Source organism: Amycolatopsis lexingtonensis (assembly GCF_014873755.1).
Taxonomy (GTDB): Bacteria; Actinomycetota; Actinomycetes; order Mycobacteriales; family Pseudonocardiaceae; genus Amycolatopsis; species Amycolatopsis lexingtonensis.
The window spans coordinates 4,162,665-4,275,257 of the sequence record NZ_JADBEG010000001.1; the positions used below are offsets into that span (position 1 = coordinate 4,162,665).

The window sequence follows — 112,593 nt, forward strand, 5'->3', positions numbered from 1 at the left end:
GACTGCGACTTCGCGTGCCAGCCGATCTGCGGCAGCACGAAGTACTCGGCGAGGCCCAGCTCCTCCAGCCGCGCCCAGGCGTGCTCGTGGTCGTTCTTGCTCGCGACCGACTGCAGGATGCCGCGCGCGTCGAGGGTCTTCACGAGCTGCCGGATCTCTTCGGAAACCTCGACGGTGCCGTCTTCGAGCAGCGTGCCGTTCCACAGGGTTTCGTCGAGGTCCCACACCAGGCACTTGACCATGGTCGTGCTTGCCACCGGAATCCTCCTCAGTCGCCGGTATTCACGAGGACACGGGTGTGCCCCGCCAGGATGAGCTGGCAGATCTCGTTGCTGCCTTCGATGAGTTCCATCAGCTTCGCGTCGCGGTGCGCCCGGGCGACCACGTGGCCGTCCTGGGCCGCGGCCGACGCCAGCACCTGCACCGCCGCACCGGAACCGCGGGCCGCCGCCGTCGAGCTGACGTACTTGGCCAGCACGGTCGCGACGACCATTTCGGGAGAACGCCCGTCCCAGGCGCGGCTGGCGTGTTCGCACACGCGGGTCGCGGCCTGCTCGTCGGCGTACAGGTCGGCCAGGTGCCGGGCGACGAGCTGGCGGTCGGCCAGCGCCACCCCGCCCTGGTGCCGGTTCGCCGCGTGCGCGCCGGCCGCGGCCAGGCACGCGCGCAGGATGCCGACGCAGCCCCAGGCCACCGAAATCCGGCCGTAGGCGAGGGCGGTCGTGATGAGCATGGACAGCTCGACCCCGCCGCCGCCGAGCACCGCCGAGCGCGGCAGCCGGACGTCGTGGAGCCGGACGGTCGAGTGGCCGGCCGCGCGGCACCCGCTGGGGTGCGGGACGCGCTCGATCGTGACGCCCTCGGCGTCCGAGGGCACCACGACCGCCGTGCCTAGGCCGTCGAGCTCGCCGACGACCACGATCAGGTCCGCGTACGCCGCCGCGGTGATCCAGACCTTTTCGCCGTTGACCACGACGTCGTCGCCGTCGGCGCGGACGGTGGTGGCCACCGACGACAGGTCGCTGCCCGCCGCGGGTTCGCTGAAGGCCACCGCGGCCAGGTCGCCGGAGGTGAGCCGGCCGAGGTAGTTCGCCCGCTGGGCGCGGTCGCCGAAGCGCTGGATGGTCCAGGCCGCCATGCCCTGCGACGTCATGACGCTGCGCAGCGAGCTGCACAGCGAGCCGGCGTGCGCGGTGAACCCTCCACTGTGGAGGCTGCTGGCGCCGAGACCGCCGTATTCGGCGGGGACTTCCGCACACAGCAGGCCCCGCGCGCCCAGCGCGCGCAACAGGTCTTCGGGCAGCCGTCCTTCGACGTCCCAGGCCGCCGCCCGGTCACCGACCCGGGCGGTCAGCTCGGCGGCGGCCGCCGCGAGGGGGTGCTCACTCATCGAGCAGGCGCCCCACGAGCGCCGTCATGCTGTCGACGGTGCGGAAGTTGTCGAGCTTGAGGTCCGGCCCGACGATGGCGATGCCGTAGGTCTGCTCGAGGAACACGACCAGCTCCATGGCGAACATCGACGAGACCAGGCCGGTGCGGAAGAGGTCCTGGTCGACCGGGACGTCCTGCTTGACGCGCCCGGCCAGGAACTCCCGGATCTCCCGCGTGACGGCCTCCGGCGTGCGCGCCGGGGTTGCGGTGGTGGAGACGTCGTTCACTCAGAACACCTTCCCGTACTCGTAAAAGCCCCGTCCGGATTTCCGGCCGAGGTGGCCATCGGCCACTTTGGACTGCAGCAGGGCGCACGGCGCGTGCCGCGGGTCGCCGGTGCGTTCGGCGAGCGCCCGCAGCGCGTCCGCGAGGTTGTCCAGGCCGATCAGGTCGGCGGTGCGCAGCGGGCCGGTCGGGTGACCGAGGCAGCCTTGCATCAGCTCGTCGACCGCTTCCACCGACGCGGTGCCCTCTTCGACCACCCGCGCGGCGTCGTTGATCATGGGGTGCAGCAGCCGGCTGGTGACGAACCCCGGCGAGTCGCGGACCACGATCGGCTTGCGGCTCAGCCGTTCCAGCAAGCCCAGCACGGCGTCCAGAGTGGACTGACCGGTGCGCGGGCCGCGGACGACCTCGACGTTCGGGATGAGGTACGCCGGGTTCATGAAGTGCGTCGCCAGCAGGTCCGCCGGCCGCTCGACCGCTTCGGCCAGCTCGTCGACCGGGATGCCGGAAGTGTTGGTGATCAACGGAGTTCCCGGTGCGACCAGCGCCGAAAGCTCGCCGAGCACCGCGGCCTTGACCTTGTCGTCTTCGATGATCGCTTCGATGACCGCCGTCGCGTCCTTCGCCGCGGCCAGGCCGGTCGTCGCGGTCAGCTCGCCTTCGGCGACGTCGGGGAACGCGCCCATCAGCCGGCCGTGCCGCAGTTGCTGCGCCACCCGCCGCTTCGCGAGTTCGACCGCCTCGCCGTCGGTTTCGACCAGGGTGACCGGAACCCCGTGTCCCAGCGCCATCGCCGTGATGGCGGAGCCCATCACCCCGCCGCCGATCACGGCCGGCCGATCCTGCGCCTGCCCGCCCACCGCGCCTCCCTGAGTCCTCGGGATTTTTCCCTTGTACGACTGCGAGCGTCGGTCACCGCGGTGGTACCGGTCAACGAACAGCGCGCATATCTAGGGTTTTCCGTCGGCCGCGTCGGCGCTCAGCACGCCCAAAGCGGCCAGGTCGCCCATCCACGCGCGCAGGGAACCGGTCAGCTCGGCCGGTTCGAGGTCGCACGTCGGCGCGAGCGCGAGCGCCGCGGCGGCGGGATCCCAGTCGTGCTGGGCCAGCGCGATCCACATCGCCGCGCCGAGACCGCTGGCGAGCACGCGGTGTTCGCCCGTGGGCAGCACCATTTCGAGCACGCCGGTGTCGTCGACGATCACCGCCAGTCCGGGCACCGGACGCATGGCACTCCCCCGTGTTTTCCCCGTGTCACCGGTCACAGCGCCGGTTCCGGCGCGAGCAGGCCGCCGGGGAACCGTTCCTGCAGCTGGGTGCGCCCGTTCACGCCCAGCTTGCGGTAGACACTCGTCAGGTGGATCTCGACGGTCCGCACGGCGAGCTGGAGCGCGTCGGCGATGGTCCGGTTGGTGGCGCCGGTCGCGGCGAGCTCACCGACCCGCCGCTCCCCCAGCGTCAGCACGTCAGTCACGCTGCCGGTGACCGGGTAGTTGCGCCCGCCCGCCGCGGTCACCCCGGCCTGCGCCTCCTCGGCCCGGCTCCAGAACCCCGACCGCACGGAGAGGTCCACGGCGGCCCGGAAGGCCCGGCGCGCGCCCTGGTGGTCGCCGGCGCGCAGAAGTGCCTGTCCCAGCGCGGTTTCCGCCTCGGCGAGGTACCAGGACGCCGCCGTCCCGCCGAGCACTTCGGCCGCCGCGGTGAGCCCGTCGACGGCGGCGCCGCCTTCGGCCACCAGGCCGCGGCCCAGCAACGCCAGTCCCCGTGCCGACGCCGATCCCCAGGCGCGGGCCAGTTCTTCGCCGTGCGCCACGAGTTCCGCGGCGTCTGTCCGCCGGCCGAGCCGGACGAGCACCCGGGCACCGTCGAGCCACCACGGCACGAACAACGGGTTGGCGCCGCCCTCCGCGCGGAGTGCGGCACCACACCGGCGCAGGTGCGCCAGCGCGCCGTCCAGATCGCCACGGGCCTCGGCGAGCCGTCCCCGCGCGAGCAGGTGGAACGGGAAGCGGAGCACGGACCCGTCGGGCCCGGCCCGGTCGGCGCGGGCCATCGCCGCGGCGGCGCCGTCGACGTCGCCCTGCTGCAGCAAGACCAGCGCCTGGGAGACCAGGGGCGCGGTCGCGAGCTCGGCGCGGTCGTCGCGCTCGGCGGCGCGCACGGCCGCCGTCGCGTCCGAAAGCGCCCGGGAAAGGTCGCCCGCGCCGCACGTGAGCCACGAATGCGCGGTCAGGGCCACGACTTCCGCCCAGCCGGTGTCGTCGCGCACCGGCCCCGGCGACAGGCCGCCCAAGGCGTGCAGTGCTTCGTCGACCTCGTCGGCGGCGAACAGGACGTAGGCGGCCAGCGAACAGGCCCACCGCACCGGAGGTTCCGGGCGTTCGAGGGCCCGGCGTGCGCACGAGACGGCCAGCTCCCGGTCGGTGCCGCGGATCATGTGCGCCAGCCCCGCCAGCGCCAGCACCCCGACCTCGGCCGGGGTCTGGCCGGTCAGCGCGGACATCGCGGGCAGGCGCCCGGCGACGAGGTCCAGCGAGCCGGGCTGCTCGAAGGCGACGGCCAGCAGCGCGGACTCGAGCTCGGTCCGCAGGCCGCGGTCGGCGTCCCCGGCACGGTCACCGTCGAGCTGCTCGAGCGCGCCGGTCAGCAGCCGCGTCGCCTCCTGCGGCTCGCGGGCCGACAGCGCGGCGATGGCCAGCTGCAAGGAGATCCGGGCCCGGCTGCGGACGTCTTCGGCCTGCTCGGCCATCCCGGCGAGCGTCGCGTACGCGGCCAGGGGGTCGCGCACGCCGACCAGGCGGGCGAACTCGATCCGCACCGGCATGTCCTGCGGCCGGTCGGCGACGAGCACCCCGAGGTAGCGGGCGGCGTCGTGCGGGCGGCCCGAGCGTTCGGCGGTGCGCGCGGCCTCGGCGAGCACGTCCCGCATCCACCGCTCGGGCAGCAACCGGCGGCCGAGCAGGTGCGCGCCGACGTCTTCGGGCGGGCGGCCGCGGTCGTTGAGCAGCCGGGCCGCGGTCAGCCGCAGCGGGCCGAGCCGCCGCTCCGGCACGCCGGCCAGCACCGCGTCGCGGACCGCGGGCGAGGCAAGTTCCCCGCCGCCGTCACGCAGCAGCCCTTCGGCGGCCAGCACACCGAGTGCGTCGGCGGCGAGCGGTTCGGGCACGCCGCCGAGCAGGGCGACGAGCTCCACGTCGGGCGCGCCGACCACGGCCACCGCCTCGGCGACGTGCCGCACGTGCGCCGGGCGGCCGGCGAGGACGCGCTCGACCAGCCGGGCGCGGGCACCCGGGGCGAGCACGCGGGCCCGCGCCAGCGCCTGCTCGTCCGGGGCGAGCCCTTCCAGGTGCAGGGCCGCGCAGAGCTCGCCGAGCAGCGCGGGGTTGCCGCCGGTCAGCGTGGACAGTTCACGGGCGAACCCGGGTCCGGGTTCTTCGGACCACCACGCGGCGGCGACTTCGGCGACCTCGGGTTCGGTGAACGCGGCGAGGTCGACGGTCGCAACGTCGCCGGGCGGCAGCGTCATCGGCGGCCACAGCGGCTGACCGGCCGGGCGCTGCGCGACCACCACGAGCAGGGGCTGTTCCGCGCCCCGGTGCGCCTGGTGGGCCAGCACCCGGACGGAAGCCTCGTCGCAGTGGTGGAAGTCGTCGAGCAGGACGACGACGGGCCCGGCCACGGTCAGGTCGGCCAGCCGGCGGCCCAGCCGTCGCGAGAGCACCGGCACCGGCATGCCGTACCGGCTGCCGGCGTCCGGAAGCAGTCCCTCGGCGGCCCGCCCGGTGTTCCCGCCGCCCGGCCGGCGGCAGGTCTCCGACAGCACGACCGCGCGGTCGCCGACCGACCGCGCGAACTCCGCCAGCAACGCCGTCTTTCCGGTACCGGTCGCCCCGCGCACCCGCACCAGGGTCGCCGAACCGGCCCGCGCGTTCGCGAACGCCGAACCGAGGACCTCCAGCTCCCGCCGCCGGCCGACCACGCGCCCGGCGACAGCCGTCACCTCCGCCATCCTCACCCTGCTTTCACGGAAGGCGGCGGCCGCCCAGCCCCTCGTCGTCGGCGCCGTGCCACATTTCCCTGGCGTACGGCGTATCCGGCACGAGCACCCGATCGGCGGCGGCCCGCGGTGTGGCGGGCAGCTCGCCCAGCCCGCTCTCGATCCAGCCGAGGTCGCTCATCAGCCGCCGCATCGGCGGGGTGTCACCGTGGATCCGGTGCAGCGACTGGATGGCACGGCGCAGCTCGCTCGCCTTGCGCCGGGCGGCGGTGAGCGCGTCAGCGGTCATCAGGACTCCTCCCGTCGGGGCACGGCCGATCGCGTGCCCCGCCGACGTTAGGTGGCCGCCGACCCGGAAAACCCCGAACCTCGGCGGATTCCGCTGCGCCGGAACGTCTTGAATGAGTCATTCAGGTCACCGGAGGTCCTGAATGACTCATTCAAGACACTGCGGGCGCGGCGTGTGAGCGGCAACACTAAGGAATCCGTGGCCCGGGCCGGGGTTCACTGGCGGACCTGACACCGCGTCGAAGGGAAACGCTCTCGTGAACATCGCGGACAACGCCACGACGTCGTGGATCCGCCGCTACCATCCCGCGCCCGGCGCGGGCACCCGGCTCGTCTGCTTCCCCCACGCCGGTGGTTCGGCCAGCTACTTCCACCCCGTCTCGGCGCGGTTCGCGCCGGACGTCGACGTCGTTTCGCTGCAGTACCCGGGTCGGCAGGACCGCCGCCGGGAGCCGAACGTCGACTCGATCGCCGGGCTGGCCGACCTGGTCGCCGACGAGCTGGCCGCGCTCTCCGACAAGCCGGCCGTGTTCTTCGGGCACAGCATGGGCGCGGTCCTCGCCTTCGAAACCGCCTGGCGGCTGGAACTGCGCGGCCTGCGGGCTCCCGGGGCGATCGTCGCGTCCGGGCGGCGGGGGCCCTCGACATTCCGCGACGAGCGGGTCCACGAGCGCGACGACGACGGCGTGCTCGACGAGGTCCGGGAGCTCAACCGGCTGGACCGGACGGTCATCGGCGACGACGAGATCCTGCGGATGGCGCTGCCCGCGATCCGCGCCGACTACCGGGCGATCGAAACCTACGCCTGCCCGGCCGGGCGCCGCGTCCGCTGCGCGGTCACCGCGCTGATCGGCGACCAGGACCCGAAGGTGACCGCCGAGGAGGCCGGGAACTGGGGCGAGCACACCGAAGGCGGCTTCCGGCTGGAGGTCTTCCCCGGTGGCCACTTCTTCCTGGCCCGGCACCAGAGCGCGGTGAACGCCGAGCTCCAGCGGGAGCTGCAGGCCCTCGGCGCCCCCGCGGCGGCATTGCACTCCGGGCGCGATTCAACATAAAGTAACATCAGCACCAACACAGAACGACATGAGCGGGGGTCGCGGTGTACGCGGAAGAGCGTCAGCAGCTGATCCTCGAGCAGGCCCGCTCGCGCGGCCGGGTCGACGTGGCCGAGCTCGCCGGCGAGTTCGCCGTGACGACGGAGACGATCCGCCGCGACCTCACGACGCTGGAACGCCACGGGTCGCTCCGCCGCGTGCACGGCGGGGCGATCCCCATCGAGCGCCTGGGATTCGAGCCGGCGCTGAACACGCGCGAAAGCGTGATGACGGCGGAAAAGAAGCGCATCGGCAAGGCCGCGCTCGCCGAACTGCCCGCGGAGGGCGCGATCCTGCTCGACGCGGGCACGACCACCGCGCACCTCGCGGAAGCGCTTCCCATCGACTGCAACCTCACGGTGGTCACCAACTCGGTGAACATCGCGCTCACGCTGTCCAAGCGGCCCAACCTCACGGTGATGCTGGTGGGCGGCCGCCTCCGGGCGCGCACGCTCGCGTCGGTCGACTCGTGGGCGCTGCACTCGCTCAGCGAAACGTTCGTCGAAGTGGCGTTCATGGCGACCAACGGCCTGTCGGTCGAGCGCGGCCTCACCACCCCGGACCCGGCGGAAGCGATGGTCAAGCGGGCCTCGATCGCCGGCGCCCGCCGCGTCGTGCTGCTGGCCGACCACACGAAGGTGGGCAACGACCACTTCGCCCGCTTCGCTGAACTGTCCGAAGTGGACACGTTCATCACCGACGGCGGCATCGATTCGACGGTGGCCGCCGAAATCGAACGCGAAGGCGTGAACGTCCTGACCGCCTGAGCTACCAGCGCACCGGCAGCTCGTAGAGTCCGAAGAGGACTCCGTCGTGCTTGAACTCGAGCTCGTCGGCCGGCACGGCCAGGCGCAGCCGCGGCACCCGCTCGAACAGCGTGGTCAGCGCGACGTCCATCTCCAGCCGGGCCAGGTGCTGCCCGATGCACTGGTGGATCCCGTAGCCGAAGGCGACGTGGTGGCGCGCCGAGCGGGCCGGGCAGAACTCGCCGGCGTCCTCGAACACGGTGCCGTCGTGCCCCGCCGCCAGCCCGAGCGGCGCGACCCCTTCGCCGCGGCGGATCAGCTGGCCCGAGATTTCGAGGTCCTCGGTGGCGACGCGCAGGCTGACGACGTCGGAGATCGAGAAGAACCGCAGCAGCTCTTCGACGACGCCCTCGTGCCCGATCCACTGCGGGTTCTCCAGCAGCGTCACGACCCCGAGCGACAGCATGTTCGCGGTGGTCTCGTGCCCGGCGACCAGCAGCAGCATGGCCACGCCCAGCAGTTCGGCGTCGTCCAGCGCACCGCCGTCGATGAGCCGGCTGATCAGGTCCTCACCGGGCCGCTCGCGCTTCGCGGCGATCAGTTCGGCGAGGTAGGTGTTGATCTCGCCCAGCGCGGTTTCCCGTTGCCGGGCCGTGGAAGCGAGGCTGACGAGGACGCGGGTGCGGGACTCGAAGTGCTCGTGGTCCTCGTACGGCACGCCCAGCAGCTGGCAAATGACGAGAGACGGCAGCACGAGGCAGAAGGCGGACACGAGGTCCGCGGAGTTCCCGGCGGCCAGCATGGCGTCGATCCGCTCGTCGACGACCTGCTGGATGCCGGGCCGCAGCTCCCGCACCTTCCGCACGGTGAACTCGGGGATGAGCAGCTTCCGGTACCGCGTGTGCTCGGGCGCGTCCATGGCGACGAACCATCCGGGAAGCGCTTCCGGCGCCCCACCGGTGGCGGGGAACCCCGGCTGGGACGGGTCGGAGCTCAGCCGCGGATCGGTCAGCGCGGCCCGCACGTCTTCGTGCCGGGCGACGAGCCATACGGGCGTACCGCCGGGCAGGACGGTCCGGCACAACCCGGGCCGGGCGCGCAGTTCGGCGTATCCGTCGGGCGGAGTGACCTGACCGGGCGCCCGCCGCGGGAAGCTGACGACCCCGGGTTCCGTGCTCACCATGCACCGGTTCTACCCTGGCGTGGCGCCCGCGTCCGCGAGGGCGGCGAAAGTCTGGAAGAACCCCTAGCAGTGCGTCAGGGCTGGTAGGTGCACAGGGCTCCGACGCTGTTGTGCTGCTCCACCACGGTCTTGCCGTCGACGGTGATCTTGCAGGTGTTGTCCTTGGCGCCCAGCTTGAAGTCGACCGCGGTCACCGTGACCGAGGTGAACGCCAGGTCGTCCATCGTCAGGGTCTGGCTCCAGGTCTTGCCCTTCTCGAGGACCTCCTGGGAGTTCGCGGTGAACCCGCTGCTCCACTGCACGTTGGCCTTCGCCGCGGTCGTGACCTCCAGGACGACGGTGTGCTTCGCCGGCGCCGCCGCGCTCGGAGCGGCGGCGTCGGGCGCGGACCCCGCGTCGGCGACGGCGGCCGGCGCGGCCGCGGTGGGCAGGCCGTTCGCGGTGTCGCTGACGACCTTGCCGAACGCGGCCGTCCAGATCACGCAGATGACCAGGCCGATCGCCGACAACACGACCCCGGTGACGGCCAGGCCCTTGTTGCTCGCCTGACCACGGTTCGCGCGCAGCGTCCCGATGATGCCGAAGATCAGCCCGAGGATGGTCAGCGGCCACGCGACGACCCCGATGAGCGGGATGAACGCGAAGAGCAGGCCGACCAGGCCGAGCACGAACCCGGCGGTGCCGAGGCCGTTCTTGGGCTGGACCGGGGCGGACATGGGCGGCACGGGGGCGTAGGACACGGATTGCCTCTTTCAGAGCAGCGGCGGGAGGACCGCACGCGATGACGTTCTGCGCCATCCGTCGCTCCGGGAGACACGCGCGTAACACCACTTTTGTGTCACAGAGCGGACTCGAAGGCCGGGACCAGTGATCATTTCCGCTGGTGATCGCGGTGAGCGAGTGGCTGACCATCGTTACCCACGGTGAGAAATTGAAACTTCAAATTCACTCGTCCGGAGCAGGTACCGCGCGGATACGAGACCGCGCCGTCATCGGACCGAGATCGTCCCGGACAGCGCGACGGCCCGGCCGGAAGCCACCGGCCGGGCCGCTGCCGACTGGAGCCTGTATCGAAGTCGGTCAGCGCCGGTTGCCGCTCTGCGCCTCGTCCTGCGGCCCGCGATGCGATGAAGGACCGGTGTCCGCACGACACCCCCAAAAAACTGCCACGCCAGTGGTCGTGAATGAGTCGTCCACGACCGCCCAGAGCAATCCACGGTGGACGCCGACTTCGATACAGGCCTTAGTGGTCGTTCAGGTAGTAGTGCGTGCTCTGGTACTTGTAGTTCGGCCCCAGCCACACCGTGACGCCGATGCTCGTGTTCTCCGGGAGGTTGTACACGCCGCCCTGGGAAGCGCTGGCCGACGCGCAGGAGCCCAGCCCGCCGGAGGCGGTGAGGGTGTAGCGGATGTCGTAGGCGCCGGGGACGGTGCTCTCCTCGCTGGCGATCTGGACCCGGGGCGCGTACCCGTCGGCCGCCGAGTCGCAGACCGAGACGCGGTCGCCGTTCTCCTCGATGTAGACGGTGCCGCCCTTGTCGGCGTCCGTGGTGGTCCACGTGTGGTCCCAGCCGTCGCCGGGCGGCTCCACGCTCGCCAGCGCCGGCGTCGCGGTCAGGAGCGTGCCGCAGGCGGCGAAAACCGTGGTGGCGGCCAAGGCCTTGAGCTTGTGACGCATCGTTGAAACCCCATTCTCGTTTCGGGGACGAGCGATTCAGCGGTCGCCGGTGCCGGGCGCCGGGACGTCGCCGATGTAGGGGCCACCGCCCATCCCGCTGACGGGCGAGGGGCCTTCCGCCGCGGTCGCCGCCGGGGCGAGCACGGTGACCAAGGCCGCGATGAGCAAAGCGGCCGCACCAGCACGTTTCATCGTTCGATCCCTTTCGTTTCCCGAACGGTCGCAGGCCGGACTTCCAAACCGCTTCCATCCGCGAATCGCACCCGCGGAGCCCGGTGACCGCCTACGATCGGGCCCGGCGCGGACCGGACGCCTCGATCTCCGGCGGTGAGTCTGTGGAGGCGGGCATGTCACCCCTGGTGCTGACGACCATCGAGATCATCCCGCGGGTGCTGCTGCTCGTGGTGGGCGTGCTCGGCCTGATCTTCGCGATCAAGGGCCGCGCCCGGGGCGGCTCGGGCCTGATGGTGGCCGCCTTCGTCGTCATGCTCTTGACGACGGCGATGGGCATCGCGTGGCAGTTCGTGTCGCTGGACGCCGCGTCCTGGATCACGTCCGGCAACCTGACCACCAGTGACATCGGCTTGATCTTCATGGCGGTGGCCGTCCCGCTGGACGTCGCCACGGCGATCTCCTGGCTGCTGGTCGCGATCGCGGTCGTCAAGGGTGGCCGGCCGCGGCAGGCGCCGTACCCGGGTGGCTACCCGATGGCCGGGCAGCAGCCGGGGTTCGCGGGTCCGCCGCCCGGCTACGCCCCGCCGCCGAACTGACGCCTCCGGAGGGGCCGGGGCGGACCGGAGTCCGCCCCGGCGACTTCACCGGCGGCAGGGGTTGCCCGCCGGGTGCGCCGCGGTGCCGTGCACATCGGCCTGCGACTCCGCCAGCACGATCTTCGCGAGCGCGGTGTCCAGCGCCACCGCCTGCTGCTTCACGACGCCGCCGGACACGGTCTGGCCGTTCAGCTTCAGCGAGCCGATGACCAGCGGGATGGTCAGCGGTGCCGAACCGACCGTGACCGCGACGCCGTTGATCTTCAGCGAACCGACGTTCGAGCTGCCGGTCAGCGCCGGGGCGAGCCCGCCCGTGACCGGCTGGCAGGTCGCCGCCGCCTGGGACTGGATCACGCCCAGCTCGATCGTCAGCCCGACTGTGCTGATCACGGTCTTGTCGATCTTGGCCGACGCCCGCGCGTGGTCACCGGCCGCCGGGGCCGCGGACTGGTCGTCCGGGGTCAGATCGGTAGAGGAGGTCAGCGCGTGGGTCTGCACCTTGATCAGGCCCGCGTTGAGCGTCGCGTCGAGGACGGTCTCGCTGTCGTCGGCGCACGGCAGGTTCTGCGGGTTCGCCACGGCGGCGGTGATCCCGACGACGTTCGCCGCGGTGCCGGTGCAGGAGAAGGCGCCGTCGCGGTCGTCGTCGAGGATCGTGCCGACCCCCGTCGGGTCGACGAGCCCGGCGCCTGCCGGGGCGGAGAGGTTCACGGTGAACGTCTCGTCCGGCTCGTCGACGGTGTCCGGGTTGACCAGGACGGTCACCGGCTTGGCGGTCTCACCGGGCGCGAAGGTGACGTCCCCGCTCGTGGCGGCGTAGTCGGCCGGCGCGGTGGCGGTGCCGTTCGCGGTGGCGTAGTGGACGGTCACCGGGTCCGGGCTGCTCCCGCCGAGCAGCGACACGGTGAAGGTGGCCGGCACCGGCGCGCCGCCGGAGCCTTCGTTCACCGTGACGTCGTCGATGCTCAAGCCGAGCACGCGCACGGTCGTCGTCTCGACGAACCCGCGCGAGACGCCGTCGACCAGGTAGTCGACCGAGCAGTGGTACGTCCCGGGCGCCGCGCTCGCCGCGGCCGCGATCGTTTCGGTGAACGTCGCGGTGTCGCCGCTCGCCACCTTGACGCTCGCCGGGGCGTTGGTGAGCGTCAGCTGCGGGTCGCAGGCCGTCACCTTCGGGGTCACCGTGACCTCGATGGACTTGATGCCGGCCAGGATGGCCTGCGACACCTGGCTCGAGGGCACGTTGTTCAGCAGCACGCCACCGGTGGCGTCGGTGATGGCCGTGGCCTGCCCCTCGGCGTCGAGGGCGCCGACGTTGACCGCGACCACGCGGATGTTCGCCGCCTTGAGCGCGGCGATCGTGTCGGCCAGGGAGTGCCCGCCGCTGGGGTCGTGCGACGGCGCATCGCCGAACCAGGCGACGATGCGCGTGCCGTCGGGCCGGAAGGTGACCGCGCCGGTAGCCAGTTCGTAGAGCGCGTTGAGGTCGGCTTCGGGGAAGTCCCCGCCCCCGGAGGCCACCCACTGGTTCGTGCCCGCCTGCACCGCGGCGGTGTCCCCGGTGATGCCCTGGTCGACCTTGAACGGCACGGCGTCGCCGAAGTCCTTGTACTCCGCGACGCCGAACTGGGCGGTCGGCTGCGCGGCGAGCACGTCCCCGGTGATGGCGTTGGCGTTGGCCCGCACGTTCGAGATCGCGCTGCCCATGCTGCCGGTGGTGTCGGCGAGCAGGACGAGATCGGGGTTCGGCGGCACGGCGGAGGTGGTCACGTGCTTGGTGACGGTGGTGCTCTGCCCGGCGGCGAGCGTGAGGGCGACGGTGGCGGGGTCGACCCCCGGTGGCGCGGTGGCCGCCACCGCCGTCGGGGCCAGCAGCGCGCCGGCCGCGGTGAGGGCGACGAAAACTGATCTTCGCGACATGGACGTCCCTTTCGAGCACCGGCGGAATGCCGGATCCGGTGTGGGCTGCCTGGGAAAGACGAACCGCGCGCGGATTTGTTAGCGGGGAACGCGAACGTCACCCGGAGCGCCCCACGTCAAGGCGCTCAACGGGTTACCGGGGTGCGCACAGGCCCACGCAGACCAGGCGAAAATGCGCCGAAAGATGAGTAACGAACGAGCACGCGTCACACTTCGGAGCGACACGGACGGCTTTTTCCCGAACCGGGCGTAGCGTATTTCCCGCGCATTTGCCGCGGTTTCCGCCGCCCGGCGCGAAAATTACCTCCGGATGTCGCAACGCGGCCGGGCGGTCACGTCCCCGACCGCGCGGCGGCGTTCCACCGCGAACCCGGCGACGGCCAGCACGAGCCCGACGGCGCTGACGACGACGCCGGCCCACGCCGTGGCGCGATAACCCAGGCCCGCCGCGATGACCACGCTGCCCAGTGCCGCGCCGAGGCTGTTGGCCGTGTTGAACGCCGACTGGTTCAGCGCCGCGCCCATCAACTGGGCGCCCGGCGCCACCGCGATCAGCCGCGCCTGCAGCACCGGGCCCAGGAACAGGATCGTCCCGCCGATCAGGAACGCGCCGGTGTACAGGCCGAACGCCGAGCCCACCGCGAGTCCGAAGTAGACGTTCGCGGCGATCACCGCCGCGAAGCCCGCCACCATGGCCCGCCGCAGGTTCCGGTCGGCCTGCCAGCCGCCGAGGAAGTTCCCGACCGTCATGCCGAGGCCCACCGCGACCAGCACCCACGGCACCGCGCCCGGCGACAGCCCGGTGACCGAGGTCGTGATCGGCGCGAGGTAGCTGTCGACGGCGAAGAACCCGGCGATCCCGATCGCCGCGGTCACCACCACCAGCCACACCAGCGGCCGGCGCAGCGCGCGCAGCTCGTCGAGCGGCGACCCGCCCGCGGGCGGCGCGTCCGGCACGGTGGCCGCCACCGCCACCAGCGCGAGCAGGAAGACCCCGGCGATGACCAGGTAGGCCGTCCGCCAGCCGGCGGCCTGCCCGAGCCGCGTGATCACCGGGACGCCCGCCACGTTGGCCACGGTCAGCCCGCTCAGCACCACGGCGAACCCGCGCCCCTCGCTGCCCGGCCCCATCAGCGTCGCCGCCAGCAGGCCGGCGGCCCCGAAGTACGCGCCGTGCGGCAGGCCGGCGGCGAACCGGGCCACCAGCACCAGGCCGAACGTCGAGGCCACCGCGGACGCGGCGGTACCGAGCACGAACAGCACCAGCAGCCCGAGCACCAGGCGTTTGCGCCGCATCCGCGCGGTGATCGTGGCGAGCACCGGCGCGCCCACGACCACGCCCAGCGCGTACGCGGTGATCATCCACCCCGCGCGGGCGACGGCAGCCGGTTCGGCGTTCCCCAGCACGCTGCGCGCGATGTCGGGCAGCAGCCCGGCCGGCACGAACTCCGTCAGCCCGATCCCCACCGACCCGAGGGCCAGGGCGAGCAGGGCGGCCCAGCGGCGGCGTCGGGTGAGGTCCTCCATTCAGGCGACTTTAGCAACGCTGTTGCATTAATGACAGCGACGCTAAGGTGACGCCCGTGCACCTGGCTTTCCTGCGGGACTACCACGAAGCGCTGGTGCTCGCGCTGGCCCGGACCGAGCCCACGCTCGAGCGCGGCACCGTCGCGGAAGTCACCGGGCTGACCCCGCAGGCCGTGTCGAAGGTGCTGGCCCGTCTGGTCGAGGAGGGGCTGCTCGAACCCGCGGGCGTGCGGCGCCCGGCGCGCGGCAAGCCGGCCGCGGTCTACCGGCTCGTCCCGGCGAGCCGCTGGGCGATCGGCGCCCACGTCACCCGCCGTGAGCTGCGGCTGGTCCGCGCCGACCTGGCCGGCACCGTCCACTCGTCGGCGGCGGCCCCGCTGCCCGCCGACTTCACGCCGGAGGAGTTGCTGGACGAGCTGGCGGCCGGCGTCACGGCGATGATCGGCGAGCACCGGATGACCACGCCGGAGCTCGCCGGGGTCGGCATCGGCATGATCGGGCCGCTCGACCAGTCGACCGGCACCGTCCGCGGCGCGCACCGGCTGCGGCACTGGCAGGACGTCCCGCTCGCCGAACTCGCCGGGCAGCGCCTCGGCCTGCCCGTGGTCGTGGACAAGGACGTCACCGCCGGCGTCACGGCCGAAGCCTGGCGCCGCGGCACCACTTTCCGCGACGCCGCCCTGGTCGTGGTCGACGCCGGGGTCGGCGCCGGGCTGTGGCTGGGCGGCGCCGCCCACCGCGGCGCGCACACCAACGCCAGCGAGTTCGGCCACGCCGTCGTCCAGCTCGGCGGCCCGCGCTGCGCCTGCGGCCGGCACGGCTGCCTGGAAGCCGTCCACGAGCGGGCGGCCGATCCGGCCGCCGCGGCCGCCGTGCTCGCGACCGGCGTCGTCAACCTCCTGCAGACCCTCGACCTCGGCCACATCGTCCTCGGCGGCGCGGACCTGCTCCCCCACGGCGAGCTCTACCGGGCCGCCGTCGAGCACGCCGTGCGCACCCAGCTGCCGGGCGCGGACTGGCTCGACGTCGAAGTTTCCCTGACCTCGCTGGGCACCGACGTCGTGGCGGCCGGGGCGGCCATGCAGGTGCTCGACGCCCGTTACGGCCTCCCCGACCCGGCCCGACATCGGCGGCCGCCGGTCAGGCGTGTCGAGAACGGCCGGCCGGCTCCGACTGAGGGGTACCGGCGGCCGAACCGGCCGCCCCCACGAGAGGCGCACGAACGATGACCAAGGTGACAGCCCAGATGTCGGTATCCCTGGACGGCTGCTACACCGGCCCCCGCGAACCCGGCGACATGAGCGGCTGGCTGGACGGCCCCGAAGCGCCCGGCTTCTTCCGGGTCACCCGCTGGGCCGTCGACGCCGCCGCCTGGCGCGAGCGGCAGGGCTTCGCCGGCGGCGAGCAGTCGGCCGACTCGGACATCGTCGCGGAGATGTTCGCGGCGGCCGGTGCCTACGTCATGGGCCGGCGCATGTTCGACGCCGGCGAGGTGCCCTGGGGCGACGAGCCGCCGTTCCACGCGCCGGTGTTCGTCGTCACCCACCGCCCCCGGGAGGTGCTCGAACGCCGGGGTACCTCCTTCACCTTCGTCACCGACGGGTTCGAGCGGGCGGTCGAGCTGGCAAGGGAAGCCGCCGGCGGCAAGGACGTCGCGGTCGCCGGCGGCGGCGAGCTGCTGCGCCAGGTGCTGACCGCCGGGCTGCTCGACCAGCTCGAGCTGCACGTCGCCCCGGTGCTGCTGGGCGACGGCCAGCGCCTGTTCGACGCGGGTCTCGGCCTCGGCGCGGACGACGGCATCGAGCTGGTCCCGGAGCGGGTCGTCGCGTCGCCCGGGGTGACCCACCTCCGCTATACCGTCAGCGGGCGGTCGAAGCTGGTGCTGGACGACCGCGGCGCCGGCGGCGAGCTGGTCGGGCACGGAGAGCGGAGCGCGCGATGAAGTACATGCTGCTGATCTACGGCAACGAAGAAGCCTTCACCTCGGTGGGCGCGGAGACGCTCGCCGAGATCATCCGCGAGACCGACGTCCTCAACCAGGAGCTGTACGAGTCGGGTGAGCTGGTCGGCGCCTACGGCGTCGCCGACGACGGGCACACCAAGATGGTCCGGGTCACCGGCGGGACGCCGGTGGTGACCGACGGCCCCTACGCCGAGGCGAAGGAGTTCCTGGGCAGCTTCATGATCGTCGATTGCGACAGCCTGGACCGGGCACTGGAGATCGCGGCCCGCAGCCCGTCCGCGCGCTACTGGGGCGTCGAGGTCCGGCCGCTCATGCACGAGGCGAACGTCGAGCCGTGACCGGCTGGCAGGACGTCCGGCGGCTGGTGCCCGAGGTGCTCGGCGTGCTCGTGCGCCGCTACGGCCGTTTCGACGCCTGCGAAGACGCCGTCCAGGAAGCGCTGGTGGCCGCCAGCGCCCAGTGGCCGGTGGAGGGGTGGCCGGAGAACCCCCGCGCGTGGCTGGTGACGGTGGCGTCGCGCCGCCTCGCCGACCAGGTGCGCAGCGACGCCGCACGCCGCCGCCGGGAGGAGGCCGACGCCCTCCGCACTCCTCCCGCCGGCGGCGAGGTGTACCCCGACGACACCCTCACGCTGCTGTTCCTGTGCTGCCACCCGGCGTTGACGCCGTCGTCGCAGATCGCGCTGACGCTGCGTGCCGTCGGCGGCCTGACGACCGCCGAGATCGCCCGGGCCTTCCTGGTGCCCGAAGCGACCATCGCGCAGCGCATCAGCCGCGCGAAGCAGCGCATCAAGGCGGCCGGGGCCCGCTTCGCCCTGCCACCGCCGCCCGAACAGGCGGCGCGGCTCGGCGTCGTGCTCCACGTGATCTACCTCGTCTTCAACGAGGGCTACACGGCCACGTCCGGGACGCGGCTGGTGCGGGCGGACCTGACGGCGGAGGCGATCCGGCTGGCCCGCGAGCTCCACCGGCTGCTCCCCGCCGACGGCGAGGTGGCCGGGCTCCTGGCTCTCCTGCTGCTGACCGACGCCCGCCGCCGGGCCCGCACGGACGCGGACGGGTCGCTGGTCCCGCTGGGCGAGCAGGACCGGACGCTCTGGGACGCCGAAGCCATCGCCGAGGGCGTGGCACTGGTGACCGGTGCCCTGCCGAAGGGCCCGGTCGGCCCGTACCAGCTCCAGGCCGCGATCGCCGCCGTCCACGACGAGGCACCGACCGCCGAACTCACCGACTGGCCGCAGATCCTGGCCCTCTACACCGTGCTCGAACGCGTGGCGCCCAACCCGGCGGTGACGCTCAACCGGGCGGTCGCGGTGGCCGAGGTCCACGGGCCCGCGCCCGCGCTGGCCCTGCTCGACACCCTCGCGGCCGACCAGCGCATCGCCGCGTCGCACCACCTCGTGTCCGTCCGCGCCCACCTGCTCGAACTGGCCGGCGACCACGACGCCGCGCGCGCCGGCTACCAGGAGGCGGCCCGGCGCACCACCAGCGAACCCGAGCGGCGCCATCTCCTGACCCGCGCCGCCCGCCTGGCCTGACCGATCACCGCCGCGGCAACGCCTTGCGGGGCCGGGGAATCGCCTTCCGGCCCAGCTTCGGTTCGCCTTCGCCGAGCGTGAACCGCAGCGCGAGGTCGAACGCGTGCTCCAGCCGCGCCGCCTGCACCCGGACCACGTCGTCGTCGGCCGCCGACCGCGCGTCCGCCAGGCTGCGGCTGACGTTCGCGATGCGCCGGCGGGAGGCCGCTTCGAGCGCAGCCTGTTCTTCCATGGCGAAAATCCTTTGGGTAACCGGAAAAGAACCGAGCGCGGCGACTGTAGCACTGCGCGTGACCGGCCGGCGCCGTCGGCCGGTACCGGTCGTCCACTTCGGACACATCGATGCCGGTCGCGCGCGGCACCGGCTGAGCCGGCCCTGTCCGGAAGCGGCCAATGGCCGGGTTCGCTCATGCGCCGCGGCGGAATCCCTTCCTAAGCTCTGCCCCGTCGAGCCGCCTTTCCCGGGGCCGCGGCCGGCACCAATCTTCCGTTCTACGAGGGGTTTTCCCATGTTCAGAAACAGAGTGCGCGCCGCTGCGCTGGCGTTCCTCGTCCTGCTCAGCGGCCTGACGACGACCGCGCTGACCGCCGCTCCCGCCTCCGCCGCCGCGTCGTGCGCCGGTGGGGTTTCGGTCTACGGCGTGCTGCCCGACGGCCGGCTCAGCTACACCACGATCGACCCGGACAGCGGCGACCTCACGCACGTCGTCGTCTCCTCGAGGACGCTCGGGTTCACCGCGAAGGCGCTGGCCACGCTCAACTTCAACACGCTGCTCGTGACCTCGACGTCCGGTGTCCTCTACCGCGTCGACGTCGTCACCAACAGCGCGAGCCTCACCTTCAACGACCCGATCGACCTCCAGCACGGCTGGACCCACAACCTGCTGTCCTACGACGGCCACGGCCACCTCTACGGCACGACCTCCGGTGGTTCCCTGCTGCAGTACCTCGTTTCCGCGGCCAAGCCGGGCACGAACCAGATCGGCCAGCGCCGCGAGATCGGCAGCGGCGGGTTCGCGCTCAAGACCATGGCCGCGGCCGGGGACGACCGGCTCATCGCGACCGCGTCCGACGGCCAGCTGATCAGCTACGCCGTTTCGCAGACCGGCACCACCTACACCCGCGGGCAGCTCGACGACGCCGGCTGGCAGAGCTTCGAAAACCTCGTCTCCCCCGGTGGCGGCCTGTACTACGGCAAGAACCCCGACGGCGCCATGTACTGGTACGAGGACGACGACCCGACGGACGGCTCCGGCACGGACATCGCCTACCACCTGAACGACCCGGTCGCCTCGCGCGGCTGGACGCAGTACCTGCTCTCGGCCGACCCGGCCGGCTGCACCAGCACCACCCCGGTCCAGCCGCTGCGCTCGAAGATCGCCACCCTCGCCACCGGCGAGGTCGGCACCACCGAAGCGAGCTGCGACAAGTACAACGACGCCTGCGACTACGGCGCGAACGACTGGTGCGCGATGTTCGCCACCTGGACCTGGTCCGCGGCCGGCGTCTCCGGCGTGCCGCGCGGCACCTTCGTCGCCCGCGCCCTCGGCAAGTGGGGTGTCGACCACGACCTGTTCAAGTCCCGCACCGGCAGCTCGCACGGCAGCCCGAAGATCGGGGACTGGGTCATCTACGGCCCGCCGGACGGCAGCACGGGCGGCCACGTCGACGTGATCACCGCGGTGCACCCCGACGGCACGCTCACCGTCGTCGGCGGCAACGTCAGCAACAAGGTGACGCGGCGGACGATCGACCCCGACACGGCCCGTTCCGGCGCGGACAACGTGCTGATCTCCGGCTACGTCTCCCCGCCCGGCGCCTGACCTTCCCCCGTTCCCCGGCGGTGCCGCGGCCCGGCCGCGGCACCGCCCAGTCCACCCTGGAGTTTTCCATGCGCTTCACCACGAGATCGATCGCCGCGGGCCTCGCGGCGCTGGCCGTCCTGACCGCGGGCGCCACCGCCGCGAGCGCCACCACCGAGTCCGACGCGATGGCCGCCCGGATGGAGCAGCTGGCGGCCTACGCGACCGCGGCCTGCGTCACCGGCGGCCCGACCGCGGCCGACACCGCCGCGGCCACCCGGCTCAACAGCGTCCTGACCGGCACGCTGAAGGGACACATGACGCCCTACCGGGTGTCCTGCGCCCGCGCCGTCATCGACGCCGTGCAGGCCCGCGGGCTGGACGAGCGCGCGGCCGTCATCGCGATCACCACCACGATCGTCGAGTCCCTGATCGAGAACATCAGCGAGCGGGTCGACCACACCAGCCTCGGCCTGTTCCAGCAGCTCGACTCCTGGGGCACCGAGGCGCAGCGCCTGAACCCGGCCTGGGCCACCAACGCGTTCCTGGACGTGATGGAGGACTTCTACCCCAACGGCAGCTGGCGCACCGCCGCGATCGGCGACGTCTGCCAGCGGGTGCAGCGCTCCGCGTTCCCCGAGCGCTACCAGCCGCAGGCCGCGGACGCGCAGCGCATCGTCGACGAGCTGAGCAGCCCGGCCGCGACCACGGTGTCGGTGTACGGCGCGCTCGGCGACGGGCGGCTGACCTACAGCACCATCAACTCGCAGACCGGCGACCGCACCAAGACCCTCGTCTCGACCGACAACCTCGGGTTCGTGCCCAAGGCACTGGCCACGCTGAACTTCAACACGGTGCTCGTGACCTCGCCCGCCGGCGTGCTCTACCGCGTCGACGTCATCACGAACAACAACTCGCTGCAGTTCAGCACCCCGACCGCGCTCGGCGGCGGCTGGACCCACGACATGCTGACGTATGACGGCCACGGCCACCTCTACGGCATCGCCGGCAGCACCCTGATGTCCTACGTGGTCTCCCGGCCCAAGCCCGCGAGCACCCAGATCGGCCAGCGCGCCGTGATCGGCACCGGCTTCACCATGCGCACCATCGCCGCCACCGGCGACGACTGGCTGATCGGCATCAGCACCACGGGCGTCCTGCGCTCGTACCACATCGCCGCCGACTACACCTGGACCGGCACGACGCTGGCGGACCGCTGGAGCACCTTCGACCAGATCGTGTCCCCCGGCTACGGCCTGTACTACGGCCAGACCCGCGACGGCGCGCTGTACCGCTACCACGACCACAACCCGTTCGACTTCGACGGCTCGGACATCCAGGGCTTCGGCACCGACCCGGTCGACACCCAGGGCTGGACGCAGACGCTGCTCTCGGCCCAGCCGTTCGGCGCCTAGCCCGTCGTGGCCGACGAACCGGTCACGCGCTGGTGGGGCGAGACGGGCAGCGGACCCCGTCCCGCCCCGCCGGGGTGGTGGCCCGAACCGGACAACCTGCACTGGGTGCGAAGCCCGGAGCCGGACGAGGAACTCCCCGCGCGGCCCCCGTGACCGGATCCGGACAGTGGCCGGACTTGCTCTCCCGGCGTAAGACATCTCGGCCTAACTTGTCACTCAGCAGAGATGATCGCTTTTCGCGGGGAGGACGACATGATCAAGCGGATGGTGACCGGGGTGGTCGCGGCGGCACTGACGGCGCTCGCGTTCGGTGCGGTGGCGGCGCCGGAGGCGTCGGCGACGGGGAAGCCGCAGCCCCAGTGCGTGTGGATCTGGACGGCGGGCGAGCCCACGTGCCACCTGCAATGACGGCCTGACAGCCGATCGTGCTGACGGGGAAGGCCTCCGGTGGTGAGGCGGAGCTGCCGGGGGACCGCTTCACCGATCGGAGGCCTGCCGGGTGTGACCACTGATGCGCCCCAATGTGGCGTTGGATGCGTCCAACGCACCGAACGCCACATTGGGTGCGTCCAACGCACCGAACGCCACATTGGGGCGCTCGGCTAACCGAGCCAGCCGAGCCGGGTGGCCGCGTGGACCGCGGCCACCCGGTTGTCCGCTTGCAGGGCGTCCAGCAGGCCCTGAACATGACGGCGCACGGTCCGCTCGCTCACGTCGAGGTGGCGCGCGATGGCCCCGTCGGTCATCCCGGTGGCCAGCAGGTCGAGCACCTTGGCCTGGGTCGGCGTCAGGCCGTGGCGCTGCGGCCCGCCGCCGTCGCCGATCGGGACGGCCTGGCTCCACACCAGCTCGAACAGCATCCGCAGGCCGGCGACGATGGTCGGGCTGCGCACGAAGACCGCGCCCGCCATCCCGCTGGGGTCGAGCGGCAGCAGCGCCGAATGCTGGTCGGCGATCACCATCTTCATCGGCAGCTCGGGCGCCACCCGCATGTTCCACCCGGCGGCGATGCTGGCCTCGACGACGTCCTTCGCCCCCTCGAACTCCAGCGCGGGGCGCTCGTAGACGTTGCGCAGCCGCACCCCGCGCTCGGTCACCGCGTCGGGCAGGGCCATCGCCGTGTTCGCGTCGGGTTTGCGCTTGAAGTGCCGCGTGGTGAAGGTGAGGAACTCCGCCTTCGCGGACAGGCACAGCTCGAGCGACAGCGCACCGATCCGCTGCGGGTCGGACAGCACCTCGACGGCCGCGTCGCTGCCGCCGCCGTAGGTCGCCCGGTAGACGGTCTGGAGCATGTCGAGCTGCTGGCGCGCCGAGACGATCTGGCGCTGCTGCTCGACCAGCCGCTGCTGCGCGCCGAGGATCGCGTGGTCCACGGCCCGGACCGGTTCCATCGGCGCCAGCACCGGGTCATCGCGGTAGTCGCGCCGGACGAACCCGCGATCGATCAGCTCCCGCATCTCCGGGCTCGCGGCCCGCGGATCGTCCAGCGGCACCGGCCCGGAGCGCACCATCGCGTCGTACAGCGCTCCCGCGTCGGCCGACAGCAGCCCTTCCAGCATCCCCACACCCTCCGGCGCTCACCACCGATCATGGTAAGCCCATTCGATCTTCACCCGAGCAGTCGCGACATCACCTCGTCTGGGCGTTGGGGCTGAGGAAGCTCCACCCGAGGCCGCAGGCCACCGTGGAATTGCCGGGATCGCCCTGGATCCGCCAGGCGCCGTAGAAGTTGGAGTAGTCGACGCTGCCGGTCGGGGTGATGTACTTGCAGTAGGCCACGGCCCGGAACTGCGTGCCGGAAGCGGACGCGTAGCAGTAGGCCGTCGCCCCGTTGCCGTACTGCGACGCGCTGCAGTAAGCGGGCGCCGCGGCGGCGGGCGACGCCAGGGAAACGGACAACCCGGCGGCCGTCAGCGTTGCGGCGAGCATGAGTTTCGCGGTCCGAGAGTTCATCGGTCCTGCCTTCCGGCGTCGCGGTCAGATGCACGGCGACCACGCCGGCGGGCAGCACCCGGTTGAGTGATCGGCCCCGGTGTCACCCGGTCGGCCGAATGCTCAAAGGGGCTCGTATTCGTCGCCGTGTTCGTTGAGCACCACGTAGCCGGGCGAAAGTTCGGTCAGGCACCTGCTCAACGACGCCAGCAGTTCCTCGACGTCGACCCGGCCGAGGTCCAGCTCCGCGGCTCGTCGGCGACGTCGGGCGCGTCCGTCAAGACGTCGTGCCAGGTCGGCACGCCGACCACCAGGCGAACCACGGCGTCGAGGTAGGCAGCGATGATTCTCCGGAGCCTTCGGAGTCGGCGTAGCGCACCGGCCCGTTGTCGCACAGGAAGAAGAAGAAACTGTCGCCGACGCCGGCCGCACCGGTTCGACGGGGTCGAGGCGGGCGATGTCGAAGTCGAACACGGCGGAACGACAGACCACTGCTCCGGGTCACCGCACCTTCGTCGGCGGCGTGGTGCCGGTCCGTTCGTCGCCGTAGCTCAGCCACGTCCCGAGCGGCGGGCGCTGGCCGACGCCCGGACGGCTGTAGTCGCACACCCCGCCGGGGAACGCCGCGCGCAGCCGCTGCTGGTCCGCCGGGGTGAAGGTGACCGGGTAGTCGCGGAAGTCCACCGGCTTCAACCGGCACTTCAGCACGTCGAGGGCCAGGCTCTCCCCCGCGACCATCCGCGTGTTGGCCGCCACCGGGTACAGCGCGCCGCACTGGCCGCTCGCCGGGTACGTCAGCTCTTCGGTGATCCGGGACGACGCCGACAGGTAGCACCCGTCGCCGAGATCGCCCGGCCGGTTCGCCAGCACCTTCTGCTGTCGAGTCCGGTGCGAGCCGTCGGCGTCGATCGCGGTCAGCCAGCGGTCCATCGCGTCCAGCTCGTAGGCACCGGCGGCCGCCGCTTCGGGGGCGGTGGCGTGGTTTTCGATGATGACCTGGTTGCCGGCGGTGCCGTTGGCCCGCAAAAGCCGTTGCCGCAGCACATAAGACCACTCGGTGGTGTGAATGTCGTTGCCGGGACCGGCGAAGTCGAGGTCGGTCCGCTGGTCGATGATCGGCGTCTCCCGCAAGCCTTGCGACGCCGAGTTCACGATGTCGTCGGCGTACGCGGCGTTGAGCGCCTTCGGGTCGGCCGCGGTCCGCTGCGCCACGGGCGTCCCGGTGTAATCGAGGCCGCCGATCCCGGCGTTGAGGTCGGCGAACTGCGCGGCCGTGATCGTCCCGGCCTTCAGCGCGCCCAAGCCGTACTGCACGCCGGTGGTGTCCAGCGGGCTCCGCACGAACCCGGTCTTCGGGTCCCGGCCGAGCTGGTTGACGAGCTGCTCGTTCGAGTTGCACTTGACCCCGCCCGGGTTGGTGACCGGATCCCACCGCGCCGCGGCCGGGATGGCCGCGTTGCAGCTGCCGGTCGCGGTCGCCCGGCTGGCGAAGGTCAGGTCCCAGGAGACGCACGAGTCGTAGCTGGCGAAGCCCGCGACGGCCTGCTTCTGCGCCGCGGTGAACGACGCGCCCGGCCCGGCGAAGTACCGGTCCAGCAGGCGGCAGTCCGACACCGGGCCGCCCACGGTCAGCGGGTCCGGGAACGAGACCCCGGGGATGATGCCGTCGACGATGCCCGGGTAGTTCTCGGCGATGTCGTACTGCTGGATCGCCCCGCCCGAGCCGCCCCAGCCGATGGTGTGGGCGACCGGGCCGTAGGTCTCGGCGAAGTGTTCCTTGACCATCATCGCCGCCTCGGCCGAGATGATCGGGCTGCAGTTGTTGTCGAGCACGTTCAGGCTCGACGACGCGACCGCGAAGCCCCGGGCCAGGAACAGGTCGTTGACGACCCCGCCGGTCGAGTTCCCCTGGTGGTAGCCCGCGTTGCAGCCGCCGCCGAAGGTGTAGACCAGCTTCCCGTTCCAGCCGGCCTCCGGCGCGGTCGGCGACGGCTCGCCGGTGTAGAGCGCCGCCAGCTCGTAGACGGCGCGGTCGATCGTGCCGCGCTCGACGCGGACCACGTACGGCACCGCCTGCCCGTCGACGGTGGCCGTCGCGAGGTCCGCGGGCCGGCTCGCCGGGTCCGCCAGCGGCGCGAACGCCCCGGCGGTGGTCCGGTACTGGTAGCTCACCTGCGTCGGCGCGCCGCACAACGGCTGCTGCGCCGCGGGAAGGCCGAACGCCTGGGTCTCGCAGTAGAACGGGTGCTGCTGCGCGCCGGAGAAGACGGGCCCGCTGATCGGGTGGTTGGTGACGCGCAGGTTCGCCCGCTGGTCCGGGCCGGGCCCGTTCGCCCGCGCGCTCAGGTCGGTGACGCCGTCGCGCAGGCCGGTCACCAGGCCGAGCAGGCTGCCGTCCGGCTGGGGGCGGAAGCTCGCGGTGACGTCGCGGCCGCCGGCCTCGACGTGCACCCGCCCGGCCGGCGTGCGCTCCGGCGGGACGATCTTGACCAGCACCTGTCCCCCGCTGACGAGCGCGGGCCGCGGGTTCGACACGGTCTCGATCGCCAGGCGCCGCCCCGGTGGCGTGCCGGGAGCCGCCCCGGCGGCCGCGGTCCCCGTCAGGAGGAGGGGCGCGATCAGGGCCGCCACTGCGAAAGCACGGTTCGCCACCGGACACTCCGCTCGCTCGTGGCATCGCGTCGTCGCGACACCGGGCAGCTGCCGGTATAGCACCCGCGGCCGGGCCGGAACAACGTCCGGGATCAGCCCTCGAGGGCGCCGTGGGCTTGGGCGGACAGGTCCTGCCACTGAGCCCAGGTGTCGAGCCGGTCGGCGTAGACCTGCTTGAGCATCGGGTAGAAGCCCTGCCCGAAGAGCACCCGCAGCGGCGGCTGCTCGGTGTCGACGAGGGTGAGCAACGCCTGGGCGGCCGCCGCCGGGTCGCCGGCGGGCTGCTTGCCCATGAACCCGGCGAGCCGGCCGCGGAGCCCGTCGTAGGCGGGGATCGGCTCGGCGAGGTGGCCGTTGGCGAGCGGATCCGGGTTCTTGCCGTCACGGGTGGCGAAGCCGGCGGGCTCGACGATGGTGACCTTGACGCCGAACTCGGCGACCTCCTGGGCGAGGGTCTCGTTGAGGGCTTCGAGCGCCCACTTGGACGCCTGGTACACCCCGCCCAGCGGCATCGCGATCAGCCCGGCGGCCGAGGACAGCTGGATGATGTGACCGGCGCGCTGCTCGCGCAGGTAAGGCAGTACGGCCTGGATGACCCAGACGGCGCCGAAGAAATTCGTTTCCAGCTGGTCCCGCAGCTGCTGTTCCGACAGTTCCTCGACGGCGCCGATCTGCGCGTAACCGGCGTTGTTCACGACGACGTCCAGCCGCCCGAAATGCTCGGCGGCCCGTTTGACGGCCTCGCCGACGGCGGCCTTGTCGGTGACGTCCATTTCCAGCGGAAGGAGCTTGTCACCGTGTTCGGCGACGAGCGCTTCGAAGCCCGCGGCCGACCGGGCGGTCGCGGCCACCCGGTCACCGCGCGACAACGCGGCTTCGACGAACTGGCGGCCCAAGCCGCGGGACGAACCGGTGACGAACCAGACCTTGCTCACGGTGTCTCTCCACTTCCTGCACGGCCGGATGGCGTGCGATCGACCACCAGACACCGGGAGGAGGAGGGCCGTGACAGCACCGTGGCGTGACGCCGCTCACGCCGTTGCCTACCGGTTGCGCTCGCGCGGGACCTTGAGGAACGCCAGCATGATCGCCGACAGCACCAGGCAGCCGATCGGGAAGTACAACCCCACCGTCACGTCGGTGTCGGTCGCCGCGAGCCCGATCGCGTACGGGCCGAAGAAGCCGCCCAGCGCCGCGATCGAGTTGATCGCCGCCAGGCCGACCGCCGTGTGCTCCTTCGACAGCACCTTCGAGGCCATCGCCCAGTACGGCGCCAGGTAGCCGAGCACGCCGATCGCCGCGAGCGACAGGCTGATCAGCGACAACGCCGGCACGGACTTGAACTGGATGGCGCCGAAGAAGCCCAGCGCCGCGACGAGCACCAGGGCGATCACGTGACCCTTGCGCTCCCCCGTCCGGTCGGAATTGCGCGCCAGCAGCAGCATCCCGACCGCGCCCACGACGTACGGGATCGCGCCGAGCAGGCCGATGTTCGTCGAGGAGTACTTCGGGTCGAGCTGCTTGACGATCAGCGGCAGGAAGAACGTCAGCCCGTACAGCCCGCACGCGATGAACAGGTTCGAGAACGCCAGGTGCAGCACCTTGCCGTTGCGGACCGCCTTCAGCTGGCCGAGGAAGGTCTCCTTCTCCTCCGGCACGTACTCCTTGTCGATCTCGGCCTGCAGCCAGCCGCTTTCGGCCTTCGTGAGGAACTTCGCGTCGGACGGCTTGTCCGGCAGCCACAGGAACGTGATGACGCCGATCAGCACGGCCGGCGCGCCCTGCAGCACGAACACCCACTGCCAGCTGCTCATCCCGAGCCAGTGCGCGTGGTCGAGGATCCAGCCGCCGGTGAGGCTGCCGAGGATCAGCGCGATCGGCTGGGCCAGCGCGAGCGTCGCGATCGCGCGGCCGCGTTCCTTGCCGCGGAACCACAGCGTCAAGTACAGCAGCAGGCCCGGGAACAGCCCCGCTTCGGCGATGCCGAGCACGATCCGCGCGATGAACAGGTGCGTCGTGCTCGCGACGAACCCGGTCACCACCGTGACGATGCCCCAGCTGACCGCGATCCGGCTCAGCCACAGCCGTGCGCCGACCCGCTTCATGATCATGTTGCTCGGGACCTCGAACACGACGTAGGCGAGGAAGAAGATCGCCGACGCGGCCCCGAAGGTCGCCGCGTCGATCGCGAGTTCCTTGCCCATGCCGAGCTGGGCGTAGCCGATGTTGGCCCGGTCCATGTAGTTGAAGATGTAAAGCAGGCCGACGATCGGCATGATCCGCACGGCGACCTTGCGGACGGTGCGTCTCCCGACCGCGACGCTCGCGGGTCCGGTGTGGACGGTCATGGGGTGCTCCTCGGCATTGAGTGAGTGGCGGTGCGGCCGGCGACCCGGCCCATGGTGATGGCGTTGGCGACGGCGTTCCCGCCGCCGACGTACCGCGGCCCGAGCACACCGGCTCCGGCCTCCCCCGCGGCGAACAGTCCGGGCACGCGCTCCCCGCGCGCGTCGAGCACGGCGGCGCTCCCGTCGATCTCGAGCCCGGCATGGGTGCAGACGAGTTCGGCGGGCAGCGTGCGCGCCGCGTAGAACGGCGGTTTCCCAAGCGGCTCCGGCGGTTCGGTGCGTCCCTTCGCGGCCAAAGTCTCGTGCCGCAGGAAGTCCGGATCCTCGCCGGTGGGCAGATGCGCGTTCCAGCGGTCGACGGTCGCCCGCAGCGCGCCCGCGGGCACGCCCAGCTTCCCGGCCAGTTCTTCGACGCTGTCGGCGCGGACGGTCCGGCCAGACTCGGCTTCGGCCAAGACGTAGTCGGCGTCCCAATGCGCATACCCGGCAGGCAGGCTCAAGCGGGCCTGCTCGTCGAAGACCGTCCACACGGGACCGTCCTGGAGGTCGATGATCCCACCGGACACGGCGTAGGAGGCGTCCTCGTCCATGAACCGGCGGCCGCGGGAGTTGACCATGATCCGCGACACCGGCGGAAAACCGGACTGCCAGTGGTGCAGCCGCTGGAAGTACGCGGTGGGCAGCAGCAGGCCCCAGCCGTCCCCGGCGACGGCGGCGTCCACTTGCGACCCGAACGCCAAGTGGTCACCCCGGGAGCCTGCCGCCGCGACGACGAACAGGTCGTCCCCCGCGGCGTCGGCGGCCGGGTAGTACCGCGTGACCAGCGCCGGGTCCTGGGCGAACCCACCGGTCGTGACGATCACGGCCTTCGCGGGCACCTTGATCCCGTCGGCGACCACACCGGTGACGCGCCCGCCGTCGACGAGCAGCCGGTCGACCCGCGTGTTCAGCACGACTTCGACCCCGGCCTGCCGTCTGGCCCGGTCGAGCACCTGGACGAGGCCGTAGCCCTGGTCCTTCGGAACGTGCGCACGCCAGACATCCTCGACGCCCGCGCGAGTCAGCCCCGGCGAGTGCGCATTGTGCGACACTTTCGCCGGGATCTCGGCACCCAGCCCGATCAGCCACTCCAGCGCCGGACCGGCCTCTTCGCAGAACGCGCGCACCAGCCCGGGCTTGAGCTGCCACTGGTTGAGGTCCATGTAGTGCTGGAAGAACTTCTCCGGCGTGTCCTCGATGCCCAGTCCCTTTTGGACGCTGGTACCGGCGGCGGTGAACATGCCCGCCGACAGCTGCGTCGACCCGCCGAGTTCCTTCTCGGCCTCGAACAGCAGGACGGACGCACCGCGCTCGGCGGCGGACACGGCGGCCGCGAGGCCCGCTCCCCCACCGCCCACGACGACGACGTCGTATTCTTCGGCGCTCATCCGAGATCACCTCCCGACTCCGCGACGATGCGGTGGTAGAGCCCGTTGGACACGAGGCCGCCGTCGACGGTGACCTCGCTGCCGGTCATGTAGGTGGACTTGTCCGACAACAGGAACAGCACGGCGTCCGTGATCTCCTCGGGACGGCCCAAGCGTCCGGCCGGGACACTGTCCACAGCGGACTGGACGAAACTGTCGGCCCCAGCCAGCAACGCCGTGCCGACAAGTCCGGGGTGGACGGAGTTGACCCGGATACCCCACTTCGCGAAGTTCCCGGCGGCCGACTTCGAAAGCCCCGTCAGACCCCACTTACTGGCGGAGTACGCGGGCGAGAAGTACCCGATCTGCCCGGAGATCGAGGAGATGTTGACGATCGACCCACCCCCGGAGTCACGCATCAGCGGAGCGGCCGCGTGCATCCCATGGAAGGGCCCGCTCAAGTTGACCGCGAGCAACCGATCCCACACCTCGGCGGTGGTGTCCATGAACTCCAGCCGCCGCGAGATCCCGGCGTTGTTGACGAGCCCACCGAGTTTCCCGTGCCGCGCCCGGATTTCGCCGACCACGGCGGCCCACTGCGCGGCATCGGTGACGTCAAGGTGGTGCCCCGACGCCGACCCACCATCGGCGACGATCTTACCGACCACATCGGACGGATCGGCGACATCGGCAACGCAGACGTGGACGCCCAAGGCACCGAGCGCACGGGCGTGGGAAGCACCCATACCGCCCGCCGCACCGGTGACCAGGACGACGTCCGGGTACTCAGACATGACGCGACCCACCGTCGACGGCGATGCTGTGCCCAGTCACGTAGCGGGCGCTGTCCGAGAGCAGGAACAGCAGCACACCGGCCACCTCTTCGGGCGAGCCGATCCGGTGCAGCGGCACGGCGTCGAGCGCCTTGGCCAGCGCCGGGGCATCGTCCTGGATCCACCGCGTCATCTCGGTGTCGATGTAACCGGGCGCGATCGAGTTGACGCGGATGCCCTGGTCCCCCAGCTCGACGGCAAGCGACTCGGTGAGATGCGCGACGGCAGCCTTCGAACTGCAGTAGGCACCGCGGCCCTTGCGCACGCGCACCGCCGACACCGAAGACATGTTCACGATCGCGCCGCCGGGTTGCATGTGCTTCGCGGCGGCCTGCGCACCGAACAGCACACCCTCGACATTGACCGACAACGTCGCGCGGATCTGCTCCGGCGTGATGTCGGGGATCTCGGCGAACGGGAAGATCCCGGCGTTGTTGATCCAGAAGTCGATCCGCCCGAACTCATCGATAGCCCGCTGAGCGAGCGCGAGATGGTCTTCGGCCTTCGTCACGTCAAGCGTCGCGGACACGATCCGGCCGGGCTTGGCCTCAAGGGACGTCTCACCACTCAGTTCGGCCGCGGTGGCAGCCATCGCGTCCCCATCGATGTCCCCGCCGACGACATCGACCCCGCGCGTGGCGAGCGCGGCGGTGAACCGGGCGCCCATCCCGCGGGCAGCACCGGTGACCACGGCGACCTTGCCGGGAAACTCGGGGTACAGCGTGGTGACCGGCTGGTGCAGGACCCGCCCGGGACCGGTGGGCTCGTGGGTCGTCATCGTCGTTTCTCTCTTTCGTGGTGGGTCAGGAATCGCGGTGCACGGTGCGCCGCCGGACACGCCAGCCGTCGCCGGTGCGGACCAGCTCGTCCTCGAGGACGGTCAGCCGCACGAGGTGCGTGCTCGCAACGATCTGCAGGTAGGCATCGGCGCGCAGCGTGTCCGGGGTATCACCCGGCCGGACGTGGATGGTGCTGATCACATGCCTGAGCGTCTCCCCGGAAGCGGCGAACCGCTCGGCGAACGCGGTCAGCTCGTCGGTGCCGGCGGCAGGTTCGGGGTAGGTCGGCGAGTGAAACTCGCCGTCGGAAGTGAAGGTGGCGGCCCACTCGGCGCCGCGGCCGGAGTCGATGGCGTGACTCTGCCGGCCGTAGAGCTGGTGCACGGCCACGACGTCTTCGGTCGCCACCATCGGAACCTCCGTTGTTCCCACTCGCCAGACGTGCTATATTCGCACGCAGTGTGCGAATATGTGTAGGACAGTAGGTCGCCACTTTCGTGTCGTCAAGGGAGCCGTGTGTGGAATCGACGCTGCCCGCGTCCGGGACTTCGAAGACGCTGCACCACGGCCTCCAGGTACTGGAGCTGCTGGTCCAGCACCCAGGGGGCCTGACGCTGACCGAGATAGCGGACGGAATCGGCGTGCACCGCACGGTCGCGCACCGCCTGGTGAAGACCCTGGAGGCGCACTACCTCTGCCGCCGCGACCGCTTCAAGCGCATCTCGCTGGGAACAGGGCTGGTCCGCCTGGCCGAACCGGTGGAGCAGGACCTGCGCACCCTGGCCCGCCCGGTGCTGGAGGAGCTGACGGACTCGGCCCAGGCATCAGCGCACCTGGTCGTACGCGAAAACGCGGACCAGGTCCGCATGCTGATGATCGTCGAGCCCAGGCAAGCGGCAATGCACGTGGCATTCCGCTCCGGCCAGCTCGACCCGATCGGCCGAGGCTCAGCAGGCCTGGCCCTACTGGCGGCGGGTCCCCCGGTGGAGGGCGAGCGCGAAGAGGTGACGTTGGCGCGCGAGCGAGGTTTCGCGGTGTCGAAGGGCGAGATAGCCCCGGGTATCACAGGCATTTCGGCGGTAGTCCACACCGGACGCGACCACCCGGAGACGAGCATCGGGTTATCACTCTTCGAAGCCCCGGACCCGGACGAGCTGGGAAGGCTTGTGGTAGCGGCAGCGCAGCGGTTGAGCGCCCAACTCGGCTAAGGCCCCACCGAAGCCCAGACCCCCTCAACCACGAGCCAAAGCCTCCGAAAGCGAATGAGCCTCCCGCAGCAGCAACGCGCCCAGCTGCGGAATCCGGTCGGCACCGAACCGGTGCGCCACACCCGTCAGCGTGAGCGCCCACCGCGGCGAGCCCGCCTGGTCGAAGACCGCCGCCGCGAGTCCCCAGCTGCCCTCGACCACCAACCCCGGGTTCACCGAATAACCCTGCTTGCGGGTCGCCGCGATGTGCCGCCGGATCTCGCCGGCGGCGTGCTGCGGCCCGTAAGCCGCGAGATCGGCCCGGCCGAGATACTCATCAACCTCCCGATCAGGCAGATGAGCCAACACAACCATCCCAGCCGACACGACCCCCAGCGGAAACCGCGCACCCTCGAACAGCACGTGACTCCGGATCGGAAACGCCCCATCCTCGCGGATCAAGCAAATCGTCTCCTCCCCCCGCCGCGCGGAAAAGAACGCACTCTCCCCCGTAGCCAACGCAAGCCGCCGCACGACCGGCAGCGCAACCTCCGTGACGTCATACCGCCGGGCAGCGGCCACCCCGAGGAAGTACAACTCCGGCCCGAGCACCCAACGATCGGCCTCCCGCTCGACCAGCCCCACCCCCTGCAGCGACATCAGCAGCCGATGCACCGTCGGCCGCGGCAGCCCCGCCTCGCGCGCGACAGCGGTCGTCGTCGCGCCACCAGGCTCGTACGCGGCAACCGCGCGCAAAGCCCGGTGCGTCCGGCCGACAAGATCCGCGGGTGCGTCCACTCAGTGAACACTACCCCATCGAAAACGACCACGAGACGAACAATCCGCTGGTAGAACGCGTTCACTGGTTGACCGCACCGGAAACCCCATCGTCTGATGACCGGCATGGACAAAGTGTTCGCTTCGGCCGGGGAAGCCATCGCCGACATCCCCGACGGCGCCACCCTCTCCGTCGGCGGCTTCGGAATGTGCGGCGTCCCCACCACCCTGATCGCCGCCCTCTTCACCGCCGGAACCACGAACCTCGAAGTCGTCTCCAACAACGCCGGCGTAGACGGCTGGGGCCTCGGAATCCTCCTCGGCGCAGGCCGCCTCCGCCGCGTAGTCGCCTCCTACGTCGGAGAGAACAAGGAGTTCGCCCGCCAGTACCTCTCCGGCGAACTGGAGGTCGAACTGACCCCCCAAGGCACGCTCGCCGAACGCCTGCGCGCCGGCGGCTCCGGCATTCCCGCGTTCTTCACCGCCACCGGCGTAGGCACCCAGGTAGCCGACGGCGGCCTCCCGTGGAAGTACGCCGCCGACGGCACGGTCACCAAATCAAGCCCGGCCAAGCAGAAGCAAACGTTCGACGGCAAAGAGTACGTCCTGGAACGCGCGATCATCGCAAATTTCGGCCTGGTCCGAGCCTGGCGCGGCGACCGCCACGGCAACCTCGTCTTCAAGGACGCGGCCCGCAACTTCAACCCGCTCGCCGCAATGGCCGGCCGGGTAACGGTCGCCGAGGTCGAGCACCTCGTCGAACCCGGCGAGCTGAACCCGAACGACGTCCACCTGCCCGGCGCGTTCGTCCACCGCGTCGTCGCGCTGACCCCCGAGCAGGCCGCGGACAAGCCGATCGAAAAGCGCACCGTGCGCATCGCCGAGGAGGGCGCCTGAGATGGCCTGGACCCGCAACCGGATGGCCGCCCGCGCCGCCATGGAGCTGCGCGACGGCGACTACGTCAACCTCGGGATCGGCCTGCCGACCCTGGTGCCCAACTACGTCCCGGACGACGTCGAGCTCGTCCTGCAGTCGGAGAACGGCATCCTCGGCGTCGGCCCCTACCCGGCCGAAGACGAGGTGGACCCCGACCTGATCAACGCGGGCAAGGAGACGGTCACCGTCCGCAAGGGAGCGTCCTTCTTCGACTCGGCGCTGTCGTTCGGGATGATCCGCGGCGGCAAGATCGACGCCGCCATCCTCGGCGCGATGCAGGTCTCCGCGGCCGGCGACCTGGCGAACTGGATGATCCCCGGCAAGATGGTCAAGGGCATGGGCGGCGCGATGGACCTGGTCCACGGCGCCAAGCAGGTCATCGTCCTGATGGAACACGTCGCCCGCGACGGCGCGCCCAAGATCGTCGACGAGTGCACCCTGCCCTACACCGGCCGCGGCGTCGTCCAGCGGATCATCACCGACCTGTGCGTCCTCGACGTCACCCCGGACGGGCTGAAGCTGGTCGAACTCGCCCCGGACGTCGGCTTCGACGAGGTCCAAGCGAAGACCGGGACCCGCATCGAGCGCTGAGGCGGAACAACCGCGGCGCCGCGGTCGACCGGGCCCGCGGGGCGGGCCCGGTCTCCCTCACCGCTTCAGCCACTCCCGGTAGGTGGTCTTCGCGATGACGGCGCCGTCCTTGGCGATGAGGGCGTCGCCGGACGCGGCCGCGAACAAGCCGGCCTGGTCGTCGGTGACGACGGCACGCTCGTCACCCTGCGCGGCGAGGGTGATCCGGCCCAGCTCGTCGAGGGCGAACACCTCCGGCCCGGCGACGTTCCGGGTCCCCCGCAGCGGGGCACCGGCGCTGACGTCGGCGACCGCCTGGGCGACGTCGTCCGCGGCGATCGGCTGGATGCGCGTCGAGGGCAGCCGGACGGTGTTCTCGTCGGAGGTCCAGGACATCGTCGCGGCCATGAACTCGAAGAACTGCGTGGCCCGCACGATCGAGTACGGCACCGGCCCGGCCTCGAGGATGTCCTCCTGCAGCACCTTGGCGCGGTAGTAGACCAGGTCCGGCACCAGGTCGGCGCCCACGATCGACAGGATGACCGCGTGCCCGACGCCGGCCGGACCGGCCGCCTCCAGCAGGTTGTCCATGGTCGTCCGGAAGAACGCCGGCGAGGCGTCGTCGAACGTCGGCGAGTTCGTCAGGTTGACGACGACGTCGGCGCCGGCCAGCGCCTCGGCGAGGCCCTTCCCGGTGAGCAGGTCCAGCCCGGTCGACTGCGAATGCGGGACCGCTTCGTGCCCGCTGTTGTTCAGGATCGTGACGACGCGGGAGCCGATGAGGCCGGTCCCGCCGATGACGGCGATCTTCACTTCCGCGACCATCCCTTCGCCCGGAGTTCGTCCTCGCTCACGAGGTCGACCATCGGCTTGCCCGGTTCGCACAGCATGGTGACGGTGAACCGCACCGGGACGTCGTCGCGGTTGTTGCCGTCCTGGTAGTGGATGACGTCGCCGCCCGGCTCCCAGAACGCCTCACCGGCGCGGACGACCCGCGGCGGCTCGCCTTCCAGCTCGAACACCATTTCGCCCGCCAGCACGTACCCGAAGGCCGGTCCGGGGTGGCGGTGCGGCGGGGTGCCGGGGTCGCCCGGCGGGTACTCGATGACGATCGTCATCGCGTGCGCCCCCTCCGGGACGAACGGCGGTTTCGCCTCCTGTAGCACGGTCAATGACATCGGAAGACCTCCTCGTCGGACGGGTACACCCACCAGGACCGGACAGCCCCGCGATCTGTGACTCGCGGGCCGTCACGCGCCGCGGCGCGGTCGGTGGCGTCGAGCTTGGAGGCAGGTCCCGCAGGACGGGGGCGCCGACTCGGATGACGGAAAAGGTCCGAGCCTCAGCCGAGTGCTCGGACCCCGGTCGCCGGCCGCTCCCGGCCGGCCGCCCACGACGCCAGCAGGGCCAGGCCGTCCGCGGTCGCCGTGCCGGCGGGCGCGGTGTAGACGTTGAGGAGCAGGCCGGGTTCGGCGGGCAGCTCCATCGACTCGACGTCCAGGTCGAGCCGGCCCACCACCGGGTGGTGCACCCGCTTGCGGCCGGACCGGTGGAGCCGGACGTCCTGGGAGGCCCACCGCCGCCGGAACAGCTCGCTGCCCGCCGACAGCTCACCGACCAGGGCGATCAGCTCCTCGTCGTGCGGATCGCGGCCGGCTTCCATGCGCAGCTTCGCGGCCACGTCGCGGGCGATCCGGTCGTAGTCGACGAAGAACGCTTTCGCCGCTTCGGGTTCCAGGTACACGAACCGCGCGGTGTTGGCCGGCCGGCGCGTGCCGGCCAGCACCGGCGAATACAGCGCGCGGGCGAGGTGGTTCGTGGCCAGGACGTCGTAACGGCTGTTGCAAATCCAGGCCGGTGCGTCGGTGACGGCGTCGAGCACCCGCTGAAGCGCCGGACGCACCGTCACGGCGGGGCGCCGGCGGCGGGGACCGCCGGTCGCCTTGGACCGCCGCGCGAGGTGGAAGAGGTGATCGCGCTCGGCTTCGTCGAGTTGCAGGGCGGCGGCCACCGCGTCGAGCACGCCGTCGGAGGCGCCGGTGAGGCTGCCGCGCTCCATGCGGACGTAGTAGTCGACCGACACCCCCGCCAGCAGGGCCACCTCTTCGCGCCGCAGACCCTTGACCCGGCGGTTGCCGCCGTAGGCGGGCAGCCCGGCCCGCTCGGGCGCGATCCGCGCGCGGCGCGAGCTCAGGAACTCCTTGATCTCGGTGCGCGGGTCGATCGTGGTCATCCCTCCACCGTAGGCCCTGTCCTCGGGCGGAGGGAGGTTCTACCGGTACCCCCCGACGGATCGGCCTAGGTACCCGTCGCGGTCGTGGCGATGCCGCCGTCGGCCGGGATGACGGTGCCCGTGAGGTAGGCCCCGGCCCGGCTGGCGAGGAACACGGCGACACCCGCCATGTCGTCGTCGCGGCCGAGCCGGCGCAGCGGGGCCTTCGCCGCGATCGTGTCGCCGACGGCTTCGAGCGTGGCCGCCATCATCCGCGACGGGAACGGTCCTGGGGCCACCGCGTTCACCGTGACGTGCCGCGGGCCCAGTTCCCTGGCGAGCACCCTGGTGAGCTGGTGGAGTCCCGCTTTGCTGCTGGCGTAGGAATAGTTGGGCGACTCGGCGACGTGGACGGCGGCGATGCTGCCGACGTTGATGACCCGCGCGGGATCATCGGCGGTGCCCGCCCGGCAAAGTGCCGGGAGCAGCGCCTGCACCAGCCAGAACGGCGACTTGAGGTTGAGGTCGAGCACCGTGTCCCAGGCCTCGTCCGGGAACGTCTCCAGCGGCTCGCGCCACATCGCTCCCGCGTTGTTGACGAGGATGTCCAGGCGTTCCGAGCCGGCCGCGACGAGCTCGGCGAGGCGCCGGCACTCGTCGTGCCTGGACAGGTCGGCGGGAATGGCCCGGACGTCGCCGAATTCGGAAAGCAGCTGCTGCGCCTCCGCGCACCTGTCCGCGTCGCGTGAGCTGATGACGACGCGGGCGCCCGCCTGCAGCAGGCCGCGCGCGATCATCATCCCGATGCCCCCGGTGCCGCCGGTGACGAGCGCGTGCTTCCCGCTCAGGTCGAAAAGCTCCGCGTGCGTGGTGAACCGGTTGTTCGTCATTGCTCTCCGTTGTCCGTGGAACCGACTCGAACAGCGTGACAAGCGGCCCGGACGTCCGGGAGTCCCTGGGGATCCGGGTACCGCGAGGCCCCCCTTGTCCGGCGCCTTGCCATTTTGGGACACGCGTCCTAAGTTGGGACACGTGTCCCAACCTTTTGTGTTTCACGACGTCCGGACCACCGATCTGCCCGCCTCCCGCCGCTTCTACACCGAACTGTTCGGCTGGCGGGTCACCGACGGCCCCGCCGGGCCGATGTTCGGGGACCCGGACGGCCTGTGGGGCGGGTTCACTCCCCTGCCCGAGGGCGACCCGCGGCGTCCACAGTGGATTCCCTATGTCCGGGTGACCGATGTGGACGCCGCGGCCGAGCGCGCGGTGGCGCTCGGGGCGCGCATCGTCAAGCCCCGCACCGATCTGCCACCGGGTTCGGTGGTGGTCGTCGACGAGCCCGGTGGCGCCACCCTGGCACTGTGGCAGCCGGCGGAGCCGCGGTGACGCGGGTGCGGCTGTCCTGCGCGCTGCCGCCGTCGGCCGCGATCGCCGAGCAGGCGCGCCACGCCGAGCGGCTCGGCTACCACCGGGTGTGGGTGTTCGATTCCCCCGCGCTGCACGGAGATCTCTGGATCGCGCTGGCCCAGGTCGCGGCGGCGACCGCGCGGATCGGACTGGGCAGCGGCGTCGCCGTCGCGGGCCTGCGCCATCCCATGGTGACCGCGGCCGCGGCCGCGACCGTCGCGGAAATCGCGCCGGGGCGGCTGACCCTGGCGTTCGGCACCGGTCACACCGCCCGCCGTGTCCTCGGTCAGCGGCCGGTCCGCGTCGCCGACCTCGTCCGTGAGGTGCGGCAGGTGCGGTCGCTGCTCGCCGGCGACGTCGTCGACATCGACGGGCACCCGTGCCAGATGCGGCACCTGGCCGGGTTCGGCCCGGCCAGGCCGGTCGACGTCCCGGTGTGGCTGGCCGCCTCGGGCCCCCGGGCCACCGCGGCCGCCCGCGACCTCGCAGTGCCCGGCGTGCTGACCACCGGCCTACCTGCGCGGAGCTGGCCGGAATGCGCGCTCCTGCGGTTCGGGACCGTGCTGCGGCCCGGCGAGGACCACACCACCGCACGGGTCGTCGACGCCGCCGGCCCCGGCTGGGCCAGCATCGTCCACGCCACCTGGGACCACGACCCCGTCGCGGTCGACGACCTGCCCGGCGGCAAACGCTGGCGGGCCGGCATCGAGGCCGCGCGGCCACCGAAGGAACGCCACCTCGACGTCCACCAAGGCCACCTGACCACCTTGACCGCCCGCGACCGCGACCTCGCACTGGCCGCCGGCCCAGCCCTGCTGAACCCCGGCTGGACCGGCACGCCGGAGCGCCTGCGCGACCTCGCCGCGCAAGCGGCCGAAGCAGGCGTGACGGAGATCGTCTACGTCCCCGCCTGGCCCGACGTCACGGCCGAGCTCACCGCCTACGCGGAAGCGCTGTCCCCGCCGCGGTAGCGCCGCTCGACTCCTGAACCTGCGGTGTGTCGGCCGCGCGACGGGCACCGCCGGACAACGCCAGGCCACCGGCCGGGGCGAACATGCCCATGGCGAACGTCGAGCCGCTCGGAGCCGCGGCGATGGGCATGATCGGGAAGGCGTTGCCGCCGGCCCGGACCGAGGTCGAGATGTAGTCGCCGAACATCCGCCCCTGGGAGGTGTTCGGGATCCAGGACAGCTCCATCGGCCCGGCGACCTGGGTAGCGGAGCTCCAGCTCGTTCCGCCGTTGGTCGAGGAGATGAACCCGACGTCGAGCCGGCAGGTCGCCGCGGTGCAGCTGGCGACGGGGTAGAAGTAGTACGTCAGGCCGATCCGGGCGCTGGTGCCCGAGGTCGAGGCGTCGACGCCGATGCCGGGGACGAAGTGGTCGACCGTGCTGGTCGTCGCGTCGATCGGGACGCGCGCCGGTGCCGACCACGTCGTGCCGTTGGCGGACTTGCTCAGCACGATGTCGTTGGCCGGGCAGCCGGCGCGGAAGCGGCAGTCGGACCAGGCGACGTAGACGGTGCCCGCGCTGTCGATTTCCGCGCTGGGCAAGGCTTCTTCGCGCAATCCGCCGGCCGCGTCGTGGTGGCTGACCGCGGCGACCTGGGTGGTGGAGGTCCAGCTCGCGCCGCCGGTGGTGGACCGGAAGCTGCGGATCTGGTCGTTGAGCGACAGGTACGGGACGACGACCGTGCCGTTGGGTTGCACGACCGGCTGGCCGCCGAGCCCGGTGTGGGAGCCGGAAGGGGCGCGGGCGGGGCCCCAGGTGAGGCCGCCGTCGCCGGAGGTCTTCATCCGGATGGAATCCCCGGAGCTGGTGATGTCGTACTGGGTGTAGCAGTTGCCGAAGAACGGGCTGGTCGCGGTGTTGTCGCAGACGATCCAGTTCTTGTCCAGCGAGCCGGTGGCGGTGGTGATCGGGTTGCCGAAAGTCTTGCCGCCGTCGGTGGAGCGGCTGGTGAACACCGGGGTGCCGCTCGGGCAGTTGACGCCGAGGGAGGAGATCAGCCAGACGTTGTGCTTGGCGTCGAAGGCGACGGCGGCGTCGCTGATCTGGCCGCAGGGACCGCCGGTGTTGGCGGTGGTGCCGGGCAGGAAGCCCTGGGTCCAGGTGGCGCCGCCGTCGGTGGAGGTGGCGAAGCCGATGTCGGAGGAGCCGCCGCCGGACACGCGACCGACCTGGAAGGCGGAAACGATCGTGGAGCCGAACGCGAAGGTGTCGGGTTCGACCTCGGTCCGGTGCTGGGCCTGCGCGTCGGTGAACGGATCGGAACTGACCTGGGTCACGGCGACGTTCGCGGACGCGGACGTCGCACCGGCCAGGAGCCCGCCGGCCACGACGGCAGGCAGGAGGGTGGCGATGGCGATTCTTCGGGACAGCGGCATGGCGCTTTCACCTTCTGGCGTCGAGGTGAGGCAACGAGGCGGGCAGCGGGGTCGCCGCTGCGGGCCATGACGACTGTCGATCCAGCCACGCCGGGCCGGCGCGGTAAAGCCGCCATGTGGCGGACCCGGCTTCTGCTGACGGCGGCCGCTCGAACGATCCAGAACCTTCGGCGGCGGCTGAACGGCGGACGAGTTTTCCGTGCGCTTGCCTTGTCCGGAATGGACAATCGACATTCCCGTAACGGTTCGACGTGATACGACGACGATCCGGACGGCGGCCAAGGCGCGGGTGGTTCCGTGTGGCTGGCCGCGCACCGGACACCCGGTCCAGCAAAGGGAGCACGCCCGTGTCGCGTCCCCGCACCATTTCCGTGATCAGTGTGACAATTCTCAGCACCGCCGCGCTCGGCCTGTTCGCCGTTTCCCCGGCGACGGCGCAGCCGTTCGGCTACCACCAGCTCGACCCGGTACAGCAGCGCCACGTCTCCGGGCTGCTGTCCACCGTCCTCAACGGCGAAGACCCGGCCAACGCGGCCAGAGCGCTGGCCCCGAACCGGGCCACGCCGTCGGCCGCCGCGCCCTGCGCGAACCGCTTCGGCGGGAACGTCAAGGCCAACCAGAACTGCCTGAACCTCACCGACCCCGATCTGCAGGGCCGGGCGCAGGCGCAGAACGAAACCTGGGCCGCCGCCGACCCGAACAACCCCGACCACGTCATCGCCACCTACAACGACTACCGCCGCGGCGACGGCACCTGCGGTGTCAGCTACTCCCTCGACGGCGCCCGCACGTGGGCCGACGCCACCACCCCGAACGGCTTCAGCCGCGGCACCGATTTCGGCGGCGCACCAAGGGAATACTGGCAGTCCGGCGGTGACACCTCGGTGGCGTGGGACTCCCGCGGCAACGCCTACCTGTCGTGCCAGGTGTTCAACCGCGGCAGCGCCGTGTCGGCGAACCCGGACCAGTCCAGCGCGTTCCTGGTGTTCCGCTCTACCGGCACCAACGGGGCATCCTGGAACTTCCCCGGACGTCCCGCCGCCACGCACGACGACACCGCGGGCGCCGGGAACTTCCTGCTGGACAAGCAACTGCTGACTGTCGACGCCAACCCGCGCAGCCCGTTCCGCGACCGCGTGTACCTGTCGTGGACGACCTTCGCCGACGACGGCACCGGCTACATCTACGAGGCCTACTCCGCGGACTACGGCGAGACGTTCTCCGCGCCGGTGCTGGTCAGCGCCGACACTCCGTTGTGCGCCAACGCACTCGGCTTCCCGACCCCGCGCGGCCGGTGCACCCAGAACCAGGACTCGCAGCCGTTCGTCGGTCCGGACGGGACGCTGTACGTGGTGTTCAACAACTTCAACAACGCGGTGGCGGGTCCGGCGGACAACCACAACCAGGTTCTGCTGGCCCGCTCCACGGACGGCGGCCAGAGCTTCTCCACACCGGTGCTCGTGGGCAATTACCACGAGCTGCCGGACTGCGCGACCTACCAGAACGGCCAGGACCCCGGCCGCGCCTGCGTCCCGGAGAAGGGCCCGTCGGCGAACTCGGTGTTCCGCGCGAGCAACTACCCGATCGGGGGCGTCGACCCGCGGAACCCGCGCCGGATCCTGGTGACCTACGGCTCCTACATCAACCGGAACTCCAACGAGGCCAACGGCTGCACGCCGACCGGGGTCAACCCCGCCACCGCCGTCAACACCTACACCGGCGTGAAGGACGGCTCCTGCAACAACGACATCGTCCTGTCGGCCTCGGCCGACGCGGGCGCCGCGTTCACCGGCGGCACCACCGACGTCCGGCGGCTGCCGGTGATCACCACCGCGCCCGGCCAGGCCCGGACCGACCAGTTCTGGCAGGGCGCCGCGTTCGGTCCGGACGGCACCTTCGCCGTCAGCTACTACGACCGGCAGTACGGCGCCGACGAGACCACCGGCTTCTCGGACATCACGGTCTCCACGGGTTTCACCCACACCCGGGCGACGTCGGGCAGCATGCCGCCGCCGACGCAGTTCACCGGCACCTTCTACGGTGACTACGCCGGAATCGCCGTCACGGCCCGGACCGCGTACCCGGTCTGGTCGGACACCCGCCCGCCGGACCTGTTCCTCTGCCCCGGCACCGGTACCCCCGGCATCCCGCCGCGCACCTGCCAGGCCGGGGCGCCGAACGCGTCGATCGCCAACGACGAGGACATCTACACCACCGGCGTCGGCCTCCGCTGACGAGATCGCCGGTGACCGTCCGGCTTCCTCCCAGATCCGCAGGTCAGCGACCGCTTACAATGACGGCGTCCCGGCCACCGCCGGGGCCGCCGCGGTCTGGGAGGATCACCGGATGACGATGTCGCTGTCGGCCGAGCTGTGGCCGGACGTGCAGCCGGAGACCGCTCGGCGGCTCATGCTCGCCGGGGTGGAGGCCTTCGCCAAGCGGGGGTACCACGCCACCACCACGCGGGACATCGCCGGCGCCGCGGGGATGTCGCCCGCCGCGCTCTACGTGCACTTCCCGTCGAAGGCCGCGCTGCTCTTCGCGATCAGCCGGTACGGGCACGAGCAGACCCTCGCGCTGGTCGAGAACGTCGTCGCGAAGGTGTCCGACCCCGTCGAGCGGATCCGGCTGATCGTCGAGGACTTCGTCGCCTGGCACGCGCGGCGGCACACCGTCGCCCGGGTGGTCCAGTACGAGCTGCAGGCGCTGCCCGAGCAGGAGTTCCAGGTGGTCGCCGAACTGCGGCGGCGGATCGAGCGGATCGTGCGCAAGGTGATCGCGGACGGCGTCGAAGAGGGCGTGTTCACGGTGTCCGACCCGCACACCTCGGCCCGCGCGGTGCTCTCCCTCGGCGTCGACGTCGCCCGCTGGTACAGCGAGCGCGCCCGCCAGACGCCCACCGCGCTCGGCAAGGAGTACGGCGAGCTGGTGCTGCGGATGCTCGGCGTGACGCCGAAGTAGCGGACACAACCTGTCCGCTATTCCTGCCAGAGTGGTCCTCGTGCAGAACGACGCCGAACGCAACGACCTCATCGCCGAACTGGCGGCCGTCAGCGCGCTGTGCCGGGGCGGGCTGCTCGAGCACGTCGCTTCCACGGAGGAGAACTGGCTGCCCTTCGCCGTGGAAGGCCCGTCCACGATGCGCTACGACCTCCCCGACGGCGTCACCGGGGCGGACGTCGCAGCCGGCACTGCCCGCGAGTTCCCGCAGTGGACCATCGATTACCAGGACACCCTGGCGGCCGTACTCGCCCGCTACGAAGACGTCGCCCGGCGCAGCGAGGACATCATCGCGAGCCTGCCCGACCTGTCCGTGACGCACCCGCTGCCCGACGCGCCGTGGAACCAGCCCGGCACGACGTGGAGTGCGCGGCGGGCGCTGCTGCACGTCATCACCGAAACCGCGCAGCACGCCGGGCACGCGGACATCCTCCGCGAGGCGCTGGACGGACGTAAGGCGACGTGACCGTCCTGGACACCCGGGCGCTCAACCGCGCCACGCTCGCCCGCCAGCTGCTGCTCGACCGCGCCGAGCTTCCAGTGCACGACGCCGTCGCGCACCTCGGCGGCCTGCAGGCGCAGGAGCCGCAGGAGCCGTTCACCGGGTTGTGGTCGCGGCTGCGCGCGTTCGACCCGGCGGCGTTGTCGGAGCTGCTGACCGGGCGGCGCGTGGTGCGGACGCACCTGATGCGCCGCACCGTCCACCTGCTCACCGCCGAGGACGTCCTGGCGTGGCGGACGCGGTTCGACGCGATGCTGCGCCAGCGCGTCCTGGGCACCTACCGCCGCGAGCTCACCGGGGTCGACCTCGGCGAGCTCGCGGCCGCGGGCCAGGCGGTGCTGGCCGACGGCGAGCCACGCTCGATGGGCGATCTCGCCCGCGCGGTCGCCCACCGCTGGCCGGACGCGGGACCGCGGCCGCTCGGGGAAATGCTGATCGCCGCCCTGATCCCGGTGGCGCAGCTGCCGCCGCGCGGGTTGTGGCGCGTCAAGGCGGGCGTGCGGAACCTGCCGCTGCCGGCGTGGCTGGGCCGCGACGTCGCCCCGCTCGCCGAGGACGACGAGGTCGGCCGAGTGCTGGTGCGGCGCTACCTGGCGGCGTTCGGTCCCGCGGCGACGGCCGACCTGCGCGCGTGGAGCGGCCTGGCCGGGCTGCCGGCGGCGGTGAAAGCCGTGCGCGAGGAGCTGGTGGTGTTCCGCGACGAGCGCGGCCGCGAGCTGCTTGACCTGCCGGACGCCCCGCGCCCGGACCCGGGCACGCCGGCGCCGGTGCGGTTCCTGCCGGCGTTCGACAACGCGATCCTCGGCTACGACGACCGGACCCGGATCATCGACGACGCCCACCGCGGGCTTTCGGTGGCGGGCGAACGGGTGGTGCTGGTGGACGGCCGGGTGTCGGCGACCTGGCAGGTCGCGGACGGCGCGGTGGTGGTGCGGCCGCTGCGGCGGTTCTCCCGGTCCGAACGCACCGACGTGATGGCGGAAGGCGGCGCGCTGGCGGCGTTCCTGTCCGACGGCGAAAGCGATCACGTCCGGCTCGAGACGGCCTAACCCACCGCCCGCGCGAACCGCTCCGCCACCTCGCGCAGCCGCTCCACCAGGCCCGGCGGGGCCTCCTCGACCACGAAGTCGTACCCCCACTGCGCGAGGTAGTACGGGACCGTGTCGAGGGTGTTCGCCCCGGTCCGCACCCGGCAGGCGTGCTCGTCGATCGCCTCGACGGCGCCGGTGGTCGGCGGGACGCGGCGCGCGACCTCCTCGGCCGGGGCGGCCACCCGCAGGACCAGCTGGTGCGGGTACGGCGCCGTCGAGATCTGGCGCGAGACGTACGCCGCCAGGTCGTCGGCCGGGGGTTCGCGCGGGGTGAAGCGGAAGCTCGCGGCCGGCACGCCGGTGATCCGGTCGACCCGGAACGTGCGCCAGCCGGCGCGGTCGAGGTCGAAGGCGACCAGGTACCAGCGCCGGCCGGTGCAGACCAGGCGCAGCGGCTCGACCGAGCGTTCCGTCGCCGCGCCGGACCGGTCGCCGTAGCCGAAGCGCAGGCGCTCGTGGTCCCGGCAGGCCGCGGCGATCGCCGTCAGCACCGACGCGTCCACCGTCGGGCCGGCGCCGGGCAGCGAGACCGTCGCCGCGGCCACGGCGCCGACCCGCGGCCGCAGCCGGGCGGGCAGCACCTGCTCCAGCTTCGCCAGCGCGCGCACCGACGTCTCCTCGATGCCGCTGACCGTGCCGCTCGCCGCCGTGCGCAGGCCGACCGCGACCGCGACGGCTTCGTCGTCGTCCAGCAGCAGCGGTGGCAGCGCGGCACCCGCGCCGAGGCGGTAGCCGCCGGCCACCCCGGGCGTCGCGTGCACCGGGTAGCCGAGGGACCGCAGCCGCTCGACGTCGCGGCGGATCGTGCGGACGTCGACCTCGAGCCGCGCCGCGAGGTCCGCGCCCGGCCAGTCGCGCCGCGCCTGGAGCAGCGAGAGCAGCCGGAGCAGGCGTTCCGAAGTGCCGTACATGACACGCAGTGTGCCAGACGTCGAGGACAGCTCCGGTCCTCGATCCGCCGGATGGTGCAGCACTGGGGTCAAACACTTGCCAGGCACCGCCTCCGCCGGAAAGAGTGACGCATGCCGATCGACCCGCACACCCTGCTCGCCGTCGCCCGCGAGGAAGCCGAGCTGGGCAAGGCCGAGGGCGGCGTGCCGATCGGGGCCGCGCTGTTCGACACCGCGGGCACCCTGCTGGGCCGCGGGCACAACCGGCGCGTGCAGGACGGCGACCCGTCGATGCACGCCGAGACCGCGGCGTTCCGCAACGCCGGCCGCCGCCCGCACTACCGCGACACGATCATGGTCACGACGCTTTCGCCGTGCTGGTACTGCTCCGGGCTCGTCCGTCAGTTCGGGATCGGGCGCGTCGTCATCGGCGAGGCCACCACGTTCCACGGCGGGCACGACTGGCTCGCCGGGATCGGCGTGGGGATCACCGTGCTCGACGATCCCGCCTGCACGGCGCTGATGACCGAGTTCATCGCCGCGCGCCCGGACCTGTGGTTCGAGGACATCGGGGTCGAGAAGTCCGAATAGGACAGTGTTGTTGCGAGGAGCCGGTATGCCGTCAACCGTTCCGCTCGTGGACCTTTCGCCGTGGTTCGGCGGGACGTCCGAAGGCCGCGCCGACGTGGCCGCCCAGATCGACCGCGCGCTGCGGGAGTCCGGGTTCCTGCTGGTCACCGGGCACGGCGTGCCGGACGACCTGCGCCGCCGGACACGCGAGCTGGCGCGGGAGTTCTTCGCGCTGCCCGAGGACGTCAAGCAGCGCTACGCGGTCACGGTCGGCGGCCGCGGCTGGCTGCCACCCGGGGTCGAGGCCAACGGCTACGCCGAGGGCACCGAGACCCCGCCGGACCTCAAGGAGTCCTATTCCGCCGGGGCGGACGAAGGCGTGGGCGTCGCCGACGTCGACGGGTTCTGGTTCCAGCCCAACGTCTGGCCCGGCGAGGTCCCCGGCTTCGCCGAAGTGGCGACGGAGTACATGCGCCGGATGCGCGCGCTGTCGGACCACCTGCTGGAGATCTTCGCCGCGGCGCTCGGCCTGGCCCAAAGCCACTTCACGCGGCACACGGCGCACCCGACGTACACGTTCAACATCAACTGGTACCCGCCGATGACGCAGGTCGGCGCGCCGGCACCGGACCAGTTCCGGATCGGCCCGCACACCGACTTCGGCACGGTGACGGTCCTCGACCGCCAGGCCGGCGTCGGCGGGCTACAGGTCTGCACGGCCGAAGGCGAGTGGGAAGACGCGCCGTTCCACCCGGACGCGTTCACGGTCAACATCGGCGACCTGATGGCCCGCTGGACCGGCGACCGCTGGCGCTCGACCCGCCACCGCGTCCTCCCACCCGCGCCGACGGCCCCGGACGAGGACCTGGTCTCGCTGATCTTCTTCTACGAGACCGACCACGACGCCCGGATCACGTCGCTCGCGCCGCCGCTGGGCAAGCGCACCTACCCCGAGGTGATCGCGGCGGAGTACCTGCGGGAGAAACTGACCGCGATCACCATCGGCTGAGCCTCAGCGGCAAATCCGTTCGGCGGTCGCGGCCGGGACCTTTTCGCACAATTCCCCGGTGCCCCAGTTCCGCGGGAACCAGGTCCCGTTCCGGTATTCGAAAAGAACGCTGCCACCGTCGATTTCATTGGTGAAGTGCGCGAACGCCCACGGCGCCGCACACTTGATGCCCTGGAGCCCCTTGCGGTCGACGACCAGCGCGCCGGACGCCTTCGCGTCCGCCTTGAGCGCCGCGTCGAGCTTGGCCTTCGTCGCCGAAGCGCACGCGCGCACCGGCGCGCTGACCTCGGCCGCCGGCGTGGGACGAGCGGCGGCCGGGGTGGCCGTCGTCGCCGTCACCGTCGTGGCCGCCGTCGTGCTCTGCCCGCCGATCGGCGGGCTCTGCTGACCACCGCACGCCGAAAGAACGACGGCCGCCGCCGCAATGGTTCCGATCCCCGCGGCACGACGAAATGAAGACATCGATTTCCCCCTGAGTTCCCCCGACGGCCCCTCGCCGTCTTTCCTGCCATCAAGACGCTCCGCGGTATTACCGGTTGCGAACCATTCCCAACGGTCGGATCACGGCTCCGGCTCGGGCTCCGCGCACAACGCCCGGTTCCGGCCCGCCGCCTTCGCACGCAGCAACGCCGCCTCCGCCGCCACCAGAGCGTCCGCCAGTTCGCCGTCCGCCGGGCAGGCCGCGACGCCGATCGACGCCGTCACGCCGACGAACTGGGGGCCGTCGTCCGAGTCCTTCAGCGCCACCAGGGTCGAGGCGATGCCCAGGCGGATGCGTTCGGCGATGGCCATCGCGTCGAAGCGGCCGGTGCCGGTCAGCAGGACGGCGAACTCCTCGCCGCCGGAACGGCCCACCAGGTCCGCGGCGCGGACCTCGTCGCGCAGGGTGTCGGCGACCGCGCGCAGGACCGCGTCGCCGACGCGGGCGCCGTAGCGGTCGTTGAGCCGGCGGAAGTGGTCGAGGTCGAGCAGCAGCACGGCCGGGCCGGGACCGTGCCCGCCGAGGCGGTCCAGCCGGGCTTCGGCGGCGCCGCGCCAGGACGCGGCGGTCAGCACGCCGGTGCCGGGGTCGAGGGTGACGTGGTCGCGGCGGCCGCCGCCGAGGCCGCCGCGGTGCAGCACGACGGTGGCGCCGGCCAGCACCGGCACGAGGAGCGGGGCGGCCCCGGTGGCCCAGGCCAGCGGCAGGCCGAACGCGGTCATCGCGGCGTCGAAAGCGTGGCCCGGCGCGGCTTCGCGCGGGCGCCGGGGGCCGTCGGCGGCGGTCACGAGCGCGGCGTTCACCGCGAGGAACACCACGCCGGCGGCGGTGAGCAGGAGGACGGCGCGGGAATCGAGGACCTCGCCCAGCGGCCGGACGCCGGTCGCGGTGAGGAACGCGCCCGCGACGAGACCGGCCAGTGCCGTCGCCGCGGCGCCGAACACCTGCCGGTAGACGGGTCTTCTGCGGACCCGGAACCACTGGTGCAGCGCGGAGAGCACGACCAGGGCGACCGCGAAGCCGGGCCGGAGCACCAGCACCCCGGCGAAGATCCACGGCGTGTCGACGCCGGGGCCGAGCAGGGTGTCCTCGCGGTGGCGCTCGACCGGCCGCGCGAGTTCGGCGCACACCAGCATCCCGCCCAGGAGCAGCGCGAACGGCCCGAGCAGTGCCGAGTCCGGCGGGAACCGGACGGCGGCGAGCGCGACGGCGGCGACGGCGAGGACGTCGACCGTGACGAGGTAGAGGACCTGGCTCCGGCGCGGCAGCCGCCACAGCGCCCAGCGCCCCAGCACGACGGCGGGCAGCAGCCGGCCCGGGCGGCGCCCTCCGCCGGCGGCGACCGAATCCCCCACCATTTCGGCAAAGTAGCCGGAATGCCGGGCGCTGTCGATCCGCCTTCAGGGGAATCTCACACGCACCGACGCTGGGGAGCCGTCCGCGCACCGTCAGTCATTTTCCGACCGAAGAAGGGTTGACACGCAACATTGGTCTAGTCCACTGTGTGGTGGCACACAGCACTCCTCCCGGGATGATCCCGCCGCCTCAAACCGGAGGTGCTCCACCTGCACATTGGAGGACCCCCATGCAATCAGTGCGCCGTCTGGTGACCCTCGCGCTCGCGGCCGGAGCCGCGATGGCGACCGCGGTCGGTCTCGCCCCGCAGGCCATGGCCGCGGTGAACCCGGTGCTCGCCTCCCCGTACCTCTACCAGTGGGGCGGCCAGACCAGCCCGACCGCGGCGATGTCCGCGACCGGCGTGAAAGCGTTTACCCTCGCCTTCGTCCTGTCGGACGGCACCTGCAACCCGAAGTGGGACGGCAGCCGTTCGCTGACCGGCTCGGACAAGACGATGATCCAGAACATCCGCAACGCGGGCGGGGACGTGATCCCCTCCTTCGGCGGCTGGTCCGGCACGAAGCTGGGCTCGAAGTGCACGTCGGCCTCGGCGCTGGCGGGCGCGTACCAGAAGGTGATCGACGCCTACGACCTCAAGGCGATCGACCTCGACATCGAGAACACCGACGAGTTCCAGAACAACACGGTGCAGGACCGCATCCTCAACGCGGTCAAGCTGACCAAGCAGAAGAACCCGGACCTGAAGGTCGTCATCACCATCGGCACCACGACGACCGGCCCCGACTCGTGGGGCAAGCGCCTGATCAACCAGTCCAAGGCGATCGGCGCCGGCGTCGACGTCTGGTCGGTCATGCCGTTCGACTTCTCCAGTGGCGGTGACATGGCCGCCATGACGAAGTCCGCGGTCGACGGGCTGAAGAACCAGCTCAAGACCACCTTCGGCTGGAGCGACGACACCGCCTACCGGCACAGCGGCCTCTCCTCGATGAACGGCAAGACCGACAACGCGGGCGAGACCGTCACGGTCGCGAACTTCACCTCCATCCGCAGCTACGCGACGAGCCACCACCTGGCCCGCTTCACGTTCTGGGCCACCAACCGCGACTGCAGCGGCGGCGGCGAATGCAGCGGCATCTCGCAGGACAAGTACGCGTTCACCAAGATCGTCGCCGGCTACACCGGCTGACCCTCGGACCCGTAGTGGGGCTGCCGAAGGCCCTCTCACCGGCATCGGGGCCGGTGAGGGGGTCTTCGCGGGTACCGGTCACCGGGAACCCCACCTCTCGCGAAGTCCGGCGGCCCGCACTGTCCGGCCGGGCCACCCTGCCGTCGGTAACCCGCTGGCCCCACGTCTTGAATGACTCATTCAGGTCTTCGGAGGTCCTGAATGAGTCATTCAAGACGCTGGTGCAACGCTGCGGGCTGCACCAACGCGACTTTGCCGGCCCCCGGACACCAAGGCCGTCAATGTGGCATTCACGGCCGGTTCGGCGGCCGGAACCGTCACACCGCCGCAACTTTCACCGCTTACCGTCCTTCCATGACGAGGACCGAGAGCGCCGGCTACGGCGACAAGGTGGTGGCCGTCGAGCCCGGCGGGGTCGAGCCCGTCGCCGACGCCGACCGGCACGGGACACCGCGGCAGCTGGCCTGGACCTGGGCCTCCCCCAACCTCGAGTTCGCCACCGTCTTCGTCGGCGTCCTCGCGGTCACCGCCTTCGGGCTGACCTTCTGGCAGGCCGCGCTCGCGGCCGTCGTCGGCAACGGGCTGGGCGCGCTCGCGCACGGCGTCCTGTCCGCGCGCGGGCCGCGCTACGGCGTGCCGCAGATGGTGCTCGGGCGGGCCGCGTTCGGCTACCGCGGCAACATCCTGCCCGCCGCGCTGATGTCGGTCATGGCGGGCATCGGCTGGTTCGCCGTCAACAGCGTCAGCGGCGCCTTCGCCCTCGCCGGCCTCACCGGGCTGCCCGTGCTCGCCTGCCTCGTGCTCGTCGTCGCGCTGCAGATCGCCATCGCCTTCTTCGGGCACAACCTGGTGCAGGCGTACGAAAAGTACGTCTTCGCCGTCCTCGCCGTCGTGTTCGCCGCGGCGAGCGTCGTCGTCTTCACGAAGTCCGGCGCCACCGCGAACACCGGGAGCGTCGGCGGGTTCCTGCTCACCGTCGGCACCGCGTTCGGCTACACCGCGGGCTGGAACCCGTACGCCGCCGACTACACGCGCTACCTGCCCAAGACCGCGTCGAAACGCGCGATCGGCGGCTACGCCGGGCTCGGGATGTTCCTCTCCACCACCGTCCTGATGCTCGCCGGCGCCGCGTCGACGACCATCGGCGGCGCGGACGACGCCAACCCGGCGACCGCGTTCACCGGGCACCTGCCCGGGTTCCTCGCCGCGGCGACGCTGCTGGCCATCACGCTCGGCGCGGTCGCGGCGAACGTCCTGAACGTCTACTCGGGAGCGCTCGCCTTCCTCGCCCTCGACGTCCGGCTGCCGCTGGCCTGGCGCCGCGCCGCCGTCGCGCTCGCCTTCGGCGCGGTCGGGTTCGTGCTGGCCTGGCTGGGCCTCGCCGACGCCGGGCACGCCTACGAGAACTTCCTGCTGGTCATCGCCTACTGGATCGGCCCGTGGCTCGGCGTGCTGCTGGCCGACCACCACCTGCGCCGCGGCACCGACTTCGGCGCGCTGCTGGCCGACAAGAGCCACCGCAACACCGCGGGGTTCGCCGCGTTCCTCGTCGGCCTGGTCGGGTCGGTCGGGCTGTTCGCGAACCAGGCGCTCTACACCGGGCCGATCCCGAAAGCCGTGCCCGGCACCGGTGACCTGACGTTCGCGGCCGGGTTCGTGCTCGCCGGCGGGGTCTACCTGCTCCTGCGCCGTCAGCGCACCGGCGTGCCGTCGCGGCGGCAGCCATAGGGGTAGGGATAGCAGTGGTTCCAGTCCCAGGTGGGCGTCGGGAGGGTGACCGTCGCCGTCGGCGGTGGCGGCAGCTTCACCGTCACGGTCGGCGTCGGCGTGGGGTCCGGCGTGCGGCGCGCGTGCATCATCACCGGGGACGGCGTGGTCGTGCTCGTCGGCGCGGCGACCGCGCTCGACGACGGGACGCCGGTGGCCGGCTGCAGCTGCGGGAACTGCGTCGAGCCGGGCACGGGTTCCGGCCGCGTCGCCAGCGCGAGCACCAGCCCGCCCAGCACGACGACGACGGCCGACGCCAGCGCGATCCGGCCGCCCGATCCGCGCGGCTCGGCCTCGGTGCCGCGCCGGGCCGCCGTTTCGGCCGAGCGCGAACCGGGTTTGCGCGGCCGCGCACCGGCCGCCCGCAGCAGTTCGTCGACCGTGACCCGATCCCGCCGCCTGCGCGCACTGCGCGTCATGCACGACCTCCGCCCCATCGCTGATCCGGGTGATCGTAGGAACCCGCGCCGGAATTGTAAACGCGCTGATCGCAGCGGTCTCGTTATCGTTTCGAGACATCCGGATCACGTTCCCGGCCGTAGTCGTCAACGAGGCGCGAACCGCCGCAGGAGACCGCCCACCCGCCGTGTCACGGGCGTGAACTCCGGGAGCTTCACCAGCGCGAGCAACCCGAACGGGACGGCCATCCCGAGCAAGGTCTGGACCGGCAGTTTCACCCAGGCGGCGGGGATCGGCCCTAGCGAGCCGGGCACGGCGTAGCCGGCGAGCACCGCAGCCCCGACGCCGAGGGCGCTCGCCCCCAGCACGATCAGCCCGACCCGCAGCGACCGCTTGCTGCGCAGGTGCCCGAGCCGGACCCACAGCCAGACCTGGCCGAGCACGGCGCCGACCACGAACCCGGCGCCGTTGACGAGCATCACGCCGTAGACGATGTGCTCGCCGTCGAGCAAGCCCCGGCAGAGCAGCAGCAGCGGGATCTTCACCGCGGTCATCACGAGCATGATCAGCGTCGGCGTCCGGGCGTCCTTCATCGCGTAGAACACCCGCAGCTGCAACATGACCAGCGCGAACGGCAGCAGCCCGACGGCCGAGACGGCGAGGGTCTGGCCGAGCCGCTCGGCGTCCGCCAGCGTGCCGCGGCCCCAGGTGAAGATCGCGATGCCGACCGGGGTGCCGACCACGGCCAGCACGGCCGAGATGGGCACGAAGAGCACCGTGGACATCCGGGAGGCGAGCGAAAGGTCGCCGACGAGCGAACCGGTGTCGCCGTCCGCGGCGGCCCGGCTCATCCGCGGCATCAGCGCGGTCAGCAGCGAAACCCCGAGGATCCCGTACGGCAGCTGGAAAAGCAGGGACGCGTAGCTGTAGGCCGTGACCCCGCCGCGGGTGCCGCCGGTCAGCACCCGCGTGGTGACGACGAACCCGACGTGGCTGATCACGACGTAGCCGAGGATCCACGCGGCGAGCCCGCCGAACTCCTTGATCCGCGGGTCGAAGCCCCAGCGCCAGCGGAACCGGAACCCGGTGCGCAGCAACGCCGGGATCAGCACCACCGCCTGCGCGACGATGCCGAGCGTGGTGCCGAGGCCGAGCACGAGCAGCTTCGGGTCGCTCATCCGGACCGGGTCGAGGGTCAGCTCCCCCGGCACGACGGCGAACACCACGAGCGTGCCGGTGACGACGACGTTGTTGAGCACCGGCGCCCAGGCCGGCGGGCCGAAGACGTTCTGCGCGTTGAGGATCGCGGACAATAGTGCGAAGAGGCCGTAGAAGAGGATCTGCGGCAGGAGCAGGTACGCCAGCGCGGTGGTCAGCCCGGAATTGGCCTCCGCTGACGATTTGTCGACGTAGAGCGCGGTGAACAGCGGGGCGATCGCCACCGCGACCGCCGTGCCGATGGTGAGCAGCACCAGCGCCATCGTGATCAGCCGCTGGGTGTAGGCGCGGCCGCCGTCCGGGTCGTCGTGGGAGCGCACGAGCAGCGGGACGACGACGCTGGCGAGCACGCCGCCGAAGAGCAGTTCGAAGACGATGTTGGGCAGCGTGTTCGCGACGGTGAAGGAGTCGTTGACGACCCCGGTCCCGACCACCGCGGCCAGCAGCAGCTTGGCGACGAACCCGGTGACGCGGCTGACCGCGGAGGCGACCGCCATCCGCCCGCTCGAGCGGGCCAGCGACGAACCGGCACCCTCGCCGCGGCCGGCGCTGACCGGGGACGCGGGCGGGCGCGCGACGATCTGGGTCGCGAACTCGTCGTAGGGCCGCCGGGAGACGTCGGGGTCGCGGGTCGGCCAGTGCGGGCCGCGCAGCTCGCTCGGGAGGAAGACCGTCGCATCGTCGTCCACGGGTGGTGGGGGTTCCGCCATGGCCCAAGCCTGCCAGGTCGGAGCGGTTTTCGTCCCCGCTCCGGACCCGACTGGTATTCCTATACCGGATTCGTGCTACGGTTCCGGTATAACTATACCAACCCTGGTACCGAAGAGGTTTCCGTGATCGAACTGAAGACGCCGGCGGAAGTCGACCGCATGCACGTCGCCGGGCGCTTCGTCGCCGAGGTGCTGACCGAGGTCGGCCGGCTCGCCGACGTGGGCGTCAACCTCATGGACCTGGAGCACCACGCGCGCGGCATGATCAAGCGGCGCGGAGCCGAGTCGTGCTACTGGGACTACGCGCCGTCCTTCGGCAAGGGCCCGTTCCGCAACGTCATCTGCCTGTCGGTCAACGACGCCGTGCTGCACGGCCTGCCCCACGACTACGTGCTGCGCGACGGCGACGTGCTCAAGGCCGACCTCGCGGTGAGCATCGACGGGTGGACGGCCGACTCGGCGCGCACGGTCATCGTCGGCACCCCCGCCGAGGAGGACCTGCGGATCATCCGCGCCACCGAGGAGGCACTGGAAGCGGCGATCGAGGTGACCCGCCCCGGCAACCGGCTGGGCGACATCTCGGCGGCGATCTGGGCGGTGGCCCGCGAGTACGGCTACCCGGTCAACACCGAGTTCGGCGGGCACGGCATCGGCCGCACCATGCACGAGGACCTGCACGTCTCCAACAAGGGCACGGCCGGGCGCGGGATGAAGCTCAAGCCGGGCCTGACCCTCGCGCTCGAGCCGTGGTTCGCCGCCACGACCGACCGGATCGTGTTCGACCCCGACGGCTGGACCATCCGCTCGGCCGACGGCTCCCGCACGGCCCACTCCGAGCACACGGTCGCGGTGACCGAAGACGCTCCGCGGGTGCTCACCCGGCGCGAAGGCGAACCCGGGAACAGCTGAGCGAACCACGACGCTGCGTGACCCGCATCAGGCGGCGACGGTGACCTCCAGCGCGGCCCGGCCGGCTTCGGTGAGCTCGGCCGGCACCCGCCCGGCGGCGGCTTCGACGGCGGGCCGCAGGTAGCCGCCGTGGGCGAGGGCGTGCGCGGTCATCTGATCGCAGCAGGCGAATCCGTCGATGAAGAGGTCGGGCTCGCAGCTGCACGACATCTGCGCGCGTCCCGCCGCCACCGCCTTCAGCATCGCCATCGCGCGGTGGGTGAGCTCGACTCCTGAACCGGACACCGGATCGCCTTTCTCCTCGGAACCACTACGCATAGTCATTCGCCCGTTGGGCCGATTGTGTTACTTACGGCACTATGACGTTTCGGGAGCGAGTGAGGTTCCACCGGGGTCCGATCCGGTCCGGGGTCCGTGGCGGGCGTTCCCGGTCCGGCGACACCGGACACCGGACCAACAGTCGTGAACGGCGGCGGCCCGCAAGGTCCGGCGCGTGGCGGGCGGGGCCGGGCACCCGCCCCCGCCCGCCACGGTTCAGCGGTCCACCACCCCCCATGCGGTGGTGAGCCGCACTTGGCGGGCTTTCGCGAGCGCCTCGAACTCCCCGCTCCGCTCCTCGATCGCCCGCCGCTGGTACGCCGTCTCCACCGCCAGCCACGTCCCGGCCAGGCCGGTCCGCGCGCGGCACGCCAGATCCGCCCGGGCGACGCGGATCTCCTCCGGCGTCGGCGACGGCCCGCTCCACCGGACGTCGTCGTTGGCCGCCCACACGTCGGCGTACCGCTCCCCCGACTCGGCCATGCACCCGCGCCACCCGGCCATCGCCGCCTGAACGCGCGGATCGGCCTGCGCGGTCAGGAAAAGCTCGCGGTCGAGCCGGGCGAAAGCCTCGCCCGGCAAGGCCGCCGGCACGCCCTCCTCGAGCCGGCGGCGGGCTTCGCCGAGGCAGCCGCCGTCGGGGACCGGCTGCCCGTGCGCCTCCGACGTTCCCTTGCCGGTGTAGACCATCAGCACGTCGAGCGGCGGCTGCGGCTCCGCCGGACGATCCGGTGGCTCCACCGGGTGGTAGCCGAGCCGGGCGACCTCCGCGGCGTCCACGATCCCGTAGCGGCCGCCCGCCGCCGGCCGGAACGCGTCCACCGCGTCGGCCGACGGCGGAGCCCACAGGTAGCCGAACCGGGCCAGGCAGTCCCGGGCCAGCAGGGCGGTGGCCCGCTCGATCACGTTGACCTCGGCGGCGGAGTGCCGGTAGGCGTCGAACGGGAGCACGACGTCCGCCCCCGAGGCGACCGCGTGCACCGGCCCGATCGGCGGCGGCCCGGGTTCCGCGGCATCGCCCGCCGAAAGGGCGATGCCGCACCCGAGCGCCGCCACGACGAGCGCCGCGGCGATCCGCGCCGTCCTCATCCGTAGTACGTGCCGCAGGCGATGTTGAAGTGGTGGGAGTTCATCACGTCGTTGGCCACCCAGCCGTCGTGGCTGTCGCCGGAGAGCCGGACGTCCGCGAAGTTCCGCACCGTGCCGCTCGACCGGATCGTGAAGCACGACCCGCGGTACCCCGAGTTGTAGTAGACGGCGATCGGGGAGTTGGTGTCCTTGTTCTCCATCGAGCTGACGTTGTTGTACGTCCCGTCGCCCGCCCACAGCGGGATGCTGGTGCCCGCGTACCGCAGGTTCCCCCAGTTGGCCTGGCTGTTGAAGTTCTCGAACTTGTACCCGCCCAGGTCGGAGTTCGAGTACATGCACGCGTACTGGGCCCGGCACGCGGCTTCGGCCGAGCCGGCCGCGCCGACTCCGACCGTCGCCGCGACGGCCACCGCGGCCACCACTGCTGCTGCTTTCATGGTTCCCTCCTCGTTTCCGGTGATCACAGGTTCAGCGCTCGGCGTTGTCCGGCGCCGGAGCCGGCGCGCCGGACGACAAAGGTCCGGACATCACCGCGGCGGACGGCGGGCCGCAGCCGCCGCTGTCGAACGGGGCCGGGAACGAGAGCACGAGCACGGCCGCGAGCACCGCGACGTGCCGTCCGTGCCGCGCCCGGCGGGGCCGGTCCTCCGCCGCGACGCTGGCCTCGAGGTAGGTCCGCTCGTGCGTGGTGAGGTGCCGCGGGTGCGCGGCCCACTCGCGGACGGCGGCCAGGTGCGCGCCGCGCAGGAGCAGGCTCGGGTCGCGGTGGTGGCGGCGCCAGGCGGCGGCCGCCTGGGTGAGTTCGCAGTGAGTGCGCCGCCCGGCGCCGTCGCCCTCTAGCCAGGTGGCCAGGCGCGGCCAGGCGGCGAGCAGCGCTTCGTGGGCGAGCCGGAGCCGGTGGGCGTCGCGCACGAGCACCCGGGCCCGGACGAACCGGTCGACCACGCCGGCGGTGAGCGGGGTGTCGTCGAGTTCCTCGGCACCGACGGCCCGGAGGCCTTCGCCGGGGTCGGCGAGCCGGCGGAACAGGTCACGGGCGACGGCCTGCCCGGCCCGGCCGAGCGCGGCGTACCCGGCTTCCGCGGCACCGGCCAGTGGCGCGCCGAACTCCCCCGCCGCCTGGAACCCCGCGAGGGTCAGGCGGCTGCCGCTGCGCCGCCGCCACGTCTCCAGCAGCACCTGCGACAGCCACGGCAACGCCCCGGGCCGCCCGTGGGCGAGCGCGACGGCCGTGGCCAGCAGCGGGGTTTCGACCATGCACCGGGCCCGCGCGGCCGGGCCGGTGATCGCCTGGCGCAGTTCGTCGGCGGTCATCGGCCCGACCTCGACGCGGGCCGGCGCCTCGCCCGGGCCGAGGAGTTCGGCGCAGCGGTCGGCGAAGTCCGCGCGCACCGCGAGCACCACCCGCGCCCCGCGCAGCGTGCCGATCACCCGTTCCCGCTCGCCGGGGCCGAGCGCGAACAGCTCTTCGCACTGGTCGACGACGACCAGCGGTTCGCCATCGGGCAGGCGCAGGTCCCCCGCGGTGGCCGGGGTCGTAAAGACGACGGGGCCGGTGAGCCGGGGCAGGAGCCCGGCCCGCAGGAGCGACGTCTTCCCGGACCCCGACGGGCCGGTCACGACCACGCTCCGGTGGGCGGCGATCCGCGCGAGCAGGGTGTCGGCGAGCCGGTCCCGGCCGAAGAAGAACTCGGCGTCCGCACGGTCATAGGCGTCGAGCCCGCGATAAGGCGCGGAGTCGCCGGCCGGGGCCGGGGTGGTCAGTTCGGCCGCCGTCGAGCGCCAGCGGCGTTCCCACGCGTCGGCGTCGCCGTCGCACGCGCGGACGTACGCGAGGGTCACCGCCAGGCTCGGCAGCCGGCGCCCGCCCGCGGCGTCGGACAGCGTGGTGGCGGAGAAGTGGGCCCGCCGCGCCAGTTCGCGGTAGGACGGGTTCCCCGCGTTCTCCCGCAGCGCCCGCAGGCCGGCCGCGAACGCGGTCAGCGCGGAGCCGTCCGGTTCGAGGGGGTTCTCAGCGCGCGGCACGGCTCACCGCGGTCCCGGGCAGGCCGCTCGCGGTGGCGGCGGGCGGCTGCCCCGCCGAAGCGAGGCAGAACCCGCTGACCAGCCCGGCGAGCAGGAGGACGGCGGCCAGCTTGAAGGCGAGCGAGACCGGTAGGTGCACACACATCACAGGCCCTTTTCGTCGTTTCGACATTAACTGCGTTCAGGTTAGAACGCGCGCCGACTTTGCGTCAAGGTGACATGAAGCTAGGCTTGCGGCGTGCCCCAGGACACGACATGGCAGATCCCGAAGGTCGCGGTCGCCGTCGACCTCGCGATCCTCACCGTCCGCGAAGAGCGGCTGAACATCCTGCTCGTCGAGCGGGCGGAAGAGCCCTACCGCGGGCAGCTCGCGCTCCCCGGCGGGTTCATCGCCTCCGAAGACGAGGACATCGACGTCGCCGCGGCCCGCGAGCTGGCCGAAGAGACCGGCCTGGCGGCCGGACGGCTGCATCTGGAACAGTTGCGGACCTACGGTGGTCCGGACCGTGATCCTCGGGGGAGGGTGGTGACCGTGTGCTACCTGGCGCTGGTGCCGGACCTGCCGATCCCGTCGGCGGGCGGGGACGCGCGCGCCGCGCGCTGGGAAGCGGTCCGCGACGTCGAACGCACGGACGCGCCGGTGGCCTTCGACCACCGGACGATCATCGCCGACGCGGTGGAGCGGGCGCGCGGCAAGCTCGAGTACACGACGCTGGCCGCGGCGTTCTGCCCGGCCGAGTTCACGATCAGCGAGCTGCGGCGGGTGTACGAGATCGTCTGGGGCCACCGCCTCGACCACCGCAACTTCCACCGCAAGATCACCGGGGTGGCAGGGTTCCTCGTGCCGACCGGTGACCGGACCGCGCGGGACGGCGGGCGCCCGGCCGCGCTCTACCGGCGTGGCCCGGCGACGGTGCTGCACCCGCCGATCCTCCGCGGGCACGACCCGAACGACGCAGAAAGCGAGACCACCACCCCGTGAACGGCATTCCGGAACCCCCGATCGTGGTGCTGACCGCGCTGGAAGTGGAGTACGCGGCCGTCCGCGCGCTGCTGGCCGACCGCCGGGTGGAGACCCACCCGTCGGGCACCCGGTTCGAAGTGGGCCGGCCTCCGGGCGGCCGCGGCTCGGCCGTGCTCGCGCTGACCGGGCAGGGGAACCAGGCGTCGGCCATCCTCGCCGAGCGCGCGATCACCACGTTCGCGCCGCGGGCGCTGCTGTTCGTGGGCGTCGCCGGCGCGCTGCACGACGACCTCGAACCCGGCGACGTCGTCGTGGGCACCAAGGTCTACGGCTACCACGGCGGCAAGGACGAGGACGGCGGCTTCCGCGCCCGGCCGCAGGCGTGGGAAATCCCTTACGAGCTCGACCAGATCGCCCGGCACGTCGCCCGCGAAGAGGAGTGGCTCCCGGACGAGCGCCGTCCGCCGGTGCACTTCCGGCCGATCGCCGCCGGCGAGGTCGTGCTCAATTCGCGCACCACCCCGCTGGCCGAGCAGCTGCGCACGAACTACGACGACGCCGCCGCGATCGAAATGGAAAGCGCGGGCGTCGCGAAAGCGGGTCACCTCAACCGCAACCTGCCGGTCGTCGCCGTCCGCGGCATCAGCGACAAGGCCGACGGCCACAAGCACACCGCCGACAAGGCCGGCTGGCAGCCCGTCGCGGCGGCCAACGCGGCCGCGTTCGCCTTCGCGCTGGCCGCCGAGCTCCCGTGACCGCCACCGTCGTCGTGCTGACCGCGCTGGAGGCGGAATACGCGGCGGTGCGGACGTTGCTGGCCAACCGCCGGGTGACGACGCACCCCTCGGGCACGCGGTTCGAGGTCGGCGAGCCGCCCGCCGGCCGGGCCACGATCGTCCTCGCGCTCACCGGCCAGGGCAACCAGGGCGCCGCCGTCCTCACCGAACGCGCCATCGCCACGTTCGGGCCCAGCGCGCTGGTGTTCGCCGGCATCGCCGGGGCGCTGCACGACGACCTCGCGCCCGGGGACGTCGTGGTGGCGACGAAGGTCTACGGCTACCACGGCGGCAAGGACGCCGACGGCGGCTTCCGAACCCGGCCGCAGGCCTGGGAAATCCCGCACCACCTCGACCAGCTGGCCCGGCACGTCGCCCGCGAAGAGAACTGGCTCCCCGGCGGGCACCACCCGCCGGTGCACTTCCGGCCGATCGCCGCCGGGGAAGTCGTCCTCGGCTCCCGCACCGGCCCGCTGGCCGAGCAGCTGCGCGCGCACTACGACGACGCCGCCGCGGTCGAAATGGAAAGTGCGGGCGTCGCCAAAGCCGGGCACCTCAACCACGGCTTGCCGGTGCTGACCGTCCGGGGCATCGGCGACGGCGGGGCGCACGCCGTCGCGGCCGCGCACGCCGCCGCGTTCGCACTGGCCCTCGCCGCCGAGATCCCGGAACGGCCGAGCACCGTGACGGCGGGGCTGCCCTGGCCGTACCGGACCGGCGTGGTCCCCGTCCGCGCGGACGGCTTCCAGGACCGCGAGATCCCGTTCGACGGCACCACGGTGCTGTCCGGGCTGGGCGGCGTCGGCAAGACGCAGCTGGCCGCGGACCACGCGGAACGCGCGTGGGCCGGGCGCGAGGTCGACCTGCTGGCCTGGATCGGCGCGGACTCCCGTGACGCGGTCCTCACGGCCTACGCGCAGCTCGCGAAGACGCTCACTGGCATCGAGGACCCGGATCCCGCGCAGGGCGCGCGCCGCCTACTCGACTGGCTGGCCACGACGCCGAAGCGCTGGCTGCTGGTGCTGGACGACGTGCAGCACCCCGCGGACCTGCAAGGACTCTGGCCACCGGCGTCGGAAACCGGGCGGGTCGTGCTCACCACCCGCCGACGCGACGCCGCCCTCGCCGGCGACCGGCGGCGGATCGTCGACGTCGGCCAGTTCACCACCGCGGAGTCCCGCGCCTACCTCAACCGCAAGCTCGCCGGCCGGCCGCACCTGGCCGACGACGTCGCCGGGCTGGCGGACGACCTCGGGCACCTGCCGCTGGCGCTGGCCCAGGCCGCGGCGTACGTCCTCGACCGCGACCTCCCCTGCTCGGCCTACCGGCAGCGGTTCCGGGAGCGCAAGCTGCCCGCGGTCCTGCCCGACCGGCACGGTCTCCCCGACGACCACCAGGCCACCGTGACGGCGACCTGGTCCCTGTCGGTCGCCCACGCCGACTCCCTCGAACCCGCCGGGCTGGCCGGCCCGCTGCTGCGGTTCGCGAGCGTCCTCGATCCCCACGGCATCCCGTACACCGTGCTCACCGCGCCGGCCGTCCTGGCCTTCCTGCGCAAAGCGGCCCGCCGCCGCGTGACCGCGGACGACGCCCGCGACGCGCTGGGCTGCCTGCACCGGCTGAACCTCGTGACCCTCGACCCGCAGACGGTCCGCGTGCACGCCCTCGTCCAGCGCGCGGCGCGGGACGACTTGCGCCCGAAGCACCTTTCCCGGATCACGCGCGCCGCCGCGGACGCGCTGGTGCAGGCGTGGCCGGAGATCGAGTCGGACCGGACTCTGGCGCAAGCGTTGCGGCGCGGCACTTTCGCGCTGCAGGCCACCGGGGACGTCGAGCAGCTCTGGCGCCGGGGGTACCACGTGGTACTGCTCCAAGCGGGCCGGAGTCTCCGCGAGAGCGGGCAGCTCGGCCCGGCGATCGCTTACTTCCAGGAGCTCAGCAGTACGGCGGCGGACCGGCTCGGCGGCAACCACCTCGACACCTCGATCGCCCGTTTCGACCTCGCGGACACGGTGGGCACCTCCGGTGATCCGCGAGCAGCGGTCACCGCGCTGAGCGCTCTGCTGGCGGTGCTGGACCTGAAACCCGGGCGCACGCACCAGCTGACGTTGACCGTGCGCAGCACCCTGGCCAGGTACCTGGGCGAGTCGGGCAACTTCGCCGGGGCGGTGACGGTGTACGAGTACCTGCTGCCGGATCTGGAGCGGGTGCTCGGGCCCGAGCACCAAGCCACCTCCGCCACCCGCCAGAACCTCGCTGTCATGCGGAACGCCGCCGGCGACCCGTCGGGGTCGGCCGCGGTCGAGCGGTCGGTCCACGAGCGGCATCGAGCGCTCGGGCCGCTCCACCCCGACACCCTGAACGCCCGCGTCGCCTCGGCGAAGCTGCGGGGTGACGCCGGGGACAGCGAAGGAGCGATAGCCGCTTACGAAAGCGTCCTGCCGGATCTCGCGCGGGTGTTCGGGCCCGAGCACCGCGCCACCTTGACCACCCGCGGCGCCTCGGCCGTCCTGCGAGGCGAGTCGGGCGACCTGGCCGGTGCGGCTGCCCGGCTCGAAACCTTGCTGGAGGACCAGCACCGGGTCCTCGGCCCCGAGCACCCCGACGCGTTGAGCACGCGCCTCCACCTCGCCTGGTTCCGCGGGCTGGCCGGCGATCCGGCCCCGGCCGTGGCGGCGTACGAGGCGCTGGTTCAAGACCAGCGGCGGGTACTCGGTCCGGATCATCCCGATACCTTCACCGCCCAGCACAACCTGGCCGCGCTGCGGGCCAGGGCAGGCGATCCGGCCGGGGCGGCGGCCGTCATCGAGGGGTTGCTGCCGGAGCTGAGCCGCGTGTTCGGGCCGGACAGCCCGAACGTGCTGACCACCCGCCACAACCTGGCGCGCTTCCATGCCTTCGCGGGCGATCCGGCGGGGGCGCTGGCGACCTTGACGGACCTCCTGGCGGACCTGGACCGCGTCCTCGGGCCGGAGCACCCCACGACCCTGACCGCCCGCCACACCCACGCCACCCTGCGGGGCGAAACCGGGGACCGGGCGGGCGCCGTCGCGGCGCTCGAACTCCTGCTGCCCGACCTGGACCGCGTCCTCGGCCCCGGGCACCCCGAAACGTCCGGTGCCCGCGAGGACCTCACGCGCTTCCGGTGACCGCCAGCCGCAGTTCCAGGGTCCGGGCCCACTCGCGCACGATCTGCTTGCGCCGCTTGGTGTCGTCGGTCAGCAGGTTCGCCAGGCCGAGCCCGCGGCCCAGGTCCAGGGTGGCCTGGACCAGTTCGCGGGTGCCGGGCCGGGACTCGTCGGCGCCCAGGAGTTCCACCGTCACCCGGTGCGCCTCGCGGCCGACCCTCGCCTCCAGCGGGACCAGGACGTCCCGCAGGGCGTCGTCGGTCGCCGCGACCGCCCACAGCTGCAGGGCCGCGCGGAACAGCGGGCCGGTGTAGAGGTTCAGCACCATCTCGACGACGCGCTCGATCCGGGACGCGCCGGTCGGCAGGTCCGCGGCCTGGGCGCGCAGCTCGTCGATCTGGGACTGCCCGAGCAGGTCGACCGCCGCCACCACGAGGTCCTCGCGGGCCGGGAAGTGGTGCTGGGCGGCGCCGCGGGAAACGCCGGCCCGCTCGGCGATCCCGGCCACCGTGACGCCGTGCCAGCCGCGCTCGCCGAAGCTGTCGAGCGCGGCTTCGATCAGCCGCCGCCGCGTGGTGCGGCTGCGTTCCTGCTGGGGTTCGCGGACGCCGGTCAAGCCGGGTCCACCCAGAAGTCGAGCTGCAGGTCTTCCTCCGAGCCGCCGATGCGGTACCGCGAGAAGTCGTTGACCCCCTCGGCGCGCAGGACTTCGTCGTCCAGGAAGAAGTTCCCGGTCGCCGCGCCGCTCGGCTTGGTGAGGATCGCGTACGCGGCGTCGGCCATGATCTCCGGCGTGCGGCTGCGGTCGGCCAGCTCGGCGCCGACGACGTTGCGGATCGCCGCGGTGTCGATGGTCGTGCGCGGCCACAGCGAGTTGACCGAGACGCCGTCCTTCTTGAGCTCGGCCGCGAGCCCGACGGTCACCAGGCTCATCGAGTACTTCGCGATGCTGTAGGCGAGGTGCCCGGCGGTGAACCACTTCTCGTCGAGGCTGATCGGCGGCGACAGCGTCAGGATGTGGGCATTCTCCGAAGCCCGCAGGTGCGGGATGGCCAGTTTGGACAGCAGGAACGTGCCGCGCGCGTTGATGTCCTGCATCAGGTCGTAGCGCTTCATGCTGACCTGCTCGGTCGGCGTCAGGTCGATCGCGCTCGCGTTGTTCACGACGATGTCGATGCCGCCGAACTGCTCGACGGTCTTCGCGACGGCGGCGGCGACCCCGTCGTCGTCGCGGACGTCGCCGAGGATCGGCAGCGCGTGCCCGCCCGCCTTCTCGATCGCCTCGGCCGCGGTGTAGATCGTGCCGGGCAGCTTCGGGTGCGGCTCGGCGGTCTTGGCCAGCAGCGCGATGTTGGCGCCGTCCTTGGCCGCCCGCAGCGCGATCGCCTCGCCGATGCCGCGGCTGCCGCCGGACATGATGATGGTCCTACCCGTCAATCCAGCCATGTAAAACCTCCGTGAGGCGAAGCATCTTTCTCTGGGAAAGTGACGCTTCGGGGTCAGTAGTCAGTAGGACTTGGGCAGGCCGAGGCTGTGCTGGCCGACGAAGTTGAGCACCATCTCGCGGCTGACCGGTGCGATCCGGCCCAGCCGCACCGCCGTGACCAGCGTGCCGAGGCCGTACTCGGTGGCGAGGCCGTTGCCGCCGTGCGTTTGGACGGCTTGGTCCGTCGCGCGGATGGCCACCTCGGCGGCGGCGTACTTGGCCATGTTGGCCGACTCCCCCGCGCCGAAGTCGTCACCGGAGTCGTAGAGCGACGCCGCCTTCTGCGTCATCAGCTTCGCCAGTTCCAGCTCGATCTTGATCTCCGCCAGCGGGTGCGCGAGGCCCTGGTGGCTGCCGATCGGCGCGCCCCAGACCTGCCGCTCGTTCGCGTACCCGACGGCCTTCGCCAGCGCGTACCGGGCGATGCCGAGGGAGAACGACGCGCCCATGATGCGTTCCGGGTTGAGGCCCGCGAACAGCTGCGCGATCGCCGCGTCCTCCTCGCCGACCAGCGCCTCGGCCGGGAGCTTGACGTCGTCGAGGAACAGCGAGAACTGGTTCTCCGGCGCGATGATGTCCATCGGGATCTTCGTGTACTCGAAGCCTGGAGTCCCGGTCGGCAGGATGAACAGCGCGGGCTTGAGCTTGCCGGTCTTCGAGTCCTCCATGCGGCCGACGACGAGCACCGCGTCGGCCTCGTCGACGCCGGAGATGTAGACCTTGCGTCCACTGAGGACCCAGCCGTCGCCGTCGCGCTTGGCGGTGGTGGTGATCTTGTGCGAGTTCGACCCGGCGTCCGGCTCGGTGATCGCGAAGACCATCCGCTTGCTGCCGTCCGCGATGCCGGGCAGCCACTGCTTCTTCTGCTCTTCGGTGCCGAAGCGGGAGATGACCGTGCCGCAGATGGCCGGCGAGACGACCATCAGCAGCAGCGGCGAGCCCGCGGCGGCGAGTTCTTCGAGCACCGCGGCGAGGTCGGCGATGCCCGCGCCCCCGCCGCCGTACTCCTCGGGGATGTTGACGCCGAGGTAGCCCAGCCGCCCGGCCTCGTCCCACAGCTCGTGGGTCTTCTCGCCGGCACGGGCCTTGCGGGCGTAGTACTCGTGCCCGTACTTGGCGCCCAGCTCGGCGACGGCCTTGCGAAGCGCGATCCGCTCCTCCGGCTCGATGAAGTTCATGGCGTTCATTCTGCTTCTCCCACCACCGCGAGGATCGTGCCCACTTCGACCTGCTGTCCGACCGTGACCGGCAGTTCCGCCACCACGCCGTCGGCGGGTGCGGCGATCCGGTGTTCCATCTTCATCGCCTCGAGCCACAGCAGCGGGTCGCCCGCCTTCACGGGGTCCCCGGCCTGGACGGCGAGCCGCACGACCGTGCCCGGCATCGGCGCGACCAGCGACCCGGCGGCCAGCGCCGCGTCGGGATCGGCGAACCGCGGCTCGGCTTTCAGCGCCACCGAACCGAGCGCCGAGTCCACGTAGGACACCCCGTCGTGACGAGCGACGTCGAACGCGCGCCGCACGCCACCCACCTCGAGCACGACCCGCCCCGGCTCGGCGCTGACCAGCCCGGCGTCGAACCCGTCGGCCCGCAAGCCGTCGCGGGTGAGCGAGTAGACGACCTCGTATTCGCGGTCGGCCACCGTGAAGACCTTGCGCTGACCGGCCGAGCGGACGTTGCGCCAGCCGCTCGGCAGCCTGCTCTGCGTGGTGGCCGACGCCCGGTTGCCCGCCGCGTCCGCCAGCGCCGCCGCGAGCGCGGAGAGCCGTTCGGTGTCCACAGTGGCCAGTGGCGCGGCCAGGGTGTCGAGGCCGTGGCGGTCGAAGAAGGCCGTGTCGGTCTCCCCCGCCAGGAAGGCTTCGTGGCGCAGGATGTTCACCAGGAGGTCGCGGTTGGTGACGACGCCGTGGATCTTCGCCGCCGCCAAGGCCTTCGCGAGTCGCCGCGCGGCCTCGGCCCGGGTCGGCGCCCAGGTGATCACCTTGGCGAGCATCGGGTCGTAGTGGACGCCCACCACCGAGCCGCTCTCGAACCCGGAGTCCAGCCGCAGCCCGGCGCCTTCGGTGAACCGGCGGTCCACGTCGGGCACCTCGAAGGTGTGCAGCGTGCCGCTCTGGGGCTGCCAGCCCGCGGCCGGGTCTTCGGCGTAGAGCCGGACCTCGATCGAGTGCCCGACGGTCGGCGGCGGGTCGGCCGGGAGCCGCTCGCCCTCGGCGATCCGCAGCTGCAGCGCGACCAGGTCGAGGCCGGTGACGTTCTCGGTGACCGGGTGCTCGACCTGCAGCCGGGTGTTCATCTCGAGGAAGTAGAACCGGCCGTCGGGACCGGCGAGGAACTCGACCGTGCCCGCACCGACGTAGTCGATGGCCTTGGCGGCCTTGCGCGCGGCCTCGAACAGCTCCTCACGCATGGCGGCATCGACGAACGGCGACGGCGCCTCCTCGACGACCTTCTGGTGCCGGCGCTGGATCGAGCACTCCCGCTCCCCCACCGCCCACACCGTGCCGTGCTTGTCCGCGAGGACCTGGACCTCGATGTGCCGCCCGGTCTCCAGGTACCGCTCGCAGAAGACGGTCGGGTCGCCGAACGCGGACCCGGCCTCCGCGCTCGCCCCTTCGACCGCCTCAGCCAGCTCGTCGAGGGAGCGGACCACGCGCATCCCGCGGCCACCACCCCCGGCGGACGCCTTGACCAGCAACGGCAAGTCGTCGGACGTCACCGACGCCGGGTCCAGTTCGGACAGCACGGGCACCCCGGCCGCGGCCATCAGCCGCTTGGACTCCACTTTGGAGCCCATGGTCTCGATGGCCTCGGGCGGCGGCCCGACCCACGTCAGCCCGGCATCGAGCACGGCCCGGGCGAACGCGGCGTTCTCGGACAAGAAGCCGTAGCCCGGGTGGACGGCGTCGGCGCCGGTGTCGGCCGCGGCCTTCACCAGCAGCTCGGCCCGGAGATAGGTCTCCGAAGGCGCGTTGCCGGGCAGCCGGACGGCCGCGTCGGCTTCCAGCGCGTGGGGCGCGGCGGCATCGGCGTCGGAGAACACCGCCACCGTGCCGATCCCGGCGTCTCGGCAGCTGCGGAACACGCGGCGGGCGATCTCGCCGCGGTTGGCGACCAGCAGGTTCTGGATCATCGCTCACTCACATCCGGAAGACGCCGAAGCCCTCGGCGCCCTTCACTGGTCCATTGTGGATCGCGGACAGGCTCAGCCCCAGCACGGTGCGGGTGTCGCGCGGGTCGATGATGCCGTCGTCGTAGAGCATGCCGGAGAGGAACATCGGCATCGACTCGGCTTCGATCTGGCCTTCCACCATGGCGCGCATGGCCTTGTCGTGTTCCTCGTTGTACTCCTGGCCCCGGCTCTCGGCGGCGGCGCGGGCCACGATGGACAGCACGCCGGCCAGCTGCGCCGGGCCCATCACCGCGGACTTCGCGCTCGGCCACGCGAACAGGAACCGGGGGTCGTAGGCGCGGCCGCACATCCCGTAGTGCCCGGCGCCGTAGGACGCTCCCATGAGGACGGACAGGTGCGGCACCTTCGAGTTCGACACGGCGTTGATCATCATCGCGCCGTGCTTGATGATGCCGCTCTGCTCGTACTCCTTGCCGACCATGTAGCCGGTCGTGTTGTGCAGGAACACCAGCGGCGTGTGGATCTGGTTGGCCAGCTGGATGAACTGCGCGGCCTTCTGCGACTCCTCGCCGAACAGCACGCCCTGGGCGTTGGCCAGCACGCCGACCGGGTAGCCGTGGATGCTCGCCCAGCCCGTGACCAGTGAGGACCCGTACAACGGCTTGAACTCGTCGAAGTCGGAGCCGTCGACGACGCGGGCGATCACCTCGCGCGGGTCGAACGGGACCTTGAGGTCGGTCGGCACGATGCCGAGCAGGTCCTCGGTGTCGTACAGCGGCTCGGCGTAGTCCGGCTTCGGCGTCGGGCCCTGCTTGGTCCAGTTGAGCCGCTTGATGATGTTGCGGCCCAGGCGGATCGCGTCCTGCTCGTCGACGGCCAGGTAGTCGGCCAGGCCGGACGTCCGCGCGTGCATCTCGGCGCCGCCGAGCGACTCGTCGTCGGACTCCTCGCCGGTCGCCATCTTGACCAGCGGCGGCCCGCCGAGGAACACCTTCGCGCGTTCCTTGACCATCACGACGTAGTCCGACATGCCCGGCAGGTACGCCCCGCCGGCGGTGGAGTTGCCGAAGACCAGCGCGACCGTCGGGCAGCCCGCGGCCGAGGCGCGCGTGATGTCCCGGAAGATCCGCCCGCCCGGGATGAAGATCTCCTTCTGCGTCGGCAGGTCCGCCCCGCCGGACTCGACGAGGTTGATCGACGGCAGCCGGTTCTGCGCGGCGATGTCCGCGGCCCGGAAGCTCTTCTTCGTCGTCCAGGGGTTGCTCGCCCCGCCCTTGACCGTCGGGTCGCTGGCCGAGATCAGGCACTCGACGCCTTCGACGACGCCGATGCCGGTGACCAGGCTGGCGCCGACGCGGTAGTCGGTGCCCCACGCGGCCAGCGGCGACAGCTCGAGGAACGGCGAGTCCTGGTCGAGCAGCAGCTCGATCCGCTCGCGGGCCAGGAGCTTGCCGCGCTTGCGGTGACGCTCGACGTACTTCTCGCCGCCGCCCGCGACGGCCTTGGCCTGCTCGGCCTCGATCTCGGCGAGCTTCTCCAGCATCGCTTCGCGGTTCGCGCCGAACTCGGCGGCCCGCGTGTCCACAGTGGACCTCAGAGTTGTCACGAGGTGTATCCCAATCGCTTCGCGGCCAGGCCGGTGAGAATCTCGGTGGTGCCGCCGCCGATGCCGAGGATCCGGACGTCGCGGTAGTGCCGCTCCACTTCGGACTCGCGCATGTAGCCGAGCCCGCCGTGCAGCTGGACGGCCTCGTTGACCACCCACTCGGCGGCCTCGACGGCGGTGTTCTTCGCGAAACAGGCTTCGGCGATGACCTCTTCCCCCGAGACGTGCCGGATCGCGGCCTGCCGGGTGTAGGTCCGCGCCACGTCCACCTTGCGCGCCATCTCGGTGAGCTTGTGCTGCACGACCTGCCGCGAGATGAGCGGCCGGCCGAACGTCTCGCGCAGCCGGCACCAGTCCAGCGTCAGGTCGAGGGCCCGCTGGGCGTGCGCGTACGCCTGCACCGCCAGGGAAAGCCGCTCGGTGACGAACTGGGTAGCGACCTGCGCGAAGCCGCTGTTCTCGGCGCCGACGAGGTTCTCCACCGGCACCCGGACGTCCACGTAGGACAGTTCGGCGGTGTCGGAGCAGAGCCAGCCCATCTTCTCGAGCTTGCGGGACACGGTGAAGCCGGGCGTCCCGCGTTCGACGACGATCAGCGAGAGCCCGTGGGCGCCGTCGCCGCCGGTGCGCACGACCGTCGTGACGAAGTCGGCGCGGCAGCCGGAGGTGATGTAGGTCTTGGCGCCGTTGATGACGTACTCGTCACCCTCGCGCACGGCGGTGGTCCGGATCCCGGCGACGTCGGAGCCGCCGTCCGGTTCGGTGACGGCCAGCGAACCGATCTTGTCCCCGGCCAGCGTCGGGCGCACCCAGCGTTCGATCTGCACCGGGTCGTTCGCCTCGGCGATGTGCGGGACGGCGATGCCGCAGGTGAACAGCGACGCGAAGAGCCCGCCGGAGCCGCCCGCGTAGTGCATCTCCTCGGCGACGACCAGCGCGTCGAGGTAGTTGCCGTCACCCCCGCCGATCTCCTCGGGGAAGGCGACGCCGAGCAGGCCCAGCTCGCCGGCCTTGCGGTGCAGGTCGCGCGGGAGCTCGCCGTCTCGCTCCCAGTCGTCGAGGTGCGGCAGGACTTCCTGCTCGACGAACCTGCGCACGGTCTTGCGCAGCTCGGCCCGTTCGGGCGTCCGGAAGGGATCGGTCACAGGAGCACCTCGGGGACGTCGATTTCACGGGAGCGCAGCCATTCGCCGAACGCCTTGGCCTGCGGGTCGAACCGCGCCTGCGAGGCGACGCCCTGCCCGAGGATGCCCTCGACGACGAAGTTCATCGCCCACAGGTTCGGCAGCAGGTAGCGCGTCACCGGCAGGTCCGCGGTCTCGGGCAGCAGCAGCTTGAACTCGGCCACGGTCAGCCGGTGCACCAGCCACCGCCAGGCCTCTTCGGAACGCACCCAGACGCCGAGGTTGGCGTTGCCGCCCTTGTCCCCGCTGCGGGCTCCGACGATCGTGCCCAGCGGCACGCGGCGCACCGGCCCGTGGTCCAGGGGTTCGGGCAGCGCGGGATCGTCCACATCGGACAAGTCCTGAGTGGACGTCGAAGGCGCTATGTCGACCCGCATCCCGTCCGGCAGCACGGCGACGTGCGGCACCTTCCCGGCGTCCACATAGGCCGCGGTGTAGACGCCGAACGGCGAGGCGTCCGACGGCGGCGCGGTGACGTGGAACCCGGGGTAGCTCGCCAAGGCCAGCTCGACGGCGGCGCCGGTGAACGCGCGCCCGGCCACCTTCGGGTCGGCGTCCTTCACGGCCACGTGCAGGAGCGCGCTCGCGGTCTGCTCGGTGTCGGCGTCGGCGTGATCGGTGCGCGCGAGGGTCCAGCGGACGTCGGCGGGCGGCCGGTCCTTCAAGGACGCTTCGAGCTGTTCCTTGACCAGCGCGGCTTTCGCCTCGATGTCGAGTCCGGTGAGGACGAACGTCGTCTCGTTGCGGAACCCGCCGAGGGTGTTCAGCGCGACCTTCAGCGTCGGCGGCGGGGCTTCCCCGCGGACGCCGGAGATGCGGACGCGGTCCGGCCCGTCTTCGGTCAGCGACAACGTGTCGAACCGGGTGGTGACGTCCGGTCCGGCGTAGCGCGCGCCGGTGATCTCGTACAGCAGCTGGGCTTTGACCGTCCCGGTGTTCACCACTCCCCCGGTGCCCGGGTGCTTGGTGATGACACTGGAACCGTCGGCCTCGATCTCGGCGATCGGGAACCCCGGCACGCCCAGGGAGTGCTCGGTGAAGAAGGCATAGTTGCCGCCGGTGGCCTGGGCGCCGCATTCGATGACGTGCCCGGCGGCGACCGCACCGGCGAGGGCGTCGAAGTCGTCACGAGCCCAGCCGTAGTGCGCGGCGGCCGGGCCGACGATCACCGAGGCATCGGTGACGCGCCCGGTGACGACGACGTCCGCGCCCGCGTTCAGGCACTCGACGATGCCCCACGCGCCGAGATAGGCATTGGCGGTCAACGGTTTCCCGAGTTCCAGCTCCTCGGCGCGCGCGACCAGGTCGTCCCCTTCGACGTGGGCGATCTTGACGTCGAGCCCGAGGCGACCGGCCAGCTCGCGCAGCGCGTCCGCGAGCCCGGCGGGGTTGAGCCCGCCCGCGTTGGCGACGATCTTGACGCCCTTTTCCTGTGCCAGGCCGAGGTTTTCCTCCATCTGGCGCAGGAACGTCTTGGCGTAGCCGCGGTTGGCGTCCTTCATCCGGTCGCGGCCGAGGATGAGCATGGTCAGCTCGGCCAGGTAGTCGCCGGTCAGGACATCGAGGGGGCCGCCGGTGAGCATCTCGCGAACCGCGGAAAACCGGTCGCCGTAGAACCCGGAGGCGTTGCCGATGCGGTAGGTCATGCGAACTGCCCCGGCTTCCGGCCGTTCCCGGGCGGCCCGGCGAACGCCTGCGCGATGGTCAGCCACTCCTCGACGTCGGTGCCCTGCGCCACGAGGTCCGTGTCGGCCGGGTGCCGCCGCTGCGTGACGACCAGGCAGAAGTCCAGCGCGCTGCCGGTCAGCTTCTGCTCGGCGTCCTCCGGGCCGAACGCCCAGGTCGTGCCGTCCGGCGCGGCGAGTTCGACGCGGAACTCCTCCGCCGGCGGCGCGAGCGAGTGGGTCAGGTAGGCGAAGTCGCGGGTGCGCGTGCCGAAGCGGGCGATGTGCCACAGCCGCGCGGTGGGCTCGCGGGTCAGGCCGAGGGCGTCGAAGATGTCCTGGCCGTGCGCCCAGGTCTCCATCATCCGCGCCGTGGCCATCGAGGCGGCGCTCATCGGCGGGCCGTACCAGGGCAGCTTCTGCCCGTCCGGCACGGCCGCGAGCGCTTCGGCCAGCGCCGCCCGCCCGGCGCGCCAGTCTTCGAGGATCTCCCGCGGCGGGCGCCGCGCCCCGGCCTCGGCGCCGTCGTCGACGTAGGTCTCCCCCGCCTTGAGCAGCTCCTCGACCTCGGCCTGCCAGTCCTCCGGGTGGGCCGCCGCGATCAGGGCCTTCCGGTCGGTCCAGGCCAGGTGGGCGATCTGGTGCGCGACCGTCCACCCCTCGGCGGGCGTGGCCCGCGCCCAGTCCGGCGCCGGCAGGTCCGCCACCGCGTCGTCGATCGTCCGTGTCTCCGCGTCGAGATCCCCGAGGATCACGCCGAGATCCGCCATCCGCCGCCTCCTTGCGTCCTGGGGCCCAGGGTCGCACCGGCGCTCGGAAAAATCAAGCACGCCTGATTGTTTCACCCCGGACGCTGCGGATCCACTATTGACATCTTGCCAGTAGCGTCGTTCTGCAATAGTTTTCCGGCATGGCCGACTACGCCGAGATCACCTACGCCGTCGCGGACCGGATCGCCACGGTGACGTTGAACCGCCCCGAGGCGCGCAACGGCTACACGATCCGGATGGCCGACGAGCTCGGCGCGGCGATGGACCGCGCGGACCGCGACGAGGACGTCCGCGTGGCCGTACTGACCGGTGCGGGCAAGGACTTCTGCGTGGGCGCCGACCTCTCGCAGGGCGGCTTCGACTTCGACCCGTCGACCGGCCCGGACGCGGCGTGGCAGGAGCCCGCCGGCCGGTGCTCGAAGCGGATCTTCACGATGAACAAGCCGGTGATCGCGGCCCTGCACGGCGCGGCGGTCGGCGGCGGCATCACCATCACGCTGTCGTGCGACTACCGGCTCGCGTCGGAGGATTCCCGCTTCGGCTTCGTGTTCACGCGCCGCGGCATCTACCCCGAAGGCGCGTCGGCGTGGTTCCTCCCCCGGCTCGTCGGGATGGGCACGGCGCTGGACTGGATGATCAGCGGCCGGGTGTTCCCCGCGTCCGAAGCCCTCGAAAAGGGCTTGGTGCACAAGGTCTTCCCCGCTGGGACGGTCCTCGACGAGGCCTACGCGCTGGCCCGCGAGATCGTCTCGGCGACGGCGCCGGTGTCGGTCGCGGTGACCCGCCAGCTGCTCTACCGGATGGCGGGCGCGCAGTCGCCGTTCCCGGTGCACGAACTCGACTCCCGCCTGATCGGCGGCCTGGGCGCGAGCCCGGACGCGGTCGAGGGCGTCATGTCGTTCCTGCAGAAGCGGCCGCCGGAATTCGGCATGCGCGTCGACAAGGACCTGCCTTCGTACCTCCCCTGGTTGGACAAATGAGCCTCTATCCCCCGCAGCCCTGGCACCTGACCGCCGACGCGCGCGTCTCGATCTGGCGGGTGCCGCCGTCCCAGCTGCCGCCGCTGCCTCCTGGTGCGTCGCCGCTGCTCGTCGCGGGCCAGGCGTCGGTGTTCACGGCGTGGATCGACTACACCCCGCCCGGGCAGCTGGCGTACCACGAGCTGCTGGCCGCGGTCTCGATCAAGGCACGCCGGGTGTCCTGCTCGATCACCGAGATCTGGGTCGACAGCGAGGCGTCGATGGCCGGCGGCCGCGAGCTGTGGGCGATCCCGAAGGGCCTGGCCACCCTGGACTTCACGAGCGGCCCCGCCTTCACGGCGACCGCGGCCACGTCCGGCGACTGGATCGCGACGGCCGCGTTCAAGCGCCGCCCGGGCCTGCCGCTGCGGCTGCCGACGTCGTTCGAGGTGGTCCAGGAGCGCGACGGCCTGCTGCGCACCCCGGTGGGCGCGAAGATCCGCCCGCGCCCGGCGTCGGCGGACTGGAGCTTCAACCCGGACGGCCCGCTGGGCTACCTCGACGGGCGCCGCCCGGTGGCGAGCCTGGAACTCCCCGCGTCGGAGTTGCGCTTCGGCGCCTGAGGCCCCCGCCCAACGTCTTGAATGACTCATTCAGGTCTTCGGAGGTCCTGAATGACTCATTCAAGACATCGCCGCGCCCGCGCGCCCGACCGGACCACCGGCACCCGTGGTCCGCTCGGGCCGCAACGGCCTCGGAACCTACTGCCGCCAGCGCGCCCGCGCACCTTGAACTGCACCTCTCGGTGATCACGTAACCCGGCAGGGTGAGCCCCCGACACGCCATCCCTTGGGTCCCGCGCGCGGACCGACCCCTACATGTAGTCTCTGGTGACCGGCAGCCCCCAGCGACGGGGAGACCGCTGCAGAGGGTCGCCGGGCAGCTTTGGAGAAACCGCAGCGCACGGCCTCATGACGCCGTGTGGCGATCGAACGCGCCCAAATTTGGAGACACGCATGTCAGTCGAAACCGGTCAGCGGCCCTCAGCCGCCGACACACCCACCGCGATCCGGGTCATCCGGCGGGACGGCAGCGTGTCGCCGTTCGACGCCGGGAAGATCTCGGTCGCGCTGACGAAGGCGTTCCTCGCGGTCGAGGGCGGCGACGCCGCCGCGTCCTCCCGCGTGCACCACGTCGTCGCGGAGCTGACCCAGCAGGTCGAGACCACGCTGCTGCGCCACGCCGGCCCCGAGACCGCCCTGCACATCGAGCAGATCCAGGACATCGTCGAGCTCGCCCTCATGCGCGGCGAGCACCACAAGGTCGCCCGCGCCTACGTCCTCTACCGCGAGGAGCGCAGCAAGGCCCGCGAGGCCGCCAAGCCCGCCACCACCGAAGCGACGCTGAACGTCAAGGGCACCGACGGCGTGCTGCGCCCGCTCGACTGGGCACGCGTGTCCCACGTCGTGGGCGAAGCCGTCGCCGGCCTCGATGACGTCTCCGCGGAGCCGGTGCTGGCCGAGGCCAAGCGCAACCTCTACGACGGCATCAGCGCCGACGAGCTGGCCCTGGCCCAGGTCCTGGCCGCCCGCGTGCTGGTCGAGCAGGAGCCGAACTACTCCTTCGTCTCCGCCCGCCTGCTGCTGGACAAGCTGCGCGGCGAGGCGCTGAGCTACCTGGCGGGCAAGCCGCGCCAGGCCAGCCAGGACGAGATGACCACCGAGTACGCGCCGTACTTCCGCGCCTACCTGCGCCGCGCGGTCGAGCTGGAGCTGGTCGACGGCGAGCTGCTGCGCTTCGACCTGGACAAGATCACCGCCGCGATCCGGCCCGAGCGCGACCTCGACTTCGGGTTCCTCGGCCTGCAGACGCTGTACGACCGGTACTTCCAGCACCACGACGGCACCCGCTTCGAGCTGCCGCAGGCGTTCTTCATGCGCGTCGCGATGGGGCTCGCCATCCGCGAGGCCGACAAGGAAGCCCGCGCGATCGAGTTCTACGAGCTGCTCTCGACGTTCCACTTCATGGCGTCCACGCCGACGCTGTTCAACTCGGGCACCACGCGCCCGCAGCTGTCGTCCTGCTTCCTGACCACGGTGGACGACGACCTGGACTCGATCTTCCAGGCGTACAAGAACAACGCGCTGCTGGCGAAGTACTCGGGCGGCCTCGGCAACGACTGGACCCCGGTCCGCGGCCTCGGCGCGCACATCAAGGGCACCAACGGCCAGTCGCAGGGCGTCGTGCCGTTCCTCAAGATCGCCAACGACACCGCCGTCGCGGTCAACCAGGGCGGCAAGCGCAAGGGCGCGGCGTGCGCGTACCTCGAGACGTGGCACGTGGACATCGAGGAGTTCCTCGACCTGCGCAAGAACACCGGTGACGACCGCCGCCGCACCCACGACATGAACACCGCGAACTGGGTGCCCGACGAGTTCCTCCGCCGCGTCGAGGCCAACGCCGAGTGGACGCTGTTCTCGCCGAACGAGACGCCGGACCTGCACGACCTCTACGGCAACGAGTTCTCCGCCCGCTACCGCGAGTACGAGGCGAAGGCCGAGCGCGGCGAGATCAAGGTCTTCCGCAAGATCCGCGCGGTGGAGCTGTGGCGCCGCATGCTGACCATGCTGTTCGAGACCGGCCACCCGTGGATCACGTTCAAGGACCCGTGCAACCTGCGCTCGCCGCAGCAGCACGTCGGCGTCGTGCACTCGTCCAACCTGTGCACCGAAATCACGCTGAACACCAACAGCGAAGAGGTCGCGGTCTGCAACCTCGGCTCGGTCAACCTGCTCAAGCACGTCACCCCCGAGGGCCTGGACACCAAGCGCCTCGAGAAGACCGTGCGCACGGCCGTCCGCATGCTGGACAACGTGATCGACATCAACTTCTACACGATCCCGGAGGCGCGCCGCTCCAACCTGCGCCACCGCCCGGTCGGCCTGGGCATCATGGGCTTCCAGGACGCGCTGTTCGAGATCGGCGTCCCCTTCGCCTCCGAAGAGGCCGTGAAGTTCGCCGACGTCTCGATGGAGCACCTCTCCTACTACGCGATCTCGGCCTCGACCGACCTCGCCGAGGAGCGCGGCCAGTACCAGTCGTTCGAGGGATCGCTGTGGAGCAAGGGCATCCTGCCGATCGACTCGCTGCAGCTGCTCATCGACGCCCGCCAGGGTGACGCACTCGACGTCGACACCTCGTCCACTTTGGACTGGGCGCCGCTGCGCGAGCGCGTCAAGACCGTCGGCATGCGCAACTCCAACGTGATGGCGATCGCGCCGACCGCGACGATCTCCAACATCTCCGGGGTCGGCCAGTCGATCGAGCCGCTGTTCCAGAACCTGTTCGTCAAGTCGAACATGTCCGGCGACTTCACCGTGGTCAACCCGCACCTGGTCCGCTCGCTCAAGCAGCGCGGGCTGTGGGACGAGGTCATGGTGTCGGACCTCAAGTACTTCGACGGCAGCCTCGGCCAGATCGACCGCGTCCCGGACGACCTGAAGGCGCTGTACGCCACGGCGTTCGAGATCGAGTCGAAGTGGATCGTGGACGCCGGTTCGGTGCGCCAGAAGTGGATCGACCAGGCGCAGTCGCTGAACCTCTACATCGCGGCGCCGAGTGGCCGCAAGCTCGACCAGCTGTACCGCTACGCGTGGCACAAGGGCCTCAAGACCACGTACTACCTGCGCGCGCAGTCCGCGACGCACGTGGAGAAGAGCACCCTGCGCGGCACCGACGGCAAGCTGAACGCCGTCTCGGCCACCCCGGCACCCGCCGCAGCCGTCCCGGCCGCCGCGCCGACCCCGGCCCCGGCTCCGACGCCGACGCCCGCTCCGAAGCCGGAGCCCGACGTCGACTTCGTCGCCACCGAAGGCGCCGCCTGCCGCATCGACGACCCCGACTGCGAAGCCTGCCAGTAAGGATCCCGAAGAACATGACCAACGTGGAGACGACGGACGCCACCGGCCTCGGGGAGATCGAGGTCGGCGCCGCCCGGATCAACGTCGACGACAAGCGCATGATCAACGCGCGCGCCGACGTCAACCAGCTGCTGCCGATGAAGTACAAGTGGGCGTGGGAGAAGTACCTCGCCGGCTGCAACAACCACTGGATGCCGACCGAGGTCGCCATGCAGGCCGACATCGCGCTGTGGAAGTCGCCGGACGGCCTCACCGAGGACGAGCGGCAGATGCTCAAGCGCAACCTGGGCTTCTTCGCGACCGCGGAGTCTCTGGTGGCCAACAACATCGTGCTCGCGGTGTACCGGCAGATCACCAACCCCGAGTGCCGCCAGTACCTGCTGCGCCAGGCGTTCGAGGAAGCCGTGCACACGCACACCTTCCAGTACATCTGCGAGAGCCTCGGCCTGGTCGAGGGCGAGCTGTTCAACATGTACCGCGAGGTCCCGTCCATTTCGGACAAGGACGCGTGGGCGCTGAAGTACACGCAGAACCTGGAGAACCCGGACTTCGAGACCGGCACGCCGGAAGCCGACCAGGCGTTCCTGCGCGACCTCGTCGCGTTCTACGTGATCTTCGAGGGCATGTGGTTCTACACCGGCTTCGCGCAGATCCTGTCGCTGGGCCGCCGCAACAAGATGGTCGGCATCGCCGAGCAGTACCAGTACATCCTGCGCGACGAGTCGATCCACCTGAACTTCGGCATCGACTGCATCAACCAGATCAAGATCGAGAACCCGCACCTGTGGACCGAGGAGTTCCAGGCCGAGGTGCGTGGGATGCTGAAGGAGGCGTGCGAGCTCGAGGTCAACTACGCGCGCGACACCATGCCGCGCGGCATGCTCGGCCTGTCGGCGCAGCTGTGCGAGCAGTACATGCACTTCATCACCGACCGGCGCGCGCAGCAGATCGGGCTCGCCCCGATCTTCGGTGAGACCGAGAACCCGTTCCCGTGGATGTCCGAGGCGATGGACCTGAAGAAGGAGAAGAACTTCTTCGAGACCCGCGTCATCGAGTACCAGTCGGGCGGCGCTCTCGACTGGGACTGATCCTTCCCGCTAGGCTCGGCCACGCCACTGGTTCGCCCGTGGCGTGGCCGAGCTTTTTTATGTGCCCGGTCACGTCCCGGTCGAGGCAACAGGGAACCCGGTGCGAATCCGGGACTGCCCCGCAGCGGTGAGTGGGAACGAAAGCCGTCAAGAAGCACTGAGCACCAGCTTGGGAAGCGACGGCCGGTAGGCGCGAGCAGCACGCCCACGAGTCCGAAGACCTGCCCGTGGCGCGTGCGCCGACGGCGTGCGCGAGTCCGGGCCTCGCGGGATGGGCACGACCGAAACGCTCGCCTTCGCGCGCGTCCGGGCTCTTCGGACTAGCTCGCGAGGAGAGAGCTGTGACCATCGGCACCACTGTGCTCGGCTACCCCCGGATCGGCCCGGACCGGGAGCTCAAACGCGCCCTCGAGCGCTACTGGGCGGGCAAGATCGACGAAGCCGCGTTGCTCGCCACCGGGCGTGACCTGCGGGAACGGACCTGGCGCGAACTGCGCGACGCCGGGCTGGATTCGGTCCCGTCCAACACGTTCTCGCACTACGACCACGTGCTCGACACCGCCGCGCTGTTCGGCGCGCTGCCCGCCCGGCCGGGTCTTTCGCCGCTCGACACGTACTTCGCCGCCGCGCGGGGTGTCCAGGACGCGCCGGCGCTGGAAATGACCAAGTGGTTCGACACGAACTACCACTACATCGTCCCCGAACTGGGCCCGGACACCGAATTCACGCTCGCCGGGACCAAGCCGCTCGACGAGTACCGGGAGGCCCGCGCCCTCGGCATCGAGACGCGGCCGGTGCTGCTCGGCCCGGTCACGTTCCTGCTGCTGTGCAAGGGCACCGCCGGGTTCGCCCCGCTGGAACTGCTCGACACGCTGCTCCCCCGCTACTCCGATCTGCTGGCGAAGCTGCACGACGAGGGCGCGGAATGGGTCCAGCTCGACGAGCCCGCGTTCGCCGCCGACCGCACCGAAGCCGAGCTGAACGCGCTGATCCGCGCGTACCACTGGCTCGGGAAGGCGACGGCGCGGCCGAAGCTGCTGGTGGCCGGGTACTTCGGCGGGCTGGGCCGCGGGCTCGGGGTGCTGGCCCGCGCGCCGATCGACGCGCTCGCCGTCGACCTGGTCACCGACGAGTCCTTTGTGGACACCGTAGCGGCCGAACCGGCGTTGCGGGACAAGGAGGTCGTGGCCGGGGTCGTCGACGGGCGCAACGTCTGGCGGACCGACCCGCACCGGGCGCTGAGCAAGGCCGCGACGCTGCTGGGCGTCGCGAAGTCCGTGAGCGTCTCGACGTCGTGCTCGCTGCTGCACGTGCCCTACGACGTCTCGCGCGAGGATCTGCACCCGCGGCTGAAGAGCTGGCTCGCGTTCGCGCGGCAGAAGGTCGACGAAGTCGTGCTGCTCGGCCGCGCGCTGCGGGGCGGATCCCCGGACCTGGCCGCGGCGCGGGCGGCGGTCGCGGACCGGGCGGCGGCGGCCGATCCGGGCGTCCGGGCGCGGCTGGCCACGCTCGAGGCGGACTCCCGGGCGCCGTACGAACAGCGTGCCGCCGCCCAGCAGGCCGCGCTCGGGCTGCCGCCGCTGCCGACCACGACGATCGGCTCGTTCCCGCAGACCGCGGACGTGCGCCGGGCGCGGGCGGCGCACCGGGCGGGGACGCTCGACGACGCCGGGTACGACGCCGCGATGCGCCGCGAAGTCGAGCGGGTCGTCCGGCTGCAGGAGGACCTCGGGCTGGACGTGCTGGTGCACGGCGAGCCGGAGCGCAACGACATGGTGCAGTACTTCGCCGAGCAGCTGAGCGGGTTCGCCGCGACCGCGCACGGCTGGGTGCAGTCGTACGGCTCCCGCTGCGTCCGCCCGCCGATCCTCCACGGCGACGTCTCGCGGCCGGCGCCGATGACTGTCGCGTGGGCCCGGTACGCGCAGAGCCTGACGCGCAAGCCGGTCAAGGGGATGCTGACCGGCCCGGTGACGATCCTGGCGTGGTCGTTCGTCCGCGACGACCAGCCCCTGCCCGAGACGGCGCGGCAGGTGGCGCTGGCGATCCGCGACGAGGTCCGCGACCTGGAGGCGGCGGGCATCCGGATCGTCCAGGTCGACGAGCCGGCGTTGCGGGAACTGCTGCCGCTGTGGCGTTCCGCGCACGCCGCCTACTTCGAGTGGGCGGTGTCGGCGTTCCGGCTGGCGACGTCGGGGATCGCGGACACGACCCAGATCCACACGCACATGTGCTACTCGGAGTTCGGCGAGGTCCTGCCGGCGATCGACGCGCTGGACGCGGACGTGACGTCGATCGAGGCGGCGCGCTCGAAGATGGAGGTGCTGACCGACCTCGCCGCGGCCGGCTTCACCCGCGGCGTCGGCCCTGGCGTGTACGACATCCACTCGCCGCGGGTGCCGTCGGTGGCCGAAGTCGCTGCTTCCCTGCGGACGGCGGTGGGTGCGGTGCCGCCTTCGCGGGTGTGGGTGAACCCGGACTGCGGCCTGAAGACGCGCGGCTACGCGGAGGTGGAACCAGCGCTACGCAACCTGGTCACGGCGGCGACCCAGGTGCGAGCCGAGCACCCCTGACGGGCTGCGCCCCCCGGTCGCCACTTTAGCCGCGGCCCCCGACAATCCCCGGTCGCGAAGTCCGTGAATGCCACATTGAGGGACGCTAGGTCTCTCAATGTGGCATTCACGGCTTTCAGTAGGCGTAGCGGCGGACCTTCTCCGGGTGCAGGACCAGCCGGAGCTGGTCCGTGGACAGGATTTCCTTCAGGTCCGCGGCGCGGGCGGGGTCGTCCAGGTTCCAGTAGCGGGACGCCAGGCGCTCGGCGAGGTCGTGGGCGCCGTCCGGCTCCAGGGAAACCCCGCCCGCGACCGAAATCCACCGTTCGCGCTCGCCCACCGGGGCCGCCACGACGATCGACGCGTGCGGGTCGCGGCGGAGGCGGCGGACCTTGGCTGCGTCCGGTTCGGAGAACAGCTGCAGCGTGCCTTCCGGGGTGGCCTCGAACCAGACCGGACGCGGCTGGCCGCCCGCCACCGTCAGGAAGCCGTGCAGCGGGCGGCGGAGGAACTCGAGGTCGGCAGGGGTCAGTGTGTCCATGTCCCCGATTCAACCCGCCCGCCTCGGACGATCCCATGGGTGAAAAGCCGGACCACCTGTGCGATCGTCCGAGGGGTGGACGTACTGGGTGACCTCTTCCGCGACGTACGGGCGCACGGCTCGCTGTTCGGCAGCTCCGCCCTGTCGCCGCCCTGGTGCCTGCGCTTCGTCGACGGGGCGCCGCTGACCCTCTGCACCGTCCTGGACGGCGCCGGCTGGATCGTGCCCGAAGGAGCCCCACCTGAGCCGCTGCGGGCCTACGAGACCGTCGTCGTGCGCGGGCCCGGGACCTTCAGCTTCGTCGACGAGGTCGGCACGCGCGCCGAGCCCGTCGACTGCGGGGAGTTCTGCGCCGTGCCCGAGCTGGGCGGCACGCGGCACCGGCGGGGCTGGTACGAGCCCGGCGACGGCGGCACCACCCTGATCGTCGGCGCCTACCCGGCCGGCGGGGAGATCAGCCGACCGCTGCTGGACGCGCTGCCCGTCGTGCTCCGCGTGGACGGCGGGGGCACCGGGGACGCCGTCCTGGACCACCTCGCCGCCGAGGTCGCCGCCGACACGCCGGGCCAGCAGGTCGTGCTCGACCGGCTGCTCGACTGGATGCTCGTCTGCACGCTGCGCGAGTGGTTCGACCGGCCCGGCGGCGAGCCTCCGGCGTGGTGGACCGCGCAGCGCGACCCCGTCGTCGGCCACGCGCTGCGGCTGCTGCACGACGAGCCCGCGGCGCCGTGGACGGTCGGTGCGCTGGCCCGCCGCGCCAGGGTTTCGCGGTCGACGCTCGCCAAGCGCTTCGCCGACCTGGTGGGCGAACCGCCGCTGACCTACCTCACCCGCCGCCGCATGGCGCTCGCCGCGGACCTGCTGACCCAGCGGGCCACCGCCACCGTCTCGGAAGTCGCCCGCAGCGTCGGGTATGCCGATCCCTTCGCGTTCAGCGCGGCGTTCAAGCGGGTCCGCGGCGTCAACCCGAGCGAGTTCCGCAAGCCCCGACCACCCGAAAGGACGGCCACCCAGGTGTTGTCAGACCGTCAACAAGGGTGCATCGTGGAGGGGTAGCCGATCTCAGCGGGGAGATGGTCACTTTGCCGGGCACCGTGAGCCGAGCCACCGAAGCACTGCGTGAACGGGTGCCGCCCTTGACGGCGTTCCCGCTCCCCCGCGGGGTCGACGAGCGCTGGCTGCGGTCGCGCTGGCCGGTCAAGGAACTCGCGACGCCGCCCGCGGGCAGCGGCCTCAAGCCGGTGCTCGGCGACGAAGGCCCGCCGGTGGTCGGGCACATGCTCGAGATGATGCGCTTCGGCCCCGCGTTCGGCCTCCGCCGCCACGAGCTCTACGGCCCGGTCTCCTGGACCGCGGGCTTCGGGCGCCGGATCGTCGCGCTCTCCGGGCCGGAGGCGACGCAGATCGCGCTCGTCAACAAGGACAAGGCGTTCTCTCAAGAGGGCTGGAAGTTCTTCATCGAGAAGTTCTTCGAGCGCGGCCTGATGCTGATGGACTTCGGCGAGCACCACCTGCACCGCCGGATCATGCAGGAGGCCTTCACCCGGCAGCGGCTGACCGGCTACGTCAACGAGATGGGCCCCGCGCTGCGCGAAGGCGTCACGGGCTGGGAATCGAGCGGGCGCCCGCGGCTGTACTGGGCGCTCAAGCAGCTGACCCTCGACGTCGCGACGCGCGTGTTCATGGGCATGCGCAGCGGCGCCGACGCGCACCGGATCAACCGCGCGTTCGTCAACTCCGTGCGCGCCGGCACCGCGTTCGTGCGCTTCCCGGTGCCGGGCGGGCGCTGGTCGGCCGGCCTGCACGGGCGGCGCCTCCTCGAGCGTTACTTCGGCGAGAACCTCCCCGCCAAGCGGGCTTCCGACGGCGACGACCTGTTCTCCGCGCTCTGCCACGCCACCACCGAGGACGGCGACCGGTTCACCGACACCGACATCGTCAACCACATGATCTTCCTGATGATGGCCGCGCACGACACGACGACCATCACCAGCAGCGCCATGGCCTACTACCTGGCCAAGTACCCGGAGTGGCAGGAGCGCGCCCGCGCGGAGTCGCTGGCGCTCGGCGACGACGTCCTGGACATCGACGCCGTCGAAAAGCTCGAAACGCTCGACCTGGTCATGAAGGAGGCGCTGCGGCTGGTCGCGCCGGTGCCGTCGCTGACCCGCCAGACGGTCAAGGACACCGAGGTGCTCGGGCACTACATCCCGGCGAACACGCTGGTCGGCGTGTCGCCCACGGTCAACCACTTCACGCCGGAGTGCTGGACGAACCCCTTCGACTTCGACCCGGAACGGTTCGCCGAGCCGCGGCGCGAGGACAAATCGCACCGGATGGCGTGGATGCCCTTCGGCGGCGGCGCGCACAAGTGCATCGGCCTCCACTTCGGCGGGCTCGAGGTCAAGTTGCTGATGCACGAGATGCTGCGCGCCTACCGCTGGTCGGTTCCGGAGAGTTACACCGCGAAGTGGGACTACGTCTCGCTACCGGTCCCGGCGGACGGTCTGCCGGTGCGGCTGAGCCCTCGCTGACGCGGGCGCCGTCTACCACGGCATACAGGCCGTGACAAGATGTCACCTCATGTGGACAGCCGTTCACTCGTTCAGCCGGTAGACACCCCGTTACCCGCATGATGGCGTGGCATCGGTCACGGGCGAGGGGTACCTGGTGTGGTTGTGGAACCCCTGGCACCGCGGCTGAACTGGCCTGACCTGCGCGTGAAGAGGTGGAGTGTGCCTGAGCCCGGTCCCGCGCCAGGACTGCTGGACGTGGCGCGCCGGTGGGCGGCGACGTTGGCCGACACCAAAGGAGTAACACTTCCCCCGGAGGAGCTCGAACCGCTCCTGCTGGAAGTCGCGAACGAGGCGGCCGACCACGCCGGCTCCCGGCACGACGGCGCGCTGCTGCGGTTCTCCGCGCTCTACGCCGCGTCGCCGATGGGGATCGCGCTGGCCGACCCGGACGGCGACATCGTCGAGGCCAACCTCGCGCTCGGCCAGCTGCTCGGCTGCTCGCCGGAGAAGCTGCGGGGCAGGCACCTCACGGACCTCGGCTCGACCGACCACGACGTCTCGCGGCTCAAGGCCGGGCTGGAGCAGGTGCGCACCGCGCGCGAGCGGTACCAGGAGCGGATGCTGCTCGACCACGCCGAAGACGGGCAGCTCTGGACCGACGTCACGCTCGCCCGGCTGCCCGGGGACAAGCCGGGGTCGGTCTACCCGGTGCTGATGGTGTCCGACGCGAACGAGCTGCACCTGCTGCAGGAACGGCTGCTGCACCAGAACGTGCACGACCCGCTGACCGGGCTGCCGAACGCGTCGTCGTTCACCACCAAGCTGGAAGCCGCGCTCGGGGCCGGCGCCCGCGACGACATCGCGCTGATCTACCTCGACGTCGACGGCTTCAAGGTGATCAACGACGGCCTCGGCGCCGGCGTCGGCGACCAGGTGCTGCGCGGGGTGGCGGGCAAGCTGTCGGCGGTGTTCACCGGGCACCACGACGGGTTCGTCGCGCGGCTGTCCGGCGACGGCTTCGCGGTGCTGCTGCGGGGCGAGCTCTCCGCCACCGAGGTCGTGGGCCTGGTCGAGCGCGCGCTGGAGGACCTCAACGAGCCGATCTACCTGGGCGGGCACGGCATCGGCGTCAGCGCGAGCGCGGGCATCGTGGTGCGCGCGGCCGTCGAGGGCGGCGCGGCCGAGCTGCTGCGGGCGGCGGAAATCGCGCTGCACCGGGCCAAGGAGGCCGGCAAGGCGCAGTGGATGCTGTTCGACCCGGAGCTGGACGCCCGCGACCGCGGCCGCTACCAGCTCGGCGCGGTGATCGCCGGCGCGCTGGAGAACGGCGAGTTCTCACTCGTCTACCAGCCGACGGTCCGGCTCGCCCGCACCGAGGAGCTCGCCGCCGTCAACGCGGGGCTGCGGTGGAACCACCCGGAGAAGGGCGAGCTGAGCTCCGACGAGTTCTACCCGCTGGCCCAGACGACGGGCATGACGGTGCCGCTGGGCCGCTGGCTCCTGGCCGAGTCCCTGGCGGCGACGGCCCGCTGGCGCACCCGCTTCGGCGACGCGGCCCCGGACGTCTGCGTCCGCCTCCCGACGCGGCTGGCCATCGACCCGGACCTGGTCCTGCTGGTCAAGGAGCAGCTGGACAAGCACGAGCTGCCGGCGAAGGCCCTGCGCCTGTGCACCGACCGCGACTCGGTCCTCGACCCGGGCGGCGAGGTCCTGGAGTCGTTCGCGGTGCTGGCCGACCTCGGCGCGCAGCTGGTCCTGACGATTTCGGGCTCGGCGGACCTGGAGCTGATCCCCCAGCACCGCCTCCCGATCCGCCACGTGATCCTGTGCGGCCCGGTGGTCGACGCGCTCGACGCGGAGGATCCGGCGGAGGCGGACATCCGGCACCTGACCCAGCTGGTCACCCGTGCCCGCGAGCTGAACCTGCGGGTGGGCGCTGAGGGCGTCCGCACGCACGAGCAGGCGGCCCGCCTGCGGCAGCTGGGCGTCCTGGCGGCGCGCGGCCCGTTCGTGTCGGACTCGGCGACGGGCGACGAGGTCGACGAGCTGATCGCCCGCCACCCCGGCTGAGCGCGGACCAAGCCGGTCGCGGGGCGGCTCCGAAGGACCGGCAGGATGGGTTCTGCCGCCGACGAGAAAGGACGTCCATGGACGCCGGAGACCTCGCCCCCGACTTCACCCTGCCCGACGACCAGGGGGCCGACCGCACGCTGTCGGACTTCCTGGCCACCGGGCCGGTCGTGCTGTTCTTCTACCCCGCCGCGATGACCGGGGGCTGCACCGCCGAGAGCTGCCACTTCCGCGACCTCGCCGCCGAGTTCGCCGAGGTCGGCGCGCACCGGATCGGGATCAGCCCGGACGGCGTCACCAAGCAGCGCCAGTTCTCCGAAGCCAACGGCTTCGACTACCCGCTGCTGTCCGATGTGGACGGCGAGGTCGCGAAGCAGTTCGGCGTCTGGCGGAAACTCCTGCCGCTGCACGCCAAGCGCGTCACCTTCGTGATCGGCGAGGACCGCAAGGTGCTCGAGAAGATCAAGAGCGAGCTGAACTTCACGGTCCACGCCGACCAGGCGCTCAAGGTGCTGCGGGAGCGGAACAAGGTGTCCTGAGCGGTCAGCGGCGCCACCCGCGCGGCGGCCAGCCCGGCGGCCGGCACACACCGGCCGCCGGCCACCCCCGCGGCCGGTCGCGCCGGCGCCGCCCGATCGCGAAGTCGCGGACCTCGGCACGGTTCCCGCGCCGTTCGGCCCGGCTCGCGACCTCGCGCCGCTCGCACAGCCACCGACCGGTCACATATCCCCAGTTCACGGCTTCTCCCTCCGCCAGACGTGGTTGGTGCCCGCGCACGACGGAGCGAGCGGCTCCTCGACGGGTTCCTCGCGCGCCTTGGTGAAGCCGAGGCGCGCGGGCACCGCTCCACTTCGGACGTTCCGCTCGTCGTGCTTGATCTCGACGTAGCCGGCCCCGAGCCGGAACGCCTCCGCCGTCAGGAAACCGGCGGCCCGGGTGATCAGGCCGCGCCCGGTGTACGGCCGCGCGAGCCAGTACCCGATCTCGACGCCGCCGTCCCGCGCCATGATCCCGATGGCGCCCGCGATGACACCGTCGACGCGGAGGGCGAAGTCGTGGGTTTCCCCGCTCTCCCAGTTTTCCCTGGTGCGCCGCAGGAACTCGGCGGAGTCGTCGGCCGTGTAGCCGCCGGCCGCCCAGATCATCCACGCGCCGATGTGCTCGAGGGACCCGCCGACGGTCGCCGTGAGTTCGGGCCCGTCGGCGAACTGCCAGCGAGCCAAGGTGAATTCGTCCACGCGGTACGACTCGGCCGGGGTCTCCATGGCTCCCATGGTGCCCCGGCCGAGGATCGAGCGCGCCCGAATTAATTGACGATGACGCTGTCCGGCACCGCGCTGTCGTTCTTCAAAGCGTCGAACAGCTGCTTCGACTTGTTCTTGTCCCAGTTCTCCGCCGACCCGCTCGTCACCGGCACCGTCGTCGTCACCACGCCGCCCGACGAAATCCCGCGCATCGCGATCGCGAGGCCCGCCAGGTTGTGGACGTGGTCGCCCGAGTCCATCGTCAGCGCGTCCGGGGCCGAAGACAGCAGGGGGAAGAAGTCGAACGGGTTGAGCAGCGTGCCCGGGCTCGCGATCTGGCTGACCAGCGCGCCGATGAACTTGCGCTGGTTGGCGACGCGGTCGAGGTCCGAGCGCGGGGTCGCGTCGCTGTGGCGCATGCGGACGAAGCCCAGCGCGGAGCGGCCGTCGAGGGACTGGCAGCCGGCCTTGATGCTGATGCCGGTCATCGTGTCGTTCATGTCCTTGTCGATGCACATGTCGACGCCGCCGATCGCGTCGACGATCTTGGCGAAGCCGCCGAAGCCGATTTCCGCGTAGTGGTCGAGGTGCAGGCCAGTGGCGCCTTCGACGGTCTGGGCGAGCAGCTTCGGGCCGCCGAGGGAGAACGCCGCGTTGATCTTGTTCGTGCCGTGGCCCGGGATCTTCACCTGGGAGTCGCGCGGCAGCGACAGCAGCGTCGGCTTCGTGTCGTTGTCCGGGATGTGCGCGACCATGATCGTGTCGGTGCGCTGCCCGCCGCCGGCCGCGGCGACGTCGCCGGTGGCCAGCCGCTCCTCGTCCTCGGCCGTCAGGCCTTCGCGGCTGTCCGAGCCGACGATCAGCCAGTTGGTGCCGGACTCGGCGACCGGGCGGCCGGAGTAGTCGGCGAGCGCCTCGACGCGCTTGATCGAGAACTCCAGGTAGACCCAGATGCCGGCGAGGAAGACGACGAAGACCAGCACCAGGGCGCCGAGGACCTTGCCGAAGCTCCACCGGCGGCGGCGCGGCGGCCGGGACGGCGGGTAGTCGTCGGCCGGGCGCGGGGGCTCGCGGCGCGGGGGCGGTGGCGGGGCGTACTGGGGCTCGGGCTCCCCCATCGGGCGGGTGCGCTCGTCGTACGGGCTGCGGCCCCGCCCGGGCAGCGGCATCATCTGCGCGCGCTGGTGCTCCCGGGAGCGCCCGGCGGGCGGCCGGGGCGGCGGCATCCGGCGCCCGCCGTCGTCGCCTCGGTACGTCATCACCATCACCCAATCCCGATCCGGACAAACTGTCGTCGTCAGTACACCGCACGTCCTCGAACGGAGGACGTGCGGCACCGGGGTGGGGTTGCGACGTGGGGTTACTCGCCGGTCGCCTCGTAGCCGAACTGGTGGACCTTGAGGTACCCGGAGCGGAACCCCGCCTCCGAATAAGCCAGGTAGAACTCCCACATCCGGCGGAAGACGTCGTCGAACCCGAACCCGGCGATGTCGGTCCAGCGGTGCAGGAACCGTTCGCGCCACAACCGTAACGTGCGCGCGTAGTCCTGGCCGAACTCGCGCATCCCGGCCAGCTTGAGCCGGGTGTTCGCCTTGACGCCCTCCTCGATCGAGCGCACCGACGGGATGATGCCGCCCGGGAAGATGTACTTGTGGATCCAGGTGTAGGCGCGCGACGACGCCAGCATCCGGTCGTGGTCCATGGTGATGGCCTGCAGGCCGAACCGCCCGCCGGGGCGCAGCCGCTCGCCGATCGTCTCGTAGAACGCCGGCCAGTAGGACGCGCCGACGGCCTCGATCATCTCGACGCTGACCACGGCGTCGTACTGGCCGCTCGACTCGCGGTAGTCGCACAGCTTCACGTCGACGCGGTCGGAGAACCCGGCCGCCGCGATGCGCTCGGTGGCCAGCGCGCGCTGTTCCTCCGAAATGGTCAGTGACGTCACGCGCGCGCCGCGGGCGGCGGCGCGGATGGCGAGTTCACCCCATCCGGTACCGATTTCGAGGACTTCGCTGCCGTCGCGCACGCCCGCGTAGTCGAGCACGCTGTCGATCTTGCGGTACTGGGCGGCGGTGAGGTCGTCCTCGGGGCCGAACAGCGCCGAGGAGTACATCATCGACTCGTCGAGGAAGGTCCCGAACAGGTCGTTCGACAGGTCGTAGTGCCGGTGGATGTTGGCCCGCGCGCCCTCGAGGGTGTTCTCCTCGGACGGCGGCTGCGTGCGCTCGGCGATCCGCCGGAACTTCTGCAGCGCCGGCGGCACCAGGGTGCCCATCCGCTCGGCGAACGGCGTCAGCACCTCGGCCAGGTCGGACGCGGTCCAGTCACCGGCCATGTAGGACTCGCCGAAGCCGATCTTAGCGTCCGCGCCGAGGCGGTGGAAAAAGGCTTCCGGCCGCAGAATACGCATTTCGGGCGATTCCGGCCCGCCGGCGCCGAGCACCGTGCCGTCCGGGAACGTCACCCGCACGTCGAGCGGGCGGACCGCGCGGCGGAACAGCGCGGCGGCGATCCGCGCGCGCAGCGGTGAATGCGGCGGGCTGGCCAGCCCCGGCCAGCGGTCCTCTTCCGGCACGTCCCCGGTCGACGTCCGGTCAACGCTCGAAGTGGTCACGATGCTCCCTCCGGCCGGCTACGCCGGTGATCGATCCTAGTGCCGCACCCCGCGGCTCGCTTCGCCGAATGCCCTGTTCGGGGCGGGTCTCAGACAGGTATTCGGAGCCGCTCGGGCCCCGGAGCGGCCCACGCGCCGCGGAGTTCGTCACCGGTGTTCCCCGCCAGGACTTCCAGTGTGAAAGCAATCGTCAGCCGGGTCCACACGGCCGACCGGCGGAGCATGGCGTGCCCCTCGTTCGCGATCTCGAACCGGGCGACGCGGGCGGCGACGCCCTCGGCGCGTTCGGCGAAGGCGTGCGACTCCGCCGGGCTGGTCATCCGGTCGCGGGTGCCGTGCACGATGAGCACCGACCGCCCGGCCACCGCCCCGACCGGTTCGCCGCGCGGGGTCCACGGCGCCAGCGCGCAGATCCCGCGCACGGCGGGGTCGTCGGCGACGCGCAGCGCCACCCGGCCGCCCATGGAGTGCCCGACCAGCACCACCGGCACGCCGGGGTGCTCGGCGCGGATCCGGTCGAGGGCCCAGCGGGCGTCGTCGAGCGGGTCCATGGCGGGGGCGTTCCAGCCGTAGCGCCGGTTGCGCAGCAGCCGCACCTCGACGCCGTGGCCGCGGGCCGCCCGGTGCAGGGCGCGCGCGATCGGGACCATCCGCAGGTAGGCGAGCTTCCAGGGCGGCACCGCGCCGGTGCCGCGTTCCGCGCCGCCGTGCAGCACGAGCACGACCGCCTCGGTGCGCCCGCGCGCCGGCCACACGGACACCGCCGGTTCCGCCTCGCTCACCCACGTCCTCCTACTCACCCGCATTCGGGTCAACCCGGTTCGGCCACCGGGCTATTCCACCGCGCACCACCATCTTCGCGGTAGATTCGGCGCCCGATCCCCGACGGAAGGGTGGGTGTGGTGAGCGCCACGGACATCTCCGGCAGTGTCGCCAAGCAACTGGCGGACGTCGAACAGGCCAACGCCGAGGCAGTGCGCGAAGCGGCGGAACTGGTCCTGGGGGTGATCCGGGCCGACGCACTGGTCTATACCGCGGGCGCCGGGCACTCGCTGGCCGCGGTCGCCGAGACGTTCTACCGGGCCGGCGGGCTCGCCTGCGTCTACCCGCTCTACCACCCGGACCTGCTGCCGCTGCACGGCGCGGTGAGCAGCACGAAGACCGAGCGGCGCACCGGCCTGGCCGCGGAGGTGCTGGCCGAACGCGCGCCCGGCCCGGACGACGTGCTGGTGGTCTTCTCGACGTCCGGCTCGAACCCGTACCCGGTCGAGCTGTGCATCGAGGCCCGCAAGCGCGGGGCGGCGGTCATCGCGATCACGTCGCGGGCGTGCGTGGCGGCGGCGCCGAAGCGGTCGTCGAGCAACCTGGTGGAGCAGGGCACGGTGGTGCTGGACTCGCTCGTCATCCCCGGCGACGCGAGCTACCCGCCGGACGCGCCGCGCACCGCGCCGCTGTCCACTGTGGTCAACGCGTTCCTGTGGAACCTCGTGCTCGCCCAGGTCTACGACCGCGGCGCGGCCGAGGGCCTCGACGTCCCGCTGTGGCGCAGCTCCAATGTGGAGGGCGGCGACGAGGCGAACGCGGCCCTGCTGGAGAAGTACGGCGCGATCGTGCCCCGGCTGCGGTAGCCGCGCCGGTCGGTGCGGGCCGCGCTCCCGCGTCCGGTCGGCGGCAGCTTCGCCGACGTCTTGAATGAGTCATTCAGGTCTTCGGAGGTCCTGAATGACTCATTCAAGACACCGCAAGCGCATCCGGCACGACTCTGCCGGGAAGCTGACCTCGCGATCGGTGGGAAAGCACCGGCCGGGCACGCCTTGACGGGCGTGCCCGGCCGCTTTAGCGTCGACATACCGACTGGTCGGTGCGGACCGGTCGCTCCCCGAGGAGGTCCGATGGACAGCGCCACGGCGACGGTGCACGGCGAGTGCGCGCCCGGTTTCGAACCGGTGCGCGAAGCCTTCGAGGAGAACTTCCGCTCCCGCGGCGAACTGGGCGCCGCGTTCACCGCCATCCGCGACGGCGAAGTCGTGGTGGACCTGTGGGGCGGCTGGTCCGGTCCGGAGCGCACCGCCGAGTGGCGGCCGGACACGCTCGCCAACGTGTGGTCGACGACCAAGGGCATGACGGCGATCTGCGCGCACAAGCTGGTCGACGCCGGCGAGCTGGACGTGGACACGCCGGTCGCGAAGTACTGGCCCGAGTTCGCCGCGGCGGGCAAGGCGGAGGTCCCCGTGCGGTGGCTGCTCACGCACCGCTCCGGCGTCCCCGGGATCGGCCTGGACCGGCCCGTGCGGGTCGAAGAGCTGTACGACTGGGATCTCATGACGTCGTTGCTGGCGGCCCAGGAACCCTTGTACGTCCCCGGATCCGCGGGCGGTTACCACGCGCTGGCCTACGGCTGGCTCGTCGGCGAGGTCGTCCGGCGGATCGCCGGGCAGGGCGTCCGCGAGTTCTTCGCCGAGCAGGTCGCCGGGCCGCTGGACGCCGACTTCTCGATCGGCCTCGCCGACGATGCCGACCTGGACCGCTGCGCGACGCTCGTCGACCCGGTGATGACCGAGGAGATGGCCAACGCGCTGGCCACGGCGTTCGCCACCGCCGGCCCGGTCGCCCAGGCCGCGCTGACCAATCCCCAGCTCGCGGGCCACCACGCGAACGACCCGGCGTTCCGCCGCGCGGTGATGCCGGCGTTGAACGGCCACGGCACGGCCCGCGCGATCGCCACGATCTACGGGGCACTGGCCACCGGCGGCCTCCTGTCCGCGCCGACGCTGGCCCGGGCGCGGGAGAGCCAGGGCAAGGAGATCGACGCGGTGCTCGGCCTGCCGAACGAGTGGGGCCTGGGCTTCTACCTCGGCAGCGACGCCCGCGGCTTCGGCCCGAACCCGGCGGCCTTCGGCCACGACGGCCTCGGCGGTTCCACCGGCGGCGCCGACCCGGAGAACGGTATCTCGTTCGGCTACACGCTCAACCGGCTCGGCCCGCTCATCCGCGACGACCCCCGCAAGATGGCACTGGTCAACGCGGTCTACACCAGCCTGGAGGCGCAGACCGCCTGATCGGCGGCGTGGCGCGCGGGCAACCGCGCGCCACCCTCCGGTCAAGCCACCGCGGGCTCCTCGTCCGCGAACTGCGTCGCGTGCAACGTCGCGTACCGCCCGCCGCGGGCCAGCAGTTCCTCGTGCGTGCCGCGTTCGACGATCTCGCCGTGCTCCAGGACCAGGATCTGGTTGGCCGCGCGAACCGTCGACAGCCGGTGCGCGATGACCAGCGCCGTACGGCCCGCCAGCGCGTGCGTCAGCGCCTCGCCGACCGCCGCCTCGGACTCGGAGTCCAGGTGGGCCGTCGCCTCGTCGAGGATCACCACCTTCGGCTGCGCCAGCAGCAACCGCGCGATGGTGAGGCGCTGGCGCTCGCCGCCGGACAGGCGGTAGCCGCGCTCGCCCACCGTCGTGTCGAGGCCGTCCGGCAGCGAGTGGACCAGTTCGCCCAGCCGCGCCCGCTCCAGGGCTTCCCAGATCTCGTCGTCGGTGACGCCGGGCCGCGCGTACGCCAGGTTGGCGCGGATCGTGTCGTGGAACAGGTGCCCGTCCTGGGTCACCACGCCGACGGTTTGCCGCAGCGAAGCGAAACTCAGGTCGCGGACGTCCACATCGGACAGTCGCACCGAGCCCGAATCCACGTCGTACAAGCGCGGCAGCAGCGAAGCGATCGTCGACTTCCCCGCCCCCGAAGACCCGACCAGCGCGACCATCTGCCCCGGCTCGGCGCGGAACGAGATGCCGTGCAGCACTTCTTCGCCGCCGCGGTGGTCGAGCGTGGCGACGTCTTCCAGCGACGCCAACGAGTACCGGTCCGCGGCCGGGTAGCCGAAGCGGACTCCCGCGAACTCGACCGAAACCCCGTCCGACGGCGGCAGTGCCCGCGCGGACGGCTTCTCCTTGATCATCGGCTCCAGGTCCAGCACCTCGAAGACCCGCTCGAACGACACCAGCGCGGTCATCACGTCGACGCGGACGTTGGCCAGCGCGGTCAGCGGCGCGTAGAGCCGGGTCAGCAGCAGCGCCAGCGCGACCACGGTGCCCGGCGCGAGCTTGCCGGTCAGCGCGAGGTAGCCGCCGAGGCCGTAGACCAGCGCCTGCGCCAGCGCCGAAACCAGGGTCAGGCTGGTCATGAACCAGCGGGTCAGCATCGCGGTGCGCACGCCGATGTCGCGCACGCGCCCGGCCCGCAGCGCGAAGTCGTCCGCTTCCTGCACCGGGCGGCCGAAGAGCTTCACCAGCGTGGCGCCCGGCGCGGAGAACCGCTCGGTCATCTGCGTGGTCATGCCGGCGTTGAGGTTCGCGGCTTCCCGCTGCAGCCCGGCCATCCGGCGGCCGAGCCGGCGCGCGGGGATGACGAAGATCGGCAGCAGCACCAGCGCGATCAGCGTGACCTGCCAGGACAGCGTGAGCATGACCGCCAGCGACAGCGCCAGCTGGATGACGTTCGTGACCAGCCCGGACAGCGTCGCGGTGAACGTCCGCTGCGCGCCGATGACGTCGTTGTTGAGCCGTGAGACCAGCGCGCCGGTGCGGGTGCGGGTGAAGAACGCGACCGGCATCCGCTGCACGTGCTCGAACACCGCGCGGCGCAGGTCGAAGATGATGCCCTCGCCGATGCGCGCGGACTGCCACCGCTCGACCAGGCCCAGCCCGGCGTCCGCGATCGCCAGCCCGGCGATGACGACGGCGAGCCAGACGACCACCGGCAGGTCGTGCCCGCCGACGATCGCGTCGACCACCTTGCCCGCCAGCACCGGTGTGCTCACGGCGAGGACGGCCGAGACGACCGTCAGGACGAGGAAAGCCAGCAACCGCCGCCAGTGCGGCCGGGCGAAGCGGGCGACGCGCTTGAGCGTGCCGCGGCTGAGCCCCTTCGGCACGTCGCCGGCGCGCATCGCCGAACTCCACAGCCCCCACATGTTGTCCATGGGAAAACCCCCAGTCTCTAAACCTCTAGCTTAGCTGAGGTTTTCTCCGGATATGACCTGGACAACGCCACCATCGTCCGTTTCCTTCCCGCCGCGGTTCACTCCGCGCGAACGACCTGGAGCAGCGCGGCGCGCAGCCCGTCGGCGCCCTCGGCGGACAACGGTGCCAGCAACAGTGCCTCAGCCCGCCGCGTGGCCTCTTCTCCCGCCTCGCGGATCCGCTCACCTTCGGCGGTCAGCGCCACCAGCCGCTTGCGGCGATCGCCCGGCGCGACCTCGCGCCGGACCAGGCCCTTGGCCTCGAGCTCGTCGACGAGCGCGACCATCGTCGTCCGGTCGACGCCGAGGCGCGCCGCGCCGTCCTGTTGCGACCGCCCGGGCCCGTCACCGAACAGCGCGAGCAGCGCGAGCTGCCGCCCGGTGACGCCGAGCGGCTCGTACAGCGGCTCGGCCAGCTCGGCGAGCCGCACCTGGGCGTGCTTGAGCAGGTAACCGAGCCGCCGGGTGACGGCCGGGGGCGCTTCGAGGTCACTGGACACGGGAGGACTCTACCCCTACGCTGATCGTCAGTTTTGCTGATGATTTGTACAACTGATAATCAGGAGTCACTCATGACCACGATCGGGCTCAAGCCGCCCCAGCAGCACGTCGGCATCGCCGAACTCCGCGAGGCGTGGGCGATCGTCGACGACGCCGGGTTCGACGGCTGCTGGGTGTTCGACCACCTCGCCCCGATGGGGCCGGACCGCACCGGCGACGTCTTCGACGGCTGGAGCCTCCTGGCCGCGATGGCCGAAGCGACGAAACGGGTGCGCATCGGATGTCTGGTCGCCGGGAACACCAACCGCCACCCGGGCACGTTCGCGAAGATCGCGGCCACCGTCGACCACCTCTCCGGCGGCCGCCTCGACGTCGGCCTCGGCGCGGGCGGCGACACCCACACCGACACTATGATGGGCACCCCGACCCCGCCTACGGTCGAACGCGTCGAAAGGCTCGCCGAGGCCTGCGAAATCCTCCGTCTGCTGTGGACCCGGCCGGTGACGGACTTCGCCGGCCGCCACTACACGCTGCGCGGAGCGGTCAGCGATCCGAAGCCACGCCAGGCGAAACCGCCACTCTGGCTGGGCAGCAGCGGCGAGAAGCTCGGCCTGCGGGTGGTCGCCGAGCACGCCGACGTCTGGCTCAACGCGGCCCTGCCGGGCACCCCGATCGCCGAGCTGCGCCGGCTTTCCCGGGTCCTCGACGAACACTGCGCCGCCGCCGGCCGCGACCCGGCGGCGATCCGCCGCGCCGTGCAGTTCCGGCTGCCCGCCGACGCGGACGCGGCGCTGCGGCTGACGCGGGACTACGTCGAAGCGGGCTTCACCGAACTGGTCCTGATGCCCGCCGGGCCGGGCGGCGTGGTCGCGGCCTGCGAAACGGCGGCGAAGCTCCTCCCCCGCCTGCGAGACGTCGGCTGAACCGGGCGGCGGGCCGCTCGGTAGCCTGGCCGGGTGGGAACGGAGGTGGGCCGGGCGCCCGCATGGCGGCGCGCGGCACGGCTCTTCAGCGCACCCGCGCGCACTCCCGGCATCGCCGCGTTGCGGTGGGACCTGGGGTTCTACCTCGTCTGCCTGGCCTTCGCGCTGCCGACCGCGCTCAAGTCGGAGTTCTACGGTTACCGCGTCTGGGGCAACTTCGCGACGGTCGCGTACGGCTTCGGCGTGCTGCACAGCGGGTGGCTGCTGTGGTCCGCGCGGCAGGGCCGTGAGCCGCGGGGCGTGCTAGGCTCGCGCTGGTGCGCCGTCGCCGCCGTCGGCTTGTTGGCAATGATCCTTCCGTTGGCAGTACTGGTGATTCGCCGACTGACCGGAGTGGACTGGCTGATCACGCCGTTCTCCTGGGCCGCGCAGCCCGAGGTCTGGGTGATCGAGCGGTCCGCGGATCTGCTGCTGCACCACGGAACCCCGTACGTCGACGTCACCGCGCTCGGCCGGGCCCCCGAGGTAAACGATTACACGCCATACGGTCCCGTGATGGCGCTCTTCGGCCTGCCGCGGGCGCTGTTCGGCGGCTCACCGGTGGCGGACGCGCTCACCGACGCCCGCTGGGTGTTCGCGCTGGCCGCCTGCGCGTGCGTGCTGGGCACGCTCAAGCTGCTGAAGTGGCCGCCGGTGCCGGTCGGGGCCGCGCAGCTCGCGCTCGCCTGCCCGCTCACCGCGCTCACCTGGGCGGTCGCCGGGCCGGACCTCGCGATCGTCGGCCTGCTGGTGCTGTCCTGCGCGCTCGCGGCCACCGGGCGGGTCGCCTGGTCGGGACTCGTGCTGGCGCTGGTGATCAGCGCGAAGCTCATCGTCGCGCCCGCGGCCGCGGTGCTGGCGGTGTTCGTGCTGGTGCGCCGGGGAAAGCCCGCGTTGACGCGGTTCGCCGCGGCGCTCGTGGCGACGACGGCCGCGCTGCACCTGCCCGTGTACCTCGTGGACCCGGCCGCGTTCGTCGAACACGTCTTCCGGTTCCCCCTCGGGATGGGCGCCGTGCGGTCGCCCGCGGCGAGCCCGTTGCCGGGCCACCTCATCGCCGGTCTCGGCGTGGCCGGCCAGGTGACGGCGTTCGTCCTCGTCGGCGCCGCCGCCGTGGCCATGCTGGTCTGGCTGGTGCGCCGGCCCCCCGCGAACGGCTCCGGCGCACTGCTGCGCATCGCCGTCGGACTCGGCGCGTTGATCCTGCTCACCCCGGCCACCCGCTACGGCTACCTGGTGTATCCCCTGGTCCTGCTCGGGGCCCACCTGGTGTTCCGCGTGGCCGAAGCCTCGACTGCGCGCCCCCCGCGCAGCACTCCGTGAACTACTTCTTCTTGACCCGCGTGGCCCCGCCGCGCCCCCGCAGCTGGACTCCGGACTCCGAGAGCACCCGGTGCACGAACCCGTAGGACCGGCCCGTCGACTCCGCGAGGGCCCGGATGCTCGAGCCCTTCTCGTATTTCTTCTTCAGGTCAGCGGCCAGCTTGTCGCGCGTGTTGCCGGTGATCCGCGCGCCTTTCTTGAGATCAGCCACGTCGATCGCCTTCCCGCCGAGAGTGTTCTGGGCCACATATCGGCCCCTGCCGGGGCAATGATCGAACACTGAGCGCCGGATTGCCAGACGACAGCCGGAAAACGACCGAAATTGCGATCACATTGGGCCATTCCAGTGCCTCACCGGGAGTGATCTTGCACCCGAATGGACGCACGCCTCAGGCGAGCTGGACAAGTTCCAGGTAGTCCGCCGACCAGTGGTCCTCGGTCCCGTCGGGCAGCAGGATGACCCGCTCCGGCTCCAGTGCCTCGACCGCGCCGGGGTCGTGGGTCACCAGGACGACGGCGCCGGAGAAGCTGCGCAAAGCGTCCAGGACCTGCGCACGGCTGGCCGGGTCGAGGTTGTTCGTCGGCTCGTCGAGCAGCAAGACGTTGGCAGCGCTGGAGACCAGGCCGGCCAGCGCGAGCCGGGTCTTCTCGCCGCCGGAAAGCGTGCCGGCCGGCTGGTCGAGTTGTTCGCCGGTGAAGAGGAACGAACCCAGCAGGTTCCGCAACTCCTGCGCCCCGGTGTCCGGGGAGAGATGTCGGATGTTTTCCCACACCGACGCATCATGATCAAGAGTTTCGTGTTCCTGAGCGTAATAGCCCAAACGCATTCCGTGACCCGGCACGATCTCACCGGTGTCCGGGGTTTCCATTCCACCGAGGAGCCTGAGCAAAGTGGTCTTTCCGGCACCGTTCAGGCCGAGTACGACCACCTTCGAACCGCGGTCGATGGCGAGGTCGACGCCGGTGAAGATTTCCAGTGAGCCGTACGACTTGGACAGCCCCTCGGCGGTGAGCGGCGTGCGGCCGCAGGGCGCCGGGTCCGGGAACTTGATCCGGGCGACCTTGTCGGCCACCCGGGTCTCGTCGAGTGAGGACAGCATCTGCTCGGCGCGGCGCGCCATGTTCTTGGCCGCGACGGCCTTCGTCGCCTTCGCCCCGAGCTTCGCGGCCTGCTGCTGCAGCGCCGAGGCCTTCTTCTCGGCGTTGGCGCGCTCGCGGCGGCGGCGCTTCTCGTCGGTGGCGCGCGCGTCGAGGTAGCGCTGCCAGCCCATGTTGTACAGGTCGAGCTCGCCGCGGGTGGCGTCGAGGAACCAGACCTTGTTGACGACGTCGGCCAGCAGCTCGACGTCGTGGCTGATCACGACCAGGCCGCCGTCGTGCTGCTTGAGGAAGCCGCGCAGCCAGTTGATGGAGTCGGCGTCGAGGTGGTTGGTCGGCTCGTCGAGCAGCAGGATCGTTTCGGACTTGCCGCCGGCGCCGGCTTCGGCCGCGGCGAACAGGATCCGCGCCAGCTCGACGCGGCGGCGCTGACCACCGGAGAGCGTCTGCAGCGTCTGCGCCAGGATCCGGTCGGCGAGACCGAGGTTCGAGCAGATCCGCGCGGCTTCGCTCTCCGCGGCGTACCCGCCGAGGGACGCGAAGCGCTCCTCGAGCCGGGCGTAGCGGTTGATGGCCTTGTCGCGCGCGGCTTCGTCGACGAGCTCGGCCATGGAGGCCTGGGCCTTCTCCATGTCGCGCATCAGCTTGTCGAGGCCACGCGCGGAGAGCACGCGGTCCTTGGCGGTGACCGAAAGATCACCTTCGCGCGGGTCCTGCGGCAGGTAGCCGAGCTCGCCGCTGCGGCGGACCTCGCCCGCGTGCGGCTCGCCCTCGCCGGCGAGGACCTTCAGCGAGGTGGTCTTGCCCGCGCCGTTGCGGCCGACGAGGCCGATGCGGTCGCCGGGCTGGATGCGGACGGTGACGCCGTTGAGCAGGATGCGCGAACCCGCGCGCAACTCAAGGCCGGTGGCCGTGATCAAGGGAACTCCCGTGGACGGGGGTGAACGGAGGACAGCGACAGGCGGCCACTCGGGCCGCGGCGTCACTCCAGCTGAATATCCACGGAACCCAGTGTACGGGGCGGGGTCCACGGGTTTTTCCGGACGTGTGCGGTCTCACCCGTCGCGCAGCGTGACCTGCACCGACGTCGCGCGAGTGGCCGCTTCTTCGAGAACGGCGAAACTCGGCTCGCCGATCTCCAGCACCCGGGGTTCCGCGCGGGCGAACAGCGGCGCCAGCCGGCGGTCCGCGCGCAGCTCGTCGAGGGCGCGGCGGTCGCCGCCGAGCACCACGGCGTCCACTTCGGACAGCCGCGGCACGAGCACTTCGAACGCGTCCTTCGCGGCGTCCTGGAGCGCGTGCCGCGCCTGTCCCGCGCGACGCCGGGCGAAGCGCTGCTGCGACCAGCCGCCCGCGGCGGACCGGCCCTGCACGAGGTGCCGGTCGGTGCGCGAGACCTCGACCCGGCCATCCCGCGCGATCCCCACGCTGTGCCCGCCGAGCCGCACGAGCAGGAGCGCGATCCGCCGCGGCACCAGCGCGTGCGCGAAAAGGGCGTCGAGGGAGGGCTCGCCGAGCGGTCCGAAAGGGACGGTCGCGGTCGCGGTGGTGCCGTCGGCCGCGGTCACCCGGACTTCGTCCGGCGCGGCTTCGGTTCCGGCGATTCCGCCGTGCGACGCCGAAAACCGCTCGAACCAGCCGCGCAGCCGTTCCGGCGGGACCTCGACGGCGCGCCCGCCGCCCGCGACCTGCCGTGCCTTCGCCATGAGCCCCACGTTACGGGGCCCCACCAAAAGCCGTGAAGGCCTCCTTACCGGGCATAAACGCCGGTAAGGAGGCCTTCACGGACTTGCGGAGGGATTACAGCGGGTGCACCGGGCCGTTGTTGGTCACGCCCCGCACGTTCGACGGCGCGCCGGCCGCCGGGGGCTGGACGAACCCGTTGATGTGCAGGGCGACCGAGCGGATGAAGCCGCTGTCGCCGCCCGCCGCGTCCACCACGCCGAACGTCCACGTGCCGTCCGCGGCCGCGCCGGTCAGGCCGCCGGTCAGGGACTGCGTCGGCCGCCAGGTGCCGGTGAACGGCGCGTTCGCCGACGTCACCGTGCTGAAGGCCGCCGCCGCGTTGTCGGCGAAGACGACCTGGCACAGGTTCTTGCCCGAGCTGCCGTTGCGCTGGAACACCGTCGCCTTCGCACCCGAAGGCGCGGTCAGCGTGCCGACCAGGTCACCGACGTAGGAGTGGTTCAGACCCACCGTCGTCGACGTCGGGTCGGTGCTGCACGTGGTGCCGTCGACGGAGAACGTCACCTTGGACGCGCGGCCGACCCCGGTAACCGGGATGGTCACCGACGCGCCGACCGGGCTGTTGTCCGGGATCGCCACCGGCGCGCCGGTGTAGGCGAAGTCCTGCGCGACCGGCGACGGGGTGCCGACCGGGAGCGAGAACGTCTGCGTCGTCGGCGAGTGCGCGCCGGCGAAGCTGACCCGGGCGTTCAGCACCACCGGCACGCCGAGCTGCTGGCTCGCCGGGACGGTGATGGTGAAGTCGTTGACGCCGGTCTGTCCCGGGCTGATGGTGCCGTAGGACTTGGACCGCGGCGCGACCGTGACCCCCGGGGTCGGGCTGGTGAGCACGACGCTGGTGGACACCGCGGTGCCGTCACCGTCGTTGGTCACCGGCAGCGTCACCTTGGCGGTGTCGCCCGGGTCGAGCGCCGAGCCGCCGTCGGCCGGGGTGACCGTCGGCTGCTTGGCCACCGCGAGCGGCTGCGGGCTGGCGCCGGTGTAGGCGAGCACCTTGTCCGCGAGGATGACGCCGGCCCCGGTGTAGTTGTCGCGGCCCGGGCTTTCGATGTCGACCGCGGTGTTGATCAGCGCCTCGCGCACCTCGGACGGCGGCAGCCCGGGGTTGCCGGACAGCACGAGCGAGGCGATGGCGGCGGCGTGCGGCGCGGCCGCCGAGGTGCCGAAGAACGGGTTGAAGCCGGTCACGCTGGTGGTGACGCCGTCGGCCGCGGTGATCTCCGGCTTGTTCCGGACCTCGCCGCCGGTCGAGGACACGTTGCCCGGAGTGATGGGCGTGCCGTCGGCCTCGTAGAACACCCGCCGCGGGCCGTCGGAGCTGAACCGCTCGGCCTTGGTGGCGCCGCTGAACGAACCCGGGTACGGGCCGGCCGGGTTGGCCGGGTCACCCGGCTCGAGGGGCCGGCCGAACGCCTTGGCCGCCGGAGCCGCCGCGACGCTGAAGGCGTCCCGAGCGGCCGAGTGGCCGACCGTCACGCCCGGGGTGTTGAAGGCCTTGAGCCCGTCCGCCGAGTCGGAGAACCGGCCGCGCAGCGCGGACAGCGACAGGTAGCGGTTCTGGCCGGAGAACTTCACGATGGCCAGCCGCAGCCCGGTGCCGCCGAACGACGGCGTCGTGACGCGCTCGTACGGGTCCTGGGTGCCGGTCTGGACGTCCTGGCTGAAGCTGACGACCGCGCCCGCGGAGTTGAGCAGGTAGAGGTCGTAGTCGTTGGCCGAGGCGCCCAGCGGGTCGGACCAGTGCAGCGTCACCGGGACACCGGCCGAGGAGGCGTCGGAGATGGGCTCGTAGATCTGGGTGCCCGCCGCGCCGGCGAAGTTGTGCGCGGTGCCGGCGAACTTGCCGACCGACTTGCCCGAGTCGACGAAGTCGCCTTCCCAGTGCCCGGCGGTGCCGCTGGCGACGTTGCCTTCGTTGCCGGCCGAGGAGAAGTACAGCGCGCCGTCCGCGGTCACGTCGTTCACGGCCTGGGCGATGATCCAGTCCTGGAACGGCGATTCCTTGAAGTAGATGACGTCGTCGACGATGACGTCGCAGTGCGACTCGAAGCGCAGCTTGCGGATGTTGTCGGCGAAGCTGGCGTCGGAGTTGAACGCGGAGGCGAAGCCCAGCTTCGCGTTCGGCGCGAGGTCGTGGACGATCTCGAGCATCGCGGTGCCCTCGTCGCCGTCGCCTTCCTGGCCGGCGATGACGTCGACGTCCGGCGGCAGCTCGCCCTTGGCCACCGAAGCGGCGAGGGAGTCGACACCGTCGGACAGCGCGCAAGCCTTGACCCCGACGCCGGTGACGCCGAACTGCTGGCGGGCGAGGTCGGCGTTGTGCGCGCGGTCGCCCTCGCTGGTGAGGGTCGCGGCCGCGGCGGCGCTGCGCTGCGCCTTGGTGTTCAGGGCTTTCTGCAGTTCGCCGGCGATGCGGTCGGCCTTCTGCTGCTTGGTCTCGGTCTTCCCCGGCGTCGTCGCGGGGGTGGCCAGCTCGCGGGCGGTCATCGCCTCGTCGGCCTGTTCGACGCGCTTGACGTCACCACGGGCGGCGATCTCGCTGACCTTCGCCACAGGGACTTCGGCCCGGACGCTGGCGTAGCGGTCGGACACCGCGCGGATGCCCGCGCCGGCCTTGGTGAGCCCGGCGATCAGGTCCGGCGTGACCTTGCTCGCGCGGATGTCGACCAGGGCGGTCCCCGCCGCGGAGGCGCCGGACTGGAGCGCGTTCAGCTGCTTGGCGACGCCCTTTTCGGCGACGAGCAGCTTGCTGTCCACTTTGGACTCGGTGGCGGTGCGGCCCGCCTTGACCGCCTGCAGGGCGGCGATCTGCTGCTGCGCGGTTTCGGTGAAAGCGTCCGGGGTGGACGCGGTGGCGGCCCCCGCGACGGGCGGGGACACCAGGCCGAGCGCGGCGAGCAGTGCCGCGGCCCCGGCGGTGAGGACGGTGGATCTCGATCTCGTGGAACGGGTACGACGCACGTGCGCCCTCCGAATCTCCAGGCGCGTGCCCCGACTCACGCTGACCGATCGCCGGTGATCACCGGCTGGATCAAGCTAAGTACTGTGGGTACGGCGTAAATACCCGCCGTTCGAGTGACAAAGGACGGGTAATTTCCGGAATCGGCCGGATGCCGTAGGCCGTTCAGCGCAGCGGTGAATTTCTTACCGGACAAGGGCAAGACAACGGCTTCACCGCAAGGGCGACCACGCGCTGGGAGTCCACACGCGCCCGGCGCGGCTCAGAGCACGAACGAATCCGACCACGGCTGCGAGGCCCGCCCGGACAGGGCGTCCAAAAGAGTCACCGCCTGCTTGTCGGTCAACGAAGCCACGAAGTCGACCACAGCGCGCCCGCGCGCCAGCCCCCGCACGGCGTCCGGACCGGACACCCGCTCCCCCGTCGCGCCGACGAGCAGCTCCGGCGCCGTGCGCGCGAGCCCGGTGTACTCCGCGTGCGCCAGCTCGACGAGATCGTGCAACCGGCGCGGCAGCCGCGAGACCTCGTCCCGATCGAGTAGCCACGCGTCGAGCGCGTCGACCAGGCTCGTCACCAGCCCGGCCTGGCCGCGCTGGTGCAGCGCCAGGTCCGGGCGCAGCAGCACGAACCGGCGGTGCACGAACTTGAGCACCTGGACCTCGTGCCACTGGGCGGGCCGCAGCGAGACGTGCCCGGTCCGGGTGGACGGTGCGGCGAGCACGAACACGCCGTCGACCAGCCGCGCGGTCCAGTTCGCCGAGAACGCCGCCGTGGCCTGCTCGGCCTCGATCGAGCCGTCGAACTCGCCGGCCAGCAGCCCGTCGACCAGTTCCGCGCGCACCCGCGCGACGGCGGCGGCGAACGCGTCGTCGTCGACGATCCACGCGTCCTTCGCGTGCATGCGGCGGCGCAGGCGTTCCAGCGAGCGGCCCGGGCGGCGCAGGTCCGCGTGCAACGCCTCGTCGTCCAGCCCGGCCAGCTCGACCGCGTGCTCGAGCCACTCCCCCAGCTCCGCGGCGACCGGCGCGTGCTGCAGCACCCCGATGCGGTGGAAGTCCTGGAGGTCGTGGATGGCGTAGGCGATGTCGTCGGCGGTGTCCATCACGGACGCCTCGACGGTCTGCTGCCAGCTTTCGACGCGGCCAGCGAACGCCGCGCGCGCGTTCTCGAAGTCGTCGAGTTCGGTGGCGTAGGCGGAGAACTTGGCCGCGCCGGTGCCCGGCAGGTCGCCCGGCTCACCCGCGCCGCGCGGCGGCACGCCCATCGCCGACGGGTGCGGCGCGGGGTGGTGCAGCCGCAGCCACGGGTACTTGAGGACGGCGGCGCGCACCGCCGTGGTCAGGTCGAGCCCGACCGCCGACGGCCCGCGCACGTCGGTCGTGGTGATGATCCGGAACGTCTGCGCGTTGCCCTCGAAGCCGTCGGCGAGGCCGAAGCGGTGCCGGGCGATCCGGTCGAGGGTCTGCTCGCCGAGGTGCCCGAACGGCGGGTGCCCGAGGTCGTGGGCGAGCGCCGCGGCCTCGGCGACGTCGGGGTCGCAGCCGCCCAGCTTGTCGGCGAGGGCGGCGTCGGGCCCGGCCGCGATGCGCTCGGCGATGGCGCGGGCGACCTGCGCGACCTTCAGGCTGTGGGTGAGCCGGTTGTGCAGCAGCCCGGCCCCGCCGGCGCTGACCACCTGCGTCACCCCGCCGAGGCGCGCGAAGAACGGCGACGCGGCGATCCGGTCGCGGTCGATCCGGAACGGGCTGGTCGCCAGGTCGGTGAACCCGCCGGTGCCGGCAACGGGGTCGCGCCGGGCCGCCCGCGGGTCGATCTCCTGATCCATGCGCCCGACCCTATCCGGCGATTCACCCCGACGGCGGACAGGCGCGTGGGTACCCCACCGGCATGTCCCGACGAATCGCGACCACCCTGGCAGCGCTCGCCTTGGCTTCGGCCGCGTGCGGTGCGCCGCCCGGCCAACCCGGCACGACGACGGTCGTCAAGTCCACGACCTCGGCCACCGCGCGGCTGGTCAAGGTGCCGGACGTCTCCGGGATGAACCACCAGGACGCCCAGGACGCGATGCAGCGGGCGGGGCTGTACAACCTGCGCGAGGTCGACGGCACCGGGCAGGGCCGGGCGCTGGTGATCGACCGCAACTGGGTGCAGACGGGCCAGGACCCGGCGCCCGGCACCGAGGTCCCGGCCGACGCCGTGATCACCCTGACGGCGGTCAAGTACACCGACCGCTGAGCCTCCGAACGGGTGCGGGACGTCTTGAATGAGTCATTCAGGACCTCTGGTGACCTGAATGAGTCATTCAAGACACCCGGCCGCGCTCACTAAGCCTCCGGCTGGGCGGTGTAGGCCGCCAGGCAGCGGTCCGCCTGCGCGCGGGCCACGGCCTCGTCCTCCCCACCGGCGACGTGCGCCGCGAACCACGCTTCCCCGGCCTTCGTCACGAAATCGACGCCCTCCGGCGACCCCATCCAGGCCATCGCCTCAGCCGGGTCGACGACGTACCCCGGGTCGGCGGCCAGGTGCCGGACCAGCGCCGTCAGCGCCATGTCCCAGCCGATGCCGACCGCGCCGGGGCCGAACTGCTCCCAGTGGTCGTCGACGTGCGCGGTGTGCTCCAGCTCGAACCGCGTGCCGTCGCCCTCGGGCGTCAGGCGGACCTCGATCCAGCTGACGCCGCCGTTGAACTCCCAGGTCGCGGCGAAGCTCTTCGGCGGGTCACAGCGCTCGACCGTGCCGCCCGCGTTGCCCTCCAGCTGGTACTTCCCGCCGACCCGCAGCTCGCCGCTGACCGGCAGGAACCAGCGCGGGATGCGCTCGGCGTTCGTGACCGCGTCCCACATGTCGTCGACGTCGGTGTCGTAGACCTGGCTGATGGTCATGACCCGCGCTTCGCCCGCCTCGAGCACGCGCTTGCCGACCGTCCGGCGGACCGCGCTGATCTGGTGGCTGACTTCGATCACGGGGAGTCTCCTTGTTCGGTGAGGCGCCGGGCGCGCTTGCCGCGGGCGATTTCGGTGGCCAGTGCGTCCAGGGGCGGCGTCCAGTACCGGCGGAACCGGTCGAGCCAGACGTCGACGTCACGCAGCGGGGCGTGCCCGACCGCGTACAGCCGCCTGGTCCCGTCCTGCCGGACGACCGCGAAGCCGTTGTCCCGCAACACCTTCAGGTGCTGCGACACGGCGGGCTGCGAGATGCCGAACTCGGCCCGGATCACCTCGGTGACCGCGCCGGCGGCCCGCTCGCCGTCGGCCAGCAGCTCGAGGATCCGGCGGCGGACCGGGTCGCCCAGGACGTCGAACGCGTGCACCCGGCCAAGCTACAAGCCGATACTTATATAAGTCAAGGCTGAACAAGTGGCGACCGTCACCCGCAGTTACTCCGATGTGGGTAACGCCGGTGAACATCAGACGACATCGGTTCCGTTCGGCCCGCCTCACCCGGGAGTATCGGGTCGTGAAGTCGCCACGCGCGGTCCGCTTCGCCTTCCAGCCGCTGTACAGCCTCCAGACCGGGGGTGTCGTGGCTCACGAAGCGCTGGCCAGGCCCGGCCACGGAACAGTCCCCGAACTCCTCGCGCAGGCCCGCCGCGAAGGCCGGCTCGCCCAGGCCGACCTCGGCCTCGCCGTCGCCGCCGTCCGGCAGGACGCCGAAGAGCCCACGGCGCTCCCCCTGCACCTGAACCTCTCCGCCCGCACGCTCGCGGCGCCCCTGGCGATGTTCGACGACCTGCTCGAAGAGCTCGGCGACGCCGGCCGCCGCACCCGGGACGTCGTGCTCGAGATCGGCCCGCCGTTCGCGGCGGTGCCCGGCGAGCGCGCCCTGTCCGGGATGCGGACGCTGACCGAGCTGGGCTTCCGGCTCGCGCTCGACGGGCTCGGCCGCGGCGACCTGCCGCTGGGCCTGCTCGTCGACGCGCCGGTCGACGTCGTCAAGCTCGACCGCACGGTGCTGCGCGGGCTGCCGGACGACCCGGCCGCGGTCGCCGTCGTCGAGGCGCTGCTGCACTTCACCAACCGCACCGGCACGCGGCTGGTCGCGACCGGCCTGGAGACCGACGCCCAGCTCGACGCCGTCCGCGGGCTCGGCGTCCGGATCGCGCAGGGCAACCTGCTGGCCCCGCCGACCGCCGAAGGCCCGGCCCCGGCCCTGCTGGCGCGGCCGCGCACGCCCGTCGCGCCGGGTCCGGCGAAGTGCGTGGGCGACTTCCTGCGCCCGGCGACGACGCTGCCGGAAACCGCCACGTGCGACGAGGTCCGCGAGGTCCTCGCGGCGGCCGACGCGCCTTCGGGCGTGGTCGGGGTGGACGAGCTGAACCGGCCGCGCTGGTCGGTCGACCGGACCCGGTTCCTGGTCGCGGTGACCGGCCCGTACGGGCACGCGCTGCACGCCAAGCGCCCGGCGGCCCGGCTCGCCGACACCCCGCACACGATCGAGGCCCGCGCGGGCGCGATGGAGTTCCTCGAGCTGGTGACCGACGCCGACTGGGGCCGCACCGGCGACGACGTCGTCGTGGTCGACGAGGTGGGCCGCTGCCTCGGCGTCGTGCTGGTGACCGAGGTGGTGCGCGGGGTGGCCGAGGCGAAGGTCGAGGCCGCGGCGGCGCTGAACCCGCTGACCCGGCTGCCGGGCAGCGACACGTTCGCCCGCGACGTCACCCGCCGCATCACCATCGGCGAGCCGTTCGTGGCGGCGTGGCTCGACATCGACAGCTTCAAGGCGGTCAACGACACCGCGGGGTTCGCCGCGGGCGACAACCTGATCCGCGAACTGGGCGGGGCCCTCACCGAGCTGTCCGGCGGCCTGCGCCGGATGCGCGTCAGCCACGTCGGCGGCGACGACTTCCTGGTGGTCTGCGACGTCGACGAGATCGCCACGGTGGCGGGCGCCCTGCTGGACCGCCCCTGGTCGGCCGACGGCCTGCCGGTGACGGTGTCACTGGCCACGCTGGTCTGCGCGAGCGACGCGATCCGCTCCTACCAGGAGGTTTCGCGGCTGCTGGCGCCGTTGAAGAAGCGCGCGAAGGCGGTGCCGGGGTCGAGCTGGGTGCTCGGCCGCCCGGGCTCCGACCGCGTCGAGGTCCTGCGCGGCATCGGCACCCGCGGCCTGCAGGCCGCCGCCGGTTAACGGCCGGTCGACCCGTCGATCAGCTCGCGCAGGATGTCCAGGTGCCCGGCGTGGCGCCCGGTCTCCTCGATCAGGTGTGTCAACGTCCACCGCAGGTCGGCCACGTCGGCCTCGGCGACCCGCGCGTTCACCCGGGCCGCCGTCTCGCGGTAGGCGCCGATGACGTCCTCGACGCTCTCCCCCGGCTTCGCGCGGAAGGTCGCCGCCCACTTCGTCGTCCGCTCGCCGAGCACCCAATGGCGTTCGACGTGGGTCAGGTGCTTGACCAGCCCGAGCAGGTTCGTCCCCGACGGCACGCCCGGCGTCCGCACCGCCGGTTCCGGCACCCCTTCCACCTTCGCGATCACCGAAGCGCGCAGGTAGTCGAGGAAGCCCAGCAGCACCTCCCGCTCCCCTGGCCCCGTCTTCGGCGGCCCGGCGTCCCGCGCCATCAGGCGGCCCGCCGGACGACCAGCACGTGGTCGGTCACGGTCGCGGTCTGCCCGCCCGGTCCGGTCGCCACCCGCTGCGGCGCGTCGGCGCGCTCGGCCCGCCAGCCGCCGTCCAGCTCCAGCTCGGCGAACACCGCCTCCGGCGTGGGGAACGCGCCCTCGGTGTTCCACGACCAGGGCGCGACCGACCCGTGGTCGACGACGACCAGGCGCCCGCCGGGGCGCAGCGCGTGCGCCGCGGTGCGCAGGACCCGTGCCCGCGGCAGCTCGAACGGCGTGTGGAAGTACTGAGCGGACACCAGGTCGAACTCGCCTTCGGGGAACTCCGAAGCCAGGTCGGCGCGGACCGCGGACACCGGCAGGTCGCGCGCCTGCTCGGCGAGGCGGGCCACGGCGTTGGCCGAGATGTCGACAGCGGTGACCCGCCAGCCGCGCGCGGCCAGCCAGAGCGTGTCGCCGCCGGCGCCGCAGCCCAGGTCCAGCGCGCTGCCCGCGGGCAGGCCGGCGGCGATCTCGGCGAGCACGGGGTTGACCCGGGTGGTGCGGGGCTCGCGGTAGTGGTCGTCCCAGAAGCGGACGGCGTCCATGACTCTCCTTCGTGCCGGGGTACGGCGTTCACCGTGCCCCGAGGGCTTCGCCGGGCGCACGAAAACTTGCCGGACCGGCAAGACTGAGGCCAAGGTTCCGCGGGGGCGAGGTCCATGAGGTCTTGAATGAGTCATTCAGGACCTCCGGAGACCTGAATGAGTCATTCAAGACGGTGGACGAGCCGGTCGGCGGCGGCGGAGTGGCCTCTGCCCGCGCGACCTTGCCGGACCGGCAAGACTGGGGCCATGAGCGAGGAGATCGACACCGTCCTGGCCGCGGTCGGGCCGCGCCTGCGCGCACTACGGCGTCAGCGCGGCGGCACCCTGGCCGGCGTCTCGGCCGAGACCGGCATCTCGGAAAGCACCCTGTCCCGGCTGGAAAGCGGGCAGCGGCGGCCGAACCTGGAGCTGCTGCTGCCGCTGTCGCGCGCCTACGACGTCCCGCTCGACGACCTCGTCGGCGCCCCGCGCACCGGCGACCCGCGCGTCCACCTGCACCCGGTGCACCGGCACGGGATGACGTTCGTGCCGCTCACCCGCCGCCCCGGCGGGGTGCACGCGTACAAGATGCTGATCCCCGCGAGCGGCGAGCCCGCCGAGCCGACGCCGCAGACGCACAGCGGCCACGAGTGGCTCTACGTCCTCAACGGGACGCTGCGGCTGGTCGTCGGTGACCGCGACCTGGTCCTGCCGCCGGGCGAGGCCGCGGAGTTCGACACCACGGCGCCGCACTGGCTGGGCTCGGCCGACGGGCGCGCGGTCGAGCTGCTCATCCTGTTCGGCCTGCAGGGCGAGCGCGTCCACGTCCGGCCGCGCGACGGCGATCAGCCGTAGACGGCCCGGTAACCCGCGAAGCGCTCGTCGACCTCTTCGGGGGTCAGGCCGAAGTCCGCGAGGCTGTACCGGTGCACCGGTTTCCGTTCCCCGGTCCGGCTCCGCTCGTGCACCGCGGTCATCGCCGTGCGCGCTTCGTCCGTCAGCATCAGTCCGAAGTGGTCGTACACAGTGGACACCGTGCCGACCGGGTCGGCGACGAAGTCCTCGTAGGCCACGTCGCAGAACTGCGCCGGGTCGTACCGGCCGCGCGCGTGCAGGAACTCGTCGGCGCC

108 protein-coding genes and 1 riboswitch (2 of these 109 running past the window's edge) are annotated in these 112,593 nt (G+C 71.9%); of the genes, 43 read left to right on the forward strand and 65 right to left on the reverse strand.

What is annotated here, in order from left to right; genetic code table 11:
• The 7 genes from H4696_RS18300 to H4696_RS18330 form a co-directional block, all read right to left on the reverse strand.
• Window positions 1–242, reverse strand: the beginning of a protein-coding gene (locus H4696_RS18300) for an HAD-IIIC family phosphatase (protein ID WP_211299777.1). 829 nt of this gene lie to the left of the window's left edge; the window shows 242 of its 1,071 coding nt (coding positions 1–242); it begins with the start codon at window positions 240–242; the stop codon falls past the left edge of the window.
• 26 nt (window positions 243–268) lie between these two features.
• Complete coding sequence (locus H4696_RS18305; RefSeq protein ID WP_086863435.1) at window positions 269–1,390, reverse strand: acyl-CoA dehydrogenase family protein; 1,122 nt, start codon at window positions 1,388–1,390, stop codon at window positions 269–271.
• Window positions 1,383–1,658, reverse strand: a complete 276-nt coding sequence (locus tag H4696_RS18310) for an acyl carrier protein (RefSeq protein WP_143265298.1) — start codon at window positions 1,656–1,658, stop codon at window positions 1,383–1,385. Before H4696_RS18310 ends, H4696_RS18305 begins: the two co-directional genes overlap by 8 nt.
• A complete protein-coding gene (locus H4696_RS18315; protein ID WP_086863434.1) occupies window positions 1,659–2,516 on the reverse strand; it encodes a 3-hydroxyacyl-CoA dehydrogenase family protein in 858 nt (285 codons plus the stop codon). It abuts the gene before it with no gap.
• A 90-nt stretch (window positions 2,517–2,606) separates the two neighbouring features.
• Window positions 2,607–2,885, reverse strand: a complete 279-nt coding sequence (locus H4696_RS18320; RefSeq protein ID WP_086863433.1) for a hypothetical protein — start codon at window positions 2,883–2,885, stop codon at window positions 2,607–2,609.
• 32 nt (window positions 2,886–2,917) lie between these two features.
• A complete protein-coding gene (locus H4696_RS18325) occupies window positions 2,918–5,665 on the reverse strand; it encodes a helix-turn-helix transcriptional regulator (protein ID WP_192782391.1) in 2,748 nt (915 codons plus the stop codon).
• 13 nt (window positions 5,666–5,678) lie between these two features.
• On the reverse strand, window positions 5,679–5,942 hold the full coding sequence (locus H4696_RS18330) for a hypothetical protein (protein WP_086865207.1): 264 nt from the start codon (window positions 5,940–5,942) through the stop codon (window positions 5,679–5,681).
• Between the two features lie 256 nt (window positions 5,943–6,198).
• On the opposite strand from H4696_RS18330, the gene H4696_RS18335 reads away from it, so the two are divergent.
• Entirely contained in the window at window positions 6,199–6,996 is a 798-nt protein-coding gene (locus H4696_RS18335; protein ID WP_086865208.1) for a thioesterase II family protein, read from the forward strand.
• Window positions 6,997–7,040: 44 nt separating this feature from the next.
• Window positions 7,041–7,802, forward strand: coding sequence for a DeoR/GlpR family DNA-binding transcription regulator (locus H4696_RS18340; RefSeq protein WP_086865209.1), 762 nt, complete (start codon window positions 7,041–7,043; stop codon window positions 7,800–7,802).
• Window position 7,803: 1 nt separating this feature from the next.
• Here the strand turns inward: H4696_RS18340 and H4696_RS18345 are convergent, their stop codons facing one another.
• The 4 genes from H4696_RS18345 to H4696_RS18360 form a co-directional block, all read right to left on the reverse strand.
• Window positions 7,804–8,964 carry a cytochrome P450 gene (locus tag H4696_RS18345; protein WP_086865210.1) on the reverse strand — a complete coding sequence of 387 codons (1,161 nt, stop codon included), beginning with the start codon at window positions 8,962–8,964 and terminating at the stop codon, window positions 7,804–7,806.
• A 74-nt stretch (window positions 8,965–9,038) separates the two neighbouring features.
• Window positions 9,039–9,704 carry a DUF4190 domain-containing protein gene (locus H4696_RS18350; protein ID WP_338064967.1) on the reverse strand — a complete coding sequence of 222 codons (666 nt, stop codon included), beginning with the start codon at window positions 9,702–9,704 and terminating at the stop codon, window positions 9,039–9,041.
• A gap of 503 nt (window positions 9,705–10,207) precedes the next feature.
• Window positions 10,208–10,642: a hypothetical protein gene (locus H4696_RS18355; RefSeq protein ID WP_225955734.1), complete on the reverse strand. Its 435-nt coding sequence runs from the start codon at window positions 10,640–10,642 to the stop codon at window positions 10,208–10,210.
• Window positions 10,643–10,678: 36 nt separating this feature from the next.
• Window positions 10,679–10,834, reverse strand: a complete 156-nt coding sequence (locus tag H4696_RS18360; protein WP_158104441.1) for a hypothetical protein — start codon at window positions 10,832–10,834, stop codon at window positions 10,679–10,681.
• 83 nt (window positions 10,835–10,917) lie between these two features.
• On the opposite strand from H4696_RS18360, the gene H4696_RS18365 reads away from it, so the two are divergent.
• The gene (locus H4696_RS18365) at window positions 10,918–11,412 is read left to right on the forward strand and encodes a hypothetical protein (protein WP_249027268.1); all 495 of its coding nucleotides are present in this window, start codon (window positions 10,918–10,920) and stop codon (window positions 11,410–11,412) included.
• Between the two features lie 45 nt (window positions 11,413–11,457).
• Here the strand turns inward: H4696_RS18365 and H4696_RS18370 are convergent, their stop codons facing one another.
• Both H4696_RS18370 and H4696_RS18375 read right to left on the reverse strand, forming a co-directional pair.
• Entirely contained in the window at window positions 11,458–13,332 is a 1,875-nt protein-coding gene (locus tag H4696_RS18370) for a Calx-beta domain-containing protein (RefSeq protein ID WP_086865212.1), read from the reverse strand.
• A 300-nt stretch (window positions 13,333–13,632) separates the two neighbouring features.
• Window positions 13,633–14,859 (reverse strand): MFS transporter, encoded by a 1,227-nt coding sequence (locus H4696_RS18375; protein ID WP_192782392.1) that lies wholly within the window; start codon window positions 14,857–14,859, stop codon window positions 13,633–13,635.
• A 56-nt stretch (window positions 14,860–14,915) separates the two neighbouring features.
• On the opposite strand from H4696_RS18375, the gene H4696_RS18380 reads away from it, so the two are divergent.
• Genes H4696_RS18380 through H4696_RS18395 form a run of 4 tightly spaced genes read left to right on the forward strand, consistent with a single transcriptional unit; the run spans window position 14,916 to window position 18,359 of the window.
• Entirely contained in the window at window positions 14,916–16,088 is a 1,173-nt protein-coding gene (locus H4696_RS18380; RefSeq protein WP_086862724.1) for an ROK family transcriptional regulator, read from the forward strand.
• Entirely contained in the window at window positions 16,085–16,801 is a 717-nt protein-coding gene (locus H4696_RS18385) for a dihydrofolate reductase family protein (protein ID WP_086862723.1), read from the forward strand. The genes H4696_RS18380 and H4696_RS18385 overlap by 4 nt, the downstream gene beginning before the upstream one ends.
• A complete protein-coding gene (locus H4696_RS18390; RefSeq protein ID WP_086862722.1) occupies window positions 16,798–17,160 on the forward strand; it encodes a YciI family protein in 363 nt (120 codons plus the stop codon). Before H4696_RS18385 ends, H4696_RS18390 begins: the two co-directional genes overlap by 4 nt.
• Window positions 17,157–18,359, forward strand: a complete 1,203-nt coding sequence (locus tag H4696_RS18395) for an RNA polymerase sigma factor (protein WP_086862721.1) — start codon at window positions 17,157–17,159, stop codon at window positions 18,357–18,359. Before H4696_RS18390 ends, H4696_RS18395 begins: the two co-directional genes overlap by 4 nt.
• A gap of 4 nt (window positions 18,360–18,363) precedes the next feature.
• Here the strand turns inward: H4696_RS18395 and H4696_RS18400 are convergent, their stop codons facing one another.
• Window positions 18,364–18,591, reverse strand: coding sequence for a hypothetical protein (locus tag H4696_RS18400; RefSeq protein WP_086862720.1), 228 nt, complete (start codon window positions 18,589–18,591; stop codon window positions 18,364–18,366).
• A gap of 277 nt (window positions 18,592–18,868) precedes the next feature.
• Between H4696_RS18400 and H4696_RS50865 the strand changes: the two genes are divergently transcribed.
• The 3 genes from H4696_RS50865 (at window position 18,869) to H4696_RS18415 (ending at window position 21,984) form a co-directional block, all read left to right on the forward strand.
• Window positions 18,869–20,182, forward strand: coding sequence for a CHAP domain-containing protein (locus H4696_RS50865; protein ID WP_158104370.1), 1,314 nt, complete (start codon window positions 18,869–18,871; stop codon window positions 20,180–20,182).
• 68 nt (window positions 20,183–20,250) lie between these two features.
• Window positions 20,251–21,576: a tachylectin-related carbohydrate-binding protein gene (locus H4696_RS18410; RefSeq protein ID WP_211299753.1), complete on the forward strand. Its 1,326-nt coding sequence runs from the start codon at window positions 20,251–20,253 to the stop codon at window positions 21,574–21,576.
• 252 nt (window positions 21,577–21,828) lie between these two features.
• The gene (locus H4696_RS18415; protein WP_158104369.1) at window positions 21,829–21,984 is read left to right on the forward strand and encodes a hypothetical protein; all 156 of its coding nucleotides are present in this window, start codon (window positions 21,829–21,831) and stop codon (window positions 21,982–21,984) included.
• A gap of 194 nt (window positions 21,985–22,178) precedes the next feature.
• On the opposite strand, the gene H4696_RS18420 is transcribed toward H4696_RS18415, so the two are convergent.
• The 10 genes from H4696_RS18420 to H4696_RS18465 all read right to left on the reverse strand — a co-directional run bounded on the left by H4696_RS18420 (window position 22,179) and on the right by H4696_RS18465 (window position 31,937).
• Entirely contained in the window at window positions 22,179–23,135 is a 957-nt protein-coding gene (locus tag H4696_RS18420; RefSeq protein WP_086862718.1) for a LuxR C-terminal-related transcriptional regulator, read from the reverse strand.
• Between the two features lie 70 nt (window positions 23,136–23,205).
• The gene (locus H4696_RS18425) at window positions 23,206–23,529 is read right to left on the reverse strand and encodes a hypothetical protein (protein WP_143265238.1); all 324 of its coding nucleotides are present in this window, start codon (window positions 23,527–23,529) and stop codon (window positions 23,206–23,208) included.
• Window positions 23,530–23,705: 176 nt separating this feature from the next.
• Window positions 23,706–23,831: a hypothetical protein gene (locus H4696_RS50870; RefSeq protein WP_264086326.1), complete on the reverse strand. Its 126-nt coding sequence runs from the start codon at window positions 23,829–23,831 to the stop codon at window positions 23,706–23,708.
• Window positions 23,832–24,009: 178 nt separating this feature from the next.
• A complete protein-coding gene (locus H4696_RS18435) occupies window positions 24,010–26,160 on the reverse strand; it encodes a DUF6351 family protein (protein WP_192782393.1) in 2,151 nt (716 codons plus the stop codon).
• Window positions 26,161–26,252: 92 nt separating this feature from the next.
• On the reverse strand, window positions 26,253–27,095 hold the full coding sequence (locus H4696_RS18440; RefSeq protein WP_086858503.1) for an SDR family NAD(P)-dependent oxidoreductase: 843 nt from the start codon (window positions 27,093–27,095) through the stop codon (window positions 26,253–26,255).
• 108 nt (window positions 27,096–27,203) lie between these two features.
• Entirely contained in the window at window positions 27,204–28,508 is a 1,305-nt protein-coding gene (locus H4696_RS18445; protein WP_086858502.1) for an MFS transporter, read from the reverse strand.
• On the reverse strand, window positions 28,505–29,935 hold the full coding sequence (locus tag H4696_RS18450) for an FAD-dependent oxidoreductase (protein ID WP_086858501.1): 1,431 nt from the start codon (window positions 29,933–29,935) through the stop codon (window positions 28,505–28,507). The genes H4696_RS18445 and H4696_RS18450 overlap by 4 nt, the downstream gene beginning before the upstream one ends.
• Window positions 29,932–30,708 (reverse strand): SDR family NAD(P)-dependent oxidoreductase, encoded by a 777-nt coding sequence (locus H4696_RS18455; protein WP_086858500.1) that lies wholly within the window; start codon window positions 30,706–30,708, stop codon window positions 29,932–29,934. Before H4696_RS18455 ends, H4696_RS18450 begins: the two co-directional genes overlap by 4 nt.
• Entirely contained in the window at window positions 30,701–31,585 is an 885-nt protein-coding gene (locus H4696_RS18460; RefSeq protein ID WP_249026942.1) for an SDR family NAD(P)-dependent oxidoreductase, read from the reverse strand. Before H4696_RS18460 ends, H4696_RS18455 begins: the two co-directional genes overlap by 8 nt.
• The gene (locus tag H4696_RS18465) at window positions 31,551–31,937 is read right to left on the reverse strand and encodes a nuclear transport factor 2 family protein (protein ID WP_086858498.1); all 387 of its coding nucleotides are present in this window, start codon (window positions 31,935–31,937) and stop codon (window positions 31,551–31,553) included. The genes H4696_RS18460 and H4696_RS18465 overlap by 35 nt, the downstream gene beginning before the upstream one ends.
• Window positions 31,938–32,044: 107 nt before the next feature.
• On the opposite strand from H4696_RS18465, the gene H4696_RS18470 reads away from it, so the two are divergent.
• Window positions 32,045–32,734, forward strand: a complete 690-nt coding sequence (locus tag H4696_RS18470; protein ID WP_249026941.1) for an IclR family transcriptional regulator — start codon at window positions 32,045–32,047, stop codon at window positions 32,732–32,734.
• A gap of 24 nt (window positions 32,735–32,758) precedes the next feature.
• On the opposite strand, the gene H4696_RS18475 is transcribed toward H4696_RS18470, so the two are convergent.
• Window positions 32,759–33,511, reverse strand: a complete 753-nt coding sequence (locus H4696_RS18475; RefSeq protein WP_086858497.1) for an IclR family transcriptional regulator — start codon at window positions 33,509–33,511, stop codon at window positions 32,759–32,761.
• 105 nt (window positions 33,512–33,616) lie between these two features.
• Here H4696_RS18475 and H4696_RS18480 point away from each other — a divergent pair, with 105 nt between their 5' ends.
• Both H4696_RS18480 and H4696_RS18485 read left to right on the forward strand, forming a co-directional pair.
• Window positions 33,617–34,387 (forward strand): CoA transferase subunit A, encoded by a 771-nt coding sequence (locus H4696_RS18480; protein WP_086858505.1) that lies wholly within the window; start codon window positions 33,617–33,619, stop codon window positions 34,385–34,387.
• Window position 34,388: 1 nt separating this feature from the next.
• On the forward strand, window positions 34,389–35,018 hold the full coding sequence (locus H4696_RS18485; RefSeq protein WP_086858496.1) for a CoA transferase subunit B: 630 nt from the start codon (window positions 34,389–34,391) through the stop codon (window positions 35,016–35,018).
• Between the two features lie 57 nt (window positions 35,019–35,075).
• On the opposite strand, the gene H4696_RS18490 is transcribed toward H4696_RS18485, so the two are convergent.
• The 4 genes from H4696_RS18490 to H4696_RS18505 all read right to left on the reverse strand — a co-directional run bounded on the left by H4696_RS18490 (window position 35,076) and on the right by H4696_RS18505 (window position 38,099).
• Window positions 35,076–35,810 (reverse strand): SDR family oxidoreductase, encoded by a 735-nt coding sequence (locus tag H4696_RS18490; RefSeq protein WP_086858504.1) that lies wholly within the window; start codon window positions 35,808–35,810, stop codon window positions 35,076–35,078.
• Entirely contained in the window at window positions 35,807–36,175 is a 369-nt protein-coding gene (locus H4696_RS18495; protein ID WP_086858495.1) for a cupin domain-containing protein, read from the reverse strand. The genes H4696_RS18490 and H4696_RS18495 overlap by 4 nt, the downstream gene beginning before the upstream one ends.
• A gap of 164 nt (window positions 36,176–36,339) precedes the next feature.
• On the reverse strand, window positions 36,340–37,230 hold the full coding sequence (locus H4696_RS18500) for a helix-turn-helix domain-containing protein (RefSeq protein WP_086858070.1): 891 nt from the start codon (window positions 37,228–37,230) through the stop codon (window positions 36,340–36,342).
• Window positions 37,231–37,295: 65 nt separating this feature from the next.
• The gene (locus H4696_RS18505) at window positions 37,296–38,099 is read right to left on the reverse strand and encodes an SDR family oxidoreductase (protein ID WP_086858069.1); all 804 of its coding nucleotides are present in this window, start codon (window positions 38,097–38,099) and stop codon (window positions 37,296–37,298) included.
• A 142-nt stretch (window positions 38,100–38,241) separates the two neighbouring features.
• On the opposite strand from H4696_RS18505, the gene H4696_RS51280 reads away from it, so the two are divergent.
• Both H4696_RS51280 and H4696_RS18515 read left to right on the forward strand, forming a co-directional pair.
• On the forward strand, window positions 38,242–38,595 hold the full coding sequence (locus H4696_RS51280; protein ID WP_249026914.1) for a VOC family protein: 354 nt from the start codon (window positions 38,242–38,244) through the stop codon (window positions 38,593–38,595).
• On the forward strand, window positions 38,571–39,587 hold the full coding sequence (locus tag H4696_RS18515) for an LLM class flavin-dependent oxidoreductase (RefSeq protein WP_211299649.1): 1,017 nt from the start codon (window positions 38,571–38,573) through the stop codon (window positions 39,585–39,587). Before H4696_RS51280 ends, H4696_RS18515 begins: the two co-directional genes overlap by 25 nt.
• Here the strand turns inward: H4696_RS18515 and H4696_RS18520 are convergent.
• Window positions 39,550–41,001 carry a sialidase family protein gene (locus H4696_RS18520; protein ID WP_086858067.1) on the reverse strand — a complete coding sequence of 484 codons (1,452 nt, stop codon included), beginning with the start codon at window positions 40,999–41,001 and terminating at the stop codon, window positions 39,550–39,552. The genes H4696_RS18515 and H4696_RS18520 overlap by 38 nt on opposite strands.
• A 380-nt stretch (window positions 41,002–41,381) precedes the next feature.
• Here H4696_RS18520 and H4696_RS18525 point away from each other — a divergent pair, with 380 nt between their 5' ends.
• The 4 genes from H4696_RS18525 (at window position 41,382) to H4696_RS18540 (ending at window position 45,552) form a co-directional block, all read left to right on the forward strand.
• Window positions 41,382–43,235, forward strand: a complete 1,854-nt coding sequence (locus H4696_RS18525; RefSeq protein WP_249026913.1) for a sialidase family protein — start codon at window positions 41,382–41,384, stop codon at window positions 43,233–43,235.
• A 112-nt stretch (window positions 43,236–43,347) separates the two neighbouring features.
• Entirely contained in the window at window positions 43,348–43,962 is a 615-nt protein-coding gene (locus tag H4696_RS18530; protein ID WP_086858065.1) for a TetR/AcrR family transcriptional regulator, read from the forward strand.
• Between the two features lie 40 nt (window positions 43,963–44,002).
• Complete coding sequence (locus H4696_RS18535; protein WP_249026912.1) at window positions 44,003–44,467, forward strand: mycothiol transferase; 465 nt, start codon at window positions 44,003–44,005, stop codon at window positions 44,465–44,467.
• Window positions 44,464–45,552, forward strand: a complete 1,089-nt coding sequence (locus H4696_RS18540) for a winged helix DNA-binding domain-containing protein (RefSeq protein WP_086858063.1) — start codon at window positions 44,464–44,466, stop codon at window positions 45,550–45,552. Before H4696_RS18535 ends, H4696_RS18540 begins: the two co-directional genes overlap by 4 nt.
• On the opposite strand, the gene H4696_RS18545 is transcribed toward H4696_RS18540, so the two are convergent.
• On the reverse strand, window positions 45,549–46,505 hold the full coding sequence (locus H4696_RS18545; RefSeq protein WP_169734905.1) for a helix-turn-helix transcriptional regulator: 957 nt from the start codon (window positions 46,503–46,505) through the stop codon (window positions 45,549–45,551). The two genes, H4696_RS18540 and H4696_RS18545, sit on opposite strands and share 4 nt — an antisense overlap.
• A gap of 111 nt (window positions 46,506–46,616) precedes the next feature.
• Between H4696_RS18545 and H4696_RS18550 the strand changes: the two genes are divergently transcribed.
• The gene (locus H4696_RS18550) at window positions 46,617–47,075 is read left to right on the forward strand and encodes a nucleoside deaminase (protein ID WP_086858061.1); all 459 of its coding nucleotides are present in this window, start codon (window positions 46,617–46,619) and stop codon (window positions 47,073–47,075) included.
• Between the two features lie 25 nt (window positions 47,076–47,100).
• Window positions 47,101–48,063, forward strand: coding sequence for an isopenicillin N synthase family dioxygenase (locus H4696_RS18555; protein WP_086858060.1), 963 nt, complete (start codon window positions 47,101–47,103; stop codon window positions 48,061–48,063).
• Window positions 48,064–48,066: 3 nt separating this feature from the next.
• Here the strand turns inward: H4696_RS18555 and H4696_RS50220 are convergent, their stop codons facing one another.
• Both H4696_RS50220 and H4696_RS18565 read right to left on the reverse strand, forming a co-directional pair.
• The gene (locus H4696_RS50220; protein WP_225955737.1) at window positions 48,067–48,525 is read right to left on the reverse strand and encodes a hypothetical protein; all 459 of its coding nucleotides are present in this window, start codon (window positions 48,523–48,525) and stop codon (window positions 48,067–48,069) included.
• 99 nt (window positions 48,526–48,624) lie between these two features.
• Window positions 48,625–49,902, reverse strand: coding sequence for a GGDEF domain-containing protein (locus tag H4696_RS18565; RefSeq protein WP_086858058.1), 1,278 nt, complete (start codon window positions 49,900–49,902; stop codon window positions 48,625–48,627).
• Between the two features lie 227 nt (window positions 49,903–50,129).
• Here H4696_RS18565 and H4696_RS18570 point away from each other — a divergent pair, with 227 nt between their 5' ends.
• Both H4696_RS18570 and H4696_RS18575 read left to right on the forward strand, forming a co-directional pair.
• Window positions 50,130–51,089: a chitinase gene (locus H4696_RS18570; RefSeq protein ID WP_192782394.1), complete on the forward strand. Its 960-nt coding sequence runs from the start codon at window positions 50,130–50,132 to the stop codon at window positions 51,087–51,089.
• Window positions 51,090–51,443: 354 nt separating this feature from the next.
• Window positions 51,444–52,817, forward strand: a complete 1,374-nt coding sequence (locus H4696_RS18575) for a purine-cytosine permease family protein (RefSeq protein ID WP_086858056.1) — start codon at window positions 51,444–51,446, stop codon at window positions 52,815–52,817.
• On the opposite strand, the gene H4696_RS18580 is transcribed toward H4696_RS18575, so the two are convergent.
• The gene (locus H4696_RS18580; RefSeq protein ID WP_225955738.1) at window positions 52,781–53,275 is read right to left on the reverse strand and encodes a hypothetical protein; all 495 of its coding nucleotides are present in this window, start codon (window positions 53,273–53,275) and stop codon (window positions 52,781–52,783) included. The genes H4696_RS18575 and H4696_RS18580 overlap by 37 nt on opposite strands.
• A 126-nt stretch (window positions 53,276–53,401) precedes the next feature.
• Complete coding sequence (gene murJ / locus H4696_RS18585) at window positions 53,402–55,183, reverse strand: murein biosynthesis integral membrane protein MurJ (RefSeq protein ID WP_225955739.1); 1,782 nt, start codon at window positions 55,181–55,183, stop codon at window positions 53,402–53,404.
• Window positions 55,184–55,306: 123 nt separating this feature from the next.
• Here murJ and map point away from each other — a divergent pair, with 123 nt between their 5' ends.
• Window positions 55,307–56,092, forward strand: coding sequence for a type I methionyl aminopeptidase (map, locus tag H4696_RS18590; protein WP_086858054.1), 786 nt, complete (start codon window positions 55,307–55,309; stop codon window positions 56,090–56,092).
• A gap of 27 nt (window positions 56,093–56,119) precedes the next feature.
• Here map and H4696_RS18595 read toward each other — a convergent pair whose 3' ends face one another.
• The 5 genes from H4696_RS18595 to H4696_RS18615 all read right to left on the reverse strand — a co-directional run bounded on the left by H4696_RS18595 (window position 56,120) and on the right by H4696_RS18615 (window position 59,669).
• Window positions 56,120–56,377: a hypothetical protein gene (locus H4696_RS18595; protein WP_086858053.1), complete on the reverse strand. Its 258-nt coding sequence runs from the start codon at window positions 56,375–56,377 to the stop codon at window positions 56,120–56,122.
• Between the two features lie 249 nt (window positions 56,378–56,626).
• Window positions 56,627–57,499 carry a hypothetical protein gene (locus tag H4696_RS18600; RefSeq protein ID WP_086858052.1) on the reverse strand — a complete coding sequence of 291 codons (873 nt, stop codon included), beginning with the start codon at window positions 57,497–57,499 and terminating at the stop codon, window positions 56,627–56,629.
• The gene (locus tag H4696_RS18605; protein WP_086858051.1) at window positions 57,496–57,936 is read right to left on the reverse strand and encodes a peptidase inhibitor family I36 protein; all 441 of its coding nucleotides are present in this window, start codon (window positions 57,934–57,936) and stop codon (window positions 57,496–57,498) included. The genes H4696_RS18600 and H4696_RS18605 overlap by 4 nt, the downstream gene beginning before the upstream one ends.
• A 31-nt stretch (window positions 57,937–57,967) precedes the next feature.
• Complete coding sequence (locus tag H4696_RS18610; RefSeq protein WP_086858050.1) at window positions 57,968–59,524, reverse strand: nSTAND1 domain-containing NTPase; 1,557 nt, start codon at window positions 59,522–59,524, stop codon at window positions 57,968–57,970.
• Window positions 59,511–59,669, reverse strand: a complete 159-nt coding sequence (locus tag H4696_RS18615; RefSeq protein ID WP_158104280.1) for a hypothetical protein — start codon at window positions 59,667–59,669, stop codon at window positions 59,511–59,513. Before H4696_RS18615 ends, H4696_RS18610 begins: the two co-directional genes overlap by 14 nt.
• A 93-nt stretch (window positions 59,670–59,762) precedes the next feature.
• On the opposite strand from H4696_RS18615, the gene H4696_RS18620 reads away from it, so the two are divergent.
• From H4696_RS18620 to fxsT, 3 genes are read left to right on the forward strand one after another with little or no spacing between them, the layout of a single operon-like run.
• Window positions 59,763–60,506: an NUDIX hydrolase gene (locus H4696_RS18620; protein ID WP_086858049.1), complete on the forward strand. Its 744-nt coding sequence runs from the start codon at window positions 59,763–59,765 to the stop codon at window positions 60,504–60,506.
• A complete protein-coding gene (locus tag H4696_RS18625) occupies window positions 60,503–61,243 on the forward strand; it encodes a 5'-methylthioadenosine/S-adenosylhomocysteine nucleosidase (protein WP_249026911.1) in 741 nt (246 codons plus the stop codon). Before H4696_RS18620 ends, H4696_RS18625 begins: the two co-directional genes overlap by 4 nt.
• Window positions 61,240–64,413 carry an FxSxx-COOH system tetratricopeptide repeat protein gene (gene fxsT, locus H4696_RS18630; RefSeq protein WP_192782395.1) on the forward strand — a complete coding sequence of 1,058 codons (3,174 nt, stop codon included), beginning with the start codon at window positions 61,240–61,242 and terminating at the stop codon, window positions 64,411–64,413. The genes H4696_RS18625 and fxsT overlap by 4 nt, the downstream gene beginning before the upstream one ends.
• On the opposite strand, the gene H4696_RS18635 is transcribed toward fxsT, so the two are convergent.
• From H4696_RS18635 to H4696_RS18670, 8 genes are read right to left on the reverse strand one after another with little or no spacing between them, the layout of a single operon-like run.
• On the reverse strand, window positions 64,397–65,008 hold the full coding sequence (locus H4696_RS18635; protein WP_086863865.1) for a TetR/AcrR family transcriptional regulator: 612 nt from the start codon (window positions 65,006–65,008) through the stop codon (window positions 64,397–64,399). The genes fxsT and H4696_RS18635 overlap by 17 nt on opposite strands.
• On the reverse strand, window positions 65,005–65,838 hold the full coding sequence (locus H4696_RS18640) for an SDR family oxidoreductase (protein ID WP_086863866.1): 834 nt from the start codon (window positions 65,836–65,838) through the stop codon (window positions 65,005–65,007). Before H4696_RS18640 ends, H4696_RS18635 begins: the two co-directional genes overlap by 4 nt.
• Window positions 65,839–65,898: 60 nt before the next feature.
• Window positions 65,899–67,065 (reverse strand): acyl-CoA dehydrogenase family protein, encoded by a 1,167-nt coding sequence (locus H4696_RS18645; protein WP_086863867.1) that lies wholly within the window; start codon window positions 67,063–67,065, stop codon window positions 65,899–65,901.
• Window positions 67,062–69,011, reverse strand: coding sequence for an ATP-binding protein (locus H4696_RS18650; protein ID WP_086863868.1), 1,950 nt, complete (start codon window positions 69,009–69,011; stop codon window positions 67,062–67,064). Before H4696_RS18650 ends, H4696_RS18645 begins: the two co-directional genes overlap by 4 nt.
• Window positions 69,012–69,018: 7 nt before the next feature.
• Window positions 69,019–70,617 carry an acyl-CoA carboxylase subunit beta gene (locus H4696_RS18655; protein WP_192782396.1) on the reverse strand — a complete coding sequence of 533 codons (1,599 nt, stop codon included), beginning with the start codon at window positions 70,615–70,617 and terminating at the stop codon, window positions 69,019–69,021.
• Entirely contained in the window at window positions 70,614–71,762 is a 1,149-nt protein-coding gene (locus tag H4696_RS18660; protein WP_086863870.1) for an acyl-CoA dehydrogenase family protein, read from the reverse strand. Before H4696_RS18660 ends, H4696_RS18655 begins: the two co-directional genes overlap by 4 nt.
• Window positions 71,759–73,447 (reverse strand): acyclic terpene utilization AtuA family protein, encoded by a 1,689-nt coding sequence (locus H4696_RS18665; RefSeq protein ID WP_086863871.1) that lies wholly within the window; start codon window positions 73,445–73,447, stop codon window positions 71,759–71,761. The genes H4696_RS18660 and H4696_RS18665 overlap by 4 nt, the downstream gene beginning before the upstream one ends.
• Complete coding sequence (locus H4696_RS18670; protein ID WP_086863872.1) at window positions 73,444–74,235, reverse strand: TIGR03084 family metal-binding protein; 792 nt, start codon at window positions 74,233–74,235, stop codon at window positions 73,444–73,446. Before H4696_RS18670 ends, H4696_RS18665 begins: the two co-directional genes overlap by 4 nt.
• Before the next feature lie 140 nt (window positions 74,236–74,375).
• Between H4696_RS18670 and H4696_RS18675 the strand changes: the two genes are divergently transcribed.
• The 5 genes from H4696_RS18675 to metE all read left to right on the forward strand — a co-directional run bounded on the left by H4696_RS18675 (window position 74,376) and on the right by metE (window position 82,775).
• Entirely contained in the window at window positions 74,376–75,215 is an 840-nt protein-coding gene (locus H4696_RS18675) for an enoyl-CoA hydratase-related protein (protein ID WP_086863873.1), read from the forward strand.
• Entirely contained in the window at window positions 75,212–75,817 is a 606-nt protein-coding gene (locus H4696_RS18680; protein WP_086863874.1) for an acetoacetate decarboxylase family protein, read from the forward strand. Before H4696_RS18675 ends, H4696_RS18680 begins: the two co-directional genes overlap by 4 nt.
• A 393-nt stretch (window positions 75,818–76,210) precedes the next feature.
• Entirely contained in the window at window positions 76,211–79,114 is a 2,904-nt protein-coding gene (locus H4696_RS18685; RefSeq protein WP_086863875.1) for a ribonucleoside-diphosphate reductase subunit alpha, read from the forward strand.
• 14 nt (window positions 79,115–79,128) lie between these two features.
• Window positions 79,129–80,202, forward strand: coding sequence for a ribonucleotide-diphosphate reductase subunit beta (locus H4696_RS18690; RefSeq protein WP_086863876.1), 1,074 nt, complete (start codon window positions 79,129–79,131; stop codon window positions 80,200–80,202).
• Window positions 80,203–80,253: 51 nt separating this feature from the next.
• A riboswitch (cobalamin riboswitch) is annotated at window positions 80,254–80,445 on the forward strand.
• A gap of 98 nt (window positions 80,446–80,543) precedes the next feature.
• Window positions 80,544–82,775: a 5-methyltetrahydropteroyltriglutamate--homocysteine S-methyltransferase gene (gene metE, locus H4696_RS18695; RefSeq protein WP_086863877.1), complete on the forward strand. Its 2,232-nt coding sequence runs from the start codon at window positions 80,544–80,546 to the stop codon at window positions 82,773–82,775.
• 115 nt (window positions 82,776–82,890) lie between these two features.
• Here the strand turns inward: metE and H4696_RS18700 are convergent, their stop codons facing one another.
• On the reverse strand, window positions 82,891–83,295 hold the full coding sequence (locus H4696_RS18700; protein ID WP_192782397.1) for a pyridoxamine 5'-phosphate oxidase family protein: 405 nt from the start codon (window positions 83,293–83,295) through the stop codon (window positions 82,891–82,893).
• A 75-nt stretch (window positions 83,296–83,370) separates the two neighbouring features.
• Here H4696_RS18700 and H4696_RS18705 point away from each other — a divergent pair, with 75 nt between their 5' ends.
• The 4 genes from H4696_RS18705 to H4696_RS18720 all read left to right on the forward strand — a co-directional run bounded on the left by H4696_RS18705 (window position 83,371) and on the right by H4696_RS18720 (window position 88,420).
• Window positions 83,371–84,351: an AraC family transcriptional regulator gene (locus tag H4696_RS18705; protein WP_086865434.1), complete on the forward strand. Its 981-nt coding sequence runs from the start codon at window positions 83,371–83,373 to the stop codon at window positions 84,349–84,351.
• Window positions 84,352–84,368: 17 nt separating this feature from the next.
• Window positions 84,369–85,829 (forward strand): cytochrome P450, encoded by a 1,461-nt coding sequence (locus tag H4696_RS18710; protein ID WP_086865433.1) that lies wholly within the window; start codon window positions 84,369–84,371, stop codon window positions 85,827–85,829.
• A gap of 237 nt (window positions 85,830–86,066) precedes the next feature.
• A complete protein-coding gene (locus H4696_RS18715) occupies window positions 86,067–87,881 on the forward strand; it encodes a putative bifunctional diguanylate cyclase/phosphodiesterase (protein WP_086865432.1) in 1,815 nt (604 codons plus the stop codon).
• Between the two features lie 77 nt (window positions 87,882–87,958).
• A complete protein-coding gene (locus tag H4696_RS18720) occupies window positions 87,959–88,420 on the forward strand; it encodes a peroxiredoxin (protein WP_086865431.1) in 462 nt (153 codons plus the stop codon).
• Between the two features lie 195 nt (window positions 88,421–88,615).
• Here the strand turns inward: H4696_RS18720 and H4696_RS18725 are convergent, their stop codons facing one another.
• From H4696_RS18725 to H4696_RS18740, 4 genes are all read right to left on the reverse strand, one after another.
• Window positions 88,616–89,146: a GNAT family N-acetyltransferase gene (locus H4696_RS18725; RefSeq protein ID WP_086865429.1), complete on the reverse strand. Its 531-nt coding sequence runs from the start codon at window positions 89,144–89,146 to the stop codon at window positions 88,616–88,618.
• Window positions 89,147–89,187: 41 nt separating this feature from the next.
• Window positions 89,188–90,390, reverse strand: coding sequence for an LCP family protein (locus H4696_RS18730; RefSeq protein ID WP_192782398.1), 1,203 nt, complete (start codon window positions 90,388–90,390; stop codon window positions 89,188–89,190).
• A gap of 95 nt (window positions 90,391–90,485) precedes the next feature.
• Window positions 90,486–91,739 (reverse strand): SAM-dependent methyltransferase, encoded by a 1,254-nt coding sequence (locus tag H4696_RS18735; RefSeq protein WP_192782399.1) that lies wholly within the window; start codon window positions 91,737–91,739, stop codon window positions 90,486–90,488.
• A gap of 89 nt (window positions 91,740–91,828) precedes the next feature.
• A complete protein-coding gene (locus H4696_RS18740; protein ID WP_086862039.1) occupies window positions 91,829–92,521 on the reverse strand; it encodes an alpha/beta hydrolase in 693 nt (230 codons plus the stop codon).
• A gap of 117 nt (window positions 92,522–92,638) precedes the next feature.
• Between H4696_RS18740 and H4696_RS18745 the strand changes: the two genes are divergently transcribed.
• Both H4696_RS18745 and H4696_RS18750 read left to right on the forward strand, forming a co-directional pair.
• Complete coding sequence (locus H4696_RS18745; RefSeq protein WP_169735045.1) at window positions 92,639–93,367, forward strand: SIS domain-containing protein; 729 nt, start codon at window positions 92,639–92,641, stop codon at window positions 93,365–93,367.
• A gap of 264 nt (window positions 93,368–93,631) precedes the next feature.
• The gene (locus H4696_RS18750) at window positions 93,632–94,798 is read left to right on the forward strand and encodes a serine hydrolase domain-containing protein (RefSeq protein ID WP_086862041.1); all 1,167 of its coding nucleotides are present in this window, start codon (window positions 93,632–93,634) and stop codon (window positions 94,796–94,798) included.
• A gap of 41 nt (window positions 94,799–94,839) precedes the next feature.
• Here the strand turns inward: H4696_RS18750 and H4696_RS18755 are convergent, their stop codons facing one another.
• Window positions 94,840–96,711 carry an ABC transporter ATP-binding protein gene (locus tag H4696_RS18755; RefSeq protein ID WP_086862042.1) on the reverse strand — a complete coding sequence of 624 codons (1,872 nt, stop codon included), beginning with the start codon at window positions 96,709–96,711 and terminating at the stop codon, window positions 94,840–94,842.
• Window positions 96,712–96,809: 98 nt separating this feature from the next.
• On the reverse strand, window positions 96,810–97,250 hold the full coding sequence (locus tag H4696_RS18760) for a MarR family winged helix-turn-helix transcriptional regulator (protein WP_086862043.1): 441 nt from the start codon (window positions 97,248–97,250) through the stop codon (window positions 96,810–96,812).
• 72 nt (window positions 97,251–97,322) lie between these two features.
• Here H4696_RS18760 and H4696_RS18765 point away from each other — a divergent pair, with 72 nt between their 5' ends.
• Together H4696_RS18765 and H4696_RS18770 are read left to right on the forward strand one after the other, a co-directional pair.
• Window positions 97,323–98,174, forward strand: a complete 852-nt coding sequence (locus H4696_RS18765; RefSeq protein WP_086862044.1) for an LLM class flavin-dependent oxidoreductase — start codon at window positions 97,323–97,325, stop codon at window positions 98,172–98,174.
• A 33-nt stretch (window positions 98,175–98,207) separates the two neighbouring features.
• On the forward strand, window positions 98,208–99,536 hold the full coding sequence (locus H4696_RS18770; protein WP_192782400.1) for a glycosyltransferase 87 family protein: 1,329 nt from the start codon (window positions 98,208–98,210) through the stop codon (window positions 99,534–99,536).
• A gap of 1 nt (window position 99,537) precedes the next feature.
• Here H4696_RS18770 and H4696_RS18775 read toward each other — a convergent pair whose 3' ends face one another.
• The 5 genes from H4696_RS18775 to H4696_RS18795 form a co-directional block, all read right to left on the reverse strand.
• Window positions 99,538–99,747, reverse strand: coding sequence for a helix-turn-helix domain-containing protein (locus tag H4696_RS18775; protein ID WP_003071237.1), 210 nt, complete (start codon window positions 99,745–99,747; stop codon window positions 99,538–99,540).
• A gap of 178 nt (window positions 99,748–99,925) precedes the next feature.
• Window positions 99,926–101,554 carry an ABC-F family ATP-binding cassette domain-containing protein gene (locus H4696_RS18780; protein WP_086858411.1) on the reverse strand — a complete coding sequence of 543 codons (1,629 nt, stop codon included), beginning with the start codon at window positions 101,552–101,554 and terminating at the stop codon, window positions 99,926–99,928.
• Window positions 101,555–101,689: 135 nt separating this feature from the next.
• Window positions 101,690–102,340, reverse strand: a complete 651-nt coding sequence (locus tag H4696_RS18785) for an acVLRF1 family peptidyl-tRNA hydrolase (protein WP_086858416.1) — start codon at window positions 102,338–102,340, stop codon at window positions 101,690–101,692.
• Between the two features lie 94 nt (window positions 102,341–102,434).
• Entirely contained in the window at window positions 102,435–105,341 is a 2,907-nt protein-coding gene (locus tag H4696_RS18790) for a S8 family serine peptidase (RefSeq protein WP_086858412.1), read from the reverse strand.
• A 260-nt stretch (window positions 105,342–105,601) separates the two neighbouring features.
• The gene (locus tag H4696_RS18795) at window positions 105,602–107,164 is read right to left on the reverse strand and encodes a deoxyguanosinetriphosphate triphosphohydrolase family protein (RefSeq protein ID WP_086858413.1); all 1,563 of its coding nucleotides are present in this window, start codon (window positions 107,162–107,164) and stop codon (window positions 105,602–105,604) included.
• Between the two features lie 62 nt (window positions 107,165–107,226).
• Between H4696_RS18795 and H4696_RS18800 the strand changes: the two genes are divergently transcribed.
• Entirely contained in the window at window positions 107,227–107,574 is a 348-nt protein-coding gene (locus H4696_RS18800; RefSeq protein ID WP_192782401.1) for a PASTA domain-containing protein, read from the forward strand.
• Window positions 107,575–107,663: 89 nt separating this feature from the next.
• Here the strand turns inward: H4696_RS18800 and H4696_RS18805 are convergent, their stop codons facing one another.
• Complete coding sequence (locus tag H4696_RS18805; RefSeq protein ID WP_086858414.1) at window positions 107,664–108,302, reverse strand: SRPBCC family protein; 639 nt, start codon at window positions 108,300–108,302, stop codon at window positions 107,664–107,666.
• Window positions 108,299–108,649, reverse strand: coding sequence for an ArsR/SmtB family transcription factor (locus H4696_RS18810; protein ID WP_086858415.1), 351 nt, complete (start codon window positions 108,647–108,649; stop codon window positions 108,299–108,301). The genes H4696_RS18805 and H4696_RS18810 overlap by 4 nt, the downstream gene beginning before the upstream one ends.
• A 146-nt stretch (window positions 108,650–108,795) precedes the next feature.
• On the opposite strand from H4696_RS18810, the gene H4696_RS18815 reads away from it, so the two are divergent.
• Window positions 108,796–110,466 (forward strand): EAL domain-containing protein, encoded by a 1,671-nt coding sequence (locus H4696_RS18815; RefSeq protein ID WP_192782402.1) that lies wholly within the window; start codon window positions 108,796–108,798, stop codon window positions 110,464–110,466.
• On the opposite strand, the gene H4696_RS18820 is transcribed toward H4696_RS18815, so the two are convergent.
• Both H4696_RS18820 and H4696_RS18825 read right to left on the reverse strand, forming a co-directional pair.
• Window positions 110,463–110,897: a DinB family protein gene (locus H4696_RS18820; protein ID WP_086858630.1), complete on the reverse strand. Its 435-nt coding sequence runs from the start codon at window positions 110,895–110,897 to the stop codon at window positions 110,463–110,465. The two genes, H4696_RS18815 and H4696_RS18820, sit on opposite strands and share 4 nt — an antisense overlap.
• A complete protein-coding gene (locus H4696_RS18825; RefSeq protein ID WP_086858631.1) occupies window positions 110,897–111,484 on the reverse strand; it encodes a class I SAM-dependent methyltransferase in 588 nt (195 codons plus the stop codon). The genes H4696_RS18820 and H4696_RS18825 overlap by 1 nt, the downstream gene beginning before the upstream one ends.
• A gap of 246 nt (window positions 111,485–111,730) precedes the next feature.
• Here H4696_RS18825 and H4696_RS18830 point away from each other — a divergent pair, with 246 nt between their 5' ends.
• Entirely contained in the window at window positions 111,731–112,318 is a 588-nt protein-coding gene (locus H4696_RS18830; RefSeq protein WP_086858632.1) for a helix-turn-helix domain-containing protein, read from the forward strand.
• Here the strand turns inward: H4696_RS18830 and H4696_RS18835 are convergent.
• Window positions 112,309–112,593 carry the 3' portion of a sulfotransferase family protein gene (locus tag H4696_RS18835; protein ID WP_086858633.1) on the reverse strand. 873 nt of this gene lie beyond the right edge of the window, so the window shows 285 of its 1,158 coding nt (coding positions 874–1,158); its start codon lies off the right edge, out of view; its stop codon occupies window positions 112,309–112,311. The two genes, H4696_RS18830 and H4696_RS18835, sit on opposite strands and share 10 nt — an antisense overlap.

What these genes read in the sequence shown, in the direction of transcription:
- H4696_RS18305 (WP_086863435.1), bottom strand. Translation starts at nt 1,390, where the DNA reads ATGAGTGAGCACCCCCTCGCGGCGGCCGCCGCCGAGCTGACCGCCCGG.
- H4696_RS18320 (WP_086863433.1), bottom strand. Translation starts at nt 2,885, where the DNA reads ATGCGTCCGGTGCCCGGACTGGCGGTGATCGTCGACGACACCGGCGTG.
- H4696_RS18325 (WP_192782391.1), bottom strand. Translation starts at nt 5,665, where the DNA reads ATGGCGGAGGTGACGGCTGTCGCCGGGCGCGTGGTCGGCCGGCGGCGG.
- H4696_RS18330 (WP_086865207.1), bottom strand. Translation starts at nt 5,942, where the DNA reads ATGACCGCTGACGCGCTCACCGCCGCCCGGCGCAAGGCGAGCGAGCTG.
- H4696_RS18345 (WP_086865210.1), bottom strand. Translation starts at nt 8,964, where the DNA reads ATGGTGAGCACGGAACCCGGGGTCGTCAGCTTCCCGCGGCGGGCGCCC.
- H4696_RS18355 (WP_225955734.1), bottom strand. Translation starts at nt 10,642, where the DNA reads ATGCGTCACAAGCTCAAGGCCTTGGCCGCCACCACGGTTTTCGCCGCC.
- H4696_RS18360 (WP_158104441.1), bottom strand. Translation starts at nt 10,834, where the DNA reads ATGAAACGTGCTGGTGCGGCCGCTTTGCTCATCGCGGCCTTGGTCACC.
- H4696_RS18370 (WP_086865212.1), bottom strand. Translation starts at nt 13,332, where the DNA reads ATGTCGCGAAGATCAGTTTTCGTCGCCCTCACCGCGGCCGGCGCGCTG.
- H4696_RS18375 (WP_192782392.1), bottom strand. Translation starts at nt 14,859, where the DNA reads ATGGAGGACCTCACCCGACGCCGCCGCTGGGCCGCCCTGCTCGCCCTG.
- H4696_RS18385 (WP_086862723.1), top strand. Translation starts at nt 16,085, where the DNA reads ATGACCAAGGTGACAGCCCAGATGTCGGTATCCCTGGACGGCTGCTAC.
- H4696_RS18390 (WP_086862722.1), top strand. Translation starts at nt 16,798, where the DNA reads ATGAAGTACATGCTGCTGATCTACGGCAACGAAGAAGCCTTCACCTCG.
- H4696_RS18400 (WP_086862720.1), bottom strand. Translation starts at nt 18,591, where the DNA reads ATGGAAGAACAGGCTGCGCTCGAAGCGGCCTCCCGCCGGCGCATCGCG.
- H4696_RS50865 (WP_158104370.1), top strand. Translation starts at nt 18,869, where the DNA reads ATGTTCAGAAACAGAGTGCGCGCCGCTGCGCTGGCGTTCCTCGTCCTG.
- H4696_RS18410 (WP_211299753.1), top strand. Translation starts at nt 20,251, where the DNA reads ATGCGCTTCACCACGAGATCGATCGCCGCGGGCCTCGCGGCGCTGGCC.
- H4696_RS18415 (WP_158104369.1), top strand. Translation starts at nt 21,829, where the DNA reads ATGATCAAGCGGATGGTGACCGGGGTGGTCGCGGCGGCACTGACGGCG.
- H4696_RS18420 (WP_086862718.1), bottom strand. Translation starts at nt 23,135, where the DNA reads ATGCTGGAAGGGCTGCTGTCGGCCGACGCGGGAGCGCTGTACGACGCG.
- H4696_RS18425 (WP_143265238.1), bottom strand. Translation starts at nt 23,529, where the DNA reads ATGAACTCTCGGACCGCGAAACTCATGCTCGCCGCAACGCTGACGGCC.
- H4696_RS18445 (WP_086858502.1), bottom strand. Translation starts at nt 28,508, where the DNA reads ATGACCGTCCACACCGGACCCGCGAGCGTCGCGGTCGGGAGACGCACC.
- H4696_RS18450 (WP_086858501.1), bottom strand. Translation starts at nt 29,935, where the DNA reads ATGAGCGCCGAAGAATACGACGTCGTCGTCGTGGGCGGTGGGGGAGCG.
- H4696_RS18455 (WP_086858500.1), bottom strand. Translation starts at nt 30,708, where the DNA reads ATGTCTGAGTACCCGGACGTCGTCCTGGTCACCGGTGCGGCGGGCGGT.
- H4696_RS18465 (WP_086858498.1), bottom strand. Translation starts at nt 31,937, where the DNA reads ATGGTGGCGACCGAAGACGTCGTGGCCGTGCACCAGCTCTACGGCCGG.
- H4696_RS18480 (WP_086858505.1), top strand. Translation starts at nt 33,617, where the DNA reads ATGGACAAAGTGTTCGCTTCGGCCGGGGAAGCCATCGCCGACATCCCC.
- H4696_RS18485 (WP_086858496.1), top strand. Translation starts at nt 34,389, where the DNA reads ATGGCCTGGACCCGCAACCGGATGGCCGCCCGCGCCGCCATGGAGCTG.
- H4696_RS18495 (WP_086858495.1), bottom strand. Translation starts at nt 36,175, where the DNA reads ATGTCATTGACCGTGCTACAGGAGGCGAAACCGCCGTTCGTCCCGGAG.
- H4696_RS18500 (WP_086858070.1), bottom strand. Translation starts at nt 37,230, where the DNA reads ATGACCACGATCGACCCGCGCACCGAGATCAAGGAGTTCCTGAGCTCG.
- H4696_RS18505 (WP_086858069.1), bottom strand. Translation starts at nt 38,099, where the DNA reads ATGACGAACAACCGGTTCACCACGCACGCGGAGCTTTTCGACCTGAGC.
- H4696_RS18520 (WP_086858067.1), bottom strand. Translation starts at nt 41,001, where the DNA reads ATGCCGCTGTCCCGAAGAATCGCCATCGCCACCCTCCTGCCTGCCGTC.
- H4696_RS18530 (WP_086858065.1), top strand. Translation starts at nt 43,348, where the DNA reads ATGACGATGTCGCTGTCGGCCGAGCTGTGGCCGGACGTGCAGCCGGAG.
- H4696_RS18545 (WP_169734905.1), bottom strand. Translation starts at nt 46,505, where the DNA reads ATGTACGGCACTTCGGAACGCCTGCTCCGGCTGCTCTCGCTGCTCCAG.
- H4696_RS18550 (WP_086858061.1), top strand. Translation starts at nt 46,617, where the DNA reads ATGCCGATCGACCCGCACACCCTGCTCGCCGTCGCCCGCGAGGAAGCC.
- H4696_RS18555 (WP_086858060.1), top strand. Translation starts at nt 47,101, where the DNA reads ATGCCGTCAACCGTTCCGCTCGTGGACCTTTCGCCGTGGTTCGGCGGG.
- H4696_RS50220 (WP_225955737.1), bottom strand. Translation starts at nt 48,525, where the DNA reads ATGTCTTCATTTCGTCGTGCCGCGGGGATCGGAACCATTGCGGCGGCG.
- H4696_RS18565 (WP_086858058.1), bottom strand. Translation starts at nt 49,902, where the DNA reads ATGGTGGGGGATTCGGTCGCCGCCGGCGGAGGGCGCCGCCCGGGCCGG.
- H4696_RS18570 (WP_192782394.1), top strand. Translation starts at nt 50,130, where the DNA reads ATGCAATCAGTGCGCCGTCTGGTGACCCTCGCGCTCGCGGCCGGAGCC.
- H4696_RS18575 (WP_086858056.1), top strand. Translation starts at nt 51,444, where the DNA reads ATGACGAGGACCGAGAGCGCCGGCTACGGCGACAAGGTGGTGGCCGTC.
- H4696_RS18580 (WP_225955738.1), bottom strand. Translation starts at nt 53,275, where the DNA reads ATGACGCGCAGTGCGCGCAGGCGGCGGGATCGGGTCACGGTCGACGAA.
- murJ (WP_225955739.1), bottom strand. Translation starts at nt 55,183, where the DNA reads ATGGCGGAACCCCCACCACCCGTGGACGACGATGCGACGGTCTTCCTC.
- H4696_RS18600 (WP_086858052.1), bottom strand. Translation starts at nt 57,499, where the DNA reads ATGAGGACGGCGCGGATCGCCGCGGCGCTCGTCGTGGCGGCGCTCGGG.
- H4696_RS18605 (WP_086858051.1), bottom strand. Translation starts at nt 57,936, where the DNA reads ATGAAAGCAGCAGCAGTGGTGGCCGCGGTGGCCGTCGCGGCGACGGTC.
- H4696_RS18615 (WP_158104280.1), bottom strand. Translation starts at nt 59,669, where the DNA reads ATGTGTGTGCACCTACCGGTCTCGCTCGCCTTCAAGCTGGCCGCCGTC.
- H4696_RS18640 (WP_086863866.1), bottom strand. Translation starts at nt 65,838, where the DNA reads ATGGCTGGATTGACGGGTAGGACCATCATCATGTCCGGCGGCAGCCGC.
- H4696_RS18645 (WP_086863867.1), bottom strand. Translation starts at nt 67,065, where the DNA reads ATGAACGCCATGAACTTCATCGAGCCGGAGGAGCGGATCGCGCTTCGC.
- H4696_RS18650 (WP_086863868.1), bottom strand. Translation starts at nt 69,011, where the DNA reads ATGATCCAGAACCTGCTGGTCGCCAACCGCGGCGAGATCGCCCGCCGC.
- H4696_RS18665 (WP_086863871.1), bottom strand. Translation starts at nt 73,447, where the DNA reads ATGACCTACCGCATCGGCAACGCCTCCGGGTTCTACGGCGACCGGTTT.
- H4696_RS18670 (WP_086863872.1), bottom strand. Translation starts at nt 74,235, where the DNA reads ATGGCGGATCTCGGCGTGATCCTCGGGGATCTCGACGCGGAGACACGG.
- H4696_RS18675 (WP_086863873.1), top strand. Translation starts at nt 74,376, where the DNA reads ATGGCCGACTACGCCGAGATCACCTACGCCGTCGCGGACCGGATCGCC.
- H4696_RS18680 (WP_086863874.1), top strand. Translation starts at nt 75,212, where the DNA reads ATGAGCCTCTATCCCCCGCAGCCCTGGCACCTGACCGCCGACGCGCGC.
- H4696_RS18685 (WP_086863875.1), top strand. Translation starts at nt 76,211, where the DNA reads ATGTCAGTCGAAACCGGTCAGCGGCCCTCAGCCGCCGACACACCCACC.
- H4696_RS18690 (WP_086863876.1), top strand. Translation starts at nt 79,129, where the DNA reads ATGACCAACGTGGAGACGACGGACGCCACCGGCCTCGGGGAGATCGAG.
- H4696_RS18700 (WP_192782397.1), bottom strand. Translation starts at nt 83,295, where the DNA reads ATGGACACACTGACCCCTGCCGACCTCGAGTTCCTCCGCCGCCCGCTG.
- H4696_RS18710 (WP_086865433.1), top strand. Translation starts at nt 84,369, where the DNA reads ATGGTCACTTTGCCGGGCACCGTGAGCCGAGCCACCGAAGCACTGCGT.
- H4696_RS18720 (WP_086865431.1), top strand. Translation starts at nt 87,959, where the DNA reads ATGGACGCCGGAGACCTCGCCCCCGACTTCACCCTGCCCGACGACCAG.
- H4696_RS18725 (WP_086865429.1), bottom strand. Translation starts at nt 89,146, where the DNA reads ATGGAGACCCCGGCCGAGTCGTACCGCGTGGACGAATTCACCTTGGCT.
- H4696_RS18730 (WP_192782398.1), bottom strand. Translation starts at nt 90,390, where the DNA reads ATGGTGATGACGTACCGAGGCGACGACGGCGGGCGCCGGATGCCGCCG.
- H4696_RS18750 (WP_086862041.1), top strand. Translation starts at nt 93,632, where the DNA reads ATGGACAGCGCCACGGCGACGGTGCACGGCGAGTGCGCGCCCGGTTTC.
- H4696_RS18755 (WP_086862042.1), bottom strand. Translation starts at nt 96,711, where the DNA reads ATGGACAACATGTGGGGGCTGTGGAGTTCGGCGATGCGCGCCGGCGAC.
- H4696_RS18765 (WP_086862044.1), top strand. Translation starts at nt 97,323, where the DNA reads ATGACCACGATCGGGCTCAAGCCGCCCCAGCAGCACGTCGGCATCGCC.
- H4696_RS18785 (WP_086858416.1), bottom strand. Translation starts at nt 102,340, where the DNA reads ATGGCGAAGGCACGGCAGGTCGCGGGCGGCGGGCGCGCCGTCGAGGTC.
- H4696_RS18795 (WP_086858413.1), bottom strand. Translation starts at nt 107,164, where the DNA reads ATGGATCAGGAGATCGACCCGCGGGCGGCCCGGCGCGACCCCGTTGCC.
- H4696_RS18800 (WP_192782401.1), top strand. Translation starts at nt 107,227, where the DNA reads ATGTCCCGACGAATCGCGACCACCCTGGCAGCGCTCGCCTTGGCTTCG.
- H4696_RS18820 (WP_086858630.1), bottom strand. Translation starts at nt 110,897, where the DNA reads ATGGCGCGGGACGCCGGGCCGCCGAAGACGGGGCCAGGGGAGCGGGAG.
- H4696_RS18825 (WP_086858631.1), bottom strand. Translation starts at nt 111,484, where the DNA reads ATGGACGCCGTCCGCTTCTGGGACGACCACTACCGCGAGCCCCGCACC.
- H4696_RS18830 (WP_086858632.1), top strand. Translation starts at nt 111,731, where the DNA reads ATGAGCGAGGAGATCGACACCGTCCTGGCCGCGGTCGGGCCGCGCCTG.